Annotated in this window: 108 protein-coding genes (2 of these 108 cut by a window edge); 56 read left to right on the top strand and 52 right to left on the bottom strand. The window is 38.3% G+C overall.

The genetic code is table 11. The features are described 5' to 3' along the window. The 5 genes from H9L23_RS25165 to H9L23_RS25145 all read right to left on the bottom strand — a co-directional run. Positions 1–462, bottom strand: partial view of a Crp/Fnr family transcriptional regulator gene (locus tag H9L23_RS25165; protein ID WP_223191016.1) — the 5' portion only. The gene continues 90 nt to the left of window position 1, outside the view; the window shows 462 of its 552 coding nt (coding positions 1–462); the start codon lies at positions 460–462; its stop codon lies beyond the left edge, outside the window. Between the two features lie 41 nt (positions 463–503). Continuing rightward, positions 504–1112, bottom strand: a complete 609-nt coding sequence (locus H9L23_RS25160) for a DUF2306 domain-containing protein (protein ID WP_187592860.1) — start codon at positions 1110–1112, stop codon at positions 504–506. 44 nt (positions 1113–1156) lie between these two features. After that, on the bottom strand, positions 1157–1822 hold the full coding sequence (locus H9L23_RS25155; RefSeq protein ID WP_187592859.1) for an HAD family hydrolase: 666 nt from the start codon (positions 1820–1822) through the stop codon (positions 1157–1159). Between the two features lie 24 nt (positions 1823–1846). Next, the gene (locus H9L23_RS25150) at positions 1847–3007 is read right to left on the bottom strand and encodes an esterase-like activity of phytase family protein (protein WP_187592858.1); all 1161 of its coding nucleotides are present in this window, start codon (positions 3005–3007) and stop codon (positions 1847–1849) included. A 452-nt stretch (positions 3008–3459) separates the two neighbouring features. Next, a complete protein-coding gene (locus H9L23_RS25145) occupies positions 3460–4308 on the bottom strand; it encodes a DUF6515 family protein (protein ID WP_187592857.1) in 849 nt (282 codons plus the stop codon). 284 nt (positions 4309–4592) lie between these two features. On the opposite strand from H9L23_RS25145, the gene H9L23_RS25140 reads away from it, so the two are divergent. The 7 genes from H9L23_RS25140 (at position 4593) to H9L23_RS25115 (ending at position 12758) form a co-directional block, all read left to right on the top strand. Continuing rightward, positions 4593–6464: a CocE/NonD family hydrolase gene (locus H9L23_RS25140; protein WP_187592856.1), complete on the top strand. Its 1872-nt coding sequence runs from the start codon at positions 4593–4595 to the stop codon at positions 6462–6464. Positions 6465–6559: 95 nt separating this feature from the next. Beyond that, complete coding sequence (locus tag H9L23_RS25135) at positions 6560–8425, top strand: CocE/NonD family hydrolase (RefSeq protein WP_187592855.1); 1866 nt, start codon at positions 6560–6562, stop codon at positions 8423–8425. A gap of 126 nt (positions 8426–8551) precedes the next feature. Next, positions 8552–9028, top strand: a complete 477-nt coding sequence (locus H9L23_RS26755) for a gluzincin family metallopeptidase (protein WP_246474781.1) — start codon at positions 8552–8554, stop codon at positions 9026–9028. A 68-nt stretch (positions 9029–9096) separates the two neighbouring features. Beyond that, positions 9097–10203 carry a M1 family aminopeptidase gene (locus H9L23_RS25130; protein ID WP_246474780.1) on the top strand — a complete coding sequence of 369 codons (1107 nt, stop codon included), beginning with the start codon at positions 9097–9099 and terminating at the stop codon, positions 10201–10203. Between the two features lie 156 nt (positions 10204–10359). Continuing rightward, positions 10360–11091 (top strand): head GIN domain-containing protein, encoded by a 732-nt coding sequence (locus tag H9L23_RS25125; RefSeq protein ID WP_187592854.1) that lies wholly within the window; start codon positions 10360–10362, stop codon positions 11089–11091. 443 nt (positions 11092–11534) lie between these two features. Further along, positions 11535–12299 (top strand): hypothetical protein, encoded by a 765-nt coding sequence (locus tag H9L23_RS25120; protein WP_187592853.1) that lies wholly within the window; start codon positions 11535–11537, stop codon positions 12297–12299. 9 nt (positions 12300–12308) lie between these two features. Further along, positions 12309–12758 (top strand): DinB family protein, encoded by a 450-nt coding sequence (locus H9L23_RS25115; protein ID WP_187592852.1) that lies wholly within the window; start codon positions 12309–12311, stop codon positions 12756–12758. Positions 12759–12944: 186 nt separating this feature from the next. Here H9L23_RS25115 and H9L23_RS25110 read toward each other — a convergent pair whose 3' ends face one another. Together H9L23_RS25110 and H9L23_RS25105 are read right to left on the bottom strand one after the other, a co-directional pair. Continuing rightward, a complete protein-coding gene (locus H9L23_RS25110) occupies positions 12945–13835 on the bottom strand; it encodes a hypothetical protein (RefSeq protein ID WP_246474779.1) in 891 nt (296 codons plus the stop codon). 85 nt (positions 13836–13920) lie between these two features. Next, on the bottom strand, positions 13921–14631 hold the full coding sequence (locus H9L23_RS25105; protein ID WP_187592851.1) for a DUF2490 domain-containing protein: 711 nt from the start codon (positions 14629–14631) through the stop codon (positions 13921–13923). A 252-nt stretch (positions 14632–14883) separates the two neighbouring features. Between H9L23_RS25105 and H9L23_RS25100 the strand changes: the two genes are divergently transcribed. The 6 genes from H9L23_RS25100 to H9L23_RS25075 all read left to right on the top strand — a co-directional run bounded on the left by H9L23_RS25100 (position 14884) and on the right by H9L23_RS25075 (position 21117). Further along, positions 14884–16092, top strand: a complete 1209-nt coding sequence (locus tag H9L23_RS25100; protein WP_187592850.1) for a hypothetical protein — start codon at positions 14884–14886, stop codon at positions 16090–16092. 151 nt (positions 16093–16243) lie between these two features. After that, positions 16244–17437: an enoyl-ACP reductase FabV gene (gene fabV, locus H9L23_RS25095; protein WP_187592849.1), complete on the top strand. Its 1194-nt coding sequence runs from the start codon at positions 16244–16246 to the stop codon at positions 17435–17437. 117 nt (positions 17438–17554) lie between these two features. Beyond that, positions 17555–18085, top strand: coding sequence for a GNAT family N-acetyltransferase (locus tag H9L23_RS25090; protein WP_187592848.1), 531 nt, complete (start codon positions 17555–17557; stop codon positions 18083–18085). 1037 nt (positions 18086–19122) lie between these two features. Then, the gene (locus H9L23_RS25085) at positions 19123–19575 is read left to right on the top strand and encodes a cold-shock protein (protein WP_025142069.1); all 453 of its coding nucleotides are present in this window, start codon (positions 19123–19125) and stop codon (positions 19573–19575) included. Positions 19576–20018: 443 nt separating this feature from the next. Next, on the top strand, positions 20019–20705 hold the full coding sequence (locus H9L23_RS25080) for an SIMPL domain-containing protein (RefSeq protein WP_187592847.1): 687 nt from the start codon (positions 20019–20021) through the stop codon (positions 20703–20705). A gap of 97 nt (positions 20706–20802) precedes the next feature. Then, a complete protein-coding gene (locus H9L23_RS25075; RefSeq protein WP_025142071.1) occupies positions 20803–21117 on the top strand; it encodes a seryl-tRNA synthetase in 315 nt (104 codons plus the stop codon). A 171-nt stretch (positions 21118–21288) separates the two neighbouring features. Here H9L23_RS25075 and serS read toward each other — a convergent pair whose 3' ends face one another. Continuing rightward, positions 21289–22560, bottom strand: a complete 1272-nt coding sequence (gene serS, locus H9L23_RS25070) for a serine--tRNA ligase (protein ID WP_187592846.1) — start codon at positions 22558–22560, stop codon at positions 21289–21291. Between the two features lie 98 nt (positions 22561–22658). Here serS and rsmI point away from each other — a divergent pair, with 98 nt between their 5' ends. The 7 genes from rsmI to H9L23_RS25035 all read left to right on the top strand — a co-directional run bounded on the left by rsmI (position 22659) and on the right by H9L23_RS25035 (position 28356). Next, a complete protein-coding gene (gene rsmI / locus H9L23_RS25065; protein ID WP_187592845.1) occupies positions 22659–23372 on the top strand; it encodes a 16S rRNA (cytidine(1402)-2'-O)-methyltransferase in 714 nt (237 codons plus the stop codon). A gap of 37 nt (positions 23373–23409) precedes the next feature. Then, positions 23410–24063 carry a PH domain-containing protein gene (locus H9L23_RS25060; protein WP_187592844.1) on the top strand — a complete coding sequence of 218 codons (654 nt, stop codon included), beginning with the start codon at positions 23410–23412 and terminating at the stop codon, positions 24061–24063. 150 nt (positions 24064–24213) lie between these two features. Further along, positions 24214–25842 carry an apolipoprotein N-acyltransferase gene (lnt, locus tag H9L23_RS25055; RefSeq protein WP_187592843.1) on the top strand — a complete coding sequence of 543 codons (1629 nt, stop codon included), beginning with the start codon at positions 24214–24216 and terminating at the stop codon, positions 25840–25842. Continuing rightward, on the top strand, positions 25827–26336 hold the full coding sequence (locus tag H9L23_RS25050) for a hypothetical protein (protein ID WP_187592842.1): 510 nt from the start codon (positions 25827–25829) through the stop codon (positions 26334–26336). Before lnt ends, H9L23_RS25050 begins: the two co-directional genes overlap by 16 nt. Positions 26337–26338: 2 nt before the next feature. After that, positions 26339–26848, top strand: coding sequence for a signal peptidase II (gene lspA, locus H9L23_RS25045; RefSeq protein ID WP_187592841.1), 510 nt, complete (start codon positions 26339–26341; stop codon positions 26846–26848). 136 nt (positions 26849–26984) lie between these two features. Beyond that, positions 26985–27734, top strand: a complete 750-nt coding sequence (locus H9L23_RS25040) for a M57 family metalloprotease (protein WP_187592840.1) — start codon at positions 26985–26987, stop codon at positions 27732–27734. A gap of 205 nt (positions 27735–27939) precedes the next feature. Further along, positions 27940–28356 (top strand): OsmC family protein, encoded by a 417-nt coding sequence (locus tag H9L23_RS25035; RefSeq protein ID WP_025142079.1) that lies wholly within the window; start codon positions 27940–27942, stop codon positions 28354–28356. Positions 28357–28574: 218 nt separating this feature from the next. Here the strand turns inward: H9L23_RS25035 and H9L23_RS25030 are convergent, their stop codons facing one another. Beyond that, positions 28575–30215: an NAD+ synthase gene (locus H9L23_RS25030; RefSeq protein WP_187592839.1), complete on the bottom strand. Its 1641-nt coding sequence runs from the start codon at positions 30213–30215 to the stop codon at positions 28575–28577. Between the two features lie 62 nt (positions 30216–30277). Further along, the gene (locus H9L23_RS25025) at positions 30278–30946 is read right to left on the bottom strand and encodes a porin family protein (RefSeq protein WP_187592838.1); all 669 of its coding nucleotides are present in this window, start codon (positions 30944–30946) and stop codon (positions 30278–30280) included. Positions 30947–30976: 30 nt separating this feature from the next. Between H9L23_RS25025 and gldB the strand changes: the two genes are divergently transcribed. From gldB to H9L23_RS25005, 4 genes are all read left to right on the top strand, one after another. Continuing rightward, positions 30977–32011 (top strand): gliding motility lipoprotein GldB, encoded by a 1035-nt coding sequence (gldB, locus tag H9L23_RS25020; protein ID WP_187592837.1) that lies wholly within the window; start codon positions 30977–30979, stop codon positions 32009–32011. 118 nt (positions 32012–32129) lie between these two features. Further along, the gene (locus H9L23_RS25015; protein ID WP_025142083.1) at positions 32130–32903 is read left to right on the top strand and encodes a patatin-like phospholipase family protein; all 774 of its coding nucleotides are present in this window, start codon (positions 32130–32132) and stop codon (positions 32901–32903) included. A 314-nt stretch (positions 32904–33217) separates the two neighbouring features. Further along, positions 33218–34021, top strand: coding sequence for a M12 family metallopeptidase (locus H9L23_RS25010; RefSeq protein ID WP_187592836.1), 804 nt, complete (start codon positions 33218–33220; stop codon positions 34019–34021). A gap of 73 nt (positions 34022–34094) precedes the next feature. Next, on the top strand, positions 34095–35012 hold the full coding sequence (locus tag H9L23_RS25005) for a hypothetical protein (protein ID WP_187592835.1): 918 nt from the start codon (positions 34095–34097) through the stop codon (positions 35010–35012). A gap of 20 nt (positions 35013–35032) precedes the next feature. Here H9L23_RS25005 and H9L23_RS25000 read toward each other — a convergent pair whose 3' ends face one another. The 4 genes from H9L23_RS25000 to H9L23_RS24985 all read right to left on the bottom strand — a co-directional run bounded on the left by H9L23_RS25000 (position 35033) and on the right by H9L23_RS24985 (position 39034). Beyond that, positions 35033–35749 carry a 2-phosphosulfolactate phosphatase gene (locus H9L23_RS25000; protein ID WP_187592834.1) on the bottom strand — a complete coding sequence of 239 codons (717 nt, stop codon included), beginning with the start codon at positions 35747–35749 and terminating at the stop codon, positions 35033–35035. Between the two features lie 73 nt (positions 35750–35822). Further along, the gene (gene gcvT / locus H9L23_RS24995) at positions 35823–36902 is read right to left on the bottom strand and encodes a glycine cleavage system aminomethyltransferase GcvT (RefSeq protein ID WP_187592833.1); all 1080 of its coding nucleotides are present in this window, start codon (positions 36900–36902) and stop codon (positions 35823–35825) included. A gap of 298 nt (positions 36903–37200) precedes the next feature. Further along, positions 37201–38403 (bottom strand): glycosyltransferase, encoded by a 1203-nt coding sequence (locus H9L23_RS24990; protein WP_187592832.1) that lies wholly within the window; start codon positions 38401–38403, stop codon positions 37201–37203. Between the two features lie 22 nt (positions 38404–38425). Continuing rightward, positions 38426–39034 (bottom strand): ribonuclease HII, encoded by a 609-nt coding sequence (locus H9L23_RS24985; protein ID WP_187592831.1) that lies wholly within the window; start codon positions 39032–39034, stop codon positions 38426–38428. An 85-nt stretch (positions 39035–39119) separates the two neighbouring features. On the opposite strand from H9L23_RS24985, the gene H9L23_RS24980 reads away from it, so the two are divergent. The 4 genes from H9L23_RS24980 to H9L23_RS24965 all read left to right on the top strand — a co-directional run bounded on the left by H9L23_RS24980 (position 39120) and on the right by H9L23_RS24965 (position 41506). After that, the gene (locus H9L23_RS24980; RefSeq protein WP_187592830.1) at positions 39120–39803 is read left to right on the top strand and encodes a hypothetical protein; all 684 of its coding nucleotides are present in this window, start codon (positions 39120–39122) and stop codon (positions 39801–39803) included. Between the two features lie 11 nt (positions 39804–39814). Beyond that, positions 39815–40153 carry a TfoX/Sxy family protein gene (locus tag H9L23_RS24975; protein WP_187592829.1) on the top strand — a complete coding sequence of 113 codons (339 nt, stop codon included), beginning with the start codon at positions 39815–39817 and terminating at the stop codon, positions 40151–40153. Between the two features lie 90 nt (positions 40154–40243). Further along, complete coding sequence (locus H9L23_RS24970; RefSeq protein ID WP_187592828.1) at positions 40244–40879, top strand: carboxypeptidase regulatory-like domain-containing protein; 636 nt, start codon at positions 40244–40246, stop codon at positions 40877–40879. Positions 40880–40975: 96 nt separating this feature from the next. Continuing rightward, positions 40976–41506 carry a DUF4251 domain-containing protein gene (locus H9L23_RS24965; protein WP_187592827.1) on the top strand — a complete coding sequence of 177 codons (531 nt, stop codon included), beginning with the start codon at positions 40976–40978 and terminating at the stop codon, positions 41504–41506. Between the two features lie 473 nt (positions 41507–41979). On the opposite strand, the gene H9L23_RS24960 is transcribed toward H9L23_RS24965, so the two are convergent. From H9L23_RS24960 to H9L23_RS24905, 12 genes are all read right to left on the bottom strand, one after another. After that, the gene (locus tag H9L23_RS24960; RefSeq protein WP_187592826.1) at positions 41980–43062 is read right to left on the bottom strand and encodes a glutaminyl-peptide cyclotransferase; all 1083 of its coding nucleotides are present in this window, start codon (positions 43060–43062) and stop codon (positions 41980–41982) included. Beyond that, positions 43040–43405 carry a YraN family protein gene (locus H9L23_RS24955; protein ID WP_187592825.1) on the bottom strand — a complete coding sequence of 122 codons (366 nt, stop codon included), beginning with the start codon at positions 43403–43405 and terminating at the stop codon, positions 43040–43042. The genes H9L23_RS24960 and H9L23_RS24955 overlap by 23 nt, the downstream gene beginning before the upstream one ends. Positions 43406–43623: 218 nt before the next feature. Beyond that, positions 43624–45606, bottom strand: coding sequence for a DNA primase (gene dnaG, locus H9L23_RS24950; protein WP_187592824.1), 1983 nt, complete (start codon positions 45604–45606; stop codon positions 43624–43626). Between the two features lie 127 nt (positions 45607–45733). After that, the gene (locus tag H9L23_RS24945; RefSeq protein WP_246474778.1) at positions 45734–46333 is read right to left on the bottom strand and encodes an SGNH/GDSL hydrolase family protein; all 600 of its coding nucleotides are present in this window, start codon (positions 46331–46333) and stop codon (positions 45734–45736) included. A gap of 77 nt (positions 46334–46410) precedes the next feature. Beyond that, on the bottom strand, positions 46411–47979 hold the full coding sequence (locus H9L23_RS24940; RefSeq protein WP_187592823.1) for a serine hydrolase: 1569 nt from the start codon (positions 47977–47979) through the stop codon (positions 46411–46413). A gap of 59 nt (positions 47980–48038) precedes the next feature. Then, positions 48039–48980, bottom strand: coding sequence for a hypothetical protein (locus H9L23_RS24935; protein WP_187592822.1), 942 nt, complete (start codon positions 48978–48980; stop codon positions 48039–48041). 119 nt (positions 48981–49099) lie between these two features. Further along, positions 49100–50284: a M20 metallopeptidase family protein gene (locus H9L23_RS24930; RefSeq protein WP_187592821.1), complete on the bottom strand. Its 1185-nt coding sequence runs from the start codon at positions 50282–50284 to the stop codon at positions 49100–49102. After that, complete coding sequence (locus H9L23_RS24925) at positions 50271–50714, bottom strand: SPOR domain-containing protein (RefSeq protein WP_187592820.1); 444 nt, start codon at positions 50712–50714, stop codon at positions 50271–50273. The genes H9L23_RS24930 and H9L23_RS24925 overlap by 14 nt, the downstream gene beginning before the upstream one ends. A 422-nt stretch (positions 50715–51136) precedes the next feature. Then, a complete protein-coding gene (locus H9L23_RS24920) occupies positions 51137–51349 on the bottom strand; it encodes a hypothetical protein (RefSeq protein WP_187592819.1) in 213 nt (70 codons plus the stop codon). Between the two features lie 211 nt (positions 51350–51560). Further along, positions 51561–51938, bottom strand: a complete 378-nt coding sequence (locus H9L23_RS24915; protein ID WP_187592818.1) for a PEGA domain-containing protein — start codon at positions 51936–51938, stop codon at positions 51561–51563. Between the two features lie 281 nt (positions 51939–52219). After that, a complete protein-coding gene (locus tag H9L23_RS27185) occupies positions 52220–55696 on the bottom strand; it encodes a preprotein translocase subunit SecA (protein ID WP_187592817.1) in 3477 nt (1158 codons plus the stop codon). 139 nt (positions 55697–55835) lie between these two features. Further along, positions 55836–56135: a hypothetical protein gene (locus H9L23_RS24905; protein WP_187592816.1), complete on the bottom strand. Its 300-nt coding sequence runs from the start codon at positions 56133–56135 to the stop codon at positions 55836–55838. Positions 56136–56759: 624 nt separating this feature from the next. On the opposite strand from H9L23_RS24905, the gene H9L23_RS24900 reads away from it, so the two are divergent. The 3 genes from H9L23_RS24900 to H9L23_RS24890 all read left to right on the top strand — a co-directional run bounded on the left by H9L23_RS24900 (position 56760) and on the right by H9L23_RS24890 (position 58764). Beyond that, positions 56760–57491 (top strand): dioxygenase family protein, encoded by a 732-nt coding sequence (locus H9L23_RS24900; RefSeq protein WP_187592815.1) that lies wholly within the window; start codon positions 56760–56762, stop codon positions 57489–57491. Positions 57492–57561: 70 nt separating this feature from the next. Continuing rightward, complete coding sequence (locus tag H9L23_RS24895; protein ID WP_187592814.1) at positions 57562–58068, top strand: hypothetical protein; 507 nt, start codon at positions 57562–57564, stop codon at positions 58066–58068. A gap of 3 nt (positions 58069–58071) precedes the next feature. After that, positions 58072–58764, top strand: coding sequence for a pirin family protein (locus tag H9L23_RS24890; RefSeq protein WP_187592813.1), 693 nt, complete (start codon positions 58072–58074; stop codon positions 58762–58764). A gap of 335 nt (positions 58765–59099) precedes the next feature. Here H9L23_RS24890 and H9L23_RS24885 read toward each other — a convergent pair whose 3' ends face one another. Beyond that, on the bottom strand, positions 59100–60053 hold the full coding sequence (locus H9L23_RS24885; RefSeq protein ID WP_187592812.1) for a Smr/MutS family protein: 954 nt from the start codon (positions 60051–60053) through the stop codon (positions 59100–59102). Positions 60054–60149: 96 nt separating this feature from the next. Further along, on the bottom strand, positions 60150–61070 hold the full coding sequence (gene rsgA / locus H9L23_RS24880) for a ribosome small subunit-dependent GTPase A (protein WP_187592811.1): 921 nt from the start codon (positions 61068–61070) through the stop codon (positions 60150–60152). 186 nt (positions 61071–61256) lie between these two features. On the opposite strand from rsgA, the gene fumC reads away from it, so the two are divergent. The 7 genes from fumC to H9L23_RS24845 all read left to right on the top strand — a co-directional run bounded on the left by fumC (position 61257) and on the right by H9L23_RS24845 (position 67305). Continuing rightward, positions 61257–62654, top strand: a complete 1398-nt coding sequence (gene fumC / locus H9L23_RS24875) for a class II fumarate hydratase (RefSeq protein WP_187592810.1) — start codon at positions 61257–61259, stop codon at positions 62652–62654. Between the two features lie 93 nt (positions 62655–62747). Then, entirely contained in the window at positions 62748–63098 is a 351-nt protein-coding gene (locus H9L23_RS24870; protein WP_187592809.1) for a hypothetical protein, read from the top strand. A 7-nt stretch (positions 63099–63105) separates the two neighbouring features. Then, complete coding sequence (locus H9L23_RS24865; RefSeq protein ID WP_187592808.1) at positions 63106–63621, top strand: fumarate hydratase; 516 nt, start codon at positions 63106–63108, stop codon at positions 63619–63621. A gap of 1 nt (position 63622) precedes the next feature. After that, positions 63623–64429 (top strand): S1/P1 nuclease, encoded by an 807-nt coding sequence (locus H9L23_RS24860; RefSeq protein WP_187592807.1) that lies wholly within the window; start codon positions 63623–63625, stop codon positions 64427–64429. Positions 64430–64760: 331 nt separating this feature from the next. Continuing rightward, a complete protein-coding gene (locus H9L23_RS24855) occupies positions 64761–65543 on the top strand; it encodes a hypothetical protein (RefSeq protein ID WP_187592806.1) in 783 nt (260 codons plus the stop codon). A gap of 522 nt (positions 65544–66065) precedes the next feature. Continuing rightward, positions 66066–66500 carry a low molecular weight protein-tyrosine-phosphatase gene (locus H9L23_RS24850; protein ID WP_187592805.1) on the top strand — a complete coding sequence of 145 codons (435 nt, stop codon included), beginning with the start codon at positions 66066–66068 and terminating at the stop codon, positions 66498–66500. Between the two features lie 37 nt (positions 66501–66537). Then, positions 66538–67305 (top strand): ThuA domain-containing protein, encoded by a 768-nt coding sequence (locus H9L23_RS24845; protein WP_187592804.1) that lies wholly within the window; start codon positions 66538–66540, stop codon positions 67303–67305. A gap of 52 nt (positions 67306–67357) precedes the next feature. On the opposite strand, the gene H9L23_RS24840 is transcribed toward H9L23_RS24845, so the two are convergent. Beyond that, positions 67358–68029: a hypothetical protein gene (locus H9L23_RS24840; protein ID WP_187592803.1), complete on the bottom strand. Its 672-nt coding sequence runs from the start codon at positions 68027–68029 to the stop codon at positions 67358–67360. A 158-nt stretch (positions 68030–68187) separates the two neighbouring features. On the opposite strand from H9L23_RS24840, the gene H9L23_RS24835 reads away from it, so the two are divergent. Beyond that, the gene (locus H9L23_RS24835) at positions 68188–69645 is read left to right on the top strand and encodes an alpha-L-fucosidase (protein WP_246474777.1); all 1458 of its coding nucleotides are present in this window, start codon (positions 68188–68190) and stop codon (positions 69643–69645) included. Positions 69646–69651: 6 nt separating this feature from the next. On the opposite strand, the gene H9L23_RS24830 is transcribed toward H9L23_RS24835, so the two are convergent. From H9L23_RS24830 to H9L23_RS24820, 3 genes are all read right to left on the bottom strand, one after another. Continuing rightward, positions 69652–71178: a rhomboid family intramembrane serine protease gene (locus tag H9L23_RS24830; protein ID WP_187592802.1), complete on the bottom strand. Its 1527-nt coding sequence runs from the start codon at positions 71176–71178 to the stop codon at positions 69652–69654. Positions 71179–71185: 7 nt separating this feature from the next. After that, entirely contained in the window at positions 71186–71935 is a 750-nt protein-coding gene (locus H9L23_RS24825) for a class I SAM-dependent methyltransferase (protein ID WP_187592801.1), read from the bottom strand. A 265-nt stretch (positions 71936–72200) separates the two neighbouring features. Next, entirely contained in the window at positions 72201–75398 is a 3198-nt protein-coding gene (locus H9L23_RS24820) for a S41 family peptidase (protein ID WP_187592800.1), read from the bottom strand. Between the two features lie 185 nt (positions 75399–75583). Here H9L23_RS24820 and H9L23_RS24815 point away from each other — a divergent pair, with 185 nt between their 5' ends. The 3 genes from H9L23_RS24815 (at position 75584) to H9L23_RS24805 (ending at position 78584) form a co-directional block, all read left to right on the top strand. Beyond that, a complete protein-coding gene (locus H9L23_RS24815; protein ID WP_246474776.1) occupies positions 75584–76855 on the top strand; it encodes a glycosyltransferase family 4 protein in 1272 nt (423 codons plus the stop codon). A gap of 178 nt (positions 76856–77033) precedes the next feature. After that, positions 77034–77780, top strand: coding sequence for a glycosyltransferase family 2 protein (locus H9L23_RS24810; RefSeq protein WP_187592798.1), 747 nt, complete (start codon positions 77034–77036; stop codon positions 77778–77780). A 243-nt stretch (positions 77781–78023) separates the two neighbouring features. Then, entirely contained in the window at positions 78024–78584 is a 561-nt protein-coding gene (locus H9L23_RS24805; protein WP_121284244.1) for a type 1 glutamine amidotransferase domain-containing protein, read from the top strand. A 156-nt stretch (positions 78585–78740) separates the two neighbouring features. On the opposite strand, the gene H9L23_RS24800 is transcribed toward H9L23_RS24805, so the two are convergent. The 7 genes from H9L23_RS24800 to typA form a co-directional block, all read right to left on the bottom strand. Further along, on the bottom strand, positions 78741–79784 hold the full coding sequence (locus tag H9L23_RS24800; protein WP_025142129.1) for a hypothetical protein: 1044 nt from the start codon (positions 79782–79784) through the stop codon (positions 78741–78743). Between the two features lie 173 nt (positions 79785–79957). Further along, entirely contained in the window at positions 79958–81151 is a 1194-nt protein-coding gene (locus H9L23_RS24795; RefSeq protein ID WP_187592797.1) for a serine hydrolase domain-containing protein, read from the bottom strand. Positions 81152–81189: 38 nt separating this feature from the next. Further along, on the bottom strand, positions 81190–82104 hold the full coding sequence (locus tag H9L23_RS24790) for a lysophospholipid acyltransferase family protein (RefSeq protein WP_187592796.1): 915 nt from the start codon (positions 82102–82104) through the stop codon (positions 81190–81192). A 92-nt stretch (positions 82105–82196) separates the two neighbouring features. After that, positions 82197–83120: a lysophospholipid acyltransferase family protein gene (locus tag H9L23_RS24785; RefSeq protein ID WP_187592795.1), complete on the bottom strand. Its 924-nt coding sequence runs from the start codon at positions 83118–83120 to the stop codon at positions 82197–82199. Between the two features lie 159 nt (positions 83121–83279). Beyond that, positions 83280–83858, bottom strand: coding sequence for an NAD(P)H-dependent oxidoreductase (locus H9L23_RS24780; RefSeq protein WP_187592794.1), 579 nt, complete (start codon positions 83856–83858; stop codon positions 83280–83282). A gap of 63 nt (positions 83859–83921) precedes the next feature. Beyond that, entirely contained in the window at positions 83922–84482 is a 561-nt protein-coding gene (locus H9L23_RS24775) for a Crp/Fnr family transcriptional regulator (RefSeq protein ID WP_187592793.1), read from the bottom strand. A 431-nt stretch (positions 84483–84913) separates the two neighbouring features. Continuing rightward, entirely contained in the window at positions 84914–86719 is a 1806-nt protein-coding gene (gene typA / locus H9L23_RS24770) for a translational GTPase TypA (RefSeq protein ID WP_187592792.1), read from the bottom strand. Positions 86720–86946: 227 nt separating this feature from the next. Between typA and H9L23_RS24765 the strand changes: the two genes are divergently transcribed. Continuing rightward, on the top strand, positions 86947–87303 hold the full coding sequence (locus H9L23_RS24765; RefSeq protein ID WP_187592791.1) for a DUF4180 domain-containing protein: 357 nt from the start codon (positions 86947–86949) through the stop codon (positions 87301–87303). Between the two features lie 395 nt (positions 87304–87698). Here the strand turns inward: H9L23_RS24765 and H9L23_RS24760 are convergent, their stop codons facing one another. After that, complete coding sequence (locus tag H9L23_RS24760) at positions 87699–88190, bottom strand: VOC family protein (protein ID WP_246474775.1); 492 nt, start codon at positions 88188–88190, stop codon at positions 87699–87701. A 103-nt stretch (positions 88191–88293) separates the two neighbouring features. Here H9L23_RS24760 and H9L23_RS24755 point away from each other — a divergent pair, with 103 nt between their 5' ends. Then, a complete protein-coding gene (locus H9L23_RS24755) occupies positions 88294–88971 on the top strand; it encodes a TIGR02117 family protein (RefSeq protein WP_187592790.1) in 678 nt (225 codons plus the stop codon). Between the two features lie 119 nt (positions 88972–89090). Here the strand turns inward: H9L23_RS24755 and H9L23_RS24750 are convergent, their stop codons facing one another. Then, positions 89091–89903 (bottom strand): alpha/beta hydrolase, encoded by an 813-nt coding sequence (locus tag H9L23_RS24750; protein WP_187592789.1) that lies wholly within the window; start codon positions 89901–89903, stop codon positions 89091–89093. A 181-nt stretch (positions 89904–90084) separates the two neighbouring features. Here H9L23_RS24750 and H9L23_RS24745 point away from each other — a divergent pair, with 181 nt between their 5' ends. The 11 genes from H9L23_RS24745 to H9L23_RS24695 all read left to right on the top strand — a co-directional run bounded on the left by H9L23_RS24745 (position 90085) and on the right by H9L23_RS24695 (position 102608). Next, the gene (locus H9L23_RS24745; RefSeq protein WP_187592788.1) at positions 90085–90792 is read left to right on the top strand and encodes an esterase family protein; all 708 of its coding nucleotides are present in this window, start codon (positions 90085–90087) and stop codon (positions 90790–90792) included. A 103-nt stretch (positions 90793–90895) separates the two neighbouring features. Continuing rightward, complete coding sequence (locus H9L23_RS24740) at positions 90896–91951, top strand: ATP-grasp domain-containing protein (protein WP_187592787.1); 1056 nt, start codon at positions 90896–90898, stop codon at positions 91949–91951. Between the two features lie 29 nt (positions 91952–91980). After that, positions 91981–93081: a carboxylate-amine ligase gene (locus H9L23_RS24735; protein ID WP_187592786.1), complete on the top strand. Its 1101-nt coding sequence runs from the start codon at positions 91981–91983 to the stop codon at positions 93079–93081. A 6-nt stretch (positions 93082–93087) separates the two neighbouring features. Next, positions 93088–93942 (top strand): type 1 glutamine amidotransferase, encoded by an 855-nt coding sequence (locus H9L23_RS24730; protein ID WP_187592785.1) that lies wholly within the window; start codon positions 93088–93090, stop codon positions 93940–93942. Positions 93943–94056: 114 nt separating this feature from the next. Next, positions 94057–95244: a hypothetical protein gene (locus tag H9L23_RS24725; RefSeq protein WP_187592784.1), complete on the top strand. Its 1188-nt coding sequence runs from the start codon at positions 94057–94059 to the stop codon at positions 95242–95244. 664 nt (positions 95245–95908) lie between these two features. Beyond that, a complete protein-coding gene (locus tag H9L23_RS24720) occupies positions 95909–96067 on the top strand; it encodes a FeoB-associated Cys-rich membrane protein (RefSeq protein ID WP_082458743.1) in 159 nt (52 codons plus the stop codon). An 11-nt stretch (positions 96068–96078) separates the two neighbouring features. Continuing rightward, positions 96079–96666 carry a Crp/Fnr family transcriptional regulator gene (locus tag H9L23_RS24715; protein ID WP_187592783.1) on the top strand — a complete coding sequence of 196 codons (588 nt, stop codon included), beginning with the start codon at positions 96079–96081 and terminating at the stop codon, positions 96664–96666. A gap of 254 nt (positions 96667–96920) precedes the next feature. Continuing rightward, positions 96921–97451, top strand: coding sequence for a YceI family protein (locus H9L23_RS24710; protein WP_187592782.1), 531 nt, complete (start codon positions 96921–96923; stop codon positions 97449–97451). A 61-nt stretch (positions 97452–97512) separates the two neighbouring features. Then, positions 97513–98382: a pirin family protein gene (locus H9L23_RS24705; RefSeq protein ID WP_187592781.1), complete on the top strand. Its 870-nt coding sequence runs from the start codon at positions 97513–97515 to the stop codon at positions 98380–98382. A 195-nt stretch (positions 98383–98577) separates the two neighbouring features. After that, positions 98578–101982, top strand: a complete 3405-nt coding sequence (locus tag H9L23_RS24700) for a glycosyltransferase (RefSeq protein ID WP_187592780.1) — start codon at positions 98578–98580, stop codon at positions 101980–101982. Positions 101983–102146: 164 nt separating this feature from the next. After that, the gene (locus tag H9L23_RS24695; protein WP_187592779.1) at positions 102147–102608 is read left to right on the top strand and encodes a DUF1440 domain-containing protein; all 462 of its coding nucleotides are present in this window, start codon (positions 102147–102149) and stop codon (positions 102606–102608) included. Here the strand turns inward: H9L23_RS24695 and ispF are convergent. Beyond that, a complete protein-coding gene (gene ispF / locus H9L23_RS24690; RefSeq protein WP_187592778.1) occupies positions 102605–103084 on the bottom strand; it encodes a 2-C-methyl-D-erythritol 2,4-cyclodiphosphate synthase in 480 nt (159 codons plus the stop codon). The two genes, H9L23_RS24695 and ispF, sit on opposite strands and share 4 nt — an antisense overlap. A gap of 44 nt (positions 103085–103128) precedes the next feature. Beyond that, positions 103129–104322: a type IX secretion system outer membrane channel protein PorV gene (porV, locus tag H9L23_RS24685; RefSeq protein WP_187592777.1), complete on the bottom strand. Its 1194-nt coding sequence runs from the start codon at positions 104320–104322 to the stop codon at positions 103129–103131. Positions 104323–104986: 664 nt separating this feature from the next. Between porV and H9L23_RS24680 the strand changes: the two genes are divergently transcribed. After that, positions 104987–106672, top strand: a complete 1686-nt coding sequence (locus H9L23_RS24680; RefSeq protein ID WP_187592776.1) for an SUMF1/EgtB/PvdO family nonheme iron enzyme — start codon at positions 104987–104989, stop codon at positions 106670–106672. A 244-nt stretch (positions 106673–106916) separates the two neighbouring features. On the opposite strand, the gene H9L23_RS24675 is transcribed toward H9L23_RS24680, so the two are convergent. The 9 genes from H9L23_RS24675 to nuoL all read right to left on the bottom strand — a co-directional run. Then, positions 106917–107417, bottom strand: coding sequence for an acetyl-CoA carboxylase biotin carboxyl carrier protein subunit (locus H9L23_RS24675; protein WP_187592775.1), 501 nt, complete (start codon positions 107415–107417; stop codon positions 106917–106919). Positions 107418–107420: 3 nt separating this feature from the next. Beyond that, complete coding sequence (locus tag H9L23_RS24670; RefSeq protein WP_187595575.1) at positions 107421–108038, bottom strand: DUF4159 domain-containing protein; 618 nt, start codon at positions 108036–108038, stop codon at positions 107421–107423. Positions 108039–108127: 89 nt separating this feature from the next. Continuing rightward, a complete protein-coding gene (locus tag H9L23_RS24665) occupies positions 108128–108832 on the bottom strand; it encodes a 16S rRNA (uracil(1498)-N(3))-methyltransferase (RefSeq protein ID WP_187592774.1) in 705 nt (234 codons plus the stop codon). 8 nt (positions 108833–108840) lie between these two features. Continuing rightward, on the bottom strand, positions 108841–110151 hold the full coding sequence (locus H9L23_RS24660) for a hemolysin family protein (RefSeq protein WP_449428110.1): 1311 nt from the start codon (positions 110149–110151) through the stop codon (positions 108841–108843). Positions 110152–110267: 116 nt separating this feature from the next. After that, on the bottom strand, positions 110268–110819 hold the full coding sequence (locus H9L23_RS24655; protein WP_025146339.1) for an inorganic diphosphatase: 552 nt from the start codon (positions 110817–110819) through the stop codon (positions 110268–110270). A 2-nt stretch (positions 110820–110821) separates the two neighbouring features. Beyond that, complete coding sequence (locus tag H9L23_RS24650) at positions 110822–111481, bottom strand: DedA family protein (protein WP_187592773.1); 660 nt, start codon at positions 111479–111481, stop codon at positions 110822–110824. 47 nt (positions 111482–111528) lie between these two features. Next, positions 111529–112902 carry an NADH-quinone oxidoreductase subunit N gene (locus H9L23_RS24645; RefSeq protein ID WP_187592772.1) on the bottom strand — a complete coding sequence of 458 codons (1374 nt, stop codon included), beginning with the start codon at positions 112900–112902 and terminating at the stop codon, positions 111529–111531. A gap of 3 nt (positions 112903–112905) precedes the next feature. Continuing rightward, positions 112906–114369 carry a complex I subunit 4 family protein gene (locus H9L23_RS24640; RefSeq protein ID WP_187592771.1) on the bottom strand — a complete coding sequence of 488 codons (1464 nt, stop codon included), beginning with the start codon at positions 114367–114369 and terminating at the stop codon, positions 112906–112908. A gap of 20 nt (positions 114370–114389) precedes the next feature. Beyond that, positions 114390–115343, bottom strand: the 3' portion of a protein-coding gene (nuoL, locus tag H9L23_RS24635; protein WP_394355226.1) for an NADH-quinone oxidoreductase subunit L. 948 nt of this gene lie beyond the right edge of the window; 954 of the gene's 1902 nt are visible here — the last part of the coding sequence; its start codon lies beyond the right edge, outside the window — the gene reads right to left on this strand; it ends in the stop codon at positions 114390–114392.

Genomic DNA, 115343 nt, shown 5'->3' with positions numbered 1-115343 from the left:
TGGTTTGGCTTTTTTAATATAATCATATTTTTGGGCAGGACTTAATGCATTGTCGAAAAGATAGGTCCGGTGATTAGTTTGGTCAAAAATCTTACTGAGATGTAAAAAAGATTGCGACCTGGCAATGAGCTCATGCAGCTGGTACAAACTCAATTCGATAACCTCCGCATCCTCAAATGCCTTAATTGTTGTGTCCGATGGTTTTTGATCTATCAAACTTGGGTGATTGTACATCCATTCTTCGGGCAGGTGCAGATCGATGATTGTTTCAACTATACCATCAGATTGAAACTGAAAGAAAGATCCCGATAAGATGAAATAAACAGATTGACAAACCTCACCTTGACGCAATAACAAATCATTTTTCTTAAATATTTTTCGGCAGGTTTTTTCTTCAAAAAGAAGCAGATCATGGGCTGAAAATGATCCGACACTGGCTAAAATTTCCTGAGCTGACATCATACAAAATTCAATTATTTCAGCGTATGGGCCATCAAAACAACTTATTGATTAGCGATTTTTCTGGTGATTAAATAGGCAACAATCAAATTTGGAATCCAGCATAACCAGGCAACAACCAGGTAGGCTTTTGAAAAATCGCCGTAAACTATAGTCAAAATTGGTAGCCAAATTCTTAATGTTACCGCAGCAAAACAAGCCGCATAACTATAAACCATCATTTTTTGATGTTTTTCAATTTCGGCATTTTTAATATATATATAAGCTTTTAGGGTAGTGTAAAACCAAATGAGGCCTAAACAAATAAATCCAGCGGAAGAAACCCATCCACCTGTTGCAAAAAAGCCAATATAAATACCCGCTAATGCGCTAAGCAGTACCGCAACGACATAAAATTTACCGAGTTTTCGGTGTAATGCCATACGCCTGTTTCTCATTTTCGGACTAAATTGTGTCCAACCGATAAATAAAGCGATACCACCAAAAATGATATGCGTATAAAAACCAATGTTCCAGAAAGTATTGCTTAACAACTCAACTGATTTTGAATTTAACAATCCAAATTTTCTATCGATCAAAAAGTAAATCATTGGATAAAGTCCGATCAGCAATGCGAAAGTTGCAAATAAAATCCATAATCCTTTTTTCACCATGATAAGTTTGATTGCTTTCCACTAATCTAGTTAATTTTCAAGAACTAAATCAATTCCTTTTGCAGCATAAACTCTTTGGCATTGGCAAAACTGAGGAACAGCTCATCAGCGATTTTTAGTTTTTGATGTGCACGCACATTATTCTGTATAGCGTAACAAGTAATGCCAGCAGCAAGGGCCGATTTAACACCATTTATGGTATCTTCAAAAACAATGCATTCCTCTTTCGCTACACCTAAGCGTTCCACGCAGAGGTTGTAACTTTCGGGATCGGGTTTTGATTTGCTTACATCAGTTCTCGTAATAAACAAACTGAAATACCTGGCCAAACCATTTCGCTCAAATACAGCTTCAACATCAATTTTCGGACTGGCTGTAACCACCGCAAGTATAAGTCCTTTTTCATAAACAAACTGCACAAATTCTAAGGCGTAAGGCATTAACTCAATATCAGTTGTTCTAAAACCATCAAAGGTTATTTTTTCTCTTCTATCAATAAAGCTGTCTAAATCTTCATTAATTTTATAGCGATCTATAATGGTTTTTGCATTTTTCGGCAGCGGAATCCCCGCATAATTGCTTAGCCAATCTTTAAATTCGATGTTCACATTATAGGGGCATAAAAATGTATTCCAACAATCGAAATGAAATTTCTCCGAATCAATTAATGTACCGTCTAAATCGAAAAGCAGGGCTTTTATCTTACTCATTATATATTTTTAACTGAAATTAGCTTATGGGATTATCTCGAAAAGAAAAAACTGCTGCACCTGCGATTTTCCAAAATTATTATCTACACAAAATATCAAAGAGTGGTGTCCGTTTGCAAGTTTTGGACCAAAAGTTACCCCTTCAAAATTATCGATATGCCTGTTTAAAGTATCGAAATCGAAAAGTAGTTTTTTGGTTAAAGGCTTCGGCGGATTTTTGAGGAACGATGCATTATCAATCTCATTTTCGGCACCATTTAGATCAACCTGGTAAAGTTTTAAAAAAGTATGGTCATCATGCCCTTTTGCCCAGGCCCTTTCCATAACCAAAAGTGTGTGATTGTTAAGTGCCAATATTTCTGAAATACCATTTACATTCCAGTCGTTTTCTACACTGGGTTTAACAGGTAAAGCACCAAGGTTATAGGCATATTGTGCCACATTCTTTTTAGTCGCCACGTCGAACTTTAAAATCCGCGTTAAAGCCTTATCATAGCCAAAAGAAGATTGCGGGCCATCCTGATACAAGGGCTCTTCTAAACTGGCATATAATGTTTTATAATGATCGGCATAGGTTAAACCTTCAAACAATGCATTTTTACGTGGACCGCTCTCCGTTTTAGTAAAATGAAAACCTTTCGGCAGCGGAATGGTATCTAAAAATTTTCCTGCTGTTGAAATAAAAGTTAAACTGGGTTGAACGATTGTGGTATCCCCATTTTTGAACAATCTTTCACCTTCGCTGCTCCAGATTAATTGTTTGGTAACCGGATTATAACGGACCGATTCACCATCGGGTTTTACACTTTTATCCGTGCCATATTTGGGGTATTGTTTTCCGTTTTCCTGTAGGAGATACTTGACTCCTGTGATCCGGACGGTATCGATTTTATCTGCTTTAAGATCAATCTGTGCAGTGTAAATCCTTGCAGGACTTAACTGCGAAGGATCATCACTAATGAGGTAATATTGATTTTGTGCTGCATCGTAATCAATCCCTGATAAACCGCCTACAACCGTATTTTGAAAATTTAAGTTTAAGGACATCACGTATTCATCCAGAAATTTAACCGACGAAATACTGGTTTCTATTTGCTTAACCGCAGCATATTTTGTTACCGAGCAGGAGGAGAGTACAATAGCAAAAAGAGCATAAACAAAGAAGAATTGGCGTATGGGTTTCAAATCGAAATGTTTAGGTTGCAAAAATATGTTTTTTTGATGGTAATGATTCATAGTTTTGCCACGGAGGCTCAGATTAGCACGGAGTAATCTATTTCTGGATAAGGAATTGACTACAAAAATATCTCCTTGCCCATCCGTGTATCCGTGGCTAAAAAAAAGTCGGATGGCAACATCCAACTGCACATTTATAGTTTTTGCCACCGAAGCTCATATTAGCACGGAATAGCAGTATAGTCCTGGATAACGTAATGGCTACAAAAAATATCTCTGTGCCCATCCGTGTATCCGTGGCTAAAAAAAGTCGGATGGCAACATCCGACTGCACATTTATATCTTATAACCTTAATCATCTTAACTCCTTAATGATAAAAACAAAATCACCATTAAGAAATAAAAAAATGCTGATCACATTTTAACAATGACCAGCATTTAATTTATAATATTAAATAGCTCTAAAACAACTTACCAATTACGCGGTAAGTAATGTTCGTTCCATCTACTATTTCTTCATAGTACACATCATCAGGCGAAACAAAATATTTTTCATTTTTAATCGTCACCTCTCTGCATCCTTCTGGCAACTGGTTAATAATATCACCTATATTATGCGTGTCAACCGGACCATCAGTCGTATTTAAAACTCCATCTTTTCCAGCAACAACATATACCGTTTTACCATCGGCATTCTCTTTTTGGGTGTAATAAACACCTTTATATTCGTAATAATCAACCCCGTTAATGGTCACCTGATTTGCATCTGATGGTAAGTTCGGAACTTCAGCACCTACTGGCGGGGTTACCACTTCGTATTGCTCATTGTTTTGTTGATAGAACAATCCACCAGAATAATAAAACTGGTTCGGACCATAATAAAATGGATAGTAGCCATAAGGTAATACACCTATCCTGAAACCTAAAAACGGCCTGTAAAAATTATAGTAGCTGTAGTATGGTCTGTAATAAGGCCTTCCGAAACCAGGTCTGTAACCATAACTAGGTCTGCCATAACCCGGTTTGCCATATCCCGGACGGTAACCTGGCCTGTTATAACCATAACCTGGTCTTCCTGAACGGATACCTGAAGAAAAATTACCCCTGCCTGGCGAACGCATAGATGGCTGACGGGAAATGGAACCGCCACCTCTTGAAGAGCCAATTGAGCCCGATCTGCCTCCGCCGAAAGAACCACCACCTCCTCCGCTCCTGCTTGGTCTTTGTGCAGAAACGCTTTCAATACTCAAGGTTGCTATCATCGCTGCTGCAGCGAAAACAACCAATCCTTTATTTAATAACCTATTCATTTTTTTGTGTTTAATTCGATTATCTATATGACGGTTAAAATTCTTAAAAGATTATCCCTTAACAAGATTTAACTAAATTTTGATAAAGTAATGACGAAGAAAGGGTTATAACTAGCACTTTTTTGCACCCCAGGCTTCTGACCTCAGTCTTCCGACTTTCGGACTACTCCATTATCCATCAAACATCTTCCATTATACATGTTTAACAAACCTTTTACGGGCTATTTTTTCTAATCAATCTCTAATCACCTATATTTAAATTTTATTCCTAAAAACTAAAATAAATGAATCTTCAAAGAATTTTCGGTCTTCTGTTTTGTCTGTTTATTTCAAATGAATTACTTGCGCAGCAAACAGATTCGGCTTACGTGAGAGAAAATTACACCAAAATAGAACGCCAGATCCCCATGCGTGATGGGGTTAAGTTATTCACTTCCATTTACATACCCAAAAATCAATCCAAAAAATACCCTTTTTTAATAAACCGTACCCCTTACACCGTGGCCCCTTATGGCGAAGATAAATACAAACTGAGTCTGGGTAATTTCCCGGCAATGATGCGCGAAGGATTTATTTTTGTTTACCAGGATGTACGTGGCCGCTGGATGAGCGAGGGCACCTTTGCCGATATCCGTCCTCAGGTAGTTGGCAAAAAAGGCAAAACAGCCATCGACGAAAGCACTGACACTTACGACACCATTGACTGGCTGGTTAAAAATGTAAAAGGCAATAACGGGAACGCCGGCATTTATGGCATTTCGTACCCGGGTTTTTATTCTACCACTTCATTGCCTAATGCGCACCCCGCTTTAAAAGCTGTATCGCCACAGGCACCAGTTACCGATTGGTATTTAGGTGACGATTTTCACCACCGTGGCACTTTATTTTTAATGGACGCATTCAGTTTTATGGGCAGTTTTGGCGTTCCGCGTCCTAAACCCATTACACCTGATAAAGGCCCCAAAGGTTTTCAGTTCCCTATTCAGGATAATTACCGTTTCTATTTAGAAGCAGGCTCAGTTAAAAACTTAAAAGACCGTTATTTTGCAGACAGCATTAAATTCTGGAACGATTTATTTAAACATCCAAATTTAGACACCTTCTGGAAATCGCGTTTAATTACCCCGCATTTAACCAATGTAAAACCAGCGGTAATGGTGGTAGGAGGTTTTTTTGATGCAGAAGATGCTTATGGTACTTTTGCTACCTATAAAGCCATTGAGAAAAAAAACCCTGGCGCTAATAATATCCTCGTGGCTGGTCCATGGTTTCATGGTGGCTGGGTACGCAGTGATGGTTCTTTTCTGGGCGACATCAACTTTGGCAAAACCACCAGTATCGATTATCAGCAAGAGTACGAACTGCCTTTCTTTAAACATTATTTAAAAGGCGATGGCGATTTTAATGCATCAGAAGCCAATATTTTTGTTACCGGCAGTAACGAATGGAAAAAATTTAATACCTGGCCGCCACAAGATGTAGAAACCAAAAACCTGTATTTACAACCCAACGGAAAGCTGGCTTTCGAAAAAGTGGGCAGAACCGATAGCTGGGACGAATATGTTAGCGATCCCAACAATCCCGTTCCTTATCAGGATGTTATCCAGGCCAAACGTACCCGCGAATATATGATCGACGATCAGCGTTTTGCCGCCCGCCGTCCGGATGTTAAAACTTATCAGACTGATGCTTTAACAGAAGATATTACCCTAACCGGACCAGTGCTAGCCAACCTTGTGGTTTCTACCACCGGAACAGATGCCGATTACGTGGTAAAACTGATCGATGTTTATCCCGAAGATGCACCAAACCCGATACCGAATCCAAAAAACTTAATCATGGGCGGTTATGAGATGCTGGTACGTGGAGAAATCATGCGTGGCAAATACCGCAACAGTTTCGAAAAACCCGAGGCTTTTGTTCCCGGAGCCATTACCAAAGTAAATTATCCTTTGCCAGATGTTGCGCATACCTTTAAAAAAGGACATAAGATTATGATTCAGATTCAAAATTCATGGTTCCCATTAGCCGATCGTAATCCGCAGAAATTTATGGATATTTATCAGGCAGAACCGCAGGATTTTCAAAAAGCAACACACAAGATCTATCACGATGTGCACAACAGCTCGTTCATTACCGTTTCGGTGTTAAAATAAAATGTTCAGCGTCGTTATGCGGTTCGTCATTCCCAACTTGATTGGGAATGACGCCTAACATTAAAAACAAATTCTTAGCTTATTATTCTTAAAAAATGAAATACTTTAAACTCATCATCATCCTGCTTTCCGCCTCTTCGGCTTTTGCGCAAAGCGATGCAGGATATCCAAAAACAAATTACACCAAAAAAGAAGTGTACATCCCCATGCGTGATGGCACCAAACTTTTTACGGCAATTTATACCCCAAAAGATGCCTCAAAGGATAAAAAATATCCGATAATTATGCAACGTACCTGTTATAGTGTAGCCCCTTATGGCGAAGATAAATTTCCGGCACGTTTAGGCCCATCCGAACTGATGATGAAAGAAGGTTATATCGTGGTGATGCAGGATGTACGCGGCCGCTGGAAAAGCGAAGGTACCTGGACCAATATGACACCCGTAATCGACAATAAAAAATCGAAGAAGGATGTTGATGAAGGTTCTGACACGTATGACACCATCGATTGGCTGGTTAAAAATGTAACCAATAATAATGGTAAAGTGGGTCAGTGGGGTATTTCTTATCCCGGATTTTACACCGCAGCCGGAATTTTAAGCAATCACCCTGCACTAAAAGCATCGTCGCCACAGGCCCCGATTTCGGATTTCTTTTTTGATGATTTCCACCACAATGGATCATTTCTACAAAGCTACTTTTTTACCTTCCCGGTATTTGGTGTGCAGAAAACCGACACCACTTCAAAAGCCTGGTACAATAATCAAATGATTTTGCCAAAAACAAAAGATGGCTATCAGTTTGCTTTAGACCTTGGCCCTTTAACCAATGCCGATAAATATTATAAAAATAATTTCTTCTGGCAGGAAACCGTTAACCATCCAAACTATGATGAGTTTTGGCAAAAACGAGGACTATTAAAACACTACAACACCGTTAAACCAGCAGTAATGTTGGTGGGGGGCTGGTACGATGCGGAAGATTTATCAGGACCATTAAACATTTACAAAACCATCGAAAAGAAAAACCCTAATGCTTATAACACCATCGTTATGGGGCCATTCGGACATGGCAGATGGAGCCGCGAAACTGGCCACACCATGCATAGCAATGTTTATTTCGGCGATAGCATTGCCACTTTTTACCAAAAAGAAATCGAAGCTAAATTCTTTAACCATTTCTTAAAGGGGAATGGAGATAAAAACTCTGGCCTGCCAGAAGCTTACATGTTCGATACTGGTAAAAAACAATGGGAAACCTTTACAAAATGGCCAACAGAAAAAGCCAGCAAACAAAAATTATATCTGGGTGCCGATGGTAAACTGAGCATGACTGCCCCATCAGCTGCAGGCTCAGTAAATTACATCAGCGATCCTTTAAAGCCGGTTCCCTATACAGAAGATTTAACCACTACCTTAGGTTTTACCCCGCACAATTACATGAGCGAAGATCAGCGTTTTGCTGGCAGAAGACCTGATGTATTGGTGTACCAAACCGATGTATTGGACAACGACATTACTTTGGGTGGCGAAATCATGTCGCACCTTAAAATTGCCACTACCGGTACCGATGCCGATTTTATTGTAAAACTGATCGATGTATATCCAGCCGATGAGCCGAACAATCCTTATATGCCAAACAAGAACATTACCCTGAGCAATTACTGGCAAATGGTGCGTTCTGAAGTAATGCCGGCCCGTTTCCGTAACAGCTTTGAAAAACCAGAAGCTTTGGTAGCCAATCAAAAAACCGATGTAAACTTTCAACTGCAGGACGTATTGCATACCTTTAAAAAAGGACACAGGATTATGATCCAGGTACAGAGTACAGCATTCCCGTTATTTGCGCGCAACCCACAAAAATTTGTTGAAAATCCTTATAAAGCAACAGAAGCAGACTACATTAAAGCCACACAAACGGTATTTAACGATAGCTTTATCGAAGTTGATGTGATAAAATAAATTTAATCGCCTACGCTCGTTTCAAACGAGCGCGTAATAGCCAATCGTTTTTAACGATCCAAAAAAAAACCCAAAGCCTCGGTTCGTGTCTCCACGAACCGAAAGCCTTAGTCAACCAATAAACAAATGAAAAAACTATTTATCCTTTTCGCGCTTGCTTTCAGTATTCCTGCTGCACAGGCGCAGATGCTGGGCAAAAACCAGGTAAACTACAGGGCCGATAGCCTCCGTGGAACACTTAGCCCTTTGCGTACCTGCTACGACATTAACTATTACCATTTAGACGTAAAAATCGATATCGATCAGAAATCCATCGCCGGAAGCAACGAATTTGCTTTTACAGCTACACAGGATTTTAATAAACTACAGTTCGATCTTTTCGATAACCTCAAAGTAGAAAAAGTAGTGTACAAGGGCATTGATTTACCTTTCACAAGGGAATATAATGCTGTTTTTGTAACTTTCCCTAAAGCAGTTAAAAAAGGAAGTAAAGATAAATTCACAGTTTTTTACTCAGGTAACCCGACCGTGGCTAAAACTCCCCCTGGGATGGTGGCTTTATTTTCAAAAAAGATGCTGCTGGCAATCCGTTTGTTTCTGTAGCCTGTCAGGGGCTTGGCGCTAGTGTATGGTGGCCGAATAAAGATCACCAGAGCGATGAGGTAGACAGCATGTTGATCAGCATCAGCATACCAAATACTTTGCAGGAAATATCAAACGGAAGATTAAGAAACACTGTTGATCAGGCCGGTGGTTACAAACAATATAACTGGTTTGTGAGCAACCCCATCAATAACTACGATGTAACTTTTTACATCGGTAAATATGCCCATTGGCAGGATAGTTATGACGGCGAAAACGGCAAACTCAGCATCGATTACTGGGCTTTACAAACCGATAGTGCCAAAGCCCGCCCGCATTGGGATGCCGATGTTAAACCCATGCTAAAATGTTTCGAGTATTGGTTCGGTCCTTACCCCTGGTATAAAGATGGCTACAAACTGGTTGAAGCGCCGCATTTAGGAATGGAGCATCAAAGTGCCGTTGCTTATGGTAACCAGTTTAAACAAGGTTATTTAGGCAGGGATTTAAGCGGCACCGGCCATGGTTTAAAATGGGATTTCATTACCATCCACGAAAGTGGACACGAATGGTTTGGCAATAACATCACTTCAAAAGATATTGGCGATATGTGGGTGCATGAAGGTTTTACCAATTACTCTGAAGTATTATTTACCGAATGCACCGAGAACAAAGCAGCTGCTGATGAGTATGTAATCGGATTACAGAAAATCATCCGCAATGATATCCCTGTAATTGGTCCTTATGGTGTAAACAAAGAAGGTTCAGGCGATATGTACCCTAAAGGCGCAAATCTGATCAGCATCATCCGTCAGCTCATTAATAACGACGAGAAATTCAGGCAGATCCTTCGCGGATTGAATAAAACTTTTTATCACCAAACGGTAACCACCGCACAGATCGAAAATTACATTGCCAAACAGAGTGGCTTAAAATTAGATAAGATTTTTGATCAGTATTTACGTTATACCAAAATACCGGTTCTGGAATATAAAATCGATAAAGGCAGCTTATCTTACCGTTGGGTAACCGATGTTAAAGGTTTCGATATGCCAGTACGCGTAACCCTAAAAACCGGCGCCTATACTTTAATAAAGCCAACAAACGATTGGAAAACTATTAAAGTTGATGCCACTGTAAATGCTGATAATTTTAAACATGATCCGCTTTTTTATATTAACCTAAAGAAAGGGTAATCTCTGTCCAGACTTACGAAGTTCCCTAGGGCCCATAGCTCGGCTAACTTCGTAAGTCGGCCAGCAACGATAATTTTCAACTTGTGCAACTTTTCCGAAAAACAACCGTCTTATAAGAAAAGCTCATTATTCATCTAAAAAATAAAATCTATCACCATGAAAAAAGTATTTGCAATATTATTAGCATCATTAACACTTACCGCTGGCATTAAGGCAATTGCAAAAGACGGCACTACTATCCACGCTGCAAGCAAAAAGAACGACGAACGTAATGTAAAAAATTTCAACGGTGTTGCTTCAGCAGGGCCTATTAATGTAATTGTAACCTTGGGTAATACCGAGAGTTGCCGTTTAGAAGGCGATGCAGAGGCAATAGCTTCAATCGTTACTGAAGTAAAAGGCAATGTTTTGGTCATCCGTCCGCAAAACAGCATCACCAGCTGGTCTAGAAAATACGAAGGCAAAAAAATTACAGCTTACGTAACGGCAAAAGAATTAGCCAGCTTAACCGTAAGTGGATCTGGTAACTTAACAGTTAACGGAAAAATCAGTACAGGTAGCCTAACTACAACCATAAGCGGTTCTGGTAATATTAAATTAACAGCCGATGTAGACGATTATAATGGTGTAATTAGTGGTTCAGGTGCCATAAACATCACTGGCGGTGCCGATCGTGCCAAAGTGGTCATCAGCAGTTCAGGTACATTTTCTGGTAAATCTTTTTCAACAAAAACATTAACCAGTACCATTAGTGGATCAGGAACCGTAAATATTGCCGTTAGCGAAAGTATCAGGGCTGTAATCAGCGGATCAGGTAACGTAAATTATTCTGGCAACCCAACTGTTGATAAAACCGTGATCGGTTCGGGTGGCGTAAGAAAAATGTAAAATCAGATTCATCATCATAAAAAGAACGCCCCGGAGAAATTCGGGGCGTTCTTTTTTTTAATATCCCTTTAGCTTATAAGCGTGATTTGAAAAGTAGGTTCAGTGCAATTATTAATGTCCGTTCCGCTATCATTTCAAGTCCTCATCCCGATGAAGAATCGGGCTTCCGGGCTTTCCATTCCTATCGGGTTTAGTAACAATGGTTTCTGAACCCTGCAAACCCTAAAAATGAATGACTGCTTTGCCCACCTAGCCCCGGTTGAAGCGGTACCCTGCAGCGACCGAGGAACTAGGAAGCGAAGCGTACAAGCGTAAAACGGGAAGAAACATTATGTGATGCACAAACCCTGCGCTCCAAAAAAAATGTTTTCTTTAGCACACAAAAAACATATCGATCTGTTTTTGCTTTGAAACAATTATCTTCGTTTACCTATACCTTCTCCATGAAAAAAATAATACTAGCTGTTTTATTGATCAGCATGATCAACTTCGCCTATGCGCAGGAACAAACGCTCGATAAAAAATACCGCCCCGTGGTTACCGGTTTTATCAATGCTGTTAAAAGTGGAAACATAGAAAAGCTGAGTAGCAAAATCAGGTACCCTTTAAACCGGACCTACCCTATTCCACCTATTAAAAATAAACAGGAATTTGTAAAGCGGTACAAAGAAGTTTTTGATGATAATTTAACCAAAAAGATTGTTAGCTCTAAGGTAGAAGCCGATTGGAATGATGTTGGCTGGCGCGGCATTATGTTATTAAACGGCGAATTATGGCTTGATACGGATGGTAAATTAATCGCCGTTAACCATCAATCGAGGTTGGAGGCCAAAGAACAGGCCAGATTGATAAATGTTGATAAAAGCAGCCTTCACCCCTCAATCAGCAATTTTGCACAACCGGTTCTTATTTTCGAAACAGCCCAGTACCGGATCAGGATTGATGACCTTGGTAGTAACAACTACCGCTATGCCTCATGGCCGATAAAAAGTAAAATGAGCGATAAGCCCAAATTAATTTTAACAAATGGCAAATTTACACCTGATGGTAGTGGCGGAAACCATAATTACCAGTTTAAAAGCGGCGATTTTTTATATACCTGTTTCATTACCGTAATGGGCGAAAAAGGTACGCCAACAGCTCAATTGGTGATCAGCAAAGCTGGAAAAGAAATATTATCACAACCTGCGAAAAAAATCGCTCCTTAGTTGCAACAGATGCTTACCGAAACACTGAAAAAACTTTTTAACCGGGATCTCAACAGGCTGAGATCCGAAATCGATGCTTACCAAAACGAGACAAATCTTTGGCGGATAGATCGCGATATTGCAAATTCAGCCGGGAACCTTTGCCTCCACCTCATCGGGAACTTGAATACCTACATTGGTGCAACTTTGGGCGGCACAAACTATATACGTAACCGCGAACTCGAATTTTCCTTAAAAGATATCTCGAAACAAGAGCTGATCAAAATGATTGAAGAAACCATAACCGTTGTTAGCGATAGTTTAAATCGGGTAAGCGATGAACAGCTGGATGGCGAGTATCCAATACTGGTATTTGAAGAAAAAACTTCTACTGAATTTTTCCTCGTTCACCTCACCACACATTTAACCTACCATTTGGGGCAGATTAATTACCACAGAAGGCTGTTGGATAGGGAATAGAAGGACTAGCGTGAGGCGTTTAGCGTGAAGCAATCTTTCATATTAGTGATCCTTGCTATAAAGATTGCTTCCACAAAAATCGGGGCGGCTGTTGGCTGAAAAAGCATTCTCTGTGTCTCCCATGTTTCTGTGGCAATCAATTATCCCCAAAACAAAAAAGGAGGCTTAAGCCTCCTTCAATACCTTTTAAAACTGAACCCCGATTAACCACATATTTTCAATGTAGTTAATTTTTTGGCTGGCTTTGTCGTATTCATCCCAGCCAGTGGTATGTACGTTGGTTAAATTGGTTGTACCAAATTTAGTGGTATTTTGCAGGTACACGTTTTTCCAAACATAAAACTTAAGTCCGATTTTAGCCGAAACGCCATAACCAGAAATGTTCCAGTGGTTATTTCTGCCTAGGCCAAATAAACGTACATCAGAACGTGGAACCATAATTCCGCCGCCTAAACCAGTTTCTAAAGTTAACGAAGTATTTCCACTTGGTGCTACCCAGATATCATCATAACGCTCCACCTCAATATTCGCATAGTTAAAGCCATCTGTATGCTCGTAAGTAAGCATGTTTTCTTTAACATTTATACTTTGACCGTTATAATCACCTGCCAATGCTCCGGTAGCCTTATTCTCAGGGGTAATATTAGGCCCGATATGTCCGGTAATGGCAACAGTTTGTGGAATATCCATCACATATTTCATGTGGTCCCAACCGATAGAGATACTGTAATTATCTTTGATAAAATATCCTACACGGATATTATACTGTGGCACGGTGATCAATCCCGGGTTTAAATAATCCCAGCTTAATTTTGATTGCCTATCATGCGCAACCACGTCTTTTAGTGTAAAATCATAATTCGGCCCCTGAAACCTGATATCGCTTTTACCATACCAGGAGCTATTATAACCCCAGTGAAAAAAGAAATCGCCCTTACGCGAAAAATTTCTTTTTTGCTCAGGGTTAAATAAGCTTTTCGAAGTTGGTGTATGGTCTGTTGTTGAGCTTTGAACCTCTTGTGCCTGCATCCGCTTGCCAAACAAGAGTGCTAAAAATAGAATGGTAATTTTTTTCACGCGGCAAATTGAGCAAAAAGACCAGTCATTTACAACATCTTTAACATTTGCCAGGCTTTATGATACAAAAAATGACTTTAAATCATTAAAACCTCGTATAAACTGCCAATTGGATAATGTTATTAATCGTATTGTTGCTTATTCCATGAGAAGCCTGGTTCATATAGCCAGCTTCAAGATCAAACTTTTTCGAAAAGCGGTATCCCACAGCAAGATAGGCTCTGTTTTGGTCAAACACACTATTGTTAAGTTCGCTTTTGTTCTGAAGATTTAAAAAAATCTCATTCTGCAAGGCCACAAACGCGCCTTTGGTAAAAGCAGGCTGTGTTTTTTGTAGCGGCTGGATCAACCTGAAAAAATAGCGGAACCTTTGCGAAAAAAGGTTTTCATTATTTAACCTTTCGATAAAACGCTGTTCCAGCCTAAACCTGTGACTGGCAAATACCGAACTAATTTTATGGTTGTAGATATATTGCTCAAAAATGCGGTGCTCATTTAAAGAAATATTATTCGAACCGATTAACCTTTGCTGCGTGGTTTGCCATAAATAACCCAAAGCAACATTACTTTTATCATTAATAAAATATTGCAGCGCAGGCCTTACCAAAGTATTGCGCACATAACCCCAATCATCGGCAGAACGGACCTGAAGATCGAACTGTAATCCCCATTTATCGTTAAATTTAGTATTGTTTAAAAACATAAACCAACCCGAATTCTGGTATTGGGTTTGTGCATATAGCTTTCCTGATGCCATGATGAGAAGCATCGCGGCAGATAATAATATTTTTTTCATAAAAAGATAAACCGGTTTTATCTGTGTGGCGCTAAATTAATAGAAAATGGACAAAGCAGATAATTTAACTTTAAATTAATCCTTAAAAAAAGAAGTTGTAGGCTATCTTTAAGTTTTAATTCAATTGAAAATCGTATGCGTTTTCTTTTAGGAATTTTTTTACTCATGATTTTGACCGGAGCAAAAGCTCAGAACTTTACGGGTACCTGGGATTTTAAGTATCGTCCTTATCCCACAGCTTTACCAATTAATATGCAATTAAATATTGGCAAAGCAACTGAAAAGATGCTTTATCCGGCCAACTTAAAAATTACAAACGGTGATTTTATATTTAGTTATGAGCTCTTGCTTGTTCAAAAAAACAGTACCCAACTGGGCATTGGTCGAAATAAGTATCCGATAACAGAAACCCCTTTCAAAATTAAACAGTGGATGCCCTACCTAAATGGCGTACTTACGCTGAGTAAATCCAAAACCGGACAAGCACAATTGAGTTTGCAACGGATGTGGATCGATAACTTTGGGCTTTTTATGCGGGGTTTAGATGAGGGTGATGAAATTTACGAAAGCTCAAAGGTAAATATGAGAGATCTTTTATACCGCGAAAAGATTACCTTAATAAAAACAAATTCAACACCCTGGACAGATCCTCATATCCCCAGGATAGTGGCTCCTACCGGGAAGAATAATATTTATTATGGCATTTACGATCCAATTACCACAAAAGACAGCGTTGTTACCCTGGCTATACAGGATGAAGAGCTTATCGATGCAGACACCATAACACTGATTCAAAATGGCAGGATAATTTTAAACAAACATGCCATTGATGAGAAAAAATTTAGCCATGAGTTACATTTGGATACAGGAATGAATACGTTTGCACTTTTCGCAGATAATTATGGTCGAAAGCCGCCAAATACTGGAAATTTGATTGTTAAAACAAGCGAAAATATGTATAGTTTTGATTTTTCAGACCGCTCAAACGCTTTTGCAACTTTTCTGGTGGCTAAGTTTTACAGCGCATATTCAAAACCTCCCTCATCAGGTAATAACCCCTTAAGCAGTAAACCTGTAGAAATACAAAAGAAAAAAATTGCTCCGGAAAAAACCATAGACAGAAATACCGATGTTATTGCAAATATGCAGGTTGAAAACAAGCAGATAGAACTTGAAATTTGGGACGGCCAGGTAGAAGATGGAGATAGTGTATCTTTAAAACTTAACGACGAATGGATTCATCAAAAAATCGCTGTTAAAAAAACATCCAAGCGGTTTTATTTAACCTTGCAGCCAGGCAAAAACACTTTATTGTTTCGGGCAGATAATTTAGGAAGTGTTCCACCAAATACAGCTGTGCTTTGCATTTACTATGGCGATAAAACACGGATAGTTTACCTGGATACCGATATGAAAAGAGATAATATTCTAAATATAGAATTTAGATCTAAAACGAATTAAACAAACGTAAAAGCTTATTATTTAAAATTCATTTAGTCATAAACAATTAAAAATTTATCTTCGTTAAAGATTTGACCATTTTAAGAATCAGAAATTTTTAAAAACAGTTTTAATTTTTAAACATTACAAAACGTAAAATCAAAAGAATAAGATGATTATCGAACCTAGAATGAGGGGCTTTATCTGTTTAACCGCACACCCTGATGGTTGCGCACAAAACGTAAAGAATCAAATTGAATATGTAAAATCAAAAGGAGCTATAAACGGTCCTAAAAAAGTATTGGTAATTGGTGCTTCAACCGGTTTCGGTTTAGCTTCGCGTATTGCTGCTGCTTATGGATCTGGTGCTTCTACCATTGGCGTATTTTTCGAAAAAGCTCCTTCTGAAGGCAAAACGGCTTCACCAGGCTGGTACAATAGTGCAGCTTTTGAAAAAGAAGCACACGCTGCCGGTTTATATGCAAAAAGCATTAACGGTGATGCCTTCTCAAAAGAAATCAAAGAAAAAACCATCGAACTGATCAAAGCTGATCTTGGTCAGGTTGATTTAGTGATCTATAGCCTGGCATCTCCGGTAAGGAAACATCCTGATACCGAAGTATTGCATCGCTCTACTTTAAAACCTATCGGTGGTACCTATACCAACAAAACTGTCGATTTCCATACCGGTAACGTATCTGAAATTTCTATCGAACCAGCAACCGAAGAGGATATTGCCAATACTGTTGCGGTAATGGGTGGCGAAGACTGGTCGATGTGGATTGATGCCCTTAAAGCTGAAAATTTACTCGCCGAAGGTGCAACTACGGTAGCTTATTCTTATATCGGCCCAGCGTTAACCGAACCGGTTTACCGCAAAGGAACCATTGGAAGAGCAAAAGATGATTTAGAAGCAACTGCGTTCACAATAAGCGATAAATTGAAAGATATTGATGGGAAAGCCTATGTATCGGTGAATAAAGCATTGGTTACTCAGGCGAGCTCGGCTATTCCGGTAATTCCATTATACATCTCATTATTGTATAAAGTAATGAAAGCAGAAGGTATTCATGAAGGCACCATTGAGCAGATCCAACGTTTATATGCAGATCGTTTATATACAGGCAACCCTGTTCCTGTTGACGAAAAAGGAAGAATAAGGATCGACGATTGGGAAATGCGTGAAGATATCCAGGCTAAAGTTGCAGAACTCTGGAAAGAAGCCACAACCGAAACTTTACCTGCAATAGGCGATTTGCCAGGTTACAGATCTGATTTCTTAAGCTTGTTCGGTTTCGAAATTGATAAAGTAGATTATCAAAAAGATGCACAGGAAGTAGTAGAAATTGAAGGTTTGGTAAATTAATAACATCATTACCACGAGATGTCGTCATTTCGACTGTAGCGCAGCGGAATGGAGAAATCTATAAGTTAATTACAAACGGCTGGCCTTAAAGCCGGCCGTTTTTATACCCCAAATAAAATGAATTTCGATTTACAGCCTACATTAGAAAACGATTTAATTAAAGTAGTTCCTTTAAAAGAATCTGATTTCGAAGTGCTTTTTGCAGTAGCTTCCGATCCGTTAATCTGGGAACAGCACCCCAACAAAGACCGTTATCAAAGAGAAGTTTTCGAAAATTTCTTTAAGGGCGCAATGGAATCGAAGGGAGCTTTTATTGTTTATGAAAAAGAAACCAACAACATTGTAGGCAGTTCCAGGTATTATGAGCTAGACGAGGGAGACAGTTCGGTTGCGGTTGGCTATACCTTTATTGCACGCGAGTTTTGGGGCAAAGGACATAACAGGGCTTTAAAAACATTAATGCTTGATTATGCCTTTCAATTTGTAGATAAAGTGATCTTGCACATCGGCGCAACGAATTTCCGTTCGCAAAAAGCATCAGAAAAACTGGGCGCCATTAAAATTTCCGAAATTGAAATAGCTTATTATGGCGAACCGGTAAAATGGAATTTTGTTTACCAGATCGGTAAAGCGACTTGGGTAGCCTAAAGTTTAACCACAGATCTTATCACTTTTAAAGGCACATATTATTCGTTTTGTCATCCTGAGCGTAGTCGAAGGATCTATCCCTAATGTTCCTTTACAAAGAACAAACCGGGAAACGAATGCAGCTTAAAGTTTTAACCACAGATTTGCACAGATAAATACAGATGTTTATTCTCTTATCTGTGTTCATCCTTTTTATCTGTGGTAAAATAATAGAAAAACAATTGCCGCGGAGACACAGAAACACGGAGTATTGTATCGCTTATGTCCTATTTGTTTAGGTCATCCCGAGGGATAATTTATTTTATAATAATCAATAAAAAGACAGATATTTTTGGCAAATGGTAGGCTGCGCGAGATCGTCATTCCCAACTCGATTGGGAACCACGGAGTGCTCATGAATGCCTCTGAAAAAAGAAAAACTTATGAATAATCGTAATGCAAGCGCTGTAAGATTCCCGCCTGCGCCTATCGTATGGACACATCTTTTTTAAGCATTTTCAGGCGTTTTGCTAACCAACTTTAATAAAGCAAGGATTTTAACCAAGGACGCTGTCAATCCCAAGAGCCGGGAAAATCAAAAAAACAGGTGCACAACAGTAAAAATAGCACTAACAAGCCTGAAACGCAGTGGTTTTGTGTTAATAAACGATTATTTAATTCTAAAAAATATTGAACACAAAATGAAGTGCCGCTGTTTTTTTGATGCGCGTGAGATTGCGCAAAAGGCTCATTGCTGGATTGACAAAGCGCTTTGGGTACTTTGGCGCTCCAAAATACCATGCCCCGCGGCATAGAGCGATAAAAGAATGTTATAATTAATTGTGTCCACACGATAGGCCTGCGCGGGAATGACGACCGTGCTAGTGGATTCTATCAATGGTAGCATAGTCGAAAAATACATCTGTGTTTGCCGTGGCAAACATTATACATAATGACAAGAGCATAACCGAATAAAATCGTGTTTATGCTTTAGTATTGTTATCTTTGTATAATTCTCCATTCCACTCACCCTTCAAAACAAAACAATTAAATAAAATATGGCTAAATCTCAGGCAACATACAGTAAAAAAGAGAACGAAAAAAAACGATTAAAAAAGAAAAACGACAAACAAGAGAAAAAAGAAGAGCGCCAGGCAAATGCTAAAAAAGGCTTATCTCTTGAAGACATGATGGCTTACGTTGATGAAAACGGAAACATCTCCTCTACTCCACCAGATCCGAAGAAAAAGAAAGTGATTAACACTGAAGATATTCAGATCGGTATTTCAAGACAAGAAGACATCATCGACGAAAATCCTGTTAAAAAAGGAACAGTTACTTTCTTTAACGACAGCAAAGGTTACGGTTTTATTAAAAACACCGAAACCCAGGATAGTATTTTCGTTCACGCAAACGGTCTAATCACCCAGATTAAAGAAGGTGATAAAGTTACGTTCGAAGTAGAAATGGGTCAAAAAGGTCCAACTGCTGTTAAAGTATCAAAGGTTTAAACAACCACAATTCAATTCTTTTTGCAATTCCTAATTGCAAAGCATGATTAAAATTCTGCAGAAAATTCTGCTGCGCTAGGTTTTATAACCATATATAATTCCGTCTATTAAGCATAAAACCTTGCGCATAATTTTATTCATCATACTTATTTTCTGAAAATTCTATTAAGAAAATAAATAATCTCCATCCATTTCTATCGTATGCAGTAGCCCGAAAAATTTAAAATGGGTAACTTATATTTCCTTGGCCTATTTTTCTACTTTTCTTCACGATGGCGATGCTTAATTTATCTTACTGAAAGTAAATCATATAGGATTATTATGTAACGAAATTGTAGCTTTTATTAAGCGGCTATCGTTTATAAAAATAAAAAAGATGTAATCCCGGTGTGGAATTTGCACTGCGTTTACATCATTACAGTACACACAAAGAAAAATACATTATGAAAAAGTTAATAGCATTTGCACTGGTTGCATTTTTAGGATTATCAACAGCGATGGCCCAACAAGTAGATTTACGCAGAAAAATTAATGTAAGCGGAACCGCCGAAACTGAAGTTACCCCCGATATTATCTACATCGGCATTTCACTTAAAGAGTATTTAAACGGAAAGAAAAAAACAGACATTACCGAGCTGGAAAAACAACTATTTGCTGCAGTACAAAAAGCCGGCATTGCTAAGGAAAACTTAACCATCAGCAATTTAAGCAGCTGGAATTATGAAACAGAGAAAAAGAAAAACCCTGATTTTTTAGCAAGTAAACAATACCGCTTAAAAGTGAGCGACCTGAACAAATTCAATGCAATATTAGAAGCAATTGATGCTAAAGGAATTGCCAATACCAATATCGAAAGCTACGATTATTCTAAAATTGAGAGCTTGAAAAAAGATCTTAAAATTAAAGCTTTATTGGCTGCAAAAGAGAAAGCAGCTTACATGGTTGAGGCCTTAGGCGATAAATTGGGTAGTGTAATTGAAATACAGGATGGTGGAGACAATGTAATACAACCGGTTTACAGAAATTTCGCAATGAAAGCTGAAATGGCCGATGCCGCCGGCGCCCCAGAGATTGATTTCAAAAAGATTAAGCTGAATTTTACAGTTAATGCCATTTTCGAGATCAAATAAAAATTTTTAACACTTAATTATGGCTTTTTAAAACCTACCAGAACATTTTGGTAGGTTTTTTGTTACGTAGAGGTCGAACACTAAAAAATTAGATATTATGAAAAAATTCATCTACACGTTAGCCTTAATCTTCTCTTTAGGCATTAGTTTTAATTCAGCTCAGGCAGCTGATAAACCTGCGAAAAACCCTACAGAATTAACTGCAGAACAGGCAGTGAAACTGGAAAAAATTAAAACCCGTGTTGAAGAAATCAGAGACATGGACAAATCAAACTTAACAAGAGCTGAACGTAAAGCTTTACGCAGCGAGTTAAGAGAGTTAAAAGGTCAGGCCCGTGCCGTTTCTGGAGGTGTTTACCTTTCAGTTGGTGCAATTATCATCATCATTTTATTATTGATTTTGATTTTATAATCAGAAAAAACTCATCTATCTATAAAAACAAAAAGCTTTGCATTACTGCAAAGCTTTTTTTATGCCTCACCCTTTTCAATGGGTAGAGAATATGTAGTATCTGTGCTTTCCCTCTCCTGCAGGAGAGGGATGCAAAGGCAGAAAAGCAGCAGTTTCTTTAACAGGGTAAGGTTAATCAATCATATCAAACCCGGTATACTTCACCAATGCTTCCGGAATTTTAATTCCATTCTCAGTTTGGTAATTTTCTAAAATTGAAGCCACAATACGAGGTAAAGCCAATGCACTTCCGTTTAATGAATGCGCCAGTTGTGCCTTGCCTTCTTTTCCTTTAAAACGTAATTTTAAACGGTTACTCTGGTAAGTTTCGAAGTTTGATACAGAAGAAACTTCTAACCAGCGTTCTTGGGCAGCGCTCCAAACTTCCATATCGTAAGTCATGGCAGAAGTGAAGCCCATATCACCACCACATAAGCGCAATACACGATAATGCAATCCGAGTTCCTGTAAAAGAGATTGAACATATTGACTCATTTCCTCCAAAGTCTCATAAGATTTATCTGGATGGGTGATCTGAACCACCTCAACCTTATCAAACTGATGCAAACGGTTTAAACCACGTACGTGCGCGCCATAAGAACCCGCCTCTCTTCGGAAACAAGGCGTATAAGCTGTGTTTTTAATCGGTAATTCTTCTTCTTTAACAATAACGTCGCGGTATAAATTTGTTACCGGAACTTCGGCCGTTGGGATTAAATACAAATCATCAACCGTCGAGTGGTACATCTGTCCTTCTTTATCTGGTAACTGTCCGGTACCAAAACCTGATGCTGCATTAACCAAATGAGGCACCTGCATTTCTTTATAACCCGCAGCAGTAGCATGATCTAAAAAGAAATTGATCAATGCACGTTGTAACCTTGCTCCTTTTCCTTTATACACAGGAAAACCAGCACCGGTAATTTTTACGCCCAGTTCGAAATCGATAATATCATATTTCGCGGCCAGTTCCCAATGTGGCAAAGCCTTGGCTGGTAGTTGCGCAGGCTCACCATGAGTTAAAACAACCTCATTATCTTCTGCTGTAGAACCCTGTTTTACCAAATGGTATGGCAGGTTTGGCAACTGAACAATCAAGTTGTGCTGAGCAGTTTCCAGCTCGTTCAGTTTATCGCTCAGGTTTTTGATATTTTCTTTATGAGAAGCCGTTTGCGCTTTAATCGCTTCTGCCTCTTCTTTTTTACCTGTACGCATTAAATCGCCAACTTGTTTGGCAGCTGCATTCGCCTCAGCAGAAATACTATCCAACGAGGTTTGAGTGGAACGGCGGTCTTCATCAATTTTAATGATTTCGTCTACCAGTTCTGGCTGTTTAAAATTTCGTATACTTAAACGTTCTAAAACTTTCTCTCTATTTTCGCGGATATAGTTAACTTGCAGCATTATTTAATTTTTTAAGCAAAGATAGCAAGAGTTTGGAGTTTGGGGTAAGGAGTTTGGAAAAAACTGCAAACCGTTAACTGTAAACTGCAAACTGAAATATGGATGGCAAACTATTTCTCGTACCAACGCCCATAGGCAATTTGGAGGATATGACCTTTAGGGCAATCCGTATATTAAAAGAATGCGATTTAATCCTCGCCGAAGATACCCGTACCAGTGCCCCCATGCTAAAACATTTTGGCATTGATAAAAGGGTTTTCTCACACCATCAGCACAACGAACATAAGGCAACTTCAGAAATTATTAAATTTTTACATGAAGGACAGAAAATTGCTTTAATTTCTGATGCTGGTACACCAGCTATTTCTGATCCAGGTTTCTTTTTAGTGCGTGAGGCCATTAAAAATGATATTGCTGTAGAATGTTTACCCGGAGCCACGGCTTTTGTACCTGCTTTGGTAAATTCGGGCCTGCCTGCAGATGCATTTTGCTTTGAAGGCTTTTTGCCCGTTAAAAAGGGCCGTCAAACCAAGTTTAAAAAGTTAGCTGAAGAAGATCGCACCATTATACTTTACGAAAGTCCGCACCGTTTATTAAAAACCTTAGAGGAATTTGCACAGTATTTGGGGGCAGACAGGCAGGCATCGGTAAGCAGAGAACTCACCAAGATGTTCGAAGAAACCGTAAGAGGCACTTTGGTAGAAATAAAATCACATTTTGAAAACAATACATTAAAAGGAGAATTTGTAATTTGCATAGCGGGGAAACCCAACATTAAAAGCAAAAACAAATACGAGGATGATGAAGAATAGCATCTGAACATAAAAACACATCAATTTTAAAAATATTATGATTAGTATAGATAGATTTTTAAGTGACGAACAAGACCCTAAAGCGGTTGAAAAAGTTATTGGAAAATTAAACGACCTATTAACTACCGGCGAAGAACTTTTATATTTAGCGGTACAGAAAAAACCCGCAGTAAATTTAATGCCGGACAGCATCGCGATCTCTAATAAACGCATTTTTTATTGCGAGCCGGGTAATTTAGGTCTAACCATGAATTTTAAAGATATTTCATGGAAAAACATTAAGGAAGTTTCGTTCAAAGAAGATTTTTTTACCTCTAAATTTATCTGTGTACCACAGAGCGGTGAAAATATTGTTACAGAATACATTCCAAAAGCACAGGCCCGTAAATTGCACCAGGCGGCAAACCAGCAATTAGAAGAATATAAAGAGATTCTCCGTCAGCAAAAATTGGAAGAAAACCGCGCAACGGCCTCTCCCATCAATTTAAATGCGCAGCCTTTAGCCGAAATTCCGGCTTATGAGCCCGCTCCTGAGCCTGAACAACCTGTTATTCAGCTTGCAGAAGTAGTAGAAGAGCCTGAAGATGAAACAACCTTAAAATTACGCAAGCTTAAAACTTTGTACGATAAACACCTGATTACGCAAGAGGAGTATGAAGCTAAAAAAGCCAATATTTTAGATAGTTTATAGTTAATACTGTCATGCTGAGGCAATGCTTGTCCCGATCTATTTCGGGAAAGCATCCCTAACATAATTGCACTGTACTTACAATAACAAAAACAAGGTCAGTTCTTTGTCGCTTAGAGATACTTCCTGCGTCAGAATGACAAGTAATTTTATATGAAATCTAAACAAACCTACCTCCTCGCCCTCATAAGTGCATTTTTACTTTGGCTGGCCTGGCCACCAATGCCCTTCACCACTCCGTTATTATTAATTGGTCTGGTTCCTCTTTTTATTGCTTTTGACGCCATTGCCAGCGATACGGCTAAAAAACAGGGCAAACGGATTTTCTTAACAGCAGGTTTGACCTTTTTGGTTTGGAACACCGCATCAACCTATTGGGTATACAATGCGATAAGTGCATATAACACAGGTTTTATTGGCACTATAGTATCATTTTTTGTTTCTCTAATACCTTATGGTTTGGGTGCATTGTTAATGACATTTGCTTTTTGGTTATATTACCGACTGGGTAAATATATCAACAAAAAGATTGCCTACCTGGGTTTAATTGCGTTTTACATTGCCTTAGAATATTTACAACAAACCTGGGATTTAGCCTTCCCCTGGATGACTTTGGGCAATGGTTTAGCCGGAATGCACCAGTTGGCACAATGGTATGATCATACCGGAATTTACGGTGGTTCATTATGGATTTTGGCCAGTAATATTTTGGCTTTCGAAGCCTATAAAAAACTGAAATCACAAACAGGTTATTTAAGATTCAGAACTGCCGGCGTTTGGGCTTTGGTGGTAATTATTCCCATTGGCATTTCATTAACAAAATACTTTAATGCTGAGCAAAAAGGGACACCAAGCAACGTAGTGGTGGTTCAGCCTAATATCGATCCTTATCAAAAACTGGAAAATATTCCTCCTGCAGAGCAGATCCGTATTCTAACCCATTTGTCAGATTCTATCGGACAACCAAATACCGAGTATTTTATCTGGCCAGAAACGGCAATCCCTAATTATGCAGATGAAGATAGAATTAGAAGCAATAATGATTTCATTAACCTACAAAGCTTTTTATCAAAATATAAAAACGGAACCTTGATTACCGGTATTGAAAGCATTAAGACTTATCAGGATAAAAAAACCATCACTGCAAAATTTGATAATCAAAGCGGTATTTATTTTGATAATTTCAATACGGCCATGCAGGTCGAAAATTCTGCAAATGTTCAATTCTACCATAAATCGAAATTGGTACCTGGTGTAGAAAAAATGCCTTTCCCAAAAGTGTTTTCATTTTTAGATGGTGTTTTTGCCCAATTAGGAGGAACTGTTGGGGGTTGGGGCTGGCAAGATAAACCAAGTGTACTTTATGCACAAAGTGGCATTGGTGTTGCTCCGGTGGTTTGTTATGAAAGTTTATGGGGTGATTGGATCGGTGAACAGGTAAAAGATGGCGCTCAGTTTATTGCTATTATCACTAACGATGGCTGGTGGGGAAATACCTCGGGGAAAGATCAGCATGAAATGTATGCCAAACTTAGGGCCATCGAAAGCCACCGTGATGTAGCGCGCTCGGCCAATACCGGAATTTCGTGCTTCATTAATCAACGCGGAGACGTAACACAAAGAACCAAATGGTGGACCAGAACTGCTTTAAAAGCAAACATTAACCTAAACGACGAAATTACTTTTTATGTAAAAAACGGAGATATTATTGCCAAAATATTCAGTGTTTTAGCGGTAATTTTAGCGTTAATTATTCCTTATAGAAAATGGGTAAAAAAGTAAAATCCTTCACCTTATTACTGCTTATTTTCAGCAGCGTATATGTCAATGCTCAGGTTTACCTTAGCAACCTGAACAAGCAGGCAAACGAAATGATTAGCGCGGTAAAAAAAAGAGATTATAAAACCTTATTAACCTTTACACACCCTAAAGTAGTAAATGCGATGGGCGGAAATGAAAAGGCAACGGCAACACTAAAAGCTTCTATGAAAGCCCTTGAAGATCAAAATGTAATCTTCACGAAAATAGAAATTGGTTCAGTAACCCAAAACCTGGTGAGTGGTAAAACCATTCAATGCATCATTCCACAGTTTGTAGAGATACAAATGGGTACTAAGAAAGCTAAAGCAAAAAATTATTTATTTGGAATTTCATACAATGGGGGTAAAAACTGGTATTTCTTAGATACTGCACCACTTAAAGGTGATATCAGAAAGTTAATTCCCGAAGCCAGTAAAGATATTATTATTCCAAAATCAGAAACTACCTATAATTGAGCATGATGAAGCAATTTAAAAATATTAGATGGTCTTTTTTGGTATTGATGTTAACCCTGAATTTTGGTTGCGATCAGATTTCAAAAAAAATCGTCCGTAATGAAATTAGTGATTATGAGCACATCAGCATCATAAAAGATCGTTTCACATTGCTAAAAGTAGAAAATACCGGCGCTTTTTTAAGTTTGGGTGATCAAATGCCCTATATTTTCAGACTGATTATTTTAACAGGTTTACCACTCTTGTTTTTAGGTTACGGCTTGTATTTCCTGTTTTTTAAAAAGAACCTCCCCAGCACCATGCAAATTGCCTTATGTTTCTTAATCGGCGGTGGTATTGGTAATTTGTACGACCGGATTGTACATGGATCGGTTACAGATTTTATGCATATCGATTTCTACATTTTTCAAACGGGTGTTTTTAATTTTGCAGATATTTCAATCATGATCGGAATTGGCATATTACTCTTTCAATCCATTAAAAGTAAAACAGTTACACACGAAGTGGATTAGGTGAAGTAAATCCTAATAGACTAATTAAAAATACAAAATACGTGTTATAAAAATACAATTTTGTATTTTTTGTATTATATTTATGAATGTAATACTCAATTACAGCCTATTACGATCTAAACTAAAAACCTAAACTATGAAAAACCTATTTAAAAATGCTGCTTTGATCGCATTGCTATCAGCAGTTATCATCTCGTGTACGAAAAAAAATGATAATCCGGCCGAACCGGAAATCCAGACTACTCAAAATCAGAAAGTTCTTGCTTACATCAAAAATCTGGGATTTACCGAAGCGCAAATTGTAGAAAGTGGCGATAATTACGTTGTTGATGGAGATATCGTATTTAGCAAAAAAATGGAAATTCCGGCCGATTACGGAAAAGCGATAACAGAGCAATATTACAATGGTTATATTGTAACCAACAGCACCAATATCCGCGTCAAAGTCGATCCTTCGATAACCAGTATGAACAGCGAAATCAATTCTGCGATCAACCAATGGAACACAGTGCCAAATTCTAAACTAAAATTTGTAATCACAACCGGTACAGTATATGATATCCTGATCAAAGTGGACAATACAATCGGCGGTTCTACCTGTGGACAAGCATACCTGTCAACATCAAACGGTAAAGCTGGCAATACCGTTTGGATTAACCAAGCCCTGATCCAGAATAATTCTTTTGCACAGCGTACCAGAACCATCACACATGAGTTTGGTCATACCATTTCATTTAAGCACACCAACCAATCTACAACTACAAATGTTCCTGGGGTTGGAGGAACCGATGCACAATCACTAATGAACGGCGGGCAATGTGGAAGTGGCGCTACTGTTTTATCAGCAAAAGATAAACAGGCTACCGCAGTATTGTACCCTTTGTAATTAAAAAACCAGATAAATAACCTAAAAAGATCGTAATGAAAGAGAAGCTGTTTCTTTGAGACAGCTTCTCTTTTTTGCTTTAAATAAGAATCAAAAAATAATTTAACATCAGGATTTCTTAACAAAGAATTCCACCATTTAAACAAACATATATTTATCTTTAGATGTTAAACAATCTAAAAACAACCAAAAATAAAATCCAATCATGAAAAGAAATGCAACGGCCGTATGGCAAGGCTCTATTAAAGAAGGTCAAGGTAACATCACTACACAAAGCACTACTTTAAACAATACTCAATACTCATTTAATTCACGTTTTGCAGAGGGCGTTGGTACAAACCCTGAAGAGTTAATTGCTGCTGCGCATGCTGGCTGTTTCACCATGAAATTATCGGCTAATTTAGCTGAAGCTGGTTTTACTGCCACTAAATTAGAAACAAAATGCGAAATCAACCTTGATCCATCAAAAGGTGAAATCGTAGAATCGCATTTAACTTTAACTGCTTCTGTACCCGATTTAACACAAGAAAAATTTGATGAACTGGTAGCAGATGCAGAAAAAAACTGCCCGATCTCTAAATTATTGAATACAACCATTACAGTTGATGCTACTTTAGCATAAAGCATTTTTGTCATGCTGAGGCACGAAGCATCTGTATAATAGCTGTAGATGCTCTGTGCCTCTCCTTGATAGTTTTTTAGTTGGCAGTTTTCAGTTGGCTGTTCACAGTTTAAACAATTAACCGTTTAACCAAAAAGTAAACAGTTTTCAATTGGCAATTCTCAATTTAACAATCTCAACAATTAAAACAACTTTCAAACCTTCCAACATTACAACCTCTACGCCATATACTTCCCTACAATAGGCATTCTTCTGCCCATACCAAATGCTTTAGGCGATACCCTTAAAATAGGTGGTGTTTGGTAACGTTTAAACTCGGCTATGTTAACCATTTTCAGAATCCGTTTCACTAAGGCTTCATCGTAACCCTGGGCAATAATTGCTTTCGAGCCTTGTTTCTTTTCGATGTGCTGATATAATATTTTATCGAGGATTTCATATTCAGGTAAAGAATCAGAATCTTTCTGATCAGGCCTCAATTCTGCTGACGGCGGCTTAACAATAGTATTCACCGGAATAATTTCCCTTTCCTTATTAATGTACCTGGCAAGTTCGAAAACCTGCATTTTATATACATCTCCAATCACTCCGATTGCACCACACATATCGCCATATAAAGTACCGTAACCTACTGCACATTCACTTTTGTTTGAGGTATTAAGTAAAATATAGCCAAATTTATTGCTCATGGCCATGTTAATGATCCCGCGGATTCGGGCCTGAATATTTTCTTCTGCAAGGTTAAAAGACAAACCTTTAAAAGCTGGTGCTAAAATATGGTCAAAAGCTTCGGCAACTTCTTTAATCGGCACAATTTCATGCATACAGCCAATATTATTTACCAGATCCAAAGCATCCTGAACCGAATGATCTGATGAGAATTTGGAAGGCATTAAAACAGCCATTACATTTTCTGCCCCTAGAGCGCGACAGGCCAAAGCACAAACCACAGCCGAATCAATTCCACCAGATAAGCCTAAAACTGCTTTGCTGAAACCTGATTTTCGGAAATAATCTTTAATTCCTAAAATTAATGCATCATGAATTTGTTCAATATCTGTTAATCGCTCCGATTTCGGGTATTTATTACGTACGCTTTCAACCTCTTCTAAATCAAAAACCTGAAGATCTTCTTCAAAATATTTCATTTCGGCTTTCATTTCGCCATCGGCATCAAAAACCAATGAACCGCCGTCAAAAATAATTTCCGTTTGCGCACCCACCTGGTTGACATAAAATACAGGTAAATGGTATTTTTTTGCGTTATCTGCCAATACCTGTATGCGCTCATCATCATGGGTGTAAGAAAACGGAGAAGCAGCAATATTGATCATTACATCAGGCTGCTCTTTAATCAGCTCATCCATCGGATTAGACACATAAAGTGGATTATCGTTGATGTTCCAAAGGTCTTCGCAAATGGTTAATGCAATCTTTTTCCCTTGAAATTCGATACAGCTAAACTGCGTAGCCGGTTCGAAATAACGATACTCATCAAACACATCGTAAGTAGGTAAAAGTGCTTTTTTAACTACCGCTTTAACTTTTCCGGCTTCGATAAAATAAGCCGCATTAAATAGATCTTTTCCTTGTAATACCTCATTCTTTACTGGTAAACCCACAATACAGGCAATATCGGTACAATGTTTTGCAATCTCTTCGACAGCATTTTCGCAGAGTACAATAAACTCTTCAAACTCTAAAAAATCCCTTGGCGGATACCCACATATCGCCAGCTCGGCAAACACAACCAGGTCAGCACCTTTAGCTTTAGCCAGTTTAATATTTTCGGTTATTTTTTGGGTGTTAGCCTCAAAGTTTCCAATATGGTAATTGAGTTGTGCCAGCGCTATTTTCATTTTTGTAGTAGGTTTTAGGAGTATTGGGTATTAGGTAATAAGTATGAAGAAAATATTTAAGACTAAAAAAACACGCCAAAGTTAAGTGCCAAATAGTGGTTTTTAACATTTCTATTTTTATCGGTTACAATATTGGTAAAGCCATTGTTAAAGGTTAAACCAGCCACAATACTGGTATTTCCGGAAACATCAAACTCACCACCGCCACCAATGATTAATCCGGCACGATAAAGTTTAATATTATCAGATACATTCAAATTATCGCCCACAACCGATCCATCAGTTACAGCATCCTGCTTAGCACTGATATTAAATGAATTAGACAATCCAAACTGACCATACCAACGTTTTCCATCAGCCTTGATGGTTTTTAATTTAACAGTTAATGGCAGATCTACATATTGCAGTTTATATTTTAAATCGTAAGCTTTTGGGATAGAGCCCCCCGCATAATATGGCTGAGCATTTACTTCTGTACTTTTACCGTTAATAGAAGTAATGGTTAGCGCTGTGGCAAAACTATAATTAGGGGCGAAATTGAAATCGCCGATCAGTCCATAAGAAAAGCCTAAAGCTACTCCATCAGTTTTGCCCTGTTCGGGTTTAATCCAGCCAAAAGTTGGTGTAGCCGTTAAACCTAACCTAAAGCCGTAATTGGTTAGAGAAGAGTTTTGCGCCCATGCGCCGAAACTTAAAAGTGACAAAATTAAAATGGCCGATATTCTTTTCATGCTATAGCTGTTTATATATATTTGTTCTACATGACATATAACGTAAAACACTGGCAAATTTATCTAATTTTTCTTTTTGCCATGGCATTTATTTCCTGCAGGCAAAGTAACCGGCCTGATGTAAGTAAAATACAGGTTGACATCAAGATTGAAAGATTTGATAACGAGCTATTTGCGGGTAAAAAGAAAAACATTACGGAGGTTGACCAACAGCTTCGCTCTAAATATGGCGTATTTTATGATGATTTTATCCACCGGATATTGGATAGCAAGTATTCCAATACTGAGTCGCTGGCCAATTTATACCACGATCAGGCTTATACCGATTTAACCAAAGAAGTGGATAGCGTTTTTCCAAATCTGAAGCCTCAGGAAGAAGGCTTAAATGAAACCTTCAAATACATCAAATATTATTATCCAAAAGCCAAAATCCCAAAATTTATTTCTTTTGCATCGGGTTTCGCCTACCAGATGCCAGTTGGCGACAATTATCTGGGCATTGGTTTGGATATGTTTTTGGGCAAAGACAGCAAATTTTACAAAGCTATTGTGCAAAGTGTGCCTTTATACCTTTCACGGAGATTTGCCCCCGAATATATCGTGCCCCGTGTAGCCGAAACATACGCTCACGAAGAGCTTTTTGCTGAACCTGACGAAAACAGAACGCTCTTATCTAAAATGATCTTTCAGGGAAAAATATTGTACTTTCTTGATCAGGTTTTGCCCGAAAATGTAAGCGATTCGACTAAAATTGGCTATACCCGGCAACAATTGGATTGGGCACAAAATTTTGAAGGCGACATTTGGGCATATTTTTTGGAGAACAACTTTTTGTATGAAACCGATTATCAAAAGATCCAGGTATTTTTATCGGAAGGACCTTTTACACCGGGTTTAGGCGAAAACAGAGATTCGGCACCAAAATTGGGTGTATGGATGGGATGGCAAATTGTAAGGAAATATATGGCCGCGCATCCTGAGGTTACTTTGCAAAAATTAATGGCAAGTAATGATGCGCAGAAAATATTAAATCAATCGAAATACAAACCGAAACAAAAAAAATAATTTGCAGTTTCGAGTGATCAGTTTACAGTTGCAAACCAAAAACAATTTAACAATACAACAGTTAAGCAATAAAATCGATCGGTTAAACTTTAAAAAGTAATCATCCTAAATTAAATCTATGAGAGTTGGCATTGTATTATCAGGCGGAGGCATCAGGGGAATAGCACATTTAGGTGTTTTAAAAGCCTTTAGTAATTTGGGCATTACCTTTAGCCACATCAGCGGAACCAGTGCCGGCGCCATAGCAGGGGCTTTTTTTGCAGCTGGCATAGATCCCGAAGAAGGTTTGAATATTTTCCTTAAAACCAAACTCTGGCGCTTTGTTCGCCCGGCAGTAGGTTCTTTGGGCCTGATCAATATTGAGAATACTGCTTTAATTTTAAAGGAATATTTCCCTGATGATACCATTGAGAAACTAAAAATACCTTTAACTATCGCAGCCGTAAATTTTAGCGAAGGCCGTTTGGTTTATTTCACCAAAGGCCCCCTAATTAGAGCGGTACATGCTTCCAGCTGTATCCCCGGGATTTTTAAGCCTATTATGATCGATGGCCAGATGTATGTAGATGGTGGTATTTTAAATAATTTCCCCGTTGAACCTTTAATGGAAGATTGCGATTTCATTATTGGCTCTTCTTGTAACCACCTTAAACCCGTTGATAAAATTACGGGAATCACCAATTTAATGGGACGTGCAGGGATTATGTCGATCAATCATGACATGGAAAGAAAGGCGAAATTCTGCAATGTTCTCATCGAACCAAAAGGTTTAGGTGCCATTAGTACCTTTGATATGAAACGTGCTGAAGATATTTATTGGCTGGCACACGAAGAGGCTTTGATTACCATAAAGAATAGCCCGACTATTTCTGAACTGATCACCAAACCCTAATCCAATTGATAAAAAACAAATCCTGACAAATGTATTATTAATTATACATCAATACACTATAAAATAATCAAATTATCAAGTGTATTTAATACAATTTTGCAATAAAAATATTACATTTCTTTTGGTGATGACATAATTATGTTTTACTTTAGGATTATACTCTGCTGGTGCAGAGAAAATTATCCTAAATGTCTATCTATGTTTATCAACCTGATTATTCTTTTCCAGAGAAGAAGAATTCCTGTTTTTACGATCTTCTAACTTGATTTTACGTCAAATACAGATCATTAATTTTTACCTAAAAAACCTAAAACATGAAATTCTTAAAATTAAATAAAACCCTGTTTACCGCGCTTGCATTAACCACTGTATTATTCGCCTGTAAGAAGGAAAAACCAACGGAAACAACAGATTTGCAAAAACCTGAAACTTCTGCCGTTAATCCGCTGGGCAATATCCAGATCTGTACAGAAAGATCAATAGATGGTACTACACCCAGAGGCGCCGTTTTGAAAACCAAAAAATGGACACCTGGAACCACACTTAAAGTAAGTTTGAATGGAAGTACCGCAGCCATCAGGGCTAAAGTAATCCAATTTGCAAAGACATGGGAAACTTATGCCAACATCAAATTTAACTTTGTAACTAACGATAATACGGCAACCATTAGGGTAAGTTTTGTGAGTGGCGACGGATCCTGGTCGTACATTGGAAAAGATGCCAGTTCTATTTCGTCTGCCAATGCAACCATGAATTTCGGTTGGTTAACTTCAACCACTGCCGATTCGGAATATAGCCGTGTGGTTATTCACGAATTTGGCCACGCTTTAGGTATGATCCATGAACACCAGCATCCATTGGTGGCTATTCCATGGGATAAACCAGCTGTATATGCTTATTACGCTGCTGCACCAAATTACTGGAGCCAGGCTGATGTAGATAATAACTTATTTGCAAAATACAGCACCACACAAACCAACTATAGCGCTTATGATAAAAATTCGATCATGCACTATTCGGTTCCAAACGAATTAACCATCGGCGATTATGAAGTGGGATGGAACACGGTATTATCACCTACCGATAAAACGTTTATTGCTTCAGTATATCCATTTTAAAAAATAAAATAATGCACATAGTGGTTTAATTCGCCACTATGTGTATTTTGCTTTGTATAAACCGAAAACAAGTATGCAGATCACCTTGCGGATTTTCTTTTTTAAATATTGCTTAACCTGTTTAATTCTTATTCTGTTTCACAAAACATCATCTGCACAAAACATTCCGCATAAATGGGAAATAAAGCCTTATGCTGGCTTTCAGCAATCGCGTTTTGATTGGTCTATTGCAGGCAATGCCCAGGGAACAAACCCCAATGTACTATCAGAACTGATCTGGAAAAACCTTAAAGGTCCAAGCTATGGTTTGGATATTAAGTACAACATTACCAACAAACTCAGTGTAAAAGCTACAAACCAATATAGCAACATTACCAAGGGCGAGGCAGAAGACACCGATTATGCAGATGATAACAGACAAGGCGCTTTTTATTTTGATCTGCTTAATGCCAATAGAGGTTATTTATACAATGCTGATTTACAACTAGATTACCAGCTTTTAAAATTGGGGAAATTCAACATAAATCCGGTTATTGGCATCTCGTATCACCAGCAAAAATTTTACCTGCTGGAAAGTGCAAGTAACCCGGCAAGTAATGGTTTAAACTCTACTTACGAAGCCAGGTATAAAGGTTTTGATTTTGGCGGTAATTTTGTTTTTAAAACTGATGGATTTAGTGTTGGTGCAACTATTTTAGGAGGATTTTACACCTATTCTGCCAAGGCCAACTGGAATTTAATCCCAGATTTTGCCAAACCCGTAAGTTTTACACACAAAGCCAACTCTTTCGCGCTAAACGGCGACATTAACTTATCGGTACCGCTCAATAAAAGTTTAAGTGTAGAAGCTGATTATAAAATTAATAACATCAATACTTATTCTGGAGTCGACAAAGCTTATTTTAACGACCGTAATACGGAAGAAACACAATTTAATGGCGCAAATTTCAGAAATAATGCAGTGTTTCTGGGGTTGAAGTTTAGCTTTTAAAAAAGAGTTTATAGCGCTCTTTATTTTTTTAAAGCAACCAGACGTTCACCTTCTAAAACAGGAATAGCTTCGCAAAGATTCAATTGTAAGCAAAAAACAACATCTTCCTCGATATTCAATTGTGCAAGGCGATGACTATGAGAAGATTTGTGCAGGTATTTCCGCAGATCATCTTTAGCTAACAGGTATAAATCCTCTGCAGCCACACTAGAATCATCAAAATGTTCGAAATTTTGACGGAGTTTATTTACAACAGCGCCCGCAAATAAAGTATCTTCTAAATTAAACTGATCTTTCCAGCCGGCACACAATAAAAGCACATTTTTATCCTGGCTTTTCAAATAAGAACAAAGTGAATCTAAATTAAGGAATGATCCGATTACAACCTGATAAGCTCTTTTTTGGGCCAAATGCAATGCTTTTGTACCATTGGTTGTAGTAAGGACAACCGTTTTTCCACCAACTTTTTCCTTAGTGTATGAGAAAGGCGAATTACCAAAATCATATCCCGATACCACTTCTCCGTTTCTTTCTGCTGCCAATAAAAATCCACTTTCGCGATAATTTAAACAATCTTCTACATTGGCTACCGGAATTATTGCTTCAGCACCATTATCGATCCCATAAGTAATAGATGATGTAGCTCTTAAAATATCGATCACCACCACAATGCTTTCTTCGATATCGTATAAATCGATCAATGCTGGCGTTAAACAAACTTCTATTTTTTTTGACATTTGAGGAGTATTGAGTACTAGAGTATCAAGTAGCAAAATGATTTGTCTTGCTACTTGATACTGGCAACTTATCTTATTTATAAAAAGGAAACTTAACCACTTTGGCTTTAATTGGCGTGTTGCGGATCAAGATAAATACTTCAGTTCCTTCTTTGGTGAAATCTTTTGCAATGTAACCCATACCGATTGCTTTTTGTAACGATGGTGCCTGGGTTCCAGAGGTTACTTTACCAATGATATTTCCTTCAGCATCAGCAATTTGGTAATCATGACGCGGAATACCACGATCGATCATTTCGAAACCTACCAGTTTCTTTTGGATACCAGCTTCTTTTTGCGCCAATAAGGCTTCAGAGTTGGTAAAAGATTTAGAAAACTTGGTAATCCAGCCTAAACCTGCTTCAATTGGCGACGTGGTATCATCAATATCATTTCCATATAAACAGAAACCCATTTCTAAACGCAAGGTATCGCGGGCGCCTAAACCAATTGGTTGAATATTATATGGTGCACCAGCTTGAAAAATGGCATCCCAGATCTGATCAGCATATTGATTTTCGAAATAAATCTCGAAACCGCCAGCTCCGGTATATCCTGTTGCAGAAATCACCACATTTTCAACACCGGCAAAAGTACCCTTAACGAAAGTATAATATTCCATTGAGGCCAGGTCAACATCAGTCAAGCTTTGCAATGCATCTGCGGCTTTAGGTCCCTGAATAGCTAAAAGCGAAGTTTGATCAGAAATATTGTGCATTTCCACACCTTCGGTATTAAACTGCTGAATCCAGTTCCAATCTTTTTCGATGTTCGATGCATTTACCACCAACATGTAGGTTTTATCGTCTATTTTATAAACCAAAAGGTCATCTACAATACCACCGTCTTGATTTGGCAAGCACGAATACTGAACTTTTCCATCGTATAATTTAGAAGCATCGTTACTGGTTACACGTTGGATAAGATCCAATGCTTTCTCACCTTTCAAGATAAATTCGCCCATGTGGCTCACATCAAAAACACCCACACCATTGCGAACAGTTGCATGTTCTGCATTAATACCTTCGTAAGTAACAGGCATATTGTAACCTGCAAATGGAACCATTTTAGCGCCTAAAGCGATGTGTTTTTCTGTTAATGCGGTGTTTTTCATCCGTGAATTTTATTTTTTATGATAATGAAGCAGTTTTTAGTTTGTTTATCAACTTATTAGGCTGCAAAATACAATGTTGCCTATTTATTCTTCGCGGGCAAAACTACTAAGAAAAAGGCAAAATTTTGAGGTTAATTTTTAGTGAGTTTTTTATACTGAAATCCATTTAACCAAGTCAATATTGTAACCCGAAATGGTCATTTCGGGCGTAGTCGGGGAATTTATAAATTGTATCAGATTTCCAGAGTTGACAACTTGTAACCCAGGTGCCTATTAAAGTTGTAAACTCTCTATATACCTACGCACTCACCAGCCCTTCGTAAATCTTTAACATTTTACTGGAGATCAAATGAACACCATGGTCGTTCTCTACAGTTCTACGGGCGTTCTCCCCTATTTCTACCCAGCGTTTTGGGTTGATGATACACTGCAAAATCGAACGGTAAAATTCATCTGCCGAATCGGCGATTAAAATATCATGTCCGTGCCTGCAGTTAATACCTTCAGCAGCGGTAGTGGTAGCAATAATGCATTTTTTCATGGCCATACCTTCAATAATCTTTACCCGCATACCGGTACCTGAAATTAAGGGAACAATCATAATAGCTTTGGAATTCATAAACTCTACCGCATCAAAAACCTCCCCTTCTACAATCAGGTTTTCCGAATCATATTCAAAGAAGTGTTTCTGCATATTTTTTCCGGCGATATAGAAACGGAGGTCTTTGTTCAGCTTTTCGATATCGGGCCAGATATCATCCAAAAACCATTCTAAACCTTCCTGGTTAGGCCGCCAGTCCATTGCCCCCAAATGAAAAAGCGTAGGGAAACTGGTTTTGGTTTTATCTACTTTATACTTCTCTAAATCAATGGCCACCGGAAAAACCGACATCGGCACTTCACAGCCAAACATCAATATACTTTGCCGATCGGGCTCACTGATGGCAAAAATATGGTGAAAACGATTAATCTGATCGGTTTCATAAGCTTTAAGCCGTTGTGCTAAAAAAGCCAGGTATTTACGCCGTACGAGAAATTTTTCTGAATGCGAAAGTCGTTCCCAAAGGGTAAATTCGATATTATGTGCCCTGTAGATTAGTTTCGCATTGCTGTTTGCTTTTACCACATCTAAATAGGGAACCACAAAAAGGCCTTCGAACTGGATGACATCAAAAGCATTTTCTCGCAGTAGGTTTTCCAGCTGCCTTGCCGCATCTTCACTATAATATCGCGATACGTTGTAAGATTCGTTGGTAAAAATGTTAAAAAATGCCGACCATACATTTACATCGGTGTCGAGATCGTAAGTATGGAATTTAATCTGTTCAAAAATCGGATCATAAATATCTTCAATATCGATTTTTCCTTTTGTGGGGTTAAGGCTAAACAAAGTGATATCTGCACCAAGCTGCAGTAAACCTTTTATGGTATTATAAACCACAATGGGATAACCACTATTTGGCGGGAAGGGAATCCGCTTAGTAATCAACAGAATTTTCACAATGTTGTGAAATTACGAAATTTTAGGCGTTTTTTGAAAACAGATCTAACTGCGAGTCGCTTACATTAAAAGTTTTACGGTGAAAAGGCGATAATCCGATTTCAATAACCGCTCTGCGGTGCGCAGTTGTTGGATAACCTTTATTTTGCTGCCAGTTATAATGTGGATAATCGATATGCAGGTTGGTCATGTATTCATCGCGGTGTGTTTTGGCCAAAATGGAAGCTGCAGCGATATTCAGGTATTTACCGTCACCTTTAACAATACAGCTATGCGGAATCTGTGGATAGGTTTTAAAACGGTTTCCGTCAATAACGAGGTATTGAGGTTGGGTATGCAATTTCTCAATTGCCCTGTGCATGGCCAGAAAGGATGCGTTTAAAATGTTGATGCGGTCTATTTCTTCATGATCGCAGGAGGCCACTGCCCAGGCCAGCGCTTCCTGCTCAATAATTGGCCTTAATAATATCCGTTGATCGTGTGATAACTGTTTGGAATCATTTAAACCTTCGAGCACAAAACCTTTTGGCAAAATTACCGCAGCTGCAAAAACAGGACCCGCGAGGCAACCTCTCCCAGCTTCATCACATCCGGCCTCTAATAATTCTTCCTGATAGCAGTTTAACAACATGTTGCAAATTTACTGAAATAGAGGTACTAAGAAAATTATTTTGTTCAACATCTTTTAAACATTAATTTTAGGAATAAACATCATCATGCATAGACTTAAATTAACCCTTATCTTCTGTTTGTTATGTGCTGCAGGTTTTGCACAGAAGAAAAAACAGGGTAAAATGTCGCCTCTAATAACGCCACCAACCATAGCAGATTATGCTGTTTTAGAAAAGCGTATGACCTGCATGTACCGGAACAAATATTCTCCTGTGGAGAGATTAAAGTTTTTTCCCTTTAACCAATATAAAAAGGTAATGCTGATCTCTTTTGAACCACCAGAGTTAAGGGCCGAGATCATTTATACCGATACTACCAAAGCTCAGATCAATACCTCGGTTGAGGAAGAAGTTTACCCTACACTACTGGAAAAAAAACAAAAATTAGATTTAACAAGATTAAAAGAAAAGAAGATTTTATCAGCTTTGGAGGTGGATAAACTTACCGATATACTCTATAACTTTGGCTATACCTCTACCAAAAGCTATAAAGGATTACTGATAGCAGAATCAGATGGATATAGATGTTATGAACCACGAAATGCAATTGTATTTTTAGATGAAAATGGTTTGATTGCAGAATATATAGAGATTTGTTTTGAATGCCATAGAAGGAAAGAGAGTTCGGAGAAAATAAAGATGGGAGAATTTTGCGATGACAAATACGATTTGATCAGAAAATACTTCCGCGCTACTGGGATTAAATATGGCACAGCCAAACGCACATAACAATTTAAGCTATGAAATACAATGAAACCCTTGCCCTCCGTGTTGCCGAATGCCTGATGCACATACAGGATGTGGAAGAAAAAGAAATGTTCAGTGGCCTCGTTTTTATGGTGAATGGCAAAATGTGTATCGGCGTTTCCAAAGAAAGTATGATGGTGAGACTCGATCCTGACGAACTGGAAAACTTATCGGATAAAGATGGATGGGAACAAATGGTAATGGGTAGCAGACCGATGAAAGGTTATGTTTCAGTATCAGAAGATGTTTTAGGCCGTAATGATGAACTCAGTTTTTGGGTTAACCTTGCCCTGGCCTTTAATCCTTTTGCAAAAGCATCCAAAAAGAAATAAACAAGCACACAAAGCCTTAGCACCACCAAGCTTGTAAAAACTAGCAAGAGCCATATTTTTTGATTAATTTTATACTTCTAATCAAATATTATGAAAAAACGGGCTGCTGTAGCGGTATTTCTGCTAGGTATTTCATTTACGGTTTTCGCTCAGGTTAAAAAAACTGCAACACAAACATCAACAGCAAAAGAAGAAAATACACAACAATCAAGAGCAAAGGCTCCTGAAGGGCATTACTGTGATTATTGCAAATTAAATTACCCGGAGTCTCACTTTCCTTGCATCATGAAATCTATTAAAGGTAAACTTGATGTGATTACTGGTGAAGTAAGTTTCGTTGCAGGGCAACCTATTGGAGGCATTGTGGTTAAAGGCGGTAAAAACCCTGGAGGCAGTATCCTAAATTTAGTTACCAACCAAAACGGAGAAATAGAATTTAACAATGCCAGTGCCGGAAATTATAAATTTACCATTTCCGTACCTTCAACCAACCCGAATTCGAGGGTAGCCGGTTCGCCTATTGGAGGTATCATTGTAAAAGGTGGCAAAAATCCAGGAGGAAGTTTAATTACCCTGATCACCAACGAAAACGGAGAAATAGAACTGAATAACCTTCCTGCAGGGTTATATAAATTCACCACACTGGGTGCTTCGGAAACTGAAAAAAGTAATCCATTGTATAAATCGAGTTATTCGGAAAAGACGAACGCCTTATATCAAAACTAAATTCGTTAAATTTACGCTACATTCCATTTTTGGCACTATTATGGAATCTTTCTAGTCTGTGCATCTTTAAATTGTTACACATTTAAAACACACATTATGAAACGTTTAAATTTAATATTGAGCCTTGCATTTTTATCGATCGGGTTTCAATCTTTTGCGCAAACCAATAAGGAAACTACAGTGAAAATTGTAGCAGATAAGAATTATACTTTTGTTGCCAATACTGCCATACCAATGGCCAATAACGATATTAGCAGGGTGTTGAGTATGATGCCTGGCGCACAGGGTGGTTCTACGATCAATCTAACGGGATCTCAATACGATGTGAGGGTTACCAAAGATAGCGTAGTTGCCTTTTTGCCTTATTATGGAAGATCGTATTCTGCACCTCTAGATCCGAGCGAGGGTGGGATTAAATTCACCTCAAAAGATTTTACTTACACAGAATCGAAGAATAAAAAGGGAGCTTATACCATCCAGATCAACACTAAAGATGTAAAAAGAGAGAACTATCGGTTTACGATTAATATCTCTACCAATGGTTATGCACAGTTAACGGCAAGCAGTGTAAATAAACAGCCGATAATTTTTAACGGTTATTTAAATGAACCGAAGAAAAAGGATTAGATAGGGGAAATCGTCATTTCTAAAGCAAATCGTCATTTCGACCGCAGTGGAGAAATCTATATTCAAGCTGCTTGTTTTGATAGATCCCTCCATTTATATACCGATAGGTGTCACACCGTTCGAAGTTCTAATTTTTTTTGCCTTACGGCTCGGTCTTGCCTCGGCTCGCCGCCGCCGAAGGGCTCCTTCTTTTTGGCGGCAAAAAGAACCAAAAACCGCCGGCTGAAAATTTTTCTTTGAAAGTCAGTAAGTTGGCTTGGTTAGTGAAGCCCGAAAAATTTGTTAGGCCGGATTTAAGTAAAACGGAGATACGGTGCTATGGCCCAGCTGTGCGGAAATGCATAGAAGCCACAAATCACTCATTAATAAACAATTGCGAATGAGGTCCATAATAGCCAGTCGAAGGACCTATTAAATTTATTGCAGGCGTTTTGACAAGCTCAACGTGACATCACAACGAGTAATTAGCATATTTATTTCTTCACCAACTCAATCTGGAAAATATGTGGCCATTTTTTGCCGGCTACAAAAAGCCTTTTGGTTGCTTTATCGTAAGCTATTCCGTTTAATACATTATTGGCTTTAGCATCTTCTGTTTTAAAATAATCAGCAGGTAATAAGCCCGACAAATCGATCTTACCTTCTACAGCTCCCGTTTCCGGATTAATAATCAGGATATTATTGGTAGTATATACGTTTGAATAGATTTTACCATCAATTACTTCAAGTTCGTTTAGGTTCTGAATGGCACCTTTATCATCAAACACATCAATAGATCCAATTTTCTGATAAGTATCTTTATTTAGGAAAAAGATGGTATTCGATCCATCCGTATTCAGTACCTTTTGCCCGTCAAAGGCCAGTCCCCAGCCTTCTCTGCCTGTTGTGTACGAAAACTCAGATAGTTTTTTGAAGGTAGCTTTATCATATACAAAACCCACTTTTTCGCGGTAAGTTAACTGGATAATTTTGTTTCCGATAACGGTAATGCCTTCGCCAAAATATTGTTTATCCAGATCTGCTTTCTGCAAAACCTTACCACTTGCCTGATCTACCTTGCGTAAACTTGAGTGGCCATAATCGCCTGCACTTTCGTAGAAAAAACCGTCATGATACTCTAAGCCCTCAACATAAGAAGCGGTATCGTGAGGCAACGTTTTGATTACTTTATAAGTATATTCAGCAGGCGCCTGGGCAGCCAGTATATTGATGTTTGAGGTTAAATCTTCTGATTTTCCTTCGCCAAAAATTTTTGCTGTTAGTAAGTGATTACCCAGTTTCAGTCCCTCAGTTTTGAGTTTAATGGCTGAGGTATCAGTTTTTGAAAATGCTTTAACGGTATCAATCAAATAAATAACTGAATCTACTTTTTGCTCGTTCCCAAACTGTACTTTAACATCAAATTCTTTTCCTGCTGGTACATTAAGACCAATCATAGGGGAAAGAAAACTACGATAGGTTGTAGTGGTGCTATCTTTACAAGCGCTTACAAACGCAAGTGCGACTCCGATAAATATGAAATTTTTAATAGGGTTAATCTTCAGGCCAAAACGCATCTTCAATATGGTTTAAATTATAATTTTTATTTTTTGTAAATGTAATTGCAATAATATCAAAACGGATGTCATTTTGATGATTCATGATGTCAATATAGGCATTTGCGGCTAATTCCATTTGTACTTCTTTGGCTTTATGCACAAAATCTTCCGGTTCGCCAAAGGCGACAGAACTCCTGGATTTAACTTCTACAAAAACCATGATGCCGTTTTTATATACAATTAAATCGATCTCAGCCTTGCCATGTGTCCAGTTTTCATCCAAAACCTCATAACCCTGATCTTCGAGATATTGCCTGGCAATTTTTTCACCTTCTTTACCTAAATCGTTATGGAGCGCCATATCTAATTATTGAATGATTAAGTTTTGAATGAGTGAATAAATAAATTTCAAAGGAGTGAGTTTTGAATGACTGAATAAATAAATCTCGAAAAATAAGTTTTGAATGAGTGAATGGGTATCCAAATATATTATTTTTCACTTAGCCATTTCACCATTCACTCAATCAATCATTCACTCAATCAATCATTCTCTAATTCAATTATTCTCTAATTCAATCATTACTTAACTATAACAGACCCCAGGAATTTTGAAATCTCCCTTTCTACCCCTTTAATTACACCGTAACGTTGCATTAAAATCATTTGGTTATCCTCGTTCTTTTCTTCCTTAATCTCTTTTAACAAGTTCAGCAATATTTTTTCGACTTTACGTTTCTTCAGGTGAAAAATACCGCCTAAAATGGTGGCTTTTAAATTCATCGATTCATCTTTAACATAAATCAGGTGTTTGTTTAGCCAATTTTCACTTAAAGCATACTCTGAGGTGGAAAGTGTGATGGCCAGATCGGCAATTGTCCTATCCTCGTGTTTAACAAAATGGTTCGATGTTGGTAAACGACCGTTATCAATTTCCGATTTATAATAATCGATAATCCGTTTACAAAGCGGATCGTCAAATTCTACATCGGCCAGATTTTGCATGATAAAGGGCCCGATGTACATATCGTCAATCTTATCCCAGTTTACAAATTCGTGTCCATAAGCCAGTAATAAACGAATGATCTCCTTCTCCTGAAACTCTTCTTCTTCTACCGGCTCGGGTTCGTACCCCCCAGGACCAGCGTTATCATCCCATAAATCATCGGGCGGACCCAACGGCTCTGGCGCACCGGAAGAATAAGGTTTAGGACTTGATGATGGATTTGTACGTTGGTGGTTATCAAAGTTTTTCTTAACCTTTGCCGAACGCATTTTATTTAGTTCACCCAATAGGATATGCTCATCAATTTCGAGCAAACTGCTACACTCGCGGATAAAAACCGAAGCTTTGATCTGATCGGGGATTTTAGCAATACTTTCTACAATATCGCGGATAATACCTGCCCTTTTAATAGGATCGTTGCCAGCATCTTTAAGCAGCACATTGGCTTTGTATAAGATAAAATCTTTTCTGTTCTGCTCGAGGTAAGTTTTAAAGGCACCGGCACCAACGTGGTGCATATACGAATCGGGATCGTGACCATCAGGAAAGGAAACAATTTTTACGTTCAAACCTTCTTCCAGAATCATATCTAAACCACGGAGCGAAGCTTTGATACCGGCAGCATCACCATCAAATAAAATGGTAATGTTCTGGGTAAAACGTCCAATTAGTTTAATCTGCTCTACGGTTAATGAAGTACCAGAAGATGCTACCACGTTTTCTATGCCGGCCTGGTGCACCGAAAGTACATCGGCATAACCTTCGGCAAGATAACAGTTATCAAGATCTCGGATGGCTTTTTTAGCGTGGAACAAACCATAAAGCACATTCGATTTATGATAAATTTCGCTTTCGGGAGAGTTTACGTACTTGGGAACGTTTTTATCGGTTTTTAGCGTTCTGCCACCAAAACCAATAATTCTGCCTGTAAAGTTGTGGATGGGAAACATTACACGACCACGGAAACGATCGTAAATTTTACCGTTATCATTTTTAATTGATAATCCGGTAGCTTCCAGAAACTCTAATTTATGACCTCCGTTGGTGGCACTTTGCGTTAGGGCATCCCACACATCAGGCGAATAACCCACTTCAAACTTTTTAAGAATGTCTTCCCTAAAACCACGTTCTTTAAAATAACTTAGGCCAATGCCCCTTCCCTCGTCGGTATCCCAAAGCTGTTTTACAAAAAATGCGGATGCGTATTGCGAAACAATGTAGAGGCTTTCTTTAGCGCTCTGTGCTTCGGCATCCTGCGGACTAAGTTCGGCTTCCTCAACTTCTATATTGTATTTATTGGCTAAAAACTTAAGCGCTTCCGGATATGAATATTTTTCATGATCCATAATAAAGCGTACCGAATCGCCCCCTTTGCCACAACCAAAGCATTTGTAAATACCTTTTGTTACGGATACGTGGAATGATGGTGTTTTTTCGCCATGGAAAGGACAATTACCAATTAAACTGGTTCCGCGTTTTTTTAAGTGCACAAAATCCCCAACTACCTCCTCAATTCGGGCGGTATCCATTATCTTATCTATTGTTTCGCGGTTTATCATATACGCACAGCTCTTTCCTCTTCTTGTTTAACCACAAAGATAACAGAGAAAAAACACAAAGAACACAGAGAAAAATTTCTTTGTGTTCTTTGCGAAATACTTTGTGCGCTCTGCGGTTTAAAACCTATTACTTTACCAGAGGCAATAACTGATCGGCTACCAATTTATTACCGGTTTCGTTCAGGTGTACCCTATCAACAGTTAAAATGCCTTTTTCTTTGTCTTCCGGATTATTTTTCGCCTCATATTCAGCAAAAATCTTTCTTAAATCACATACGGGAAGGTTATTTTTTGCAGCCAATGTTCTGATACCTTCTGCATATTTATTCAGATCAGCATCCAGCTCATTAGTACCATCTTTTTTCTCACCAACAACCGATGGCGTAACCAATACCACTTTGCTGCCAACACCTTGAATTTTATTGATCAAAGCCTGATAAAACTTTAAATATTTATCGTAATCTGTTCCGGTATGAGAAGATTGTTTATGCCACACATCGTTAATACCTACATAAATGACCACCAAATCGGGTTTCTTATTCAAAACATCATCTTCTAAACGCAAATAGAGATCGTAGACCTTGTTACCACCAATACCAGCACCGATTACATCGTATTTGGTAGAGTCGAGTGATTTTTTGATCAGGGTTACGTAGCCGTTTTTAGAAACACCCTGCTGGGTAATCGAATCGCCGAAAAAGATAATCCGTTTTGGTTTAAATGTCATTGATGTTAATGCAATTAAGCAAAAGCTTAGTAAAATACTTGTTTTTAATAGGGTTTTCATCGCTTATAATGGTTAGGTTATTTTTTGTCGGTCTTTTTAAAATCCAGATCCTGAAAATCGAAGCTGAAATCGGTTAATGGAGAAATGGCTTCTATTTTAAAACCATCGGCCAGGGCATTGTTATCTAAACTGAAATTAACAAAGGCATCCGCATCCAAACTTCTGTCGTACCATTTTACAATAAAGGTATTTCCCTTATAGTAAGTCATATCGCCTTTCAGTTTTGGCGCATTTTTGGCCTGAAAATACATTTTACCGTTCACTTCACTAATGGTTACTTCGCCAAACCACGAATCGCGGAAAGTGCCATAGTAATTTTTAGCATCAGGTTTCGAAGTCGATAATTTTTGTTGAGCAGCAATATCATTCCAAACTTTGGCGACCATCTCATCGGCCTGTTTTTCATTTTTTAACCTGTTATCGTTGTAGGTCTTAATCCTATCCTGACCTTTTATACCTAAATAACCATCTTTGATCGAATTGGTAATGGCACTAAATGCGGCCCCAGACTGCTGATTGGTTAACACGATGATACCGAGTTTCAGTTCAGGAAGAATGGTTACCTGCGTTACAATACCTGATAAACCACCGGTATGTGTCGCCTGAAAATTACCGTTAACATTACTCAAAAACCAGCCTAAACCGTAACTACTAAAAGCAGCGGGATTACCGCCTGCAATAATGGTTTGCGGGGTCCAGAGTTCTCTGGCAACAGCTGGACTGAATAACTTTTTATCCAGGGCTTCTCCATATTTACCACCGTTGATCATGGCCATTACCCATTTGCTCATATCGGTAACGTTAGAGTAAATCCCTCCTGCTGCATTCGCAATTTCCCCAAAACTTAAGCCTACGGGAAGCAGTTTACCTTCGTAAGGTGCGTGCCCATCAATTACATTCGATTTATCTTTTAAACGGTACCATGAAGCAGCCGTTTTTGTCATGCCCAATGGTTTAATAATCCTGCTCTCAATAAAATCTTCATAAGTAATTCCTGAAACTCTTGCCACCACTTCTCCGGCAACAATATACATCAGGTTATCATAATCATATTTGGTACGAAAAGAGGAAACCGGTTTTAAAAAGCGGAGGTTATGGATCAGCTGTTTTTTATCTACGGTTGATGAATCAGGCCAGATCATTAAATCGCCTGCGCCCAAGCCTAAACCACTGCGGTGAGTGAGCAGATCGCGGATGGTGAACTCGCTGGTTACATAGGCATCGTACATTTTAAATTCAGGAATTACATCGGTTACCTTTGTATCCCAGGTAATTTTCTTTTCATCAACCAGTATACCTAATGATGCTGCCGTGAAAGCCTTTGTATTTGAAGCCACACCAAAAAGGGTATTTTCATCAACCTTTTTATTGGTTTTGATGGAACTTACGCCGTAACCTTTTAAATGAATAACTTTACCATCTTTAATTACTGAAACGGCAATACCAGGAACATTAAAGGTGCTGAGTGTTTTTTCGACCACACTATCGATCTGTTTTGAAGTGAGTACCTGTGCATGCACCTGGATACCCAAAAACAGCAATAAAGCAATGGATATTTTGAATTTTAAGGAAGGAAAGAGTTGCATATTTATGGGTTTAAATAATCGTTTAAAGATAATAAATCTTTTAGGCGATAACCGTATCCTTATTTGCCCTTTTCGAGTTTGTAATCTTTATGCACAATTAAAAAACTTGCCCGTTCTTCTTTTTTGAAAGGATAATCCCAGTTACCCTGGTACGTAATTTTGGTTGGCAATTTATCTTCACCGAAGTAACCCATTTCGATATTCATCTGTACATCGAAATCGAAAAGCATGTTGCTGTATTTCATGTCGACATAGCGTCCGAGAATATTAAAATTGCGCTTATCAAAAATGGTTACCAGTTCTTTAATCATGATACCATCTTTGGTCCAGCTGCTTAAATCGGGCTTTACCGAAACTTTAAAACGGTACACCGGAATAGAATCTAAATAAGTACCACTGGTGAATCCATAATCGTAATACTGACGCATATTGGCCGAAAATATTTCGGTTTTACTGCCTATAAAAGGAACCTTTACCGGACGGCCAGGATTAAAAATCAAGGTTTTCAGTTTGTCTTTATAACTTTCGTTTGTTCCACCTTTTCCATCGGGTTTAGGTGCATTGGGTACAAAATCGGTATTATAGGCATTCATAAAAATGTAATCGAACATTTCTACGGTATACAACTGGTATTTGCCGTTTTTCTTATAAATTTTGCCGGTATCCTGTTTTACCAGGTATTCCATTTTATAAGGCCCGCTATTATTGTGACGGATTTTACGGTATATTTTACCATCAACCTTATTTTTTTTATCGTAACTGTAAATCCTGTTTTCTGCTATAAAAGTGTAGCGTTTCATATCCCTGAACGACTGATAAAAAGAAGTATCGTACATTACCTTTCTGATAAAGGTTTCTACATTCAACTTTTCAGCTTTGATATTTACTGTAGAATCAAGCGTAATGGTTTTGATCGTATCAGGATTGAAACGCTTGATTTCCTGAGCAAAACCTTTGTGAAATAGCGGGATTAATAGTAAAAACAGAAATATTTTTTTCATGTATGATGGATAATGTATGATGGAAGATGTTAGACGGAAAATGTAAAACGGACAATTGGATATAGATGATGGAACTTGAACTCCCCCATCATCCATCTTACCTGTTTACATCTTCCATCCTAATTTCCAAGTTGTTTTAAAGCAATGTAGGCCATCAATCCGGTTGAGATTTTCAAGGCATCTTCATCAACATCAAATCGTGGGGTATGTACAGAATATTGTGTGTCTTTAGCTGCATTTCCGGTGCCTAAACGATAAAAACAGGCATCTGTAACTTGAGAATAGAAAGAAAAATCTTCTGCAGCCATCCAGATATCTAAATCGAGCACATTTTCTTTGCCCAAAAAGTCTTCAGCAAAAGCCCTTGCATTTGCAGTTAACTTTTCTTCGTTAATTAAAAATGGATATCCTCTGTGAATATCGAAATCGCAGCTTCCACCCATGCTTTCAGCAATACCTTCAGCCATTTTTTTCATGCGTTTGTGCGCTTCATCTCTCCATTCTTCATCCAGAGTTCTGAATGTTCCTTCAATTTTTACTTCATTCGGAATAATGTTGGTTGCCCCGTTGGCAATTACTTTACCAAAAGACAATACTGATGGAATACGTGGATCGGCATTACGGCTCACCACCTGTTGTAAAGCAATAATGATATGTGAAGCGATTACAACCGGATCGATGTTTTGGTGTGGTTGTGCACCATGACCGCCTTTTCCGGTTACAGTAACATAAAGTTCGTCTGTAGAAGCCATGTAAATACCTGAACGGAAACCCACTTTACCAGCATCGATTAATGGCATTACATGCTGACCAACAATATGATGTGGTTTTGGATTTTCGAGTACACCTTCTTTGATCATGATACTTGCTCCACCCGGTAACAGTTCTTCAGCAGGCTGAAAAATCAGTTTAATGGTCCCGCCGAAATCATCTTTCATTTGATTTAGGATATAAGCTGTCCCCAAAAGTGAAGAAGTATGCACATCATGTCCGCAGGCATGCATTACCCCATGATTTTTAGAACGGTAAGGTTTATCATTTGCTTCGTGGATAGGTAAAGCATCCATATCGGCACGCAAGGCAATAACTTTATCAGAAGGCAGGTTTCCCTTAATCAACCCCACTACGCCTGTATTGGCGCAATCGGTATATTCGATTCCCCATTTTTTCAGTTTATCCTTAATGAATAAAGAGGTTTCGAATTCTTTAAAAGATAATTCGGGATTGGCATGGATATGTTGACGATAGCCTACTACTTCGTTAAAAATGTGAGCGGCCAGTTCCTGTACTTTATTTTTGATCATTGGTTGTTGTGGTATCTAAAGTTGGTGCATTTATTTTTTCCCTAAAAATAAACAGAGTAGGGAAAGTTGGTCTGAGTTCGTTGATAAGACGCTGTGCCTCTAAACGACTCCTGAAATCGCCCACCCGAACATAATAATTGGGTTCTTTATAGGTGAGGTAAGTATTTAACTGAGGGTACAATCCTTTAAAACGCGCCTGCTGGTTAAAAACTTCGCGCCGGTCTGAGCCATAAAAAATCTGTACCCTATAACCATACGCCGAAACAATGGGCTTGCCAGGTTTTACCTCACCGGAAGTTTTATAAACTTCGAGCCGTTTGGCAATTAAACTATCGATTAAGGGATCTTTTATAACCGTTACTTCTCCTTTTTGCGCAAAAGCAGTTATGGTAAGAAATAAGCAAAATATAAAAGTTATTGTAGTTTTCATGAGCAAAATAATTGGCATTTGATGAGGAGATGTATCGTCTCACTTCTTCTTAACAACAAGAATGCCGAAATCGTTGCAAAAATCGGCATTCTTTATGGGTTAAGCAAATAGTTTAATCTGTGGATATTTGAGTGGCAAATTTTGTTCTACCAATTATTCCTCCAGCCATTTATTTATTTCATCATCCAGATCTGATTGGGTTACAAACCAACCATTGTTAATTTGTTCCTGGGATGAAATAATTGTAGTCATAATTAAAAATACGACTTTTAATTTGAAAGATATTTAATGATTAGCTTTTCCCCCGAATCGTCATTTCGAGCGGAGTGCAACGCAGTCGAGAAATCTGCCTTGAGATAGATCTCTCCATTTCGCTACGCTACAGTCGAGATGACGACCACTTATATAAAAATTGTCAGTATTTATTCCCACTCGTTTCGTATATTATTTAATTGTTCATCAACTTCCGAAATTGGCTGTTTTTGCATCGAGCCCATATATTTTGAGATCAGATCGTTACCAGAGATATCCTGAGTATTAGAATCTCTTCTCAAACGAATAACTTTAAGCAATTCTAAATCTTTTAAAAGATCTAATGCTTTATCGTTTAAAATATCAAGTGTTACAGTTCTCATACTCAAAAATACTAAAAATATAACTTGATATCAACAATATACGTTTTGTTGCTTCACCTTACTTTTATCAAAACAAAATAGTATACTTCATTAGATTTCTCCGCTACGGTCGAAATGACGACTTTGCTTTATTAGATCTTTTTGATCAAAAAAAAGCCAGGTTCCGTTCCAAAACCTGGCTTTTTGAATTATTTCCATTAAGAGAATTAAATTAATTGGCTTTCTTTTGCTCTAAGGTAAATTCGTATACAGCTGGGTCGAATTTCATCATTGCACCTGTTGCAATATCAACAATAAAACCAGGAATGAATAATAGATTTACCACAGATACAGCATTAAAGGTAGTTTGAGGCTGGAATGTTTTGGTTTCATAACCATCAAGTTTTAATGAGATGGTCTGTCCGGTAAATCCTTTTTTTAAGGGAACTGCCATAGGTGTTACCCCGGCTTTAACACCATCTACTTCGATAGCAGCGGCTGGAGGATTTGAATTGATTTGAACGGTTTGTTTTGTACCCGTAAAAATGGTGGCGCAGCTCGAGAGCAGCAATGTCGCTGAAACAGCGGCAATGTTAAAAATTCTTTTCATTTGTGTGTGTTTGTGTGTGTTCTTACTCTTATGGCTTTTCGGTTACGCCCCGTTTTTTATGGTTTCTGGACTCCATTTTTCATTTTTATTGATCATCAAGAAACTGCCTACCAGTTTCGAATTGATCTAGTTGGATATTAAACAGGATATACTGCCGGCACTATTGAGATTGTAAAATCTAAGTCAATAAATATAGGAGTTAATTTGAAAATTAAAAATTTAGTTATAAAAAAAGCCCCGACATTTTTTTGTCGGGGCCTGGTATGCTATATATTTTCTAATTATAAATTAGCACCGTGGCAGTTTTTGTATTTTTTACCGCTACCACATGGGCAAGGTTCGTTTCTGCCAACTGTTGCTTCTTTACGGATTGGCTGTTGTGGAACGGCTTCACGGGTATCACCAAACTCAATGCCTGGTTCTTCTCTGCCAAACTCCTGTTTAGTAATTTGCAACTTCGGTTGTTTTACCGGAGCTGGTGCTTCTCTCACCTGATCTGGTTCTTGCTGTACCGGAATACCGCCTTTGTATAAGAAACTTACTACTTCTTTATTTACCGCATTAAGCATGTTTTTAAACAAGTTAAATGCTTCCATTTTATAAATTACCAATGGATCTTTCTGCTCGTAAACCGCATTTTGTACCGATTGCTTCAAATCATCCATTTCGCGTAAATGCTCTTTCCAGCTATCATCGATCAAGGCTAAAACAATGGTTTTTTCGAATGAACGAACCACTTCTTTTCCTTTATTATCAATTGCTTTCTTTAAATCAACGGCTACCTGGATACCACGGATACCATCGGTAAAAGGCACTACAATCTGCTCAATATGCTCTCCGCGCTCCTCGTAAACCTGGGTTAAAACAGGTAATGATTGCTGGATAATGGCTTCTGATTTACGTGCGTAAAATGCTTCAGCCTCTTCAAACAACCTTTCTGTTAACTGAGGGATGCTGGTTGAAGTAAATTCTTTTTCGGTAATGGCAGTATCTAAAGAGAAGTTTTTGATCACCTCTAGTTTAAAGCCATCGAAATTTCCTTCTTGTTTATATTCGCTTACAATATCTTCGGCAACATCGAAAACCATATTGTTCATATCCACATCTAAACGTTCGCCAAATAAAGCGTTTTTACGTTTAGCATAAATTACCGTACGTTGTGAGTTCATCACATCATCGTACTCCAATAAACGTTTACGGATACCAAAGTTGTTTTCTTCTACTTTTTTCTGTGCACGCTCGATTGATTTGGTAATCATAGAGTGTTGGATCACTTCACCATCTTCGATTCCCATACGTACCATGATACCAGAGATACGCTCTGAACCAAATAAACGCATTAAGTTATCTTCTAAGGAAACGAAGAATTGAGATGAACCTGGATCACCCTGACGACCTGCACGACCACGTAACTGCCTGTCAACACGACGGGATTCGTGACGCTCGGTACCTACAATGGCTAAACCTCCAGCTTCTTTAACACCTGCGCCCAATTTAATATCGGTACCACGACCAGCCATGTTGGTTGCAATGGTTACGGTTCCGGCCTGACCAGCTTCGGCAACGATATCGGCCTCTTTCTGGTGCATTTTAGCGTTTAATACGTTGTGTTTGATGCCACGGAGTTTAAGCATACGGCTTAATAATTCCGAAATCTCTACAGAGGTTGTACCCACCAATACCGGACGACCAGCTTTTGGCTCCAATTGTCCTGTTTGAGGGTTAACCGCAGGAATTAACGCGCCTTTAGCATCTAATTTAGGTACGGCCCTGCCTATTTGATCGTATTTAACAACTGGCTTACCATCTTTTTGCTTAACCTTTCCTTCTTTATCCAATTCATATTCTGTTTCGTAATGAGAATATGGGAAAACAAGGAATTGTATTTCTGAAGCAACAGCATTATATTTCTCACGAACGGTACGGTAAACGTAATCCTGCTCATCATTTCTGGAGATATTTCTGTTGGTGGGAATTTCTACCACATCTAATTTATAGATCGACCAAAACTCGCCTGCTTCTGTTGTTGCAGTACCCGTCATACCACAAAGCTTGTGGTACATACGGAAGTAATTTTGCAGGGTTACTGTTGCATAAGTCTGCGTAGCATCCTCAACCTTTACATTTTCTTTTGCTTCAATTGCCTGGTGTAAACCATCAGAGTAACGGCGGCCATCCATAATACGACCGGTTTGCTCATCAACAATTTTGATTTTTCCTTCGTCGATGATGTACTCTACATCAATTTCAAACAAGGTATAAGCTTTTAATAATTGGTTTACCGAGTGGATACGTTCTGCTTTTACCGAATAATCGCGCATCAAAGCATCTTTCTGAACCACTTTTTCTTCTAAAGGCAGGTCAGATTTTTCTAATTCGGCAACTTCAGTACCTACATCAGGCAATACGAAGAAATGTGGATCTTCGCCCGATTGGGTAATCAGTTCGATACCTTTTTCGGTTAATTCAACCTGGTTATTTTTCTCATCGATATAGAAAAACAATTCAGAATCTACCTTAGGCATATTCTTAGATTGATCTGCCATATAGTGGTTTTCGGTTTTTAATAACAAACCACGAACGCCACTTTCACTTAAAAACTTAATTAAAGCTTTATTTTTTGGCAAACCACGGTAAGCACGTAATAGTGCCAAACCACCTTCGCCTTCTTCAGTTCCGCTATTACCGGCGTTGATTAATTTTTTAGCCTCGTTTAATGCCTGGGTTACATAAGCTTTTTGTGCATTAACCAAACGCTCAATGCGTGGTTTCAACTCATAAAACTCGTGTTCATCACCGCGTGGAATCGGACCAGAAATAATTAAAGGGGTACGGGCATCATCAATCAAAACTGAATCGACCTCATCCACCATCGCAAAGTGCAGCTTGCGCTGTACCAGTTGGTCTGGCGTTTGCGACATATTGTCACGCAGGTAATCAAAACCGAACTCGTTATTGGTTCCGTAAGTAATATCTGCGGCATAAGCTTTTCTTCTTTCTTCAGAGTTTGGCTCATGTTTATCAATACAATCAACACTTAAACCGTGGAATTCGAATAAAGGACCATTCCACTCACTATCACGACGGGCCAGGTAGTCATTCACCGTTACAATGTGTACACCTTGTCCGGCCAGTGCATTTAAATAAGCTGGTAAAGTACTTACCAGGGTTTTACCCTCACCAGTAGCCATCTCAGCAATTTTACCGCTGTGTAATACAATACCACCAATTAACTGTACATCGTAATGTACCATGTTCCAGGCTACTTCCGTTCCGGCAGCATCCCATTTATTGGCCCATTGTGCTTTATCGCCAATAATTTTTACGTTATTTCTGCGCGCTGCGTAATCTCTATCAAACTGGGTTGCGGTAACCTCTAAATAATCGTTTTCACTTAAACGACGTGAAGTTTCTTTAATTACAGCAAATGCCTCCGGAAGGATTTCCAAAAGTACTTTTTCCAGTTCTGCATCGCGGTCTTTACCTAAGGCATCAACCTGATCGTAAATGGCTGTTTTTTCGTGAAGATCTAAACTTTCACTTTCTGCGTCAGCTTTTAAAGCTGCAATTTTTCCATCAATCTCAGTTAAGAAAGCAAAAATCTTCTCTTTAAATTCTATAGTTTTACCACGTAACTCATCATTGCTTAACGCAGACAATTTACTGTAGTGTTCGTTAATTTTAACAACCAATGGCTGAATAGCCTTTATATCTCTTTCTGATTTACTTCCGAAAACCTTCGCTAAAAATCCTAACATTATAATATTTTAAATCGTATTTATTATTAAAAAAATGGAGTGTTACAACAACTAAGCCATTGTCTTTATTAAGTCAGTTTGGCAGTTGCTCGTATAAATGGGGAACAAAACCTTATAAAAGGTTTTTAAGAAAAGAGAATTAGGGGCTGTTGTTTTTCGGTTTTTTCCTGATCGTTAAATCAGAAATTACTTGATTGACACTTACATATTTTGCAACTTTTAATTGAGCCTGAGTCCCAATTAAAGCAAGCCTGGTGTATGATAACAGATAAGGATTACGGTCTTCGTTAAGTTGAACCGAAGCTTTACCAGTGGCGTTAATACTGATATTGTGCTCGTTACAATATTCGTTTAATATCCTTAGCCCTTCAACACGTTCGGCTTTTGCCAAATGTGTTAAGCTAAAAAATACAAGCGATATGGTAACCAGGTGTTTCATTAATAGCGGCAAAGCTAGTTTTAATCTTTTATAAAAAGAAATTACAGCTTAGCAAAAAGCATACCTCAATTTTTTCAGTCACTTATTCATTCTAAATTATATTATTGCCATCGTGTTTTATAATGTTGCATCTGCATTTTATATTGTTGCTTGTTCATTCTATATTATTGCATGTGCTTTTTATATTATCGCTTGCTCATTCTATATTATTGCATGTGCTTTTTATATTATCGCTTGCTCATTCTATATTATTGCATGTGCTTTTTATATTATCGCTTGTGCATTCTATATTATTGCATGTGCTTTTTATATTATCGCTTGTGCATTTTATATTATTGCATGTGCTTTTTATATTATCGCTTGTGCATTCTATATTATTGCATGTGCTTTTTATATTATTGCTTGTGCTTTTTATATTATCGCTTGTGCATTTTATATTATTGCATGTGCATTCTATATTATTACACCCGTAATATACATTCTGCTTAACAGATTTCTCCACTACCGTCGAAATGACGATTTTTCGAAACCTTTAACGTTTCAAACTACATGTTTGTCGATACATTTATTACAATTAATCCTTTTTCATGCAATTTTAATTCAACGAAACAAAACGCATTGACTATGGAAAGAAAAAATTTCATCAGAAGCTTAATGATCGGAGCCATCTCAACTCCGGTGATTATTGAGGCCTGCAAAAAAAGCAGCATCACCGATGGATCGGATACGTCAGGATCGGGTACTGCCGGAACAACAACGAGCACTAACGGAACCTGTACGGTAGCCCCAACAGAAACCGAAGGACCTTTTCCAACAAAAGTACCGGCATCGTACGTACGCAGCGATATTACCGATGGACGTACAGGTTACAAATTAACTGCAAAAATCACCATCGGCAACCTGAATAACAGTTGTGCAGGTTTGGCTGGAGCGATAGTAGACATCTGGCATTGTGATGCAGAAGGCAATTATTCTGAATACGGTGGCAGTGGTATGCAGAGTACCAATTATCAATCGGTACATTTTTTACGCGGTCGCCAAACCACCGATGCGAACGGACTGGTTACTTTTACTTCCATCTTTCCGGGCTGGTACAGTGGGCGGGCAACCCACATCCATGTACATGTTTACAATGCTGCAGGCACATCACTAATGGTTACGCAGATTGCTTTCCCTGAAGGTGCGGGAACATCTTTGGCCCTGGTAAACGGTTATACCAAAGGTATGACGGGCTATACCTATAATAATGCCGATAATGTTTTTAGTGATGATAAAACAGGGTTAGAAATTGCAACGGTAAGCGGAACATTGGCAGCTGGTTTCGACCTTACCTTTAAAGTGAATGTTAAAGCATAGTATATCCTTATAATTGTTTTATTTTTATGAAGGCGCTAGGATTTCTTAGCGTCTTTTTTAATTTTATGCCATGTCGAAAAAAGTGATTACGCTGTGCTATCGAAAAATAATTGATGCAGGCAATACCAACCCATGGGATAAGTTTGTGTATGAAGATAGTTTTGCAGAGTTTAAAATGCAGGCTCAATTCTATAATCAGGAACAACGGTTTAGTACTTTTGCCGAAATGCTGGTAAATGTTCCGGAAGCTGATAAACTACATTTTTTGGTTAGTGCAGCCATTACGGGATATTTGAGACAGTTAAATGGAATTATACCTGACGTACTGGATAACTTAGGCAGGCGTTTTTTGACTTTTGAAAATTTTAAGTTCGAAATTATTAATTCTGATATTAATGATCATGAGAAACATAAAGTGGCGATCAATTTCTTTTCAAAACCGTTGATTTGGCACGATACGATTGACAATATGTTATTGGTATCGCAGTTTAAAGAAACAGATGAAGATGAAATTTTCACCAATCTTTTTCAGTTACAGCAGTTTGTAAGCATTCATTCTATAAAAGACATTGATTAAGAGATGGAACTCACTCCTGGAAAAATATTTTTGGCCGATCAACGCGGATTAACTGAAACGTCGGTATTAAGAAGATACAGCACTTTTAATTTTGAGAAATATTACAACGAACATAAAGAACCTTTTGGCGATTTATTTTTATGCAATGATGAATCGATTGCAGGTGGAAAAATTACTTTTTTTCTTTGTAAGGAAGATTCGCTCCAGATATTAATGCCCATTACCGGAGGAATTGATATTGTTGCCAACGGGAAAGAATTTGCTTTAGAAACCGGACAGGTACAGGTGTTGAATATGGGTAAGGGCGAAGTACTGGAAATCAGCAATCCTTACCAGAATGATGTGATCAACTACATTCAGTTTGGGATTAAAACGGATATGTTTTTAATGCGGGCGAGTGAAATGCTTTTTAATTTCGATTTTGAGAAAAACCAAAACCAGCTGGTCGAAATCATTTCTAACCCTAAATTACCTTTTAAATTAAGTGCAGGTATTTTTGCCGCCCGCGAAGAAGTGATTTATAAAATGCAAAACCCAAACCATCAGTTTTATACTTTTATTGTAGATGGCGCTTTCGAAATTGAAGGCCGCTTAATGCATGCAAGAGATGGTTTAGCACTTTGGGACATTGAGCAGGTAGAACTGGAAGCTTTGAGCAATAACGCGATTGTAGTGGTGCTGGAGTTTGGGTTTTAGGTTTTTGCAAACAAATGGTCCGTGAGCACACGAACCATGGCGGGAAATTTATCCCGCAGATTTTAGAAGATTATCGCTGAGTCCTTCTACAGGCTAAGGATGACAACCTGTTTTGAAGTCTGTAATATAGCAGCATATTCCCCTAACATTTTTACAACGCTGGGTTTTGCGTTAGGGATTGGAAGGGTTCAGTACCGATTTTTCATCGGTACCGCAGCGAAGCGGAGCCCTGAAAAGCCCGACCCTTTTCCCGTTCTTCACGGGATTGGGGAACGCCCAAATGATTAAATAAGGTAAATTAACTGATGATCTCCCGACAGCCTCAGGATGATATTTTATTTGAAAACCACTTCTGTAGCACCATAGCCAAATTTTTCTTTCCGCGCATCCATATAAGTTTTTACATGCGGATTTTTACTGATCAGTTTATGGATTTTATCCCTCAATGTACCATTACCTGATCCATGGATAAAAACAATTTTATCGAAATGATGCACCACCGCAGCATCCATAGCCGTTTGAAAATGATTGATCTGGATCTGCAACATTTCATCCGCCTCTAAAAAATGATGATCATCTCTCAGTTTCTCGATGTGCAGATCGATTTCTTTTTGCGGTGCCTCAACTGTCCGTTTCTCTTCAGCAGATTTGAAAAAACTCTCTTTTAATTTTTGCGGGTCGATACTTACCGGAACAAGGTCGTCCAGGCGGATAAACCAACCTTTATTTCTTAATTGTGGTAATTCTTTTTGTTCGGAACTAAAATCTTTTGCCCTAAATTTCTTACGGATCACCAATGGATCAATCGGTTTAACATCAGCTTTGCTAAATACCAAAACCTGAAAGTTAAATTCCGGCCAAAGATCTAAATCAGCCAATGAAGCAGAATAAACCAAAGTTGAAGCATAAGCTTCGATTACGCCATGAAAAGCACCGGCATATTTTTCTTTACGCTCGGTAGTTAAACTCACCAATAATATATTTGAAGAGTGGTTTTGCAGGTGAAAATGCACCACATTACCCGCTTTATCATCGGTAGCAACGGCAACATAAATGCCGTTTTCAATTTTACTAATGCTGGGGATATTTACCTGGATGGGTTTTGGCGCATCCAATTCTTTGGCAACCACACCATGACCGTGTACAGAAGTTAGATTACTTACCGCAACAGGAATTTCAAAACCATCTTCATCGGTAACGCCTAAAGTTTGCGCATCGATAATTTTGGTTACATAACCTTCACGTTTTTCATCAACAAAACGCACAAAATCTCCCAGTTTAAACTTCATCTCTTATTTTTTAAGCAAAGGTTTTTAATCTAATTATTTGGATCAAGAAGTATTCTATCACACATCATATCTTCGGACTTCCGACTTCTGACTCAATTAATGACGCGTATCGTTACCGTGATAAATACTCAGGTAACTTTCATATCTCGAAACCGCAATTTCACCTTCATTTACGGCTTCAATAACAGCACAGCCCGGTTCGTTAACATGCCTGCAATTGTTAAAACGGCAATTGTGCGAGGTTTTAAAGATTTCCCTGAAAAAATGCCCCAGTTCTTCTTTTTCGATATCGATCACACCCAATTCCCTGATGCCTGGCGAATCGACTATAAACCCACCCTGCGGCAGTTCGAACATTTCGGCAAAAGTGGTGGTATGTTGTCCTTTATCGCTCCAGTCTGACACCTCCCCTGTTCTTAAATCGCGATCGGGCATTAAAGCATTGATCAAACTCGATTTCCCCACACCCGAATGTCCGGAAATTAAGGTAATCTTATCGGTAATCAATTCCTGAATCACCGGGATATTAATACCTTTTAAAGCCGAAACTTCGTAGCAGGCATAACCAATATTTTCGTAGATATCTTTAAATTCCTGCAGAATTTCCAACCCTTCTTTACTAAACAGATCGAGTTTATTAAACACCAAAACCGCAGGTACATCGTAAGCTTCGGCAGTAACCAAAAAGCGATCGATAAAACCCAAGGAGGTACGTGGCGAGGCCAGTGTTACCACCAGCATGGCCATATCCAGATTGGCGGCCAGTATCTGCGCCTGTTTGCTCAGGTTGATTGATTTGCGGATGATGTAGTTTTTCCGCGGCAGCATTTCGTTAATCAAGCCTTGGTTACTATCCCGCTCCAGATCAAATTTTACCCTGTCGCCAACCGCAATCGGGTTGGTGGTTTTAAGTCCTTTAATCCTGAATTTCCCTACAATCCGGCAATCATAGCGTTCGCCATTATCGGCCAAAACACTGTACCAGCTACCTGTAGATTTAATAACTAATCCCTGCATATTTGCGGTAAAGGTATGAATATGATTTCATTGGTAGAAGTGGCCTTGCCTGATAAAAGTTTACGAACAGGTAAAAAGAACAAGCACTTTTAACTATATTCTTTGTTATCTACCAAATATCTTACATAAATACAACGCTTTAAAAGGCAAAAAACCTAAATTTGCGACAACAAAAATCAAAATATAATGAGTTTCAGAATAGAACACGATACCATGGGCGAGGTGCAGGTACCTGCCGACAAATACTGGGGTGCACAAACCGAACGCTCACGCAATAACTTCAAAATCGGTCCGGAAGGTTCGATGCCAAAAGAAATTATCCACGCTTTTGGATACCTGAAAAAAGCAGCAGCTTTGGCCAATACCGAATTGGGTGTATTATCAGCAGAAAAAGCAGATTTAATTGCTAAAGCCTGTGATGAAATTATTGCTGGTCAATTGGATGATCAATTTCCATTGGTAATCTGGCAAACTGGTTCGGGTACTCAAAGTAACATGAATGGAAACGAGGTTATTGCCAACCGTGCCCATGTAATTAATGGTGGTGCACTGGCTGACGATAAAAAAGTGCTTCACCCTAATGATGATGTAAATAAATCACAATCATCAAACGATACTTATCCAACTGCAATGCACATTGCAGCCTATAAGCTTACGGTAGAAAATACCATCCCAGGTTTAGAAAAATTAAGAAATACCCTGGCTAAAAAAGTAGAGGAATTCAGTTCGATTGTTAAAACCGGACGTACACACTTTATGGATGCTACGCCACTTACTTTAGGACAGGAATTTTCAGGTTATGTACAACAGATTGACAACAGCATCAGGGCTATTAAAAATGCTTTGGTTATGGTTGCAGAACTGGCTTTGGGCGGAACCGCAGTAGGTACGGGTTTAAATACACCTAAAGGATACGATGTTTTAGTGGCTAAAAAAATTGCTGATTTAACGGGATTGCCTTTTGTTACGGCTCCAAATAAATTTGAGGCTTTGGCGGCACACGATGCAATGGTAGAACTTTCTGGCGCATTAAAACGTACAGCAGTGGCTTTAATGAAAGTAGCCAACGATGTAAGGATGTTAAGTTCTGGTCCACGTTGTGGTATTGGCGAAATTGTAATCCCTGACAATGAACCGGGATCATCTATTATGCCCGGTAAAGTTAACCCTACACAACCAGAGGCTTTAACCATGGTTTGTGCGCAGGTAATTGGTAACGATGTTGCCGTTTCAGTAGGTGGCATGAGCGGTCATTTTGAGCTTAATGTATTCAAACCATTAATTGCGGCCAATGTATTACAATCGGCACGTTTAATCGGCGATGCATGCGTTTCTTTCACTGATAAATGTGCGGAAGGAATTACAGCCAACTTACCTGAAATTGAAAAACACCTGCAAAATTCTTTAATGTTGGTTACCGCTTTAAACCCACATGTGGGTTACGAAAACGCAGCTAAAATTGCAAAGAAAGCACATAAGGAGAATAAAACGTTAAAAGCAGCTGCTGTAGAACTGGGATTATTAACCAATGAGCAGTTTGATGAGTGGGTACGCCCTGAAGATATGGTTGGCAGCTTTAAATAATATAGAAAGATCGTCATTCCCAATTGAATTGGGAATGACGTTAATTTAAAAGAATAGCTCCAAATTAATACGGTTAACTAAAATATAGGTAATATGAATTCAATACTTTCTAGCCTCTTAAGCCTTACATCCCTTATTTCACCTTGTATCGTATTTGGAACCTGTTGCTTTTTTTTAATAAAAAAATCTTCAGCTGAAGCCACTTTAATGACCATTGGTTCGGGTATTGGCCTGCTGATTACCATATTTTACAGTTTTTTAATGCCATTACTAATGGCAGCGCAACATTTGGCTTATACAGAAGTTACAAAATACTATACTATTGTGGGCATTATTAGCTTTATAGCCGGCCTTTGTTTTGCAGCAGGTCTTTTAATTCTTGTTATCAATACCGTTAAAAAGAATAAGGTCATCTATGATCAGTTTCCTAAAAGCAACGATTAATAATACAATGAGCAAACTGCATCCTGGCTTAAGGGTTTTCTCCATCATCCTTTTCACATTATCCATTTTACATCTAGCCTGTAGTCCGCGGCCAAACATCCAGGGCAAAGGTGAGGATTTTATGCAAGGCGTATGGAACGAAGATTCGGTTGCTTTTAGTAATAAGTTAAGCAATTATACCCGGCACCATTTTAAATTCACCTGTGATTCGGTTTACATCGATATGGTTACCCATAGCAAAGTGAATTTATACGAAGATTCATGTTATAACAACGGCATCTGGAAAGAATATGCAAAGGGTGTTTATGTAGTAAAAGGCGATACGCTGTTTGTTGGCGCTACTTTTACGCATGCCAATTACAAACAAAAAATATCGGGCTGTTACCGCATCGGCAGATATGAAAAGAATTTCCTGATCAAAAAGCGATCTGCAGATACCTTATCTTTAGAGAGCTTGAGCGATCAGCGCGAAATTAAATTAATCCTCAAACAAAAAATCACTTGCGTACAAAAAGAATTATAAAATGATTTTAACATCAATTAAAAAGAAATTAACCGCGGCTTTTGCCATCGGTTTATTAGCGTATCTCCCTATTCAGGCAAATGCCTGGGGCACTATTGGGCATCGTGTGGTTGGCGAAATTGCCGATAGCTACTTAAAAGCAAAAACACGCAAGGCCATTCAGGATATTTTAGGTTACGAAACTTTAGCCATGAGCGCCAACTGGGGCGATTTTATCAAATCAGACTCTACCTACAATTACATGTACAACTGGCATTTTGTTAACCTTCCGGCAGGATTGAACAAAGATGGCGTTTACAACTTTCTGGAGACAGAAAAATCGCCAAGTCTTTACACCAAAATCCCGGATCTTATAGCCATTTTAAAGAAAACAAGCAGTACACCTGCAGAGAAGAAACTGGCTTTGCGTATGTTGGTGCACCTGGCGGGCGATTTATGTCAGCCGATGCACGTTGCACGCAAAGAAGATTTAGGTGGCAACCGCATTTCGGTACTATGGTTTAACGAAAAATCGAATATCCACAGGGTTTGGGACGAGCAGCTGATCGAGTACCAACAGTTAAGCTATACAGAATATGCAAAAGCCATTAACCACGCTTCGGCTGTACAGCTTTACAACTGGCAGAACACCAGTTTGAAAGATTGCATTTATGAATCATACACCATTTGCAACAAAATTTACGACAATACCAAACCAGATTCTAAATTAAGCTACCGATATAACTTCGAATGGGTTGAAACCCTTAACGATCAGTTATTAAAAGGCGGTGTGCGGTTGGCAAAAATGTTAAACGATATTTACGGATAACATTTCTGATATTTTCAAAGTCCCAATGCTAACCAGCTTGGGGCTTTTTTTTTTGTGCTGGCGGGGCAATATCTACCCTTTGCAGGAGGGTTTTTAGTACTAAACCGTTAAATTATAATTCTAGAGTAAGTTAATTTCTTACCATGACTGTAAAAATCACCATTTAACCAGTTTTATCATTAAATTATCTTTGTTTCTTAATTTTTTATTACTAATTTGATTATTGATTTATCCTGAGTTCAGTAAATTATAACCAAAAATTAATGCCCAATCTCCCTGTTGAGCAATTAGTGCTTGTACTATGGAGAATGACGTCATTAATACACTTAGAATGCGTTTTGCAATATTGCAAAGCCAACCCTTAACCGGTGGTATAATAGCCAAAAACCTGCGCATTAGCGATAACGGCAGCGGCGAACTCAGCCTCTACGGCGATTTTACCATTACTCTAAAAGTATTGGATTTAACCACTAACGGAGCACCGAACCTAAACAGCTTAATAACTTTTACCCAACAGGTAATTTCAAATAAATTACGCGGCGGTGGGTTTAGAAGTGGGGTTAACTTTTTAAAATATAATTCTATAAAAAAAGCATTCGATACCAGTAAAACCTGGACTTACTCTATACGTTATAACTTTAATTTTACGGTAAATGTACAACAGATTAATATGTTAAGCCAGTTAAAAGGGAATGATTTTGTACTCGCCGTAGTTGATAGTATTGGATATCAATTTACCGACCAATATGGGAGACGAAATAATTCAGCGGGACTTACTCAGGGTAGTGATGGTGGTGGTCCAGCAGTTGTCGGCTACAGTAATTGGTTAAAAGATAAATACACAGGTGTTCATGAATTTTTTCATACACTTAATTTAGATGATATTGAAGATGCTGACAAAAAGGATAGATTAATGTATCACTTGGGCGATAATATTGGGCATTCTCTATCTGATACTGAAAAAGGAACTATAATGAATTTTATTATGAGAAACTTAAAGGATATGGAAAAATCATCTTATAATAATGCGAGTTTAAATACAATAAATAAATTAAGACTTTTTCTTAGAGACACAACTAATGGCTTTAAATACAATAAAAATAAATTTAGGTAGCATACTCCTTGTTATTCTTGTAGCATGCAATGCCAGGACTGAAAATAGGAAAGATAAAGCTTCAAATCAAGACACTTGTAAATATTATCGGTATGATGCTCACCAAATTGTGTCCAATTTGGGTTGCCAGAACTGCCATGTCCCTTATGGTGATAGAATGGATAAGAATATTTTTACATTCAGAGAAATATCACTTATGGATAGCTTAAAATTGATTAATTACGCCTTTAAAAAAAAACACAAGGGCTGGTATAGTACGATCGGAACATTTAAGGCATCCAGGATGGATACATTAAGTGATTGTGAAATAAAAAGTGTAGTCCGTTACATAAAAGATTCAGGCAGAGACATTGCTACGCCTAGCCAATAAATTGTTATGGATTCAAATACAATAAAGCTAAGTTTAGATATTTTGCTTTTATTCTGAATGTTAGCATATACAAACAAAAAAACAATTCAAATCTTATCATCATTAACAAATTTAAATGTTACCTGTATTATAAACACTTAAAACATAAAATATTGAAAATTTTAATGGTTTGCCTCGGCAACATTTGCCGTTCGCCACTGGCCGAAGGCATTATGCGTCACCTAGTAAATGAACATAACTTAAACTGGGAAATTGCTTCGGCAGGAACAGGTAACTGGCATATCGGCAAAGCCCCCGACCACAGGAGTATTGCTGCGGCCAAAGCATTGGGTTACGATATCAGTAAACAGCGGGCGCAACAGTTTAATCCCTTCATGTTTGCCGATTATGACCTGATTTTGGTTATGGACCGCAATAATCTGGCTGATGTTAAAAATTTAGCAAAAAGCAATGATGAGCGGAAAAAGGTCAAACTTTTTCTTGATAACGACGAAGTTACAGATCCTTATTGGGATAATGCGCTGTTTAGCCCTGTTTGTAAACAGGTTGAAGAAAGATGTATGGAAATTATCAAACAACTTTCTTAAATTTAAAGCTTACAATACATTATCCTAACCAAAAAAGATGAAAAAGTACTTATCACTGTGTTTATTAGTTGCATCCGTTTTTCTATTTCAAAGTTATACCATAGCGAAAAAACCGGCTAAGGTTTTAGTTTTTTCCAAAACAAAAGGTTTCAGGCACAATTCTATTGAAACCGGAAAAGAAGTGATCCAAAAATTAGGAACCGAACATCACTTTGAAGTGGATACCACCGAAAATGCTGATCTTTTCACAGAAGACAATTTAAAAAAATATGCAGCGGTTATTTTCTTAAATACAACAGGCGATGTACTAGACAATAAACAACAGGTTGCTTTCGAAAGGTATATCCAGGCAGGAGGCGGTTATGTGGGTATCCACGCGGCAACTGATACCGAATACGATTGGCCATGGTATGGCAAATTAGCTGGTGCTTATTTCATCAGTCACCCAGCCGTTCAGGAAGCTAAATTTATCATTAAAGACAAAAAACACCCTTCAACTAAATTCTTTACTGATTCGGTTTGGATGAGAAAAGACGAACTATATAATTTTAAAGATATCAACCCTGAAATTAAAGTGCTGATCAGCTTAGATGAAAAATCTTACACTGGTGGCAAAAACGGCGATTTCCATCCTTTTGCCTGGTACCACAATTTTGATGGCGGCAGGGCTTTTTATACCTGTATGGGGCATACCAAAGAAGGATGGGCTGAAGATAAATTCCAGAACCATTTATGGGGAGGCATTGAATATGCGATAGGCGGGCAGAAAAAACTGGATTACAGTAAAGCCCATTCAAAGTTCTAAAAACCGGGTTGAGCTTGCTGAATTTCCAATCAGCAAGCTCATTGTTAAATTATTACTGAACTTTCCTGTAATTAACCAAATAAATATAATTTAGCATACAGAAAGAAGCTACTGCCCCGAAAGTATGCCATAAAAAATGCGTGCCAATACTCAATATATCCCACTTATCTGCGATACGGAAAGTTAAGGCAAATATGAAAGCAATTAAGGCAAATCCCACCCATTTGCCATTTTTCCACTCCGTTTTAATTAAGTAACCAAATACCGGAAACAAAACCAGTGCGGCCATAAAGGCGTAATTAATATTAATAAAGATCTGGAAATCGCCATTGCTAAAAAGACGCCGCACAAAAAACTGGAAAAAAGCATAAACCGCTACAATTAAAACAGCGAAGTACCATTTGGTTAACTTAGAAAGAAAGTAAACTCCGGCTGAAAGGCACAACAACATAATCGGCATCCAGTCCATAATAATAAAAATAGGCCAACGCCTCAAGCCGTGATAAGTAGTGCCTCCAATCCCACCGATATAAAGCAGCACCAGCGCAATACTTAAAAAGCTATGCTGTTTAAAATTACCCCACAACTTAATTGTCCAATACACTGCTATAGCCAGGAAAAAGCAACTAGTTATCGTATTAAAAGGCTCTGGAAACAACTGGCTCAGATTGGTTTCGGTGTAGATTGTACCACCGTCTGGAGGGTTCTGGTTAAAAGCGCTCATGTTTAAATAACGTAAGTAAAAATCAAATGTTTCATGCATTTATGTAACGATCAAGATGTAAAAATAATTTCGTGTTTACATGCTCAGCAGGTTAAATATTGATTAACTCTTTTTCTTCAACTGGTATTTTTTTGTACTTTAGGTAGACCTAAGCTATAATGATGATAAAGCCCATATTGATTCTTTTCCTATTCTTAACGACAGCAATTTATGCCCAAACACCACCTAAACCTTATGGTGCACTGCCATCAAAAAGACAGTTGGCCTGGCACGATGTTGAAGTTTACGGTTTGATTCATTTTACGCCAACTACCTTCGAAAATAAAGAATGGGGTTTTGGCGATGCCGACCCGAAAACATTTAATCCAACAGATTTCAACGCCGATCAGATTATTAAGGCGGCTAAGGCAGGAGGATTAAAAGGGATCATTTTAGTTGCGAAACACCATGATGGTTTTGCCTTATGGCCAACCAAAACAACAGATTACAACATCAGTAAAAGTCCATTTAGAGCAGGCAAAGGTAATTTGGTTAAAGAGGTGGAGCAGGCTGTACGTAAAAATGGCTTAAAATTTGGGGTTTACTGCTCACCATGGGACAGGAACAATGCGCTTTATGGTACCGATAAATACCTGGCCATTTACCAGGCCCAGTTAAAAGAACTTTACAGCAATTTTGGGGAACTTTTTATGAGCTGGCACGATGGTGCAAACGGTGGTGATGGCTATTATGGTGGTGCGAAAGAAAAACGTTCGATAGACAATACCAAATATTACGATTGGAAAAATACCTGGGCCATTACCCGGACCATGCAGCCAATGGCCAATATTTTTAGCGATATCGGCCTGGATATCCGCTGGGTGGGTAATGAAGATGGCCATGCAGCTGAAACCTCATGGGCTACTTTTACTCCAATGGCTCCTGATGGAAAAAATGAAGCTGTTCCAGGTCAGGCAAACTACCCGCAAAGTCCTGAAGGGATTAGAAACGGTAAATTCTGGATGCCAGCTGAATGTGATGTTCCTTTAAGAAAAGGCTGGTTTTATCATGCCAATGAAAAACCAAAAACTCCTGAAACGTTGTTCGATTTGTATTTAAAAAGTGTGGGGCGTGGCGCAGGTTTAGATCTGGGTTTAGCACCTGATACCCGTGGACAGTTGCATGAATATGATGTAGCCGCTTTAAAAACCTTTGGCGATATGGTTAAACATACTTTCGAAAACAACCTGGCCAAAAATGCCCAAATTAAAGCAGGCCACAGCCGTGGTAAAAAATATGATGCCGCTACCCTACTCGATCATAACAGAGAAACTTACTGGGCCACTACAGATGATGTGCATCAGGCAAGCCTTGAAGTGGATTTAAAGGCTCCTAAAACATTCGACATCATCAGCCTGCAGGAATATATTCCTTTGGGTCAAAGGATAGAAGCTTATACCATCGAGGTATTTGAAAACAATAGCTGGAGAAAAGTTTACGATGGTACCAGCATAGGAGCAAAACGCCTGATTAAATTGGATAGTCCTGTTACCACCAATAAAGTAAAAATAAACATTACTAAATCTCCGGTTTGTATTACACTGAGCGAAATCGGACTGTACAAAAAAGCCGGATAAGCAAACTTAATCCGGTTTGTAAAGAATTTCGAAAACCTGTGCCAATGCAGTAGAAGTCTGTTTGCTATAGCGATAAGTGCTATCGGCCTTAATATCCCTATACATCAGCATTACGGCACGATGGGATGCTTTACTCAGTTTTACCTTTTCATCACGTTCTAAAGCATCTTCAGGTCTCAAAGTCAGGGCCTGCATTTGCTTAATAATCACCAGGTTTCTTTCCGTGGGTATAATACCATCTTCTTTGATAGAAGCGAGTTTAACATCTTTAGGCAAAGAGATTTTCAAATTCATAATGCCGTTGAGTGAGCCCATATTACCGTTAAAAGTATCCCTCAATTTGCGATATTCCTCTGTTCCATATTTCGGACTAAAATGAATTACTCCGCTAAAAAACATTAAAAATAAAAGCACTGATACCGCATATCTTGCCCAGGTTTTAACTTCGAAAGTTTTATCCCATTTATAGTTAAGCAGATAAGTAAAAATTAAACCCGAAACAAAACCACCAATATGTGCCGCATTATCAACCCTTTTTCCAAATGCACCATTGATGAGAACCAGTAAAGAAACAATCAATGTACTTACCAACAACGCTTTGGTAGCCTTAGGTTCGAAAGTTTTGGTAATCAATAAAGCTATAAAAGCGCCGTATAAACCCATTATAGCGCCAGAAGCGCCCATCATCACGCCTTCCTGGTGAAAAATCAAGCTCACCAAACCGCCACAAATGCCGCTCATTATATAAATAAAAAGGTATTTCTTCCAGCCCAGTTTATTTTCGATCATCAACCCCAGGTAAACCAGGGCATACATATTAAAAAACAGATGCGATTTAGATCCATGGATAAACTGATAGCTAATTAAACGCCAGTATTCGCCGCCCAGCACCAGATTACGCTGGTTAACACCAAAATTTAATGCGATCTTTTTAAGTGCCTCTATAAAATCGGGATCATAACTGCTCCCATTTCTTACAAATTGATACCTTAGGTACACTATTGAGAAAAGAACAAGCGCGATATAATAAAAGATATTTACGAGAACCAGAATCGGCGTTACCGTATAGCCTTTTTGCGGAAAAAACAAGAACAGTACATTTTTGATCTTATTTTTGGTAGCCAAAGGTGCTTTTTCAAAATAATGATCATCCTGCGTTTCTATAAACCGGTGGAATTTAATCAGGTTCTCTTCCCAAACATCTTTCAGGTGAAACTCTACATATTCAAATTCATGAAAAAATTTACCCAGGTTTAAGTCATTCTTGCCATAATCATTAAACAGCATCTGGATACCCACACATTCACTTTTTACTACAGCGAAATTTCCATGGATACGGATCGAAATTTCTTCGCTGTACGATTGGAAGGATATTGGCGTATAAGCAATTAAGCCGGTTTCGGAAACATGGCTTAAACTCCAGCCCAGATTTTCAATGGCCTGTTTGGCAACAATTAAATATTTATCTGCCGGAAATCCGGCCAAAGGAATAAATTTTTCAATTTTAGGCGAGTAACCCCAACTGATTGACATAGCGTTTTTAGATTTTCTTCGCTACTAAGATAATATATGGTGATAGATTTTTGCTCTCAAATGGGATAATCTTTGTAAATATTTTTCCGGTCAGCCAAACTGCTTTTTTAAATAAGCGAACACCGGCCGATTTCTGGCTTTCGTTTTCCAGCCATACACTAAAACGTCCAAAGTAACCTGATTTTACCTCTTTAAGGCCAGCCTGTTCACAGATTGATTTCAACAGTGCCGGATCCATGCTATCGATATTGTGTTTATCGTAATTTTCCTTATCAAAATTCTTCTGGAACCAACCGTTAACGGCTTTAAAATTTGGCAAGGTAATAAATAAGGTACCACCTGGCTTTACAAAGGCAATGTGGCGGTTAATAATGTCGGCAGTATCATTAAAATGCTCGATTAAACCGCAGCTTAGTACAAGATCATACTGTTTCTCTGGCGCATAATTAAACAGATCCGTTTCGATAATATGGATATCCTTTTCGGTTAACCCGTTTTTCTCCAAAAGTTCATTTACTACAGGCGGGTGAACAAAATAATCTAAAAGGGTAACATCAAGTTTGAAATATTTTTTCAGAAACACGGCATAATAACCCGGAAAACCGCCTAGCTCGATGGCCGTTTTAACGTTATCTTTCTGGATAACATCTGCCAGCTGGCTATGAAATAAATAGTTTGAAGGTAACTGAACCGCGAGTCCTTTTTTACTTTCCCAATAATTTACCCAAAAAGCCCTGTCGGTTAATAAATTTGCCATGTTTTAAATAATTCCAGGTCCAAAGAAACGGAAAAAATTGGTTAATTGTTTAAAATGGTTAACTGTTTAAACTGTAAAATCGGTCGAAAGCGAAACTTTATAAAAATATAATATTGAAACTTTATCGTCATTTCGACCGCAGTGGATAAATCTTTTAAACTTGCGGAAAAAATTTCTCTCCTGACTTAACATCGGGACTGTACTTCAGTCGAAATGACGACTCTGCGTGCTCGATTAACCGGTTTAAACAATTAACCGGTTAACCTTATTTCAGGTCTTTTAAGATCTCTGCTACTGCTTTTTCCAGCTGAGGATCTTTATCTGCAAGGCGATCTTCAAAAGTATTTTTCACAAAAATATCGGGTTTCACACCTTCTTTTTCAATATTTTTCCCGTCCATGGTGTAACAGCCCCACGATGGTAAACGATAAGAAGAGCCATCAACCAAACCTTTAGCCGAAGTAAAAATAATCCAGCGGTAGGTTTCCGTACCAATGATTTTTCCCAGTTTAAGTTGTTTAAAGCCAGCTGCCGTCATTTCGGCATCACTTAAAGATTGTTCGTTAATGAGGAGCACAATCGGCTTAGCTGCCGGACCAAAATTACTTTGGGGCGCCATTTTCCCGCCACGGTATTTCCATTGCAAATAAGGACGCTGTGAAAGGAATTTCAACACATCATCATGCACATTCCCGCCGGTATTGTAACGTAGATCGAGGATAATGGCTTCTTTGTTTTCTTCCTGCGCAACCATATCCAGCAAAAAACTTTCCAGTTCGCCGGTACTCATGTTTTTCATATAAGAATAAGCAATGCGGTTATTGCTCCATTTATCTACATTTTGATGATTTTTGGTAATCCACTCATCATAAAGATTTCCGCGTAAAGTACCCGAACTTTCCGGATGTACATTTACATAAACATCTTTTCCACCACGTTTAAAGGTAAGGCTCATCTCTTTATCCAATGAAGGCTTGCTGAAGTAGTAATCGCGGTCTATTTTTTCATCAACTTTAACGCCGTTCACTTCAGTTAAAATATCACCCGTCAAAATGTTGGTTCCGGTACGGGCGGCATTACTTTTAGCTGCAATGCGTTCTACTTTTAAAGGGTTTTCGTTATCGAAAATAATTCCTGTTTCGTTGGTAATATAATTGAGGTTTTTACGCTCCTCTGCCCCTGCACTGGTAAAGCCCATGTGCGAAGAATTGAGTTCGCCCAACATATCGTTCAATAAAATCCTTAAATCACTCCTGTTGTTCACATAAGGCAGATAGGCCGCATAACGCGTTCTCATTTTATCCCAATCTACACCATGGAATTTTTCATCGTAAAAATTTTCATCCAAACCCACCCAGGTTTCGTAAAACATCTGGTTAAATTCGGCATTCAGGTTTCTTGTAAATTTGTAGCCATGGTCTACCCGATCAAGTCGATTTCCCTCTAAAGTATATTTGTTGATAGTGCCGCGCGATAAAACGAAGAATTTATCCCCTGATGAGATAATCGAATAATCGCCGCCATCGGCAACTTTTTCGGTTTTATTGGCTTCGAAAGGTTCAATCGTTGTACGATAAAGCCCTGGCGCACCACCTTCATGATTAGATGAATAAAACACATAAGTTTTATCGCCTTTGGCAAAGGCATCAGTACCATACTGACCGCCGAAAGATGGACCAACCAATTCTATCCGGTCTAAAATATCCTGTGTATTAATGGTAATTACATCTGCTGGTTTTGGAGTAGGTTTAACATCGGCTTTCTTTTTAGCCGTATCCGCTTTTGCCTTTTTATCATTTTTAGGAGCAGTAACTGCAGGCTTAACATCAGTTGGTGCAGGTTTACTCTCTTTAAATAAATCATCAAACTTATCAGAACGGTAAGGCTCGTCGTAATTGTTCAATGCCATACGGTAAATATGCGCATTCTGCATACCAGTTGGGTAAGAAGGCTTGGTACGCGCACTGGTGAAGAAAATATATTTGCCATCCAGCGACCATGCCGGCCCGGTTTCGGTAACGCCTGTATTGGTTAAATTAATGGTTTTATTGCCTTTAATGTTATGTACCATAATATCCTGTTCAAAATTCCGGTATACCGTAAAAAGCACATATTCGTCATTTGGCGAAAAACTCGGCGCTGCACTTTGTAATGCCCAAAATTCGTCGGTAACCAATGTTTTGGCGTCAAAAGTTTTAAGGTCTATCAGTTTGAGCTCATTTCTACCGCTCAGGTAAACCGCCATGGTTTTGGTTTTATTTAAGGTGATATCGCGTACGTTCGCTTTATCTTTTGTAAGCTGCTTTACCGATCCTTTTCCATCACCGGTAATGGTAAACCAGTTCTGATAACCGTTAGCCGTTTGGCTGAATAAAATCGTTTTGTTATCGGCCAGCCATTTACACTCTAAAGCACGTTCGCCACTATTGGTAATTTTACGGATAAACTTTCCATCGGCATCACTCACAAACACTTCACCACGCGAAATAAAAGCCATCTTTTTTCCATCTGTAGAAACATCAAATGCCGAAATATTGCCACGCACATCGTACTCCTGTTCTTTGCTCAACACCTGGTTGCGTGAAGTACTGATATTAATTTTTTCTGTTTTTTTAGAAGCTACATCATAGGTATATAACTGGTAATCCTTTTCGAAAACCACGGTTGTTCCATTGGCCGAAACAAAAGGACGTTTTATGGAAGTATCAAAATTGGTTAAACCAGTTTTTTTCCCGTTGATAAAGGTGTATAGATTATATTCGTCATTTCCTTCATCTGATACAAAAAATACATTCCCTTTTTGATCAACACTGGTCCAGAAATCTTTTCCAATATAATCGGTATAACGTTTATAATTTTTCGTTTTTGGATTGTAAGATTGGATATCGGGATTGTAAGCGCCTTTATAGTGTTTGCGGTTTGTAAATCGGTAACTTTCCCAGGTATCATTAAAAAAAAGTTCACCTGTTGGCGATTCAGCAATATGGTGGGTGGTATTGAAATAATTATCGAATAAACGAACAGCAGTTCCCCCATTTACACTTACTTTATAGCTCGAAAAAGAATTATAGCGGCCAGAGGTGAAATAAATTGTTTTCGAATCCCAGCTCCAGTTATCTACTTCATCCGAAGCATCATTAAAAGTTAATTGTTTAATGTCTCCACCGGTTAATGGCATGATATACACATCATAATTACCAAACTGATTAGAAGAAAAAGCCATCCATTTCCCATCAGGAGATATTTTCGGATTAATTTCTTCTCCCTGCATGGCGGTAACCCTCGATGCTACACCTCCTTTAACCGGAACTTTCCAGATATCGCCATCATAGCTGAATACTATTGTCTGCGCATCGGGCGTTAAAGCAGGGTATGCTGCAAAATATGTTTGGCCTTGGGCAAAGGAATAAATAGGCCACAAAAAAGCTAATGCTGTTAGCGATTTTAACAGGGATTTGATCATGATTTATTTTGTTTGGCTTAGGATGTTTGAACCCGGCTTGTTTAAAATCATTATAAAACTTATGAAATGATTATTTTTAAACATCAAAGGCTCCATCCTACAATTAAAAAGCATTAAAAAATATTAGGATGAAATTACGCAACAGATTTTATATTCGTAAACAATAAAATGTATTTTTGATTGATTTGAAAGTAGTACACCTAAATACCTACGATGGAAATGGCGGAGCAGGACGTGCCTGTTTGCGTTTAAGTGATGCCCTGAAGGCAAGTGGAATCGATTCGAAAGTATTGGTTTACTATAAATTTGGCCAAAACCCAAAGATAGATACTTTTAGCAAATCGCCACTGCAAAAAGCCAGGGCTGTTTACAACATCTTATCAGAAAGATATTATGCAAAATGGCTGAGCAAATCAGTAAAAACGCCATTCAGTTTACAATGGTTCGGCCGTTCGGTCATAAACCACCCGGATGTTAAAAATGCTGATATTATCCATTTACATTGGGTAAATCATGGTTTTCTTAATCCAAAATTTCTAGCACAGCTTGATGAACTGGAAAAACCAATTGTTTGGACTTTTCATGATAGCAACGCTTTTACTGGTGGATGCCATGTGCGTTATGGCTGCGAAAATTTTCATCAACAGTGTGGAAACTGCCCGATTTTGAAAATCAGCGGCAAAAATGATATCTCACATAAAACCTGGCTACGCAAACAGAAAGCTTATACCGAATTGAATTTCCACATTGTGGCGCCTAGTAAATGGATGGCCGCATCGGTAAAATTTAGCAGTTTACTCGGTACCAGAAAAGCTACTGTAATTCCAAACACCATTGAAACAAAGATTTTCAAACCCTATGTTAAATCTGAAGCCAAAAAAATCCTGAAGATCAATCCGGATAAATTTGTACTGATGAGTGGTTTTATGCCTTCAAAAAACGACAAACATAAAGGAACGCCTTATTTGATCGAAGCTTTGGAAATCCTTTCGCGAAGAAGTGGAATTCAAAAAGAAAATATTGAACTGGTTATTTTCGGGAATAAGGAAAATGCCGAAATGCCCGAATTCCCTTTTAAAACCACATTTTTGGGTACCATTAATAAAGATGAGCATTTAGCGAAATGTTATTCTGCTGCCGATGCTTTTATTACGCCTTCCCTTGAAGATAATTTACCCAATACGGTAATGGAAAGTTTATCGTGCGCTACGCCTGTTGTTGCCTTTACCACCGGAGGCATACCTGACATGGTGAAACACATGCAGAATGGTTACCTGGCCGAGTATCAGAATGCAGAAGATCTGGCAAACGGTATTGAGTGGCTGTACCACCGCCCCAATAAAGAAGAAATCCAAAAAGCGGCCAGATTAAGTATTTTAACCGATTTCTCGGAAGAAGTTATTGCAGCAGAACACATCCATCTTTATGAAACATTGATTGATTTACAGCCGAAGTAAAAAAATAAAACACTGATATACAGAAAATTGAATTTGGTGCAAAAGTGTTGAACCAATTAGAAAAATAATAATTTCAATTTCTCAACATGATAAATGTTTGGCAAATTTCATTTTCACATCCGGGCAGAAAAATTTGCACAATCTTTATTAAATTTACTCCAATCCAAAAATCCAACTCTTGCCAAAGCTAACAGTCATCACCATTGTGTATAATAACGTTCGCGATATCGAACGTACCATCCAATCTATTCTTAAACAAACCTATAAAAAAATCGAATATATTGTAATAGACGGCGCATCAACTGATGGCACTTTGCAGGTTGTTGAGCGTTATAAAGATCAGATCTCAAAAATCGTATCTGAACCAGATAAAGGCATTTATGATGCCATGAATAAAGGTTTGGCCCTGGCAACAGGCGATTATGTTTTATTTATGAACTCGGGTGATGAGATTTATGATAAACATACTGTAGAAGATGTTTTTGCTACTGCTCCAGGTGCCGATATTTATTATGGAGAAACAGAAATGTATAACGATAACTGGGAAAACCTGGGCCGCAGAAGGCACGAAGCACCCGAAGAATTTGATTGGACCAGCTTTAAATATGGCATGAACATTAGCCATCAGGCCATTTACATCCGCCGCAGCATTATTACTCCTTACGATTTAACCTATAAATATAGCTCAGATATCGACTGGATTATAAAAGCAGCTAAAAAGGCATCTAATATTGTTAATGTTCACCGTTATGTAGCCAAATACCTGGTTGGTGGTATGAGCAAGAAAAAACACCGCGAAAGCTTAAAAGAACGTTTTAAAATCTTTACCAAATATTATGGTTTGATCCCTAATATTTTTAACCATGTTGTTATTGCCGGTAATTTAGCCTTATATTTTATTAGGCATCGTAGGACAAATGATTAGGTATTTTAGCCAATATATTAATATCGAAGTATCGTCATTTCGAGAGCAGCCGAGAAATCTATGTAAATCAATTTAGTTGAAAGATCTCTCCATTTCGTTGCACTTCAGTCGAGATGACGCCCCCTATCGGAATCTGTTAACTGGTTTGTACTATATTATGATGCCACCCTAATCTCAAATTTCTGAAACAATAATTTTCCTCAACTGTCTTTAATACATCACCTATTAAAAACATTAAAGATTATGGGACAATTAAGTAACCGCACTATTGCTGTACTTTCAGAAAGCGGATTTGAAGAAGTAGAATTAACCGAACCAGTTAAAAGGTTAAAAGAAGAAGGAGCAACCGTTCACATTATCTCCTCAAAAAGCGGAAAAATAAAAGCCTGGGATCAAGACCACTGGTCGATAGAAGTGGATGTAGATAAAACCATTGCAGAAGCAAATGCTGATGATTATAACGGATTACTTTTACCAGGTGGCGTAATTAATCCCGATCAGTTACGTGTTAACGAAGATGCCCTGGCTTTTGTAAAAACATTCTTTGCTGATGGGAAACCAGTTGCCGCCATTTGCCATGGTCCGCAAACGTTGATAAATGCCGATGTGGTTCAAGGCAGAAAATTAACCTCAGTAAAGAATATTTCACAAGATTTAATTAATGCCGGTGCTATTTGGTCGGATGAAGAAGTAGTGGTAGACCAAGGTTTGGTGACCAGCCGTACGCCAAAAGATTTACCTGCTTTTAATGATAAAATTGTAGAAGAATTTGCCGAAGGTGTTCATGAGGGGCAGCACGCCTAAAAACTTTGGACGCTCTTTCTAGATTCACTCAAAAACGGTCGGCAATTTGTCGGCCGTTTTTCTTTTAAGCTATTTTTTGTGCCATCAGATATTACCATCTGAAGGATAAATTTATTTTGATTATTTTCAGTGTAGGAAGGTAACACCCAACGCCACTTATAGCTTTACCTGCCTGATGATATTTTTTATATTCAGTTCAATAATATCCGTCATGGTTTTACAGCGCAAATAATTCTTATCCTTAAAATAATCGCTCATGCCCTGTTTTAGCAAAGCAATGTTTTCTGGTGTGGTGAGTTCTTCTTTGTTCGAAACGTCTCGGAGATCAGTTAATCGATGACGCTCACTCCTCACCCGGTGCACAATAGATGAGCGTTCTTCCTGTTGATACTGCAGTACGGTTTTCTCGGTCAATTGCTCCATGCTCATTTTTACATAAGGCAAATTTTCTTTAAAAAACTGTGGAAGGTAAACCTTTAAATTCCCTTCATAAAACTGTTGATCAAAATCTATTGCCCTGATGCGGAACTGGATGTCATCAAAATCGGGGGTAATCTGCACCACGAAATTATAAGCACGCATATCGCCCAAAAGCATAATTAAGCAGCGTTCGTTAAACTTAACAAACTCTTTTGCAATACGGGTAGGATTAAATTCTGGCGTATACAATTGTCCTTTGGTAAAAACATCACCTGGAATTCCAGCGATATGCTCTTCTACCAAAGTATCACCATCAACCAGGTAATTTACCTGATTTGGTGAAAGGATTTCTTCCATTTCCAGTCCATAAATACGCGAGGCATCAGCTTTCTTAATATAGAAATAATCGTACACATCATTTAAACGGTTTACGATCCGTATGCGGAAGGGATGTGTGTTTCCAAAGGTGCAATATTCAATTTTATCGATGTATTTATGCTCTACAATCCGTAAGTTACCCGATGCTTTTAAGTTGGCATAAATTTCTTTTAAGCCATCATGCAGGGTTTCAATTAAATCCTGAGCATAAATCGGTCCTTCCCAAAGCGAGTCTTTACCAAATTTATCCATTAAAGGAAAAGCTTCGTTAAATTGCATCAGGTCGTTATAACCGATGGGCAATTTGGCTTCGCGTTGGTAAGTGCGCAAATATTTCTGCAAAGCAGGTGTAACCGGAAAAATCGGCTTCTTTTTTGAAATTTTTACATCGTTATTTTCCATGCAGAGGCAATGTACTATTTTCTACAAAATATGTTTAAATTTTTGCCACAAAGAATATCTGTTGTCAACCATAGGGCAAACAAAGAATAGCGCAGCGTAAGCATTTTAAACACAGATATACCATCCGTGTTTATCTGTGGTACATCAGTGGTTAAAAAACATGCCTCCGTTGGCTACTTACCCTTAGGATAACTAAATGGCAAAGCACTTAAATACCTGCTGATTTTCCTATAAGGATAATTACCTGCCCCATGATCGGCGAACTGTACAATAATAGTATTAGTTTTTGGATCGATATATAATCTTTGCCCCAGCATACCCTCAGCAGCATAATCTCCCTTATCCCCTTCCTGTGGAATCCACCAAAGGTAATGATGAGCTGATTTTTGCCAGCCTTTTGCTGATGCTGGTTTTTCAGCACCAATATTTATAGATTGATTTACCCAATCTTCAGGCACAACCTGCTTGCCATGATATTTTCCTTTATTCAGATACAAACGCCCGATTTTAGCAAAATCAATGGCGGTTACCTGGAAACGACTGGCGGTATTGGTTAAACCGTTTACCTGATCTAATCCCCAGGTGGCGTCATATTGCGTACCGATCTGCTTCCACACATTGGCTTCAAAATACTTCGCCACCGATTTACCTGTTGCCTTCTTTAAAACCCAGCCCAATAAAATCGGATCAATACTTTTGTATACCCAAACCGTACCCGGCTTATTTACCAGTTTAACTTTCATCAACTGCGCTTTCATATCATCAGTATAATAATATTTGGCTTCGTCTGAGAAAAATGCCTTTACAATTCCACCTAAAGCATCCTGAAATTCAAGTCCTGATTTCATATCCAGAAGGTTTTTTAAAGTAATTTGTGCAAAGGCAGGGTTCGATTTTAATTCAGGAATATACTTTGTTACTTTTTCATCTAAGTTGTTAATGCTGTGATCTGCCAATGCCTTACCGATAGCAATAGAAATCATACTCTTAGCTCCCGAAAATATACTCGTTAAGGTACTATCGCTATAACCCTTATCATATCGCTCATATAAAATGCTATCATTCCTGATCACAATAAAAACATTAACCTGTCCATTTTTTAAATAGTCTTTTAACGGAATAGAATGATTATTTCCATCTAATACATGAAGCGTATCCAGATCGTTGCGTTGTTTTGGAGGCCTTATAAAGTGTAAGGCCGAATCACTTTTATGCGAAACTTCCTGTGGAAAAATTTTATAGGTTTCGGCGCCGGGTGTTCTATATCTTAACACCCTTCTGAGGTATGGTTTCCAGAGCAGGAGCGCAAAAAGCAATAAAAAGAAGGAATATATCAGGATTAAGAGTGTTTTTTTGAAGATTTTCATCGGCAGCTTTTAACATTCAAATATAAAATATTTAAAGTTTAAGCCTGTTTTAACATCTCATTTTTATTAAGAAGAAGTTCTGGTTTGGGCTTGTATTTCCACCGTTTATGGCTCCACAACCAATAGGCGGGTTCTTCGTTGATCATTTTCTCCAGAAAGCGGGTATGCAGTTCAGTGATTTCAAATTCAGCGGTTTCTGCGGGGTTTAAACATAATGGCACACAATCCACTTCGTAAAATCCGCGTTTCAATACATTTGTTTTAAAATAGAATATTGGTTGATTGGTACGTTTTGCAATTTTCTCAATTCCCAATTGTACTGAACTGGATTGGTGCAGAAAGGTAGTCCAGTAATGCGATTCATCTTTAGAAGGTGCCTGATCGTTCCCAAAACTAAAGATACTCGGTTTTCCTTTACTGGCCTGCAAAGCGCGCATGGTCTGCCGCATGGCAATAAGTTTATTCCCGAACCTGCTTCGTACTCCTTTAAACCAATTATCGAATATCGGGTTAGTTAAAGGTTTATAAATGGGGTAATGATCTGCTGAAAAATTGAGGCCAAGGCCCAAAGTACCCCACTCCCAGTTGCCATAATGTGCCGAACAAATCAATACGCTTTCGCCACGGTCTAAATAGGCCTGAACCTGATCCCTATTTTTAAAAATAAAACGCTTCTCTATTTCTTCTTTTGAGATACTGTTCATTTTTAAAACCTCGAATATCAGTGAAGCCAGATAGCGGTAAAAACGTTTCTCGATAAGAATAATTTCTTTTAATGGCTTATCAGGAAGGGCTTTTAACAGATTTTCCCGCACCACTTTCCTGCGGTAGCCCAAAACAAAATAAAGCAGTAGGTAAGCTCCATCGGCCAGAATGTATAAAACAGATAGTGGAAACAGAGATAATACGCCTAAAAAAAATATTCCCAAATGGGAAATCCCCTTTTTAATCATATCAGAATTAGTTGAATTGCTAAATTAAAAAGCAACGCAACTAATTATGCCACAAAAATGTTAGATTTTAATTTAAGGATACGATAAGCGGTTTAAACCATAGCATCCATTACATTCTGATCTGCCGCCACCTTCTGAACTTTCTGCTCTGGTTTGTACTTCCACCTCCGGTGACTCCACAACCAATAAGCAGGCGCTTCTTTGATCATATCTTCTAAAAAGTGTGTATGCATCTCGGTGATTTCAAATTCGGCAGTTTCAGCGGGATTTAAACAGATCGGCACGCAGTCTACTTCGTAATAGCCCCTTTTTAAATGATTTATTTTTAAGTAAAAAACAGGGCGATTGGTTTTTCTGGCAATTTTTTCTACACCCAGCTGGATCGATGATTCCTGGTTTAAAAACATGGTCCAGTAGTTCGATTCATCTTTAGAAGGCGCCTGATCGCTTCCAAAAGTAAACATGGTCGCCACATTTTTACTCGCCTGTATTGCCCGTAAAGTTTGGCGCATAGCCACCATCTGGTTACCGAATTTACTTCTCATGGTTAGGAACCAATTATTGAAGGATTCGCTGCTTAAAGGTTTATAAATTGGATAATGTTCGCCTGAGAAGTTTAAACCTATCGCCATACAAACCCATTCGTAATTTCCGTAATGTGAAGAACAAAAAATTACGCTCTCGTTATTTTTAAGATAAGCCTCAACCAGATCGGTATTTTTAAATTTAACCCTTTTATTCAGCTCTTTTTTAGAGATGCTTTTCATTTTGATCACTTCGATAAAAAGTGAAGCTAAAAATTTATAGAACCGTTTTTCTATCGCATAAATTTCAGTAGCGGTTTTCTCTGGAAAAGCATTAACAAGGTTTTCTTTAACCACTTTTCTACGGTAGCCAAAAACATAAAAAATTAACATATAAAAAGCATCTGCCAATCTATATAAAATAAATAGCGGCAAGAGAGAGAGCATATTTAATAAAAATATACCCACATTGGATAACCCTTTATTAATCATGATTTGGGACGATTTGTTTGCTTGGTAAAATGCAAAATTAAAGGCTGTACCAAAATGAATTGCCATCAAATTGTTAGTTTTTTATTCCTATAAGTTTTATGAAAATCTGCTGACAAAAAAACACTAAACTGATTAATAATCAGACTGGTGAATAAGCACTTACCTCAAGCGCCTACCGAGTTCAAATACTTCATTAACCCACTTTAATCTCTGCTTTTCCGTAGATGTTTTAACAACTCCTACATAAGTGATTTTAACCGGATTTATCCCACAAAACCGGAGTACACTTTTTTTGAACTGGTTAACGCTCGGCCGACCGAAAAAAAGGCGGTAATACCATGAGGGCTGGTCTAAAGTAGTAATGATCCGGGCTGTTTTCCCACTGAAGAGTTTATCCCACCAAATACTGTTTTCACGATACCTAAAGGCGATGCCAGGTAAAAACAAGCGGTCGATAAATCCTTTCATCAAGGCAGGCATACCTCCCCACCAAACCGGATGAACCCATACCAAATGATCAGCAGCTTTTATTTTTTCTAAACTATATAATAAATCAGGTTCCAATTCCATGCGCTGCTGGTAACCGAAAGCAAGGTTGGGATTAAAAGTTAAATCGGCGATGTGGATTAAAGAAACTGTGGCACCTGCCTCCATCGCTCCTTTATAATAAGCTTCTGCCAGGGCAAAATTAAGGCTGTTTTTATTTGGATGCCCGTTTAGGATTAAAATATTTTTCATGTTGCTATTATTTACAACACAAAATTAACCCTGATCTTTTGCTCAACAGGCAGACAAATGTCCTTAAATAATTTCTTTGCGGAGCCGGCTTAAGTGCCTCGGGGTAATGGCCAGAAACGACGCCAGATATTTTACTGGTATTTCTTTAATATAATCGGGATAATTTTTGAAGAGCTCCAGATAGCGCTGTTTAGCCGCATCTTTCTGGTACATAAAAATGCGTTTTTCTAAATGCAGGTATTGCTGCTCAGCGATGGTTTTTAGCAACTTTAATCCATTTATACTGGATGCAGCTAAATCATCAATCACTTCTTTTTTGATAATCAGCAAATCTACATTACTCATTGCCTGGATATTCTCTACGGTTGGGTTTCCGGTAATCAGAGAGGAATAAGCCGTCATAAACTGATTGGGAAAGGTAAGGCAATAAGTATATTCTTCTGCACTGGCAGAAGTATAATAAGAACGCAGAATACCCGATTTTATGAAAGCTACTTCTTTACAAACCTGATTCTCGGTAATGAAAAATTCTCCTCTTTTTAATGCCCTTGTTGTAGCATTTGCAGTGAAAACATCAATTTCTGCCGGTGAAAGAATATTAAAGGACTGAAGGTAAGTTTGCATGATTAAAATTTTGCAGGGGCAAGATAAGCAAAAATAAACGCGGGCGACTTTTCAAAATTAGTTAGGTCGCTACCCCAACTATGATCACAGAACCAAGCCACTTAAACCTTATTGAAGCGGTATCACCCGATTCTTTATCGGGTATTTAGCGGAAAGAAGGACTAACAATAAAAAATGTACTGAAACTGCTTTCCTCATCATTTTTATCACTACCTAAAACACCTAAGTAATGTTGAGAGAACTTTTATTATTTCATTAGATTATTACTTAAGAGTTGACAACTTTCAGCGCCTGTTTACAATAAAAGTTGTCAACTCGAATAAAACCGCTTTAAACACAAAAAAGCCCCGATTGACGTCGGGGCTTTAGTAATTGTATTTTTAAGTCCCCTTTTAGGGGATTTATGCCAAAGGCATCCTTTTGGGAGGGATCTAAGCGAACTGCTTTCCTTTAACTTTACGTTCTTGTTCTGTTAAGAAGATTTTACGTAAACGCATGCTTGCAGGTGTAACCTCGATGTACTCATCAGCCTGGATATACTCCATTGCTTCTTCTAAAGAGAATTTAATTGCAGGTGCAATACGGGTGTTATCATCAGTACCAGAGGCACGCATGTTGGTTAATGCTTTACCTTTTACTACGTTTACTACTAAATCGTTATCACGGATGTGCTCACCCATAATCTGACCTTCATAAACATCAGTTCCCGGATCGATGAAGAAACGACCTCTATCTTGTAACTTATCGATTGAATAAGCTGTAGTTTGTCCTTTTTCCATTGAAACCAATACACCGTTTAAACGACCAGGGATTGTACCTTTCCAAGGCTCGTAAGCTTTGAAACGGTGAGCCATAATCGCCTCGCCTGCTGTAGCCGTTAAAACGTTGTTACGTAAACCAATGATACCACGTGCAGGGATTTCGAATTCCAAGTGTTGTAAATCGCCTTTTGGCTCCATAATCAATAACTCACCTTTACGTTGAGTTACCAATTCGATTACTTTACCAGAAACTTCTCCCGGAACATCAACGATTAAAGTTTCAATCGGCTCATGTTTCTTTCCATCAATTTCTTTAACGATAACCTGAGGCTGACCTACCTGAATCTCATAACCTTCACGACGCATCGTTTCAATTAATACAGATAAGTGGAGGATACCACGACCATAAACCAACCAGGCATCAGGAGAAGCTGTTTCTACAACTTTCAAAGCCAGGTTTTTCTCAGTTTCTTTGATTAAACGCTCTTTAATACGTTGAGAAGTTACTAATTTACCTTCTTTACCAAAAAATGGAGAGTTGTTAATTGTGAACAACATGTTCATTGTTGGCTCATCAATGCTGATTACAGGTAATTGTTCTGGTGCTTCAAAATCAGCGATAGTATCACCAATATCAAAACCATCAATACCTACTACAGCACAAATATCACCCGAACTTACTTCTGTGGTACGGATTTTCCCTAAACCTTCGAAAGTATAAAGTTCTTTTACTCTTGTTTTAACAATTTTACCATCGCGTTTGATTAAAGTAACCGGTTGGTTTTCTTTAATGGTACCACGGTGAACACGACCGATTGCAATACGACCTACGAAAGATGAATAATCTAACGAAGTGATCTGCATTTGTAATGTACCATCGTTAATTGGCGCTGGTGGAATGTTAGCCACAACTGCATCCAATAAAGCAAAAATATCTGTAGTTGGTTTTTGCCAGTCGGTACTCATCCATCCTTGTTTAGATGAACCGTAAATTACCGGGAAATCCAATTGCTCTTCAGTTGCTTCAAGGTTAAAGAACAATTCGAAAATCTGCTCGTAAACCTCTTCCGGGCGACAGTTTTCTTTATCTACCTTGTTTACTACCACAATCGGTTTTAAACCAAGGGCTAAAGCTTTTTGCGTTACGAAACGTGTTTGAGGCATTGCACCTTCAAAAGCATCGCAAAGTAAAAGTACACCATCTGCCATTTTCAAAACACGCTCTACCTCACCGCCGAAATCCGCGTGACCAGGAGTGTCAATAATGTTAATTTTTACGTCTTTGTACTGAACTGATACGTTTTTAGATACAATCGTGATACCACGCTCGCGTTCTAAATCGTTATTATCCAATATCAAATCTCCTGTTTGTTCGTTGTCACGAAAAATAGAACAAGAGTGTAAAATCTTATCAACCAACGTGGTTTTACCGTGGTCAACGTGTGCTATAATAGCTATATTTCTAATCTTTTGCATAAAATGCGCCTCAAATTTGGCGCAAAGATAGTGTTTAGAAATGGATTTTCAACTATATAGCTCACTATTTAATGCTATGATAATGTTGCAATTATCTCATTTTTAAACAGAAAGGTGGAGCAGTTCTTTTTTTAACCAATTGCAGGTTTGAACAAAATGTTTAAAAGAAAACTTAATCTTTAAATTAGCTGCAATAAGTTATAACAGCTAACACTTACTAATTACAGATGAAAATTGAAATGCATACCATCAATAATATCAATATTGCAGAGGTTATCTCAGAAGAAATTATTATTAATGATGCAGTAGATGGCTTAGACTTATTGGGGAACCTATATTACCAGGGTTTTGATAAAATCATCATCCACAAACAAAATATCATCCCCGATTTCTTCGACCTGAAAAACGGAATAGCAGGAGAAATTCTTCAAAAATTCTCAAATTATCGGGTAAGCCTGGCTATTGTCGGCGATTTTAGCGCACCAAGTAAAAGCCTTAAAGATTTTATTTACGAAAGTAATAAGGGCAAACATATAAATTTCCTACCATCGACAGCAGAGGCCTTGCAAACAATTGCCGGTTAATATTCAAAGCTTTTCTGCAGTGTAAATACATTCCTGTAAGCATCACTTATGCTTTACGCTAACTTGCGCTGAAAAACTAGCAGGCTTTACCGAAGAATGCCGTCAATCCCAGGTGCGGGAAATCAAAAAAACAGTTGCAGCAAAGAACAATTAGCACTACCAAACCTCAAACGCAGTGGTTTTGTGTTTCATATTTGCAAAATCCACTCACCTGCTTCTAACAAACAAAACAAAGTGCCACTGTTTTTTTGATGCGAAATGGGCTTGTGTGGAAGCACATTGCTGGATTGACAAAGCGCTTTGGGTACTTTGGCGCTCCAAAGTACCATGCCACCGCGGCATAGAGCGGAAAAAAAATTTAAACTGCATCCAAAAGGCAACACTTCTTAGCAAGCTTAAATATTTCTATTTAGCCAATCCTGATATGAAACCACCCCCAGCTCTGGCCTCGCTTCTCCTTCCAGAATGGCAATGAATTCGAGCGCATGCCCATCCGGATCGTCAAAATAAATGGCTACAGCGGGCATCCAGGCAAAAACCATGGGTTCGTTACCACCACTATTGAGACGATTATAAGGTTGAAGCTGCTTAGATTCGAGAAACTGGACTGATTTATTTACTATATCATCCACGTCGCAACGAAAAGCAAAATGCCTGATATCAATTTCATTTTTTGGCTTTTCCCAAATCCCCAACATGGCTTCCTGCGGTTTACCGATCCAGAAAAAGGCAATTTTGCGTTCTTCTTCATAGTGGCATTGGGTTAAACCTAAAACATTGCTGTAAAAATCGATCGATCTTTGTAAGTCCTCCACATAAATATGTGTTTCAAATAATCCTTTTATCATCCGGTCAAGGTAGGAATAACTTAAATGTGAAAAAATCATGTTTTTCGATACTGCCATCAATAAAATCGATAGATAAAATTTTTCCGCAAATTTGGGTTACCAAAAATGCCGCTGTTGTATTAATTGTAACAAGCTGATTGGAATGAATAAGAGGACTTTAAAATATACAGGCAGATTTTTAGTAGTTTTTATCGCATTGATTGGAATTTACTTCCTCACTGCTTTTTGCTGCTCGCGTATTACCATAAACGCCAATCCAACAAACCCAAAAGAAATTGCCATTTATATTATGACGAATGGTGTACATACCGACATTGTGGTCCCCGCGGTTACCGGCCAAATAAACTGGACAAAAGAAATCAGTTATCAAAACACCTTAGAGGCTGATAGCACTTATCGATACCTGGCTATGGGCTGGGGCGATAAAAAATTCTACCTCGAAACACCAGAATTTTCAGACTTGAAGCTTAGCAACGGCTTAAGGGCCATCTCCGGATTGAGCACTTCGGCCATGCATACCACATACTATAAAAACATTGTAGAAGATGTAAACTGTAAAAAAATAATGATCAGCAAAGTACAATACCAGTTATTGATCGATTACATTTTAAATAGTTTTACAAAAGATGAATCCGGACGTTTAATAAGCGTTAAATCAAACATTCACTACGATATTGGTGATGCTTTTTATGAAGCCAATGGAAGTTACAGCATTTTTAAAACCTGCAATACCTGGGCCAATGGTGCTTTAAAAAGTTGCAGACAACGAAGCTGCCTATGGACCATTTTTGATACCGGTATTTTTTTGAAGTATAAATAGCCATGCGATCGATTGTCATTCCCAACCCGATAGCTATCGGGTCGATTGGGAATCTTAAAGCGCTTGTATTACGATTCCCGCATGCGCGGGAATGACGACCATACTTATCGATTCTATCACTAAACCTCAAATGCCCAATCCAAAAAGGCAGGCATTACACTTTCCCAGGTTGGAACATCGTGTTTACCGCCCACTTTTTCATAATAAAAAACATTTTCGGGTCTTTTATAACCTTTATTCAAGAGGATTTTTACAATATCAATCGTATCATCGATCGAATCGATAATCATATTTTTATTCCGATCGGCCTTTTCATCTTCCGTTCCGGTCATCAACCAGAATTTCATATCAGCTTTGGTAGCTGTATTTTCGATTTTTGCATGCATAATGCGGTCGGCATCGGTATAACCATCTGCCAGATCCTTTTTTCTCCACCAAAATGCACCCGAAAAAACACCGATGGCATCAAAAGCAGTGGGATTGTTCCAGGCAATATCGAAAGCAGATAAACCACCTAAAGAGAAACCTGCAAAACCAACCCTACCGGTTATGGGCATTGCAATTTTCTTTTTAACAAAAGGCAGTAATTCTTTAATTACAAAATCGCTGTAAAGTTGGGCTTTAGCACCACGGCCTTTAAAATCGGGCACCCCTGCTACCCCATATTCCATTAAACGGTCATCTGACGCTTTAATGGCCACAACAATTAACCTATGGTTCCTTTTGCCATGATGAGCATCTTCCAAAATCCGTTTAAAGTCCATCTTGGCAATATCCTGTCCGTCATTTAAGAATAGAAGTTCTATTTTTTCATTTCCTAAAATACCTTCAGGTGTGTAAATATCTATTTCTACCTCGTGCTTTAAATAAGCAGATGGTATTTTAAAGTTGCTGATATTAACTTTTACCGATAAAATTGTTGTGTACATCATAATCAAATCCCCTAACACGTGGCTGTAGCCCCAGAATTTCGGGGCAAAGGTACAAATCTTGCTAAACTATTAATTACCAAAGCTTAATTTTTACATTTCACTTTGATTTTACATCAATTTAGGTCTTAAACTATTCTTTTTACAGATTTAAATTTATACCTTAAGTCATTCAATTTTTATTATGGTTAAAGAAGAACATAAGAAATGGTACAGCCCGAATTTAAGTGGCGAAATCGACATGCTCATCTTTGGTCACGGTGGTATCCCCATTCTGCTGTTCCCAACAAGCATGGGGCGATATTTCGAAAATAAGGATTTCAAGTTGATAGATTCTGTTGAAGGATTCATTAATGAGGGAAAAATTAAGATTTATTGTCCTGATGGAGTTGACAAATTGAGCTGGTACAACAAAAGTATTCATCCCGCAGAGCGGGTTAAGAACCACATCTGGTATGACAAATACCTGCTTGAAGAAGTTGCGCCTCTGGCCCGCCAGGAAACCGGACACAGTAAAATTATTACTGCTGGTTGTAGTTTTGGAGGCTATCATGCTGCAAATTTCGCTTTCAGGCACCCATGGCTGGTGAGCCACATGTTTAGCATGAGCGGCGCATTTGATATTTCTGGCCAGCTGGATGGTTTTTACAACGACGATGTTTATTTCAATAATCCTGTAGATAACCTTTTAAACAACAGCAACCCCGAACTGCATTACATGAAAATTGTGTTGGGTACAACCGACCGCGACATGTGCAGACCAGACAATGAGCGTTTATCAGAGATCCTAAACAAAAAAGGCATCGATCACTGGCTGGATATCAGACAAAATGCCGACCACGACTGGCCGATCTGGAGAGAGATGTTTCCGAATTATATTGCACAGTTATAGATTTAGTCCTAAATCCCGAGTTCTAAATCCAAAGTCGATTAGACTATAATAATCAAACAATTAACCGATTAACCAGTTAAACAATTAAACTAAAATAGTACCAATGAAAAAAATAGGGATTTTATTCGGACAGGAGCGTTCTTTTCCTGAAGCCGTAATCGAAAGGATCAATCAAAAAGCAGAAAAAGGCATTACCGCCGAAGCTGTTAAAATCGACAAAATATTTCAGAATGTACCGTTAGGCTATTCAGTCATCATCGACCGCATTTCGCAGGATGTGCCTTTTTACCGTGCATCTTTAAAAAATGCAGCCATTACCGGAACCGCAGTAATCAACAATCCATTTTGGTGGAGTGCCGACGAAAAATTTTTCAATAATGCACTGGCCGAACAGATTGGTGTGCCTGTACCCAAAACAGCATTAATACCTTCAAGAGAACATCCTACTGGAACCACAGGCGAATCTTTTTCTAATCTAGCCATGCCATTAGACTGGGATGCTATTTTCGAATACACAGGCTTCCCGGCTTACATGAAACCCTACGACGGTGGCGGCTGGAGAGATGTTTACAAATTACACAATAAAGAAGATTTTTTCGACAAACATAGCGGCACGCAACAATTGGTGATGCTTTTGCAGGAAGAAATCATTTTTGAAGAGTATTTCAGGTGTTATTGCATTGGGGGTAAACATGTACGCATTATGCAGTATGATCCCCGCAACCCTCACCATTTACGTTATGCAACAGAAGGAAAATCGCCTGATCCGAAACTGCTTAAAACAGTAGAAGAATACACACTTAAATTATGTCAATATTTAGGATACGACTTTAATACGGTAGAATTCGCAGTGCGCGATGGGGTGCCTATTGCAATCGATTTTTGTAACCCTGCACCAGATGCAGACATCAATAGCGTTGGTCAGGAAAATTTTGATTGGGTGGTAGAAACCACAGCCAATTATGCCATAGAAAGAGCGAAAGCACAAAAAGATGGTCAGGATAATTTAACCTGGGGCGAATACATTAAAGCCTCTGTTGGTGGCAAACCATTAATTACAAAATCAGCTCCAAAAGCGGCTAAAACGGCAACAGTAAAAAAAGCTACCGCAACAGAAAAAGCGCCTGCAAAGCCTAAAAAAGCAACAGCAAAAAAATAATTGGGATTTAAATTCTAATCAATACTAACATGAACGAGTTTACGCTGGGCATAGAAGAAGAGTACATGGTAATTGATCCCGTTACCCGAGAGCTTACTTCGCATGACCAAAAAATTGTAGAGGCCGCACAAAAAATTCACAAAGACCAGGTAAAGGCAGAAATGCACCAGGCCGTGGTTGAAGTAGGAACCGGAATTTGCAAAACCACCACCGAAGCCCGTAAAGAAATTTCGCAGTTGCGCTACACCGTATCGCAACTTGCCGGAGAACAGGGTTTGAGAATCGGTGCCGCTGGTACCCACCCATTTTCACATTGGGAAAAACAATTGATTACCGAACATCCCCGCTACAACGAAATTGTTAACGAGCTGCAGGAGGCTGCCCGTTCTAACCTTATTTTTGGGCTGCATGTACATGTTGGCTTTCAATCGCGTGAGCTGGCTATCCATATTGCCAATCAGGTGAGGTATTTTCTGCCCCACGTTTTTGCCTTATCAACCAATTCACCTTTTTGGGAATCGAGAAATACAGGTTACAAATCTTTCCGAACTAAAATTTTCGATAAATTTCCGCGTACAGGTATTCCTGATATTTTTAACAGCATTGAAGATTACGACAATTATGTGAAACTGCTCATCAAAACCAATTGCATGGATAATGCAAAGAAAATTTGGTGGGACATCCGAGTGCATCCATTTTTTGATACGGTGGAGTTCAGAATTTGCGATTGCCCGATGCTGATCGATGAAACCATGGCATTTACGGCATTATTTCAGGCATTATGTGCTAAACTATATAAACTGCGTTTGCAGAATATGGAGTTTATATCTTATTCAAGAGCGTTGATCAACGAAAATAAATGGCGGGCTGCACGTTATGGTATTGATGGCAATCTGATCGATTTCGGTAAAGAAATGGAAGTAAACTGCCGCAACCTTGTTTTAGAATTATTGGATTTTGTTGATGATGTAGTGGATGAGTTAGGTTGCCGTGAAGACATTAATTATGTACACAAAATTCTGGAGCATGGTACCGGAGCAGACAGACAGTTGGCTGTTTACCAGCAAACTGGTAACTTTGAGGCCGTGGTAGATTACATTACCACTCAAACACTTATAGGCGCAAAGTAATTTAAAATGGATAAAAGAAGCTTAAAGGTAGCCGTTATTGACATGAATAACGGCGCACCTAATCAGGGTATGCGGGGGATTCAGGAAATTTTATCCCGTTTCAGAATTGAAAACAATATCGATTTAATCTTTGATATTTTTGATTTAAGGCAAAAAGGCGAAATACCAGGCATCGGCTATGATGCTTATATTTCTAGCGGTGGACCAGGGAGCCCGATTGAAAGCAAAGGAGAGAAATGGGAAAATGATTTCTTTAACCTGCTCGACCAGATTGAAGCTTTTAATCAAAAAAGCGAACACAGAAAAAAATATGCTTTTTTAATCTGCCATTCCTTTCAATTGGCCTGCAGAAAATATGAGTTGGGCAATGTGACTGAGCGGAGGTCGAATGCTTTTGGGATTTTCCCGATTACACTGACCGAAGATGGAGAAAAAGATGAAATTTTTAATGGCATCACCAATCCTTTCTTTTCTGTTGACAGCCGCGACTGGCAGGTGATTGAACCCGATTTTGAAGCTTTTGAACGCAAAGGAGCTAAACTATTAGCCATTGAGAAAGAACGTAAACATATCGAATTAGAACGTTGTATGATGTCGATCCGCTTTTCAGATGAAATTATTGGCACACAATTTCACCCGGAAGCCGATCCGGTGGGCATGAAAATGTATTTGCTTCAGGACGAAAAGAAAAAAGCAATTAGCGATATGCACGGGGAGCAGAAATACCTCGATATGTTAAACAGTTTAGACGATCCGGCAAGGATTGTGCTTACCCAAAGTATTATTTTACCTAATTTTTTGCAAAAAGCAATTGGAGATTTGCAAAAACAGTCGTCATTGCGAACTGAAGAAGTGGATTGAGCGAATGGGTGAAGCAATCTTTTTCTACAACATAAAAGATTGCTTTGTTTCGATGATAAATCGCAAACTCACAATGACGATTTTTTGTAGCAATGACGAAAACTATAAAAACCTATGATACCTGCTCAACGCCAAAAATACAACCAACAGTTTACCACAGAAAAGTATCAGAACTTTTTAAAAGAGCTTAGTCAGGGTTATCCTGAAATTCCTTTCAGGGTAGCAGAAACTCCTATTTTTATACCAAAAGCTTTAAAGGAAAAATTGATTGCGGCCGGAGAGGAAATTATAAAACTGATTAAACAGCCCAATTTTAAAACGCTTACCCAAAAGGCAATCCCAGTAGATTGGATTGTTCCCAATGAAAACGAGCAGCCACACTTTCTAACCTTCGATTTTGGCATCTGCAAAGATAAAAATGGGGAACTCACGCCTATGTTGATTGAAATGCAGGGTTTCCCTTCTTTATATGGTTTTCAGCACCATTTAGCTAAAACTTTTAAGGCCAATTTCGACATAGATACTTCCGTAAATTATTTTTTAAACGGATTTGACGAGGAAAAGTACACTAAACTGCTTAAGGAAGTAATTATTGGAAAACACCAGCCAGAAGAGGTTGCTTTAATGGATGTTGATGCCCCTAATCAAAAAACCGCTATCGATTTTTTTGTCACCCAAAAATTATTGGGTATTAAGATCCTCGCACTCGAAGACATTAAAAAAATAGGCAAACAACTGTTTTACGAAGAAGATGGCAATCAGATTCAGCTAAAAAGAATTTATAACCGTTTAATTTTCGACGAAGTTGCCAACAACACCGAAATTTTTAAAAACAGTTTCGATCCGCGTGAAGAGCTCGATGTAGAGTGGGTAACACATCCCAATTGGTTTTACCGCATCAGTAAATATACTATGCCATTTCTAAAAAGCGAATTCGTACCCGAAACACGTTTTTTAAATGAGGTAAAAACAATTCCTGGCGATTTAGAAAACTATGTATTAAAGCCCTTATTTTCTTTCGCTGGTATGGGCGTTATTATCGATGTAACCGAAGCAGACGTTACTGATATCAAAGATCCTGAAAACTGGATTTTGCAGCGGAAAGTAAATTATGAACCCGCTGTTCAGGCGCCAGACGGTGGAGTAAAGGCCGAAATCAGGATGATGTATTTATGGCCTGATGGTGGTGAGCCTCAACTCTGTATTAACCTGGCCAGATTAAGCAGGGGCAAAATGATTGGTGTACGTTATAATGCCAATTTCGATTGGGTTGGTGGTACAATAGGTTTTATGGAGGAATAATACCTGTTTTCTTAACCACAGAGTACACAAAGAAAAAAGCACAGGTACACAGAGAAACAATCTCCGTGTTTTCTGTGAATCCGTGGCAAAACAAAAAAACTACACCTAAAATCTTCAATAACCATTCGGCCACGGAGACAAGGATGGCACGGAAAACAATGCCTAAGTAATATCCCTCCGTGTTTTCTATGAATCCGTGGCAAAACAAAAAACTACACCTAAAATCTTCAATAACCATTCGGCCACAGAGACACGGATGGCACGGAAAACAATGCCTAAGTAATATCCCTCCGTGCTTTCTGTGAATCCGTGGCAAAACAAAAAACTACACCTAAAATCTTCAATAACCATTCGGCCACGGAGACACGGATGGCACGGAAAACAATGCCTAAGTAATATCCCTCCGTGTTTTCTGTGAATCCGTGGCAAAACAAAAAAACTACACCTAAAATCTTCAACAACCATTCGGCCACGGAGACACGGATGGCACGGAAAACAATGCCTAAGTAATATCCCTCAGTGTTTTTTATGAATCCGTGGCAAAACATCTCTAAACCCGCTCACTGTACCCCTTATAAAACTCGGTTTTCTCTGTGGTAAAATACCCAGCAATAATTTACATTCACCTGAACACCAAAACACTAAAAGCACTTATATTTGTATTATGGATATTCAAACGATTTTAGTCTTTTTACTTTTTGCGGTAGCATTGGTATATGTTGGCCGTTTGGTTTTTAAATCTTTACAGGTAAAAAAAGATGGCTGTGGTGGAAATTGCAAATGTGGCGTAGATTTTTCCGATATTAAGCCCGTAAAAAAATAACGCCTATCTTTATGATTCACCAGTTTAAGGAATACTTTCAATCAAAAATAGAATTAACTGATGAGCAATTCGATAGCATTTCCGCTTCGCTAAAAGTTAAAAAATTCGAGAAAAACGAAATCATACAGTTTAAAGGAGATATGCTAAAATATGGCTTTTTCGTGGGTAAAGGCCTCTTAAGGTCTTATTCTATCGATTCGAAGGGTAAAGAACATATCATTCAGTTTGCCCCTGAAAACTGGTTTGTTTCCGACCGCAACCAGATGCATAATGAACCTTCTGATTTTTTTATCGAAGCGATAGAAACTACCGAAGCAGTTATCGTTCCCGATAATTTTATGAGCGAAGCTTCCCGTAAAGTTCCCTGCCTGTTAGCCTTAAATGTAACCATGCTGCATAATTCAATCCGTTTTATGCAAAAAAGGATCAATATGCTTTTAAGCGCCACCGCTGAAGAAAGATATCTGGATTTCATTAAACTTTACCCAAACCTTACCCTTCGCGTGCCGCAATGGATGATCGCATCTTACCTGGGCATCACCCCCGAATCACTCAGCCGTGTAAGAAAAGAACTGGCCAATAAACATTTTAGACCATAGAAAATTTTGAATGTGTGAGTTTTGAATGTGTGAGTTTTGAATGAGTGAGTTTTGAATGAGTGATTTTGGAATGATTGAATGTCTTAATTAAATCTAACCTTTCAACTTTTCAACCACTAACATTTCAACATTTCTATCATCCAATCCATCTATCATTCAATCATTTCCAATTACTTACCATACATCAATTCCCAATCAAACCCTGTACTGTACTTTTGTGATGTAAATATTAAACATCCTAAAAAACAAAAGATATGGCAACTACAAAATGGACATTAGATCCAACCCACAGCGAATTACAATTTAAAGTAAAACACTTAATGATTACTACTGTAACTGGTAGTTTAAAATCTTTTTCGGCAGAATTAACCTCTGAAGGTGATGAATTCGAAAATGCTGAAATTTCTTTTAAAGGTGATATCGATTCTATCGACACCGGAAATACCGACCGTGATAACCACTTAAAAAGCGGCGATTTCTTTGATGCCGAAAAATTTGCTCACATTGAGTTTAAATCTAGTGCAGTAGAAAAAGATGGTGGCGATTATATCGTTAAAGGTGATTTAACTATCAAAGGCGAAACTAAACCAGTAAAATTGACTGCAGAATTTGGCGGTATTGCTACCGATCCATGGGGAAATACGAAAGCTGGTTTTACTTTGAGCGGAAAAATTAACCGTTCTGATTTCGGCTTAACCTGGAATGCTGCTTTAGAAACCGGTGGTGTAATGGTAAGTGAAGAGGTTCGCCTTTTGGGTGAATTGCAGTTTGTGAAAAGCGTATAAGCGATAGGCGTTTGGCGATTAGCGTAATGCGCGCCAAACGCATAACAGAAAGGTTCCAATCATGGAAACAAAACAAATAAAAAATGTACTTAAAGCCCCTGCGCCGCACATGGTTGGCGATGGATTTAGGGTACACAACTTTTTCCCAAGCGGTTATGAAATTAACATGAGTCCATTTTTTTTATTGGACTATGGCTCTAAAATTGAATTTTCTGCGAGGAAAACCCCAAGAGGTGTTGGTGTTCATCCGCACCGGGGTTTCGAAACCGTAACCATTGCCTATCATGGTGCCGTTGCGCATCACGATAGCTCCGGGAACAGTGGAGTGATATATCCTGGCGATGTACAGTGGATGACTGCTGCAAGTGGTGTACTGCATAAAGAGTACCATGAAGAAAATTACAGTTTAACGGGCGGTCCTTTTCAAATGGTTCAGCTTTGGATCAATCTTCCGGCAAAAGATAAAATGAGCAAAGCGAAATATCAGGCCATTAAACAGGCTGATCTGGCTCATTTTGATTTACCAGAAAACAGAGGAAAAATCGAAATCATTGCAGGTAATTATCAAAAAATAAAAGGTAACGCCACCACCTTTACCCCTATTGAGCTGTATAATGCGAGATTAAATAAGGGCGGAGAAGCTGTCTTTAACTTTCCAGGGAATTTTAATACCGGCTTTATGGTAATTGAAGGATCAGTAAAAATCAACGGATCTGAAAATATATCAGCTGATCACTTTATTTATTTCGACAACAAAGGTGAAGAAATTAAGGTTGAAGCTTCAGAAAATAGTGTTTTACTTATTTTGAGCGGTCAGCCTATTGATGAGCCTATTGTTCAGTACGGTCCGTTTTTAATGAACACCGAGGCTGAGATTCATCAGGCCATTGAAGATTATAACCAGGGAAGATTTGGTTATTTAGAAGAGTAGAGGTTTATATAATTTATATTTTGAAGCCGGCATTTTTAACAAAATTTGCCGGCTTTTTTATGTCTGCTTAGAAATACAACCATAAAATAGTATCTTAGGATAAACTAACGATCACTCATCCCAGCCGTTTCATTTCATCATTCATCCAATCTTCATATTCGTTAGTGACTTTTGATCATAAATCAGAACAGAAAAATGTCCGGAAAACAAATATTTCAAACTGAGACTAAAAGACGCTGGAATACTTTTACATGGGTAAGCCGCACTTTCTTTTTAGTTTTCATCGTCGCAATCATCTGCGTAGTATATACCTTATCATCGGTACAGGCACCCAATTTGCCTTTTATTGATACGAATACGCCGCTAACGCAAAAGCAATTAGATAAGTTAAAAAAATCGCAGCAGTACAAGGATTTTACGATCGAGAAATCGAAACTTCAAAAAATCAAGAAAGACCGCGAGCACCGTATTTTAACCCACCGTGGCAACAGTAAGCGCATCAATATGGCTTTTTATGTAAGTTGGGCAGGAAGTAAAGACGCATCTATATCAGATTTAAAACGCAACATCAGCCATTTGGATATGGTGGCAACCGAATCGTTCTTTTTAAACGGCGATTCTATTGTCGACAAGGTAGATACAGCTGCATTGAAAGTAATCCACAATGGCAAAAAATCGGCTATTGCAGTGGTTTCCAATTACAACAAAGATCATTGGGATGGTGCGGCGGTAAAACGCCTGTTAAACAATCAACCGGCACAGCAAAAGTTGATTTACGACCTGATCGCGATCACTAAAAAATATGGCTATAGTGGCATTAACATAGATTTTGAAGAGCTTAACCTTGAAAACAGCGATAGTTTTAACAATTTCATGAAAAACCTATACGCCCAGTTTCATGCAGAAAAACTGATCGTTTCGCAGGATATCTCGCCAGAAAACGATGATTATAAGCCAGAAATCCTTCAAAACTATAATGATTACATTGTTTTAATGGCTTATGACCAGCATACTGATCAAAGTAATGCCGGCGACATTTCACACCAGGAGTGGGTGGAAGAAAAGCTGGACGATATCTGTAGCAAGGTAGATGCAGATAAGGTTATCCTGGCTTTAGCCTGTTACGGTTATGATTGGCCAAAAAATAGCATTGGCGTACCAATTACTTACGAACAAGCCATGACTACAGCGGTTAATTACAAAAGCAAAATTAACTTTAACCCCGAATCGGCCAATTTAAATTATAGCTATAATGATGGAAGTGGCATTAAACACGAAGTATATTTTACCGATGCGGCCACTTATTTTAACCTAATCCGCAAGGCTGATGACTGGGATATTGCCGGTATTGCCTTATGGCGTTTAGGATCAGAAGATAAACGTTTATGGTCTTTCATTTCCAATGACCTTAGCCTTGATACTTTAAAGAAAAAGCCTTTCGATCTGCGCAAAATTTCTTCACTAAATATGGGCGGTATTTCTTATTTAGGTGATGGCGAAATATTGGACCTGATTTCTACCCCTACTCCAGGCAGCGTAAAGTTTACCTTAAATAAAGACAATTTTTCTATTGCGGATCAAAAATACATCCGCCTTCCTGAGCAATATGTTATAAAAAGATTTGGAGAAGCGGATAAAAAAATTGCTTTAACCTTTGATGATGGTCCTGATCCGGTTTATACCCCACAGGTACTAAACATTTTAAAACAGGAAAAAGTACCCGGCTGTTTCTTTGTAGTGGGTATTATGGCCGAGCAGAATATGGAATTGTTAAGGCAGGAATATAATGATGGTTACGAAATTGGAAACCATACTTTTTTCCATCCCGACATGTCGGCTATCGGCCCAAGACGGGTAAAATTTGAGCTTAACGCCACGCGCCGTTTAATTGAAGCCGTTACAGGCCACAGCACCATTTTGTTCCGCGCACCGTTTAATGCCGATGCCGAACCTCAGAACATTTCAGAAATTTTGCCGGTTGCGCAAAGCAGAAAAGAAAATTATATCAACATCGGTGAATACATCGATCCGGAAGATTGGCAGCCTGGAAAAACTGCCGATCAGATTTTTAATGAAGTGGTAAAACAGCATGAAAATGGGAACATCCTTTTGTTGCATGATGCAGGGGGTAATCGGGAGGCTACTGTTGCCGCTTTGCCAAGGATTATCAAATTCTTTAAAGCCAAAGGATATACTTTTACCACCGTTGGCGATTTAATGGGCAAAAAAAGATCAGAATTGATGCCTGCGGTTAAATCAACAGCAAATAGCGGTTTCAGCGGTTCTGGAGACTATTTTTTCATTAATTTCTTTTACTACGGAAACATGATTTTGAACATCATATTTTCTGTTGCCATTGTATTGGCCATTTTAAGAACCATATTTATCGCTTACCTGGCCATTAGACAACGAAAAAGAGCAAAACGTAATGTGGGCAAATTAATCGCCAATCCTTCTGAGCAAGTGAGTATCATTATTCCCGCTTACAATGAAGAAGTTACGGCTGTACAAACCATTAATAGCCTCTTAAAAACTACTTATCCCAATTTTGAGCTCATTTTTGTTGATGACGGATCGAAGGATAAAACCTTTGAAATCATTAACGAACATTTTGGCAATCACCCGCAAGTAAAGGTTTTCAGAAAAGAAAATGGTGGTAAAGCATCAGCTTTAAATTATGGTATTTCAAAAGCAAGTTCTGAGTTTGTAATCTGTATTGATGCGGACACGCAACTAAAAGATGATGCGGTAACCGAACTGATGCGCTATTTCTATAGCGAAAAAATTGCAGCTGTTGCCGGAACGGTTAAAGTTGGAAATGCCAATAACATCATTACCAAATGGCAATCTATTGAGTACATTACAGCTCAGAATATGGATAGAAGGGCCTTCGACCTGTTAAATACCATTACTGTTGTTCCGGGAGCAATTGGTGCCTTTAGAAAAAACGTAATCATTGAAATCGGCGGTTTCACTGTCGATACCCTCGCTGAAGATTGCGACTTAACGATGCGCATTTTAAAAGCAGGTTATAAAGTTAAAAACTGCGATAGCGCAATTGCTTACACAGAAGCGCCAGAAACGGTAAATATGCTTTTGAAACAACGTTTCCGCTGGAGTTTTGGAGTAATGCAAAGTTTCTGGAAAAACAGAAAAACACTGCTTAACAAAAAGTATGGCTATTTTGGAATGGTGGGCATGCCTAATATTCTGATTTATCAGATCATTTTACCTTTATTTTCCCCACTTGCCGATCTTTTCATGCTGATTTCCTTAATAAGTGGATTATTTTCGTTAAGTGCCATCAACAATTTAACACTAACCGGCTTTTCGGGCATTTTAAGCCTGCATAATGGATTTGGACAAGTGCTATTTTACTACATCATTTTTATTGTGGTAGATATGTTCTTCGCCGCCATTGCCTTCCGAATGGAAAAAGAGAAATATACCAACTTACTTTACATTTTCCCACAACGTTTTTTCTGGAGACAATTGATGTACGTAGTGCTGTTCCGCTCTTTCAGAAAAGCGATAAAAGGTGAGTTAGAAACATGGGGGACCTTAAAAAGAACAGGTAACGTAAAAGAGCAAACAGCTTAAAAATGAGGCTTACTTCCAAAGTATCATGGCATGATCGCAGGCAGACTTCGGAAGTCAACATAAAAAAAGTCAAGTTTTTTTTTAAAAACTTGACTTTTTTTCCCATCTATTTAAAAAACATAACCAATTAATAATAAGTCATTTAAAAATAATTATTATTGTTAATGGAAAATTCTAACCAAAACACATTTTCATTAAAAAAGGTATTTTTGATCTCACTCATTGCCGGAACTTTGGATGGCCTGGCGGCAGTAATATTCCTGGCAAAAATGAATTTTACCGGTGTATTTCAATATATCGCAAGTGCCGTTTTAGGGAACGCAGCTTTTACAGGTGGGATTAAAACAGCCATAATTGGTTTAACATTACACTATTTCATTGCCTTTAGCTTTACGCTGCTTTATACCTTCGCGAGTACAAAAATAGCTTTGCTTAAACAGCATTTTATATTATCAGGAGTTATTTATGGTTTAGTTGTCTGGACGGTTATGAACTTAATAATTGTTCCGCTTACCAAAATACCAGCAACACCATTCCACTACGAGAAAGCTGTTTTAAATGCTGTAATCCTAATTTTTTGTATTGGTCTACCGATTTCTTATTTAACCGCCCGTAAAATTAATTAAGGCTTTTCTATCAAACAAACGGCATAAGAAACAACGCCTTCTTCCCTGCCGATAAAGCCCATCTGCTCGTTAGTAGTTGCTTTTATAGAAATATCTTCGGTGGAAATACCTATTGCGTCAGCAATATTCTGTTGCATGGCAGGAATATGTGGATTAATTTTTGGCGCCTCTAAACAAAGCATGGCATCAATATTACCAATCTGCCATCCTTTATCGGCCAATAGTTTAACCGTTTCTTTTAATAAAATAATGCTGCTGATCCCTTTCCAACGGTCATCCGTGTTTTTAAAGTGGAAACCGATATCGCGTAAATTGGCTGCACCTAACAGTGCATCGCAAATGGCGTGGAGAAGAACATCGGCATCCGAATGTCCATACGCACCTTTATGATGGTCTAATGTAACACCGCCTACAACAAAAGGATGCTGATCTTTTAACTGATGCACATCAAATCCGAAACCTACTCTAATTTTCATGGAAATTTTGGTTAATAATTGCTCAAAACTGTTAATCGGCTAAATTACTTTTTAACAATCTTTTTGTCGCCAAAGTTAAACAATAGACCAAAACGCAGGGTATTTGCAAGCGGACTTGTTTGTGCATTTGCAATTAAATAGGAGAAATCGATATTAAATACGTTGTATTTTAGGCCAAGGCCTAAGGTAAAGTAACGGCTATCGCCTTTCATTGGACTCTGGTAATTGTAACCTGCCCTTACGGCAAATTGCTGATTGTACCAGTATTCAAGGCCTGTTGAAATCCCAACTTCTTTCAATTCTTCTTTAAAACCACCGGGTGCATCGCTAAACGAACCAAAAATACCGGCAGGTACCGAACGGTTAGGATCTTTACCGCTTATAATATTGTTGTTCGAATCGTATATTGGCTGTGTTGGCACCAACAGTTTATTAAAATCAAGCGCAAATGTTAAGGTGCTAAAATCATCCATTGTGAAGGTAGATGCACCGCCTATTTTAAAATTGGTAGGCAAAAAGAAATTCTCACCACCATCAGAATAACTCATTTTAGTTCCGATGTTTGAGATATTGGCACCTGCAGAAAGAATAGCCTGTTTGCCAAAAAGTGTTGTTGATGTTTTATATAATCCTGAAATATCAACCGCTAAAGCATTTCCGCTGTGCACCTGCCCTGAAGATGAAAATTGCCCTGATGCCAGGTTGGAGTTAATGTATCTCAAAGAGGTTCCCAAAGAAAATTCTTCGCCAAAACTGCGGGCATAAGAAACATCAAATGCCAGTTCGCTTGGATTCGAAATACCCAGATCCTGCTGGTTAATATCAGTAAGCTGGATAGAACCTAACGAAAAATACCTCAATGAAGCGCCAATGGTATTGCGATCGTCTAACTTATAAAAACCACTTAAATAAGCAAGGTTGATATCCGGAACCAAACTTTTTAACCATGGACTGTAAGAAACAGAAAAACCATAAGGTTTATCCAAAAAAGCAAGTTTAGAAGCGTTTATACTGGCCGAATTTACGTCTCCGGCAACCGCAACACCCGCATCGCCCATTGCTCCGGCACGGGCATCGGGGGTAATCAGCAGAAATGGAACTGCTGTTATAATATTGTTTAACTCACTGCCGTTGGGTTGTGTATTATTGCCTATAACCACTTGGGCGTTTGTTTTACCAAACACCAAAGCCATTGAGATTGCAGAAAAAGCAAGTTTACTGATGTACTTGAAATTCATCCTTTAAAGGTACGTAATTTTAGATCTTGGTGTTTAGCAATAAATGAGATATACTCTGTAACGTAAAACCAAAACTTATATTTTACCAAATTACGAATTCTAGCATTATTTACTAATTAAACCTACGATTTTTACATAGGGGTGTGACAGCATAAATCGTAAGCAACAAATTTATAGCCATTTAGCCTGTAAACGAAATCATTTTGATCTTTTTAAATATTTTTTATTAAACAATTTAGCGCATTTGTAGCCAAATATCCTTAAACCAAATATGGTTAAATTATTTGCAATCTCTGTAATTGTTATCCGGTTATGTGTGTTTGCGAACAAAATAATTAATCTCCACAATGACTCAGCTGTCTAAACCCGATCGACCGATAGATTTATCAAATAAAATTAGAAATTAATACAAATGTGAATATGTTATGCATCACTATTTATATTTATGTTTTGCAACCCTCAATTTACATTTTATATTGCTTATTTATAATTATTTAGCTAAAATTCCGTTTAAAAAACAAAGAGACACAATACGATATAAAATAATACGTTAAGGCTTAAAAATATAATCGATATTTTATTGTCACATAATTTATATATTCATTTAAAATTTGTTTAATTTTATCGTCTGAATTGCCTATTGGCGATATTTCCAATGTATTATATGAAAAAACTATTACTATATTCTTTTACCTGTTTATCACTAGCCGCCCTGCTTTCGAGTTGTAGCTCAAAAGGCGGGAACAGTTCAAGTAAAACGGGTATTCCTTATGCAGACAGGAAAAGCAAAAACAACCAATCTGGTGCCTTTGCTGTAGCAACCAAATATAAAAGAGCACCGGGGCCAGGCTTAATAGCAATTGAAGGCGGGGTTTTGGTAGTAGGTGGTAGTGCCATCGAAGTACCGGGTGTTGAGCCTAATATCTATAACTACAAAAGACAGGTTACCGTTCCATCTTTCTACATGGATGAAACTGAAGTATCGAATACTGATTGGTTGGAATACTTGCACTGGATCAGGTATAACTTCCCTGAAGATCGTGAATATTATTACAATGAACTTCCTGATACTTTGGTTTGGCGCCAGTCTTTATCCTATAACGAACCTTACGTTGATAATTATTTAAGGCATCCGGCTTACCGTGATTACCCTGTTGTGGGTGTTTCCTGGGAGCAGGCCTCACGTTATTGCGAATGGAGGACCTCAAGAGCAAACGAATTCATTTTGCGTGAAAAAGGGATCTTAACTGATTATAGAACACTTGCGGGTAATGCAAGAGGGAACAATGCTGCTACGGCCGCCGCTTCCCCGAAACCAGATAAGCCATATAATACTGATGCCTATCTTAACAATCAATACAATGATATAGGTAGAAATGCACCTATTGACTATAATACAAAAGCTGGTGCAGCTACCACAACCGCAGGAGGAACTGCTGCAGCTACAGGAGGCAGAAACGGTCAGCCAAGAAGAACGGCAACTTTGGAAGATGGCGTAATTATGCAGCCTTACCGTTTACCAACAGAAGCTGAATGGGAATATGCTGCATTAGGCTTAATTGGAAATACAGAATACGAAAATATTAATCAGAATAAAATTTACCCTTGGAACGGTTTAGGTGTTAGTTCGGCCAAAAAGAAAACCAGAGGTATGATTCAGGCCAACTTTAAAAGGGCTCCCGGAGATTATATGGGTGTTGGTGGTTCACTGAATGATAAAGGAGATTTAACGGTTCCGGTTATTCAATATGCACCAAACGATTTCGGTTTGTATAACATGGCTGGAAACGTAAATGAATGGGTTAACGACGTTTACAGAACAGCTACATTTACTGATGCTGATGCGTTTAACCCTTATCGTGGTAACTATTTCACCAACAAAAAGTTAGAAGATTCGCAAAGCGGAAAAATTGCTTTGGATAAGTATGGTAATCCAATTAAGGAAAATGCTTATTCAGGCAGAAAACAAACCTGGGCAGAAAAACAAGCGCAGGCTAAACGTTCTGATTCAATCTCAAAATCTACAGATCCACAGGCTGCAGTAGCAGCATCTAGTACTTATCAAGCCGATCAAAGAGGGTACCGTGACAGACAAAACACTTTACTTAATGAAGAAGGTGTAACCCTGGTAAACGATAAATCGAGAGTTTACAAAGGCGGTTCGTGGAACGATATGGCTTACTGGTTAAACCCTGCAACCCGCCGTTTTATGCAACAGGATGAATCATCGGCAGAAGTTGGTTTCCGTTGTGCCATGACGATGCTTGGTGCTCCAGAGATCAGTACTTCCGGAAAAAGAAGTTTTAAAACTCCACCTCCAAAACCTTACAGGGTTAGCAGAGGTAAATAATATAGAAAAGTCCCGATCATAAATCGGGACTTTTTTTTGCTTTGTATTTTGTAGTATACTTTGGTTATCGGATAATAAAAAGAAACTCGTCATCTAAAGTACATTGCACTCTGCTATTTTTACTTATAAGGATAGGCACACGAAGCAAACTTAAAACAATCGCTATAACCCATAGGTATAAGATTGCTTCGTCGGCTGAAAAAGCCTTCTCGCAATGACGATATCCCGAGGTAAAAAAATTTGTTTACTTAAATTGAACCAAAATCTGGTTTTTCTCTACCTTATCTCCCTGTTTAACCAATACCTTTTTTATTACGCCATCTGTTGATGATTTCAAGATATTTTCCATTTTCATGGCTTCGAGGATAAGTAGATTATCTCCCTTTTTCACTTCTGTATTTTCTTCAATCAATACTTTAAGAACCAGTCCAGGCATTGGGGCTTTAATTTCAGAAATTTTATTAGAGGTTAAATTATCCAATCCAAGCTGCTTTAACAAAACATCAAACTGATCTTCGATACTGATCTGGTAAGTATTACCATTAACCTTTATTTTACAGGTTTTTTCAGCCTTATTTATTTCAACAAGTTCTGTATTAAAAGACCTGTTTTGGTATAGAACATGGGTATTGTTATGGCCAAGCGTACTCACATCGAGTTGAACCTGTTCTCCATTTACTAAAAAAGCTGAATCCTTATTCTCAATTTCGAATAAAAACTGATCATTTACTTTTACTTTATACATGGCTTATTGAGTTAAGGCATATTGAACCAAATTAGCGCCCATTTTAAGTGCTTTTGTCCGCGTTTCTTGTGTATCTTCAGGATAAGTACCAAAGTCTTCCCAACCGTTGCCTAAATCGCACTCGTAAGTGTAGTAACAAATTACCCTTCCCTTATAAATCAAGGCAAATCCCTGCGGACGTTTATTATCATGTTCATGAATTTTTGGCAAACCCGAGGGGAACTTAAATTTCTGGTTATAAATGGCGTGATTAGCAGGTAATTCAACAAAGCTCAGTTCCGGAAATACCTTTTTCATCTGTGGCCTGATAAACTTATCCAAACCGTAATTGTCATCAATATGGAGAAAGCCTCCACCGGTAAGGTACTGCCTTAAATTTTTCACTTCCTGATCGCTGAATACCACATTACCATGCCCTGTCATATAAATAAAGGGATAATTAAAAATTTCTTTAGAACCCACTTCAACAATACTTTCTTCGGCGTAAAAATTGGTTTTGAGGTTGGTGTTGCAATAGGCAATTAAATTAGGTAGTGCTGTACGGTCTGCATACCAATCGCCACCACCGCTGTATTTTAATTTGGCCATGCGGTAAGTAGGTGGAATGAAAGCGAAAAGCATAAAGCTGAAAGCCGAAAGACCAAAGGAGAAAACTAAAAGCCTCAACTTTTTTGAAAAATGAAAACTGGGAATTGAAAACTTCAAACTTACTATCGGTTAAGGTAATTGATTTCAAAACAAACAGCTAGAGCAGCAGTTTCGGTGCGCAACCTGTTATCACCTAAAGTTAGTGCTTTAAAGCCTTTGTTCAAAGCTAAATTAACTTCTTCTGGTGTGAAATCTCCTTCGGGACCAATAAGTATGAGGTATTTTTGATATGGTGACACCAATTTCGAGATGAATTGTTTCTCTCCCTGATCAATGCAGTGAGCAATTAACTTTTCTCCTTCAAATGGTTCTTTTAAAAAAGCATCAAAAGAAATAGCGTCGTTTAACTTGGGATGATAAGCTTTGATTGATTGTTTTACGGCAGAAGTGATCACTTTATTTAATCGGTCTTCTTTTACTACCCTACGTTCAGATCGGTCGGTGATGATTGGGGTAATTTCATCGATTCCCAATTCAGTAGCTTTCTCCAAAAACCACTCTAAACGATCGATATTTTTGGTTGGTGCAACAGCTATATGTAAATAATGGTTTCGCTTATGAAATTCCGTTTCTACCTTTAATATAGCTAATGTAACTTTTTTGGGGTTATCTGAAGTAATTTCTGCGGTATAAAAACCACCATTACCATCAACCAGATTTACGATTGAGCCAACAGTGAGGCGCAATACCCTAACGCAATGTTTGCTTTCTTCTTCGTTAAGGGTGTAAGTATTTTGGGTTATATCTGGCGTGTAAAAAATATGCATTGTTGAAATTAATGATTATCAACCATATCTGATTTATTGATCACCAGTTCTAACTTAATGGTTTCGATATTCTGTTCTGTTTTTTTAAGAATGGTAAACAGGTAGCCATACGATTCGTTGCTTTCGCCAACTTCTGGAATACGTTCAAAAACGTGAGAAACCAAACCACCTACGGTATCAAAATCTTCATCTTCGGGCAAATCGTGTGGCAAATGTTCGTTTACATCATAAACGGTTGCAAATGCATTTACGATAAACTCATTATCCGAAACCTTTTCTACCAATGGTTTTTCCTCATCGTATTCATCCTGGATCTCTCCAACCAGTTCCTCAACAATATCTTCTAAAGTAACCATACCAGCCGTACCACCAAACTCATCCAATACAATGGCAATCTGTATGCGGTTGCTTTGCAGTTCGCTCATCAGATCGTTGATTTTTTTGGTTTCTGTTACGAAATAAGGTTTGCGGATAATATCATTTACTGTCCAGGTTTGGTTCCCGGCTGCTACCAATGGCAAAATATCTTTTGCATGGATAATACCAACAATTTTATCCATTACGTCATCGTAAACAGGCAAACGGGAGTACCCTTCTTTAATAATGGTATCTATAACCTCCTCTTTCGGAGAAGTTAATTCGATGCCCGAGATTTTGGTCCTCGGCACCATGATATTCTTCACCACACGCTCGTTAAAATCGAACACATTTTTAATCAGTTCGTGCTCATTATTATCTAAGGCACCACTTTCTTTACCCTGATCAAGCAAGTATTGTAATTCTTCGGTACTGTGGATTGATTCATGCCCGGCTGAGGTATCAATGCCAAAAGGTTTGAGGATAATAGCAGCCAGGCTATTCAAAGTCCAGATAAACGGGCGGAATACCACATAGAATAACTGGAGCGGTATAGAAACGAAAAGAGTTGTGGCTACCGGTCTTTGTATCGCGAATGATTTTGGCGCCAACTCACCAAAAACAATGTGCATGATAGTAATTAACGAGAAGGCTACAATGGTTGATGCGGTATGAATGGAAGCATCGCTCAAACCCCATTGTAAGCTGTCGAAAAGATTTTTAAAGATAGTATGCATAACGCCTTCACCCACCCAACCTAAGCCAAGTGATGCAAGCGTTATGCCTAGCTGTGTGGCGGCCAGGTATCCATCAAGATTATGGATAATTCCTTTGGCCATTCTACCTACACGGCTGCCTGATTTTGCTTTAATTTCTATTTGTGATGCGCGGACTTTTACAATGGCAAACTCTGCTGCCACAAAAAATCCGTTTAACAGTACCAAAAACAAGGCGAAGAACAAGCGCCAGCCAACTGATGCTGTATCTGGTTCCTGTAAGGCAACCAAAACTACATTTGTTGGTGGTAATATTGTACTTAACGCTGAATTTAAAAACAAACAGACCGTGGGTAAATCCATTAAGCTAATTCTCTAAATGTTGTGTTATAAAGTTCTATGCTTTCTTTAATTACTTTATGCGCATAACGAACACCAAGTAAATGTTCGATAGTTACATTTTTATCTTCTAATGCTTTATAATCCTGAAAGAAACGAACAATTTCTTTCATTTGGTGTGGAGGTAACTCATCTAAATCGTTGATGTAGTTTACCGACATGTCGTGAGCGGCAACAGCGATAATTTTATCGTCCTGTTCTCCGTTATCAACCATATGCATTACACCTACTACTTTCGCCTCAATCAATGTCATTGGATATACGTCCACTGAACAAAGAACTAAAATATCTAATGGATCTTTATCATCGCAATAAGTTTGCGGAATAAAGCCATAGTTTGCAGGGTACATTACTGATGAAAAAAGAACCCTATCCAATTTAATCAGACCTGATTCTTTATCTATTTCGTATTTTGCTTTTGAACCTTTTGGAATTTCAATAATTGCGTTTACAATTTCCGGAACGTTATGCCCAGGGGATACGCTATGCCACGCGTGATGATCGTCTTTTGCCATTTTTAATTTAAATCTGTTTTATCCTCTTCAGGACCTTTCACTACTTTACTTTTTACAAAGGTAATTAATAATGGTATAGTTGTAATAAGGATAAAGCCAATAATAATATATAATAAATAATCGGTAATTTCTTTTTCGAACCTTCTGCCTAAAAAATAGCCCAGTAAAGTTAAGGAGCAGATCCAAAGCACACCACCTACAATGTTGTAAAGTGCGAACTTTTTAAACTCCAGTTTTACCACACCAGCAAAAATCGGTGCAAAAGTTCTAACAATCGGTACAAATCTTCCCATTATCAGCGCAAAGGCACCTTGTTTGTTATAATAATCTTCTGCTGCCTTCAAATAACGTTTCTTAAAAAAGAAACTGTCTTTTCTGGTATACAATACCGGTCCTGTTTTTCGCCCGAACCAATAACCTGTAAAATTGCCTGAAATTGCTGCTATGCATAAACCTGCTAACAGCACGGCAATATTAACATCTAACTTTCCGGTTGCCACAAACATGCCAGCCAAAAACAGTAAATAATCACCGGGAAGAAAAAAACCAAAGAATAGGCCCGTTTCTGCATAGATTACGAACATGACGAGATAGAAACCGCCCTCCCTCAATAATTTTTCGGGGTCAAGTAGTTGATGCAGGTTATTCCAAAAATCGTGCATATTCAATTATTCGTAAAACTACAAATAATTATTAAACAACAGCATACCTATATCAGGTTTAAAATAATTGCAGGGTAAATACCTAAAATAAGTGTGATTACTACTGATACCAACAATACAACTTTATATTGTACAGGGGTAGAAAGCTCTGTTTCAGCGCCATCTTTAAACCAAACAGCCACAATTACCTTAAAATAATAGTAAAAGCCCACCAGTGCATTTAAAATAGCAAATGCAACTAATAAAGTTTTATACTGGGTCATTACATTAAGGAACATCAGGTACTTTCCAATAAAACCTGCAGTTAATGGAATACCGGCTAAAGAAAGCATGGCAATGGTAAGTGATAAAGCCACTAAAGGATTTTTCTTACCTAAACCATTAAAACTTTCGAAGCTATCGCTACCTGTTTTTTGTTTAACCAGGATCAATACCGCAAATGCAATAATAGAAGCAAAAGTATAAGCCGCTGCATAAACCAAAACATTGTTTCCAGAGTTTTTCGTTAATACGATCAATGAAAATAACAAGTAACCCGCATGTGAGATACTGGAATAAGCCAGCATTCTTTTGAAGTTTTTTTGGAACAGGGCCGTTACGTTTCCGATAAACAAGGTTAAACAAACGATAACCATTAAAGGTGCAACCCAGAAATCGTGAAGTGGGGCAAATGAACCAGCAAATAATCTTAAAAAAGCAGCAAAACCAGCAGTTTTAACCACTGTACTCATAAAAGTAGTGATCAAAGATGGCGAACCTTCATATACATCAGGCGTCCAGAAGTGAAAAGGAGCAGCACCAATTTTAAAGCAAAGGCCAATCATCATCAGGATCACACCAGGATAAAATATCGGCGAAACTGAAGTATTATGGTCAACCAGGTAGGCCTGGATTTTATCTAAATCGAATGAACCTGTAGCTCCATAGATTAAAGTAATACCAAATAACAAAAAGCCTGTTGAAAAAGCACCCATCAGGAAATACTTTAAAGAAGCTTCGTTAGAGGCAAAATCCTTTTTTCGGATACCTGCAAGGATATACAAACTCACTGACATGATTTCCAAGCCTACAAACAACATCGCCATGTTTTTATACGATACCATCATGATCATCCCTGCTAGGGCGAAAAGGATCAGGGTATAATATTCGGCTATGTTATCGCTTTTGGCGTGAAAATAGTTTTGTGTTAATAAGAAGATCAAAAGCGTACCGATAATACATACACCAGAGAATGCTAAGGCGAAGTTATCAGTCTGCATCATTCCGAAATGAACAGCATTGCCATTCCAGGCGCAGAAAGTAAATCCTAGTGCAGTAAGTAAGCCAACAACGGTAAGTGGTAGTAATGCTTTATTTGCTTTAAACAAACCTGCATAAAGCACTATAAAAGCTGTTATACTAATGGTTATAATAATATTCATTGCTTAATTTACTGTGTTTAATTTTTGATTTACCTGTTCTAATAAATGTTGTACAGATGCCTCTGTTAAGTGCAAAATTGGTTTGGGATAAACACCCAGAACAATAATTAATGCACATATAGTATAAAGAACCAATTTTTCAGTTCCTTTAATATCGGTGAAAGTGATGGTTAAACTGTTGGTTTCGCCAAGCATTACATTTTGATACATGCGCAACATGTAAACCGCTCCGAAAATGATGGTTAAACCTGCAATGGCGGCTGCCCAGATGCCATATTTGTAAACACCCATTAACAATAAGAATTCACCTATAAATCCGTTTGTTCCTGGTAAAGCTACTGTTCCTAATACGATAATTAAGAATACAATTGCCAATTGAGGGGCTACTTTGGCAATTCCGCCTAACTCTTCAATTTTATTTGTTTTTAAACGGCTGAAGATGATATCCAGGACGAAGAATAAACCTACTACGTTAATACCGTGACTCAACATCTGCACCATGGCGCCCTGCATGCCTTGCTGGTTGAAAGCGAAGATGCCCGCTGCGATTAAGCCAACGTGTGCAATTGATGAATAGGCTACCAAACGTTTTGCATCTTTTTGGGTAAAAGCAATTAACGACGCATAAACGATACCAATTATTGATAAAATGATGGCTAACTGCCCCCAATCGTGAACGCCTGCCGGAACAATTGGTAATAACCACCTGATTACGCCATAAATACCCATTTTTAACATGATACCCGATAACAACATCGTACCCTGAGCAGGAGCTGCTGTATAGGTATCTGGCTGCCAGGTGTGGAAAGGGAAAATCGGCATCTTAATGGCAAAAGCAATAAAGAAAGCCCAGAAAATCCATCCCTGTTGTGCACTATCTAAATTTAAAGCGTAAAATGCCTGAATATCAAAATTGTGTGCCGGGTTTTGAAGGTAAAGGTAAATGATACCCATCAACATAAATAATGAACCCGCAATGGTGTACACAAAAAATTTCATGTTGATGCGGATACGGTCTTTTCCTCCCCAGATGGCACAGATAAAATAAATCGGGATTAATGCAGCTTCCCATCCGATGTAGAACAAGAAAGCATCAAGCGCAGTAAATACCAGCAAAAGGCCGCATTGCATAAATAAAATCAAGCCATAAAATGCGGCAGGATTTTTATAATCGTGTTTGTAGCTCGATAAGATAATGATCGGCACCAATAAATTGGTTAGCAATACCACAAGCATGCTAATGCCATCGATACCCGCATGGAAGTTGATACCTAATTCGGCAATCCATGGCAAATTAACCTCAAACTGGGTATTTGCATTAGGAATGAAGTTACAGGCGATAACCAAAGCCAACACCAAAGAAACCACCGAAAATACGGTAGAAACTATTTTAGCCGACTTACCAGTAAATGCAGTAATGATTGCACCTACAAGCGGAAGAAATATAAGTAGTAAAAGTTGTTCCATTATTTAATTTTGAACCCTTTTTATATGTAATAAAATGTATATGCAAGCAATGCGATGATACCAAATACCATCATAAATATATAGAAACCTACGTTTCCACTCTGTAACAAACGCACACCTTTACTGGCTTCGTTTGTGCTCCATCCTAATCCGTTCACAATTCCATCAATAAATTTGCTATCCATGATCCTGTAAAAGAATCTCGAAAGTGCATCTAACGGTTTGGTGATGATGAAATCATAAATTTCATCCAGGTAGAATTTGTTGTAAGATAATTTTGCCAGTGCAGAACGTGGTGCTTCATCAGCTACCGGAACTCGCGCTCCTTTTACATAACGGCCATAGGCATAAATTAAAGCAATGATAGCCGCAACCACTGAAGTAGCCATCAGCGCAAGCTCAGTTGAATGGCTTAAATCCAGTTCGTGCTGTGCAACACCTGCGCCCGATAACCAGTGCGCCAACCATTCGTTTCCACCAAAAATATGCGGAAAGTTGATTGCTCCGCCAATTGCTGCAAGAATAGCTAAAATGATTAACGGCAAGGTCATCGCTGTAGGCGATTCGTGTACATGGCTTTCTTCATGATGTGTTCCACGGTATTTACCAGAGAAAGTTAAAAACATCATTCTGAACATGTAAAATGCGGTTAAGAATGCAGTTAATACTCCTACTCCCCATAAAATTGGACTCGCCTGGAAAGCATGTGCCAAAATTTCATCTTTAGAGAAGAAACCAGAGAATGGCGGTAAACCTGCAATGGCAATGGTACCGATCATCATGGTCAGAAAAGTAACCGGAAGTTTCTTCCTCAATCCGCCCATGTGGCGCATATCCTGTTCGTGGTGCATGGCATGGATAACCGAACCAGCGCCTAAGAACAGTAACGCTTTAAAGAAAGCGTGAGTTAATACGTGGAAGAATGAACCTGTATAAGCGCCAACGCCTAGACCTAAAAACATATATCCCAATTG

Origin of the sequence: Pedobacter roseus (genome assembly GCF_014395225.1) — a bacterium.
Classification (GTDB): domain Bacteria; phylum Bacteroidota; class Bacteroidia; order Sphingobacteriales; family Sphingobacteriaceae; genus Pedobacter; species Pedobacter roseus.
Note: the sequence above shows the minus strand (reverse complement) of the source record. Positions and strands in the feature narration are given on the sequence as shown.

Bases quoted from the DNA above. Each gene is read 5' to 3' on its own strand.
- H9L23_RS24790 (WP_187592796.1), bottom strand. From the start codon at position 82,104: ATGATTAAAAAGGGGATTTCCCATTTGGGAATATTTTTTTTAGGCGTA.
- H9L23_RS24930 (WP_187592821.1), bottom strand. From the start codon at position 50,284: ATGATCAAAAATAAAGTACAGGAACTGGCCGCTCACATTTTTAACGAA.
- H9L23_RS25000 (WP_187592834.1), bottom strand. From the start codon at position 35,749: ATGTCAAAAAAAATAGAAGTTTGTTTAACGCCAGCATTGATCGATTTA.
- ispF (WP_187592778.1), bottom strand. From the start codon at position 103,084: ATGAAAATTAGAGTAGGTTTCGGATTTGATGTGCATCAGTTAAAAGAT.
- H9L23_RS25105 (WP_187592851.1), bottom strand. From the start codon at position 14,631: ATGAAAAAAATATTATTATCTGCCGCGATGCTTCTCATCATGGCATCA.
- H9L23_RS24670 (WP_187595575.1), bottom strand. From the start codon at position 108,038: ATGCTTTTCGCTTTCATTCCACCTACTTACCGCATGGCCAAATTAAAA.
- H9L23_RS25090 (WP_187592848.1), top strand. From the start codon at position 17,555: ATGAATTTCGATTTACAGCCTACATTAGAAAACGATTTAATTAAAGTA.
- H9L23_RS24860 (WP_187592807.1), top strand. From the start codon at position 63,623: ATGATTTTAACATCAATTAAAAAGAAATTAACCGCGGCTTTTGCCATC.
- H9L23_RS24830 (WP_187592802.1), bottom strand. From the start codon at position 71,178: ATGTCAATCAGTTGGGGTTACTCGCCTAAAATTGAAAAATTTATTCCT.
- fumC (WP_187592810.1), top strand. From the start codon at position 61,257: ATGAGTTTCAGAATAGAACACGATACCATGGGCGAGGTGCAGGTACCT.
- typA (WP_187592792.1), bottom strand. From the start codon at position 86,719: ATGCAAAAGATTAGAAATATAGCTATTATAGCACACGTTGACCACGGT.
- H9L23_RS24890 (WP_187592813.1), top strand. From the start codon at position 58,072: ATGGAACTCACTCCTGGAAAAATATTTTTGGCCGATCAACGCGGATTA.
- H9L23_RS24845 (WP_187592804.1), top strand. From the start codon at position 66,538: ATGAAAAAGTACTTATCACTGTGTTTATTAGTTGCATCCGTTTTTCTA.
- serS (WP_187592846.1), bottom strand. From the start codon at position 22,560: ATGCTGCAAGTTAACTATATCCGCGAAAATAGAGAGAAAGTTTTAGAA.
- dnaG (WP_187592824.1), bottom strand. From the start codon at position 45,606: ATGATAAACCGCGAAACAATAGATAAGATAATGGATACCGCCCGAATT.
- H9L23_RS24675 (WP_187592775.1), bottom strand. From the start codon at position 107,417: ATGTATAAAGTAAAAGTAAATGATCAGTTTTTATTCGAAATTGAGAAT.
- gldB (WP_187592837.1), top strand. From the start codon at position 30,977: ATGACATATAACGTAAAACACTGGCAAATTTATCTAATTTTTCTTTTT.
- H9L23_RS24700 (WP_187592780.1), top strand. From the start codon at position 98,578: ATGTCCGGAAAACAAATATTTCAAACTGAGACTAAAAGACGCTGGAAT.
- H9L23_RS24785 (WP_187592795.1), bottom strand. From the start codon at position 83,120: ATGATTAATAAAGGGTTATCCAATGTGGGTATATTTTTATTAAATATG.
- H9L23_RS24900 (WP_187592815.1), top strand. From the start codon at position 56,760: ATGGAAAGAAAAAATTTCATCAGAAGCTTAATGATCGGAGCCATCTCA.
- H9L23_RS24835 (WP_246474777.1), top strand. From the start codon at position 68,188: ATGATGATAAAGCCCATATTGATTCTTTTCCTATTCTTAACGACAGCA.
- H9L23_RS25010 (WP_187592836.1), top strand. From the start codon at position 33,218: ATGAAATTCTTAAAATTAAATAAAACCCTGTTTACCGCGCTTGCATTA.
- H9L23_RS24935 (WP_187592822.1), bottom strand. From the start codon at position 48,980: ATGAAAAAAATATTTCTGTTTTTACTATTAATCCCGCTATTTCACAAA.
- H9L23_RS25130 (WP_246474780.1), top strand. From the start codon at position 9,097: ATGTTGATCAGCATCAGCATACCAAATACTTTGCAGGAAATATCAAAC.
- H9L23_RS24980 (WP_187592830.1), top strand. From the start codon at position 39,120: ATGCATAGACTTAAATTAACCCTTATCTTCTGTTTGTTATGTGCTGCA.
- H9L23_RS25155 (WP_187592859.1), bottom strand. From the start codon at position 1,822: ATGAGTAAGATAAAAGCCCTGCTTTTCGATTTAGACGGTACATTAATT.
- lnt (WP_187592843.1), top strand. From the start codon at position 24,214: ATGAAATCTAAACAAACCTACCTCCTCGCCCTCATAAGTGCATTTTTA.
- H9L23_RS24865 (WP_187592808.1), top strand. From the start codon at position 63,106: ATGAGCAAACTGCATCCTGGCTTAAGGGTTTTCTCCATCATCCTTTTC.
- H9L23_RS25135 (WP_187592855.1), top strand. From the start codon at position 6,560: ATGAAATACTTTAAACTCATCATCATCCTGCTTTCCGCCTCTTCGGCT.
- H9L23_RS24640 (WP_187592771.1), bottom strand. From the start codon at position 114,369: ATGGAACAACTTTTACTACTTATATTTCTTCCGCTTGTAGGTGCAATC.
- H9L23_RS25080 (WP_187592847.1), top strand. From the start codon at position 20,019: ATGAAAAAGTTAATAGCATTTGCACTGGTTGCATTTTTAGGATTATCA.
- H9L23_RS24775 (WP_187592793.1), bottom strand. From the start codon at position 84,482: ATGCAAACTTACCTTCAGTCCTTTAATATTCTTTCACCGGCAGAAATT.
- H9L23_RS24705 (WP_187592781.1), top strand. From the start codon at position 97,513: ATGGAAACAAAACAAATAAAAAATGTACTTAAAGCCCCTGCGCCGCAC.
- H9L23_RS24720 (WP_082458743.1), top strand. From the start codon at position 95,909: ATGGATATTCAAACGATTTTAGTCTTTTTACTTTTTGCGGTAGCATTG.
- H9L23_RS24795 (WP_187592797.1), bottom strand. From the start codon at position 81,151: ATGAAAATCTTCAAAAAAACACTCTTAATCCTGATATATTCCTTCTTT.
- H9L23_RS24740 (WP_187592787.1), top strand. From the start codon at position 90,896: ATGAAAAAAATAGGGATTTTATTCGGACAGGAGCGTTCTTTTCCTGAA.
- H9L23_RS24760 (WP_246474775.1), bottom strand. From the start codon at position 88,190: ATGATTTTTTCACATTTAAGTTATTCCTACCTTGACCGGATGATAAAA.
- H9L23_RS24655 (WP_025146339.1), bottom strand. From the start codon at position 110,819: ATGGCAAAAGACGATCATCACGCGTGGCATAGCGTATCCCCTGGGCAT.
- H9L23_RS27185 (WP_187592817.1), bottom strand. From the start codon at position 55,696: ATGTTAGGATTTTTAGCGAAGGTTTTCGGAAGTAAATCAGAAAGAGAT.
- H9L23_RS25115 (WP_187592852.1), top strand. From the start codon at position 12,309: ATGCTTACCGAAACACTGAAAAAACTTTTTAACCGGGATCTCAACAGG.
- H9L23_RS24870 (WP_187592809.1), top strand. From the start codon at position 62,748: ATGAATTCAATACTTTCTAGCCTCTTAAGCCTTACATCCCTTATTTCA.
- H9L23_RS24885 (WP_187592812.1), bottom strand. From the start codon at position 60,053: ATGAAGTTTAAACTGGGAGATTTTGTGCGTTTTGTTGATGAAAAACGT.
- H9L23_RS24925 (WP_187592820.1), bottom strand. From the start codon at position 50,714: ATGAAAACTACAATAACTTTTATATTTTGCTTATTTCTTACCATAACT.
- H9L23_RS25120 (WP_187592853.1), top strand. From the start codon at position 11,535: ATGAAAAAAATAATACTAGCTGTTTTATTGATCAGCATGATCAACTTC.
- H9L23_RS25125 (WP_187592854.1), top strand. From the start codon at position 10,360: ATGAAAAAAGTATTTGCAATATTATTAGCATCATTAACACTTACCGCT.
- H9L23_RS24765 (WP_187592791.1), top strand. From the start codon at position 86,947: ATGAAAATTGAAATGCATACCATCAATAATATCAATATTGCAGAGGTT.
- H9L23_RS24915 (WP_187592818.1), bottom strand. From the start codon at position 51,938: ATGAAAAGAATTTTTAACATTGCCGCTGTTTCAGCGACATTGCTGCTC.
- H9L23_RS24695 (WP_187592779.1), top strand. From the start codon at position 102,147: ATGGAAAATTCTAACCAAAACACATTTTCATTAAAAAAGGTATTTTTG.
- H9L23_RS25035 (WP_025142079.1), top strand. From the start codon at position 27,940: ATGAAAAGAAATGCAACGGCCGTATGGCAAGGCTCTATTAAAGAAGGT.
- H9L23_RS24855 (WP_187592806.1), top strand. From the start codon at position 64,761: ATGCGTTTTGCAATATTGCAAAGCCAACCCTTAACCGGTGGTATAATA.
- H9L23_RS24650 (WP_187592773.1), bottom strand. From the start codon at position 111,481: ATGCACGATTTTTGGAATAACCTGCATCAACTACTTGACCCCGAAAAA.
- H9L23_RS24710 (WP_187592782.1), top strand. From the start codon at position 96,921: ATGGCAACTACAAAATGGACATTAGATCCAACCCACAGCGAATTACAA.
- H9L23_RS24800 (WP_025142129.1), bottom strand. From the start codon at position 79,784: ATGGAAAATAACGATGTAAAAATTTCAAAAAAGAAGCCGATTTTTCCG.
- H9L23_RS24805 (WP_121284244.1), top strand. From the start codon at position 78,024: ATGGGACAATTAAGTAACCGCACTATTGCTGTACTTTCAGAAAGCGGA.
- H9L23_RS24820 (WP_187592800.1), bottom strand. From the start codon at position 75,398: ATGATCAAATCCCTGTTAAAATCGCTAACAGCATTAGCTTTTTTGTGG.
- H9L23_RS24725 (WP_187592784.1), top strand. From the start codon at position 94,057: ATGATACCTGCTCAACGCCAAAAATACAACCAACAGTTTACCACAGAA.
- H9L23_RS24985 (WP_187592831.1), bottom strand. From the start codon at position 39,034: ATGTTGTTAAACTGCTATCAGGAAGAATTATTAGAGGCCGGATGTGAT.
- rsgA (WP_187592811.1), bottom strand. From the start codon at position 61,070: ATGCAGGGATTAGTTATTAAATCTACAGGTAGCTGGTACAGTGTTTTG.
- H9L23_RS25145 (WP_187592857.1), bottom strand. From the start codon at position 4,308: ATGAATAGGTTATTAAATAAAGGATTGGTTGTTTTCGCTGCAGCAGCG.
- lspA (WP_187592841.1), top strand. From the start codon at position 26,339: ATGATGAAGCAATTTAAAAATATTAGATGGTCTTTTTTGGTATTGATG.
- H9L23_RS24965 (WP_187592827.1), top strand. From the start codon at position 40,976: ATGAAACGTTTAAATTTAATATTGAGCCTTGCATTTTTATCGATCGGG.
- H9L23_RS24730 (WP_187592785.1), top strand. From the start codon at position 93,088: ATGGATAAAAGAAGCTTAAAGGTAGCCGTTATTGACATGAATAACGGC.
- H9L23_RS24825 (WP_187592801.1), bottom strand. From the start codon at position 71,935: ATGGCAAATTTATTAACCGACAGGGCTTTTTGGGTAAATTATTGGGAA.
- H9L23_RS25040 (WP_187592840.1), top strand. From the start codon at position 26,985: ATGAAAAACCTATTTAAAAATGCTGCTTTGATCGCATTGCTATCAGCA.
- H9L23_RS25075 (WP_025142071.1), top strand. From the start codon at position 20,803: ATGAAAAAATTCATCTACACGTTAGCCTTAATCTTCTCTTTAGGCATT.
- H9L23_RS24735 (WP_187592786.1), top strand. From the start codon at position 91,981: ATGAACGAGTTTACGCTGGGCATAGAAGAAGAGTACATGGTAATTGAT.
- H9L23_RS24955 (WP_187592825.1), bottom strand. From the start codon at position 43,405: ATGGCGCTCCATAACGATTTAGGTAAAGAAGGTGAAAAAATTGCCAGG.
- H9L23_RS24645 (WP_187592772.1), bottom strand. From the start codon at position 112,902: ATGAATATTATTATAACCATTAGTATAACAGCTTTTATAGTGCTTTAT.
- H9L23_RS25025 (WP_187592838.1), bottom strand. From the start codon at position 30,946: ATGAAAAGAATATCGGCCATTTTAATTTTGTCACTTTTAAGTTTCGGC.
- H9L23_RS24745 (WP_187592788.1), top strand. From the start codon at position 90,085: ATGGTTAAAGAAGAACATAAGAAATGGTACAGCCCGAATTTAAGTGGC.
- H9L23_RS26755 (WP_246474781.1), top strand. From the start codon at position 8,552: ATGAAAAAACTATTTATCCTTTTCGCGCTTGCTTTCAGTATTCCTGCT.
- H9L23_RS24920 (WP_187592819.1), bottom strand. From the start codon at position 51,349: ATGAGAACTGTAACACTTGATATTTTAAACGATAAAGCATTAGATCTT.
- H9L23_RS24840 (WP_187592803.1), bottom strand. From the start codon at position 68,029: ATGAGCGCTTTTAACCAGAACCCTCCAGACGGTGGTACAATCTACACC.
- H9L23_RS24940 (WP_187592823.1), bottom strand. From the start codon at position 47,979: ATGCAACTCTTTCCTTCCTTAAAATTCAAAATATCCATTGCTTTATTG.
- porV (WP_187592777.1), bottom strand. From the start codon at position 104,322: ATGAATTTCAAGTACATCAGTAAACTTGCTTTTTCTGCAATCTCAATG.
- H9L23_RS24905 (WP_187592816.1), bottom strand. From the start codon at position 56,135: ATGAAACACCTGGTTACCATATCGCTTGTATTTTTTAGCTTAACACAT.
- gcvT (WP_187592833.1), bottom strand. From the start codon at position 36,902: ATGAAAAACACCGCATTAACAGAAAAACACATCGCTTTAGGCGCTAAA.
- H9L23_RS25050 (WP_187592842.1), top strand. From the start codon at position 25,827: ATGGGTAAAAAAGTAAAATCCTTCACCTTATTACTGCTTATTTTCAGC.
- H9L23_RS24945 (WP_246474778.1), bottom strand. From the start codon at position 46,333: ATGACATTTAAACCAAAACGGATTATCTTTTTCGGCGATTCGATTACC.
- H9L23_RS24970 (WP_187592828.1), top strand. From the start codon at position 40,244: ATGAAAAAACGGGCTGCTGTAGCGGTATTTCTGCTAGGTATTTCATTT.
- H9L23_RS25060 (WP_187592844.1), top strand. From the start codon at position 23,410: ATGATTAGTATAGATAGATTTTTAAGTGACGAACAAGACCCTAAAGCG.
- H9L23_RS25160 (WP_187592860.1), bottom strand. From the start codon at position 1,112: ATGGTGAAAAAAGGATTATGGATTTTATTTGCAACTTTCGCATTGCTG.
- H9L23_RS24665 (WP_187592774.1), bottom strand. From the start codon at position 108,832: ATGCATATTTTTTACACGCCAGATATAACCCAAAATACTTACACCCTT.
- H9L23_RS25085 (WP_025142069.1), top strand. From the start codon at position 19,123: ATGGCTAAATCTCAGGCAACATACAGTAAAAAAGAGAACGAAAAAAAA.
- H9L23_RS24750 (WP_187592789.1), bottom strand. From the start codon at position 89,903: ATGATGTACACAACAATTTTATCGGTAAAAGTTAATATCAGCAACTTT.
- H9L23_RS24755 (WP_187592790.1), top strand. From the start codon at position 88,294: ATGAATAAGAGGACTTTAAAATATACAGGCAGATTTTTAGTAGTTTTT.
- H9L23_RS25015 (WP_025142083.1), top strand. From the start codon at position 32,130: ATGAGAGTTGGCATTGTATTATCAGGCGGAGGCATCAGGGGAATAGCA.
- H9L23_RS24780 (WP_187592794.1), bottom strand. From the start codon at position 83,858: ATGAAAAATATTTTAATCCTAAACGGGCATCCAAATAAAAACAGCCTT.
- H9L23_RS24960 (WP_187592826.1), bottom strand. From the start codon at position 43,062: ATGCGTTTTGGCCTGAAGATTAACCCTATTAAAAATTTCATATTTATC.
- rsmI (WP_187592845.1), top strand. From the start codon at position 22,659: ATGGATGGCAAACTATTTCTCGTACCAACGCCCATAGGCAATTTGGAG.
- H9L23_RS24975 (WP_187592829.1), top strand. From the start codon at position 39,815: ATGAAATACAATGAAACCCTTGCCCTCCGTGTTGCCGAATGCCTGATG.
- H9L23_RS24680 (WP_187592776.1), top strand. From the start codon at position 104,987: ATGAAAAAACTATTACTATATTCTTTTACCTGTTTATCACTAGCCGCC.
- H9L23_RS25005 (WP_187592835.1), top strand. From the start codon at position 34,095: ATGCAGATCACCTTGCGGATTTTCTTTTTTAAATATTGCTTAACCTGT.
- fabV (WP_187592849.1), top strand. From the start codon at position 16,244: ATGATTATCGAACCTAGAATGAGGGGCTTTATCTGTTTAACCGCACAC.
- H9L23_RS25140 (WP_187592856.1), top strand. From the start codon at position 4,593: ATGAATCTTCAAAGAATTTTCGGTCTTCTGTTTTGTCTGTTTATTTCA.
- H9L23_RS25100 (WP_187592850.1), top strand. From the start codon at position 14,884: ATGCAATTAAATATTGGCAAAGCAACTGAAAAGATGCTTTATCCGGCC.
- H9L23_RS24895 (WP_187592814.1), top strand. From the start codon at position 57,562: ATGTCGAAAAAAGTGATTACGCTGTGCTATCGAAAAATAATTGATGCA.
- H9L23_RS25030 (WP_187592839.1), bottom strand. From the start codon at position 30,215: ATGAAAATAGCGCTGGCACAACTCAATTACCATATTGGAAACTTTGAG.
- H9L23_RS24715 (WP_187592783.1), top strand. From the start codon at position 96,079: ATGATTCACCAGTTTAAGGAATACTTTCAATCAAAAATAGAATTAACT.